Raw genomic sequence first — 115,343 nt, 5'->3', positions numbered from 1 at the left:
ATCCGCCCTGCAGCCGCAGAGTCAGCTTGAGCCATTTGCTCCGTCATGATATTCGAACTTAAAATTTGTTGTAACATCGTTTGAATGGGTAGTAATCCTTGATCCGATATATAGATGCTTGGTGAGAACCAATCATTCCAATGATAGACCGCTGTAAATAAGGACAAGGTTGCGATAACTGGACCAGATAGCGGAAGGACAATGCGGAAGAATGTTCCCCAATAGCCGCAACCGTCAATTTTCGCTTGTTCCTCAAGGCCTGACGGCAGCGCTTGGAAAAATGTCCGGAAAATAATCATGTTCCACACACTGATTAGGCCTGGAATGACCATAACCCAAAAAGTATTGAATAAATGCAGTTCGCGAATCAGGATAAAGGTAGGGATTAATCCACCACTAAAGAACATCGTGACAACACAGAAAATCATATAGTAGTTACGGCCAATCAATTCCTTTCGCGACATTCCGTAAGCGAAGATCGCCGTACACATAACAGCTAGGAATGTTCCGACAACCGTACGGGATACCGAGATGAAAAATCCATTTAATATCCGTGAATCCTGGAACACAACTTTATAGTTATCTAAAGAAAACTCCCTTGGCCAAAACGTAATTCCGCCTTTCATCGTATCGATTCCGCTATTGAATGAGATGACTAAAGCGTTCCAAAATGGATAAAAAGTAGCGAAAGCAAGAGCAGAAAGCAAGATATAAATGGTAATCGACAAAACGCGATCACTGAACGTCATTTTTAACAATGGGATCCCCCTCTTCCAAACGTCTCGTTGTTTACCATAAGCTGCTCCCCGCTCTGCGTGCAAAGAAGTTTGCCATTGTTAGTAAACCAACACTGATGATTGCCTTAAACAGACCGACAGCAGTGGCATAAGAAAATAACGAATTTTGGATACCCCTTCGGTACACATAGGTGTCTAGAACATCGGCTACTTCTCTGACAACTGGATTGGATCCGAGAAGGAGAATATCTTCAAAACCAGCATTCAAGAGATTTCCAATCGCCAAGATCATAAAGATCAAAATCACTGGCATAATCGATGGGATGGTAATTAAGTAAATTTGTTTAAAACGACTCGCTCCGTCTAACGCAGCTGCTTCATATAATTGCTGATCAATTCCTGCAATCGCTGCCAAATAGACGATCGAACCAAATCCGATATCTTTCCAGACATTCGTTGTGACTAAAATCGCCCAAAAATACTTCGAAATACTGAGAAAGCCAATCGGCTCATTGATGACATTCATTTTTTCCAGCGCGATATTTAAGCTGCCATTGTCCGTCGATAATAGAGACATGACAAAGCCCGAAACAATCACCCAAGAAAGAAAGTGTGGTAAGTAGCTGACTGTTTGGACAACCCGCTTAAATGCCATATTCCTTACTTCATTGAGCATCAAGGCAAGGATGATGGGTGCAGGGAAGCCGATAAAAAACTTCAGAAAACTAATGACGAGCGTATTTCGCATTACTTGCGAAAACTCTGGGGCATCGAAGAACATTTTGAAATGTTTCAATCCTACCCAAGGACTTTCCATTACGCCCTTAAATATGTTGTAATCTTTGAAAGCCATTACAATTCCATACATGGGTATGTAACTAAAAATAAAGATAAAAATGATAGCCGGAATAACCATTAATTGAAGATCCCACTGACTCCTGAGCCTAGTAAATAATGATTTCTTTTTTGGCGTTACGACGACCCCTTGATTGACCGCAGTCTTTTCCATATCGTACCCCCGTTTTTCTTCTCGCTGTGTCTGCAATTTTTCTTTAGTGCTGTAAATTCAGAGTCATTAATCGTTAATTAAAGATTAAATTACTTTCTAAGATTCCGACTCTTTACAGTAAAATTAAACTCATCAGTGAGGGGGTTCTGCTTTATTCCCCCTCACTGATGGTAAATCCGTACTGGAACTTATTTATTGGATAGGTATGGAAGTTTTGTTTTCAAATAGTTCATGCTAATTTCGATACTTTCAAAAGGAGTTTTACGACTCACATCTTGTTCAACAACCCACCATTGAACTGCTGCTTCTTCTCCGATATTCAGTACTGCCTCTAAATCAACGCCGCCCGTACCAAGCTCTGCAAAAAATTGTTCTTCATCTGTAGTCATATCTTTTAAATGAACGAGTGGTGTTCTATTTTTATAACGATTGATCCATTCCACTGGTTTTTCACCGGCTTTAGTAAGCCAATAAATATCGAACTCTGTTTGAACATTTTCTGGATTCACATAGTCAAAAATGGCTTCAAGTGCCGTTCTGCCATCGGAAAGACGTTCAAGTTCAAAATCATGGTTATGATAGCAAAGTGTAATTCCTGCTTCGCGGCATGTTTTACCCGCTTGCTCTAAAAATGGAATAAGAGATTGATAGTCTTCTTCACTTCGTTGATCTGGAAGTAAGTAAGGGCATACAATATAGTTACTACCTAAAATTTTCTGATCCTCAATCACTCTTGCCAAATCATTTTGCAAGTCTTCTAGGGGTACATGACTGGAGGCTGCTTTTAAACCGAGCTCGTCTAGTAACTCTCTTACCCTTTTCACGGGCAGACCACCATATCCCGCAAATTCAACTCCATCAAAGCCAAGATCTGCTACTCTTTTTAATGTTCCCGCAAAGTCTTCTGCGCTTTCATCGCGTAACGTATACATTTGAACTGCAACTGGAATATTAGTCATTTTACATCCTCTTTTCTAATATATTTTTTGAATCCGGGATTAAGAAAAATATATGAATCTAGTTCTCTTTCCCCTCTTCAACTTAAACGTTTAGAAAGGTCATTTAAAATTTTAAGTTAATCGTTTCACTGATGTCATTTTATCTCAGTTAAATAGATTAAGCAATATGAATTTAAAGATTTTTTATATTTTTTTGTCATAATTCTACATATGACTTTATATATTCAGATATTGATATAGTTTAAACGTTTAAATTTTTGCTTCTATATAGTACAATCATTAAAATAAACATTTAAAATATCACTTATTCGTAAGTATAAGGCAATAAAATACAAGATAATTTAAATACCAGTTCAGGTCACGATAGGAGATGAATTCGTGGTTAGTATGAAAGATATCGCTAAAAAAGCCGGCGTATCGATTGCAACTGTATCATACGCATTAAACGGCAGCACAAAAATAACAGAAGCGACCGCGGAGAAGATCCTCGCGATTGCAAAGGATTTAAACTACGTTCCAAATGCTGCTGCAAGATCATTAAAAAAACGCGAAACAAAAATCATTGGTATTTTTTTCATCCCCGATTACAGTGGAGGATTTTTCGGGCAAATATTGCAAGGAATATATGATGCACTTAGGAATACAGAATACGAACTTATTGTTTGTAACGGGAAAAACTCACATCGTTTTCTACCAGAACAGGTTATCGATGGTGCCATTGTGTTAGATGTAGGTTTTACAGATGAAGAGTTAATCAAAAATGCGGATCTTGGTCATAAAATTGTCGTATTAGATAGAGAATTAGAACATCCTAATATTAATCAAATTTTATTGGACAATAAAGCCGGCGCTACTTTAGCTATCGACTATTTGCTGGAAGAAGGTCATAGAAAGCTGTATATAGTTCGTGGATCCGAGGACGCTTATGATGCCAATCAACGACTTCTCGCTGTAAGGCAGGCTATTGAACAATATAAACGATATTATAATATTGAATACAAGGAAATTGAAGGTGATTTTGACAAGCCATCGGGAACGCGCGCGGCTGAAATCATCGTTGAGGAATATACGGAGCCTTGTGCTGTTTTTTCATTAAATGATAATATGGCCATTGGTATGTACGATTATTTGGCAAATACAAAGTATCGAATAGGTGAGCACATTCATATTATTGGCTTTGATAATATTGAGCTATCCCGCTACGTCACTCCAAGTCTAGCTACAATCGATTATTCGAAGCGAAAATGGGGCGCACTTGCAGCTGAAAACCTGTTAAAGCTCATTGCTAAGGAACCAGTTAAGAATGAACAAATTTATACTTCTCTCATAAAAGGCATGTCCGTTCAAAAAAGATAATTTAAACCGGCTCTCCACTTGGGAAGCCGGTTTTATAGTTTACCTATTAATTAAATTTCTTACGTAAGCTTCCATCTAGCGTGAAACACTTTCCTTCCCTTGTTCCATTGCTTTTAATTCCTGTAATGTTGGAAGTCCTTCCCAATCCCCTTTAAATTGAACAGCTAATGCACCAAGTCGATTTCCACGACCAATGGCATCGCCCACAATATCTCTTATATTGACTGGATCCTTCAGTTCTTCCCGTAAATTTGGTACGTCCAATAAAATGGATAAGCAGCCACTCGCAAAAGCATCGCCAGCTCCAACCGTATCAACGACGCGCTCAACTGAATAGCCATCTTTCTTCACAGAAAATTTTTTGGTTATTGCCATTGACCCTTCTTCACCCAATTTAATTACGGTCAAACTTGGCCCCATATTCAAAAGGATATCTCCATACTCATCTCGTGTTTTCTCTCCAAAAAGAAACTGGCACTCGTCTAATCCCGGCAGAAAAATATCACATAACGGGATCATCTTTAATATTGTTTGCCTAGCTTGCTCCTCACTCCAAAGCTTTCTCCGAATGTTTGGGTCAAAAGAAATCGTCATCCCTTTCTCTCTCGCTCTTTCCATTGCTTCGATCATCATCTCCGCAGTATTTTCCCCTAAAGCCGGAGTGATACCTGTCACATGCAAGTGGTGTGCTCCTTCAAACCAACCGGATTGTATGTCATTACGTTTAAATTTACTCGCGGCCGATCCTTTCCGATAATAATAGACCGTTGGATCTTGTGACCCTTTAATATCCTTAAAGTAGATGGCAGTTGATTCATTTTGTAAAACCTTACACTGGGAGACCTCCACCCCTTCACCCGCCAATGTTGCAAGCAAATACTTACCAAAAGCATCATCCCCAACTCGGCTAACCCATCTTACCTTTTTACCCATACGAGTGAGACCGATCGCTATATTTGATTCCGCACCAGCAATGCTTTTTGTGAAGAGGGGAGCATATTGAATCGAACTATCCGTCATCGGCTGAAATAAAATCATACTTTCGCCAATTGTTACTACGTCAACCATACTTCTCAACATCCTTTACCGCTTCTTTATATTTTCTGGCTAATTCCGTTATGCCTTGAAAATTCTTTTCTTCAATCAACTTTTTATCAATAATATTGCTGCCAATCCCGACACCAATAACTCCATTTTTTAAATATTCTTGAATATTTTCAAGATTTACTCCACCGGTTGCTAAAATCTGTACATCGGATAAAGGTGCCCTAATTTCCTTTAAATAATTGAGCCCTAAAGAACCCATTGGGAATAGCTTTACGGCTTTTGCACCTGCTTTTAATGCCTTCACTATTTCTGTAGGGGTCATAACGCCAGGAAAAATATCAATGTTTTTCTCACAAGAGAGTTTAACTACTTCTTCATCTAAATTGGGAGTAACGATAAACTGTGCGCCTGCCTCGATAGCGGCCGTTGCCATTTCTCGATCCAACACGGTCCCCGCTCCAATGAAGATTTCTTCATTTTTAAAACATTCTCGCCATTGTTGAATGATTGCTAGTGCACCCTCCGTATTCATCGTCACTTCAATAAAACGAATACCGCCTGCAACTAATGCTTCTGCAACTGACAAACTATCTTCGGGCTTAATACCTCTTACAATCACGACAATTTTCTCTCTTTTTACTAATTCGATCAATTTCATAAATGTTCTCCATTCTACTTGATTTTCGCTACTACAAGCCTACCACTCTGCGATACTCCCATCCTTATGACGCCAGACTGGGTTTTTCCAATCATGACCTAATTTTGCCATTTTCCGTACAAATTCTTCATCCACATCAATTCCTAAGCCAGGTCCTTGTGGTATGAATACATGCCCATCATTATAGGAAAAAACAGTTGGATCTTTCACATAATCAAGTAGGTCATTCCCTTGGTTATAATGAATTCCTAGACTTTGTTCTTGAATAAATGCATTGTGTGCTGTTGCATCCACCTGTAAACAGGCCGCCAATGCAATCGGTCCGAGCGGGCAGTGAGGAGCAACGGCCACATCGTAAGCTTCAGCCATTGAAAAGATTTTCTTACATTCAGTAATCCCTCCAGCATGGGACAGATCAGGTTGAATAATATCGACATAACCATCTTGTAATAAATTCTTGAAATCCCATCGCGAAAACATCCTTTCACCCGTTGCAATTGGAATACATGTGGCATTGGCGATATCTCTAAGCGCCTCATTATTTTCCGGTAATACTGGTTCTTCAATGAACATTGGCCGAAATGGTTCTAATTCTTTCGCAAGGATTTTGGCCATTGGTTTATGTACACGTCCATGGAAATCAATTCCGATACCTAAATAATCTCCTGCTGCTTCACGAACAGCCGCAATTCTCTCTACAGCCTTATCAATTTTCTCGTACGAATCTATGTACTGTAATTCTTCCGTTCCGTTCATCTTCACAGCAGTAAAACCATTTTCAACAGCTTCTTTAGCGGCTAGTCCAACATCAATGGGGCGATCTCCTCCAATCCATGAATAGACACGAATAGATTCACGGCAAGCGCCACCTAATAATTGATAAATAGGCGTCCCGAAGAATTTTCCTTTTATATCCCAGAGTGCTTGGTCGATTCCGGCAATCGCGCTCATTATGATTGGACCACCACGGTAAAAACCAGATCTATACATTACATTCCAATGGTCTTCAATTCGCAGAGGATCTTTGCCAATAAGATATCCCATTAATTCTTCAACACATGCTTTAACGGTTGCCGCCCTGCCTTCAACAATCGGCTCTCCCCATCCAATAATTCCTTCATCTGTTTCTATTTTTAGAAATAGCCATCGTGGTGGTACTTGAAAAAGTTCAAAACTAGTAATCTTCAATGTATTTTCCCCCAGATTAAAAAAGAGATGATGGATATATGACCATGATCTCTCATTCGTTAATGACTGCGCTTTCATTATAGTTTGTATTGCAATAAAATTCAATTAATTTAAAAAGTGAACTCTTTAATATCCCAATAGAGTTCACTTTAATTATTTGGCAATATTTTAGAAAAGCGCATTTCTAGCTTGGATCCACTTCGTCATATGATAAAGTAGTCACCTCAGTATATTCACCCTGTTTAATTTCTTTATCTGAAGCATTTTGTTTCAATTCCTCTTGATCGTCCATACCAGGGGCTAGTGTATGCTCGGTTTTTTTATTATTCTTTTTCACAACATTTCGCCCTCCTTATTCTTCAGGATTTAACTCATAAATTTCGTCCGCATTCTTGTATCTTAATTTTTCGGAACGAATAACTTCTTCCTCATTATTTTCATTTTCTTTTACAAAATTTAAATCCTCTTGCACATCGATTCCAGAGGCCAACGCTGGTCTGGTTTGTTTATTTTCTTTTTTCAACATAATCATCCTCCTAGTTTCTTAACATTGCCTATTGATGGAAGAATATGCATGTTGATAAAATATCTACTCGGCCGTAGGTTTTCCATTTTTAATGATATTCCAAATCGCTTTTCCATCAGTTACATGATCTTTGCCATACTGGATAGGAAGCAGGGCAAAAAAGATATAATATAATGAAAAATAAACAAATTGATAAAAAAACTGATGTTTTGGCAAATAACCATAATAAATCGCAGTATTAACCAAAATAATAAACAGACCATTAAAAATAACTCCTCCAGCATAAACAAGGCAATGGGTTAGACGGTTATCTATTTTTAACTCTTGATAATAACTTTCCGAATCAACGAAATATAAGAGTCTTAATTCAAAGATGCCAAATGAGCATATTGATCTACCTTTTCCTAAAACTATATTTGTTTTTCCTTCAAATATTTTCGCGAAAAAAAAATGTCCAGCTGAATGGATTACCGCTACTATTGGCAATGTAATAAAAAAAGCCCAAACAAACGTAATCATGTCATCGAGGGTAAAAATTTCCGCCACCTCTTTTTTTTGAGAATCTTAGATGCATTTCCATCAAGTTCTTAATTCTCAGTTTTAAAAACCAGTTTCACTTTAAATAGAAAACTGGTTTTTACATTTAAGAACACGAACTATTCACCAATTGAACCACATACGATCCGGTCACCTGCATCACCCGCAGGCTGGGATTTTTCATCATCGGGTTTTGCATGGATAACGAGTGAAGTACCTTCAGGGCCAAGCAATGAATTTTCTTCATCAGCTAATAATGTTACATTGTCTGCTGTCACCTCAAATTGTACTTTTCCATCTTCCCCTACCTCGATATTCGGCAAGTCACCTGCGTGGGGTCCTTTCTCGTTTTTCATTCCATGTTCTGCATCAGTTGGATTAAAGTGACCACCCGCCGATTCAAAAGTTGGTGCTTCGCATTTCCCAGTTTCGTGAATATGAAAGCCATGTGCTCCAGGCGGCAAATCGGAGGCTTCCAGCTTGATTAAAACGCCTTCCGAGACTTGTTGTAATTGAGCTTCTCCCACTTTTTTATCATCCGCGTTTTTTAATTCAACTAGTATGATATCAGTTGTTTGCTCATCATTTTTAGTACTCTCAGGCTGATTTTCCGTAGTGTTTTGTGCGCTTTCATCATTTATTGCGCCCTTGTCATTCTGATTGTCTATATTTTTGCCGTTTCCGCATGCGCCTAATAGATAGAGAAGTGCCAAAATCATCATAAATGAAAAACGTTTTTTCAATAATTCTCCCTCTTTTCTTAAATATTCATTACTTAATTCCTTTTACTAAAAACCGCTTCATTAAACATTAATCCATTTTAATCGTCCCAAAGTCCTTTTTGCATTCTGAATTAATGTTAAGAAAAGGTAGTTTTTCCTGAAGCTCTTTAAACACTTCTTGTCCTGATATGTACTTGACATGCATATAATATGAGAAGTTTAACTACAGGAGGAAAAAAATGATTACCTTCTTAGAGAAAGCTGTCATTGGGATGGCGTTTTTAAGATTACTATCAGGCAGTGTAGAACTATTTGCAGCTTTTTTAATGATTAGATTTAATGATATTGAAAAAGCACTTGTCATTAACAGCTCTCTTGCCCTTATAGGGCCAATTATTCTCATTATTACTACAGCCATAGGTCTTTTAGGAATGGCGGATAGAATTCAATTTGGTAAAATCATTTGGGTTTTTTTAGGTGTTGGATTTATTCTTTACGGGTTAAAGAGCAGTTGAAATCAACAAAACCGGCTCCCGAATGGACAGCCGGTTTTGCTTTTATAACTTTAATTCTCCCATGCGAAGCAGTTCAACGACAGCTTGAGATCCGCCCCTTGACTCCAAGCTTTTGCATGGCGTTGATAAACTTACACATCTTTCTAGGTACCAGGACACTCACTGTTCTAAAAAAAGAAAATAGGAATATTCTTTAGTTGAGAAAAACAAATGTATTTATCTTGGACGTTTTGAGGCAATTTCAAAAAGAACAAGGAAGGTGGAAAAACACTAATGGAAATACCGATTACAGGTTTAATCGTTCATTCACCTGATTCGAGTTTGGATTCTGAGCATTCACATGTATTATATCTAACTTCGTGGGATGGGAGGCCTCTTCATAGACATCATTTTTCTGGAGTAACCTCTTTTAATGCCGGCCATGAGCACAGATATGCCGGTAGAACTGAACCAGCTCCCACTGGTGTACCACATAAACATGAGTATTTTACCGTTACCTCATTTAATGATGGGCATAAACATGAAATTCGAGGAGTTACTGGTGCTGCAATTCCATTACCAAATGGTGGACATTATCATAATTTTCGTGGGGTAACTTCAGTTAACGGCTCCCATCCTCACAGACATGAATATGGTGGTGAGACTAGTCCTAGTGATTAGAGAATTTTTCAAAATAAATATATAGGAACTAACATGCTCCAGAACTTTTCAAAATCTAGTGTTTTATTTTTTACAAAAATACTGTGAAAACTTTCTTGCTTTTTATCACCCCAATAATATATTCACTTCAATTATATATAGCAATGATGACTAGAATAATTCCTCTCACTTTTCATATGGATTGTGGACTTTTTATCCATGCATCATACAACTCACATTATTTATTCAAATACAAAACGAATAGAATATAAAACAGAAATAAATAAGGAATGATTGGAAATGAAGAGGCCATTAAATCCTGAGGATCTTTTTGAATTAAAAATCGTTAGTGATCCGCAAATTTCCCCTGATAGGAAGAGCATAGTCTACGTCGAAACAAGGATGGATAGGGATACCAATAAATATAGCAGCCGAATCTGGATCGTTTCAATCTGCGGAGAGACCAAACCACAGCAATTTACATCCGGTCCTGGTCTAGATTTTGCTCCCCGTTGGTCGCCGGACGGCAAGTGGCTTGCTTTCGTATCCACACGGCGAGGACATCCTCAACTTTGGATCATGTCGAGTACGGGTGGTGAGGCCGAACCGCTCACTAATATTCGGTATATCGGTGGCATTCCCGTATGGTCTCCAGATAGCCGAACCATCGCTTGTGTCGTTCATATTGGACCAGAAGGCCCAGAAGAGAATATCTGTCGAAAAAGAACGCCAAGACAACGTTTTTCAGAAGATGTGCTCGTTATTGATCGTCTTGAATATAAGTTGGACACCACTGGTTATTTAGTCGGTAAACACTGGCATCTTTTTACTATCCCAGTCGTCGGTCCTGATCGCGGTAAGTTCCGGCAACTTACGTTTGGCGATTACAACTTTTCTTCTCCTTCTTGGTCTCCTAATGGACAATACATCGCCGTAGCTGGTAACCGGACACCGGAACGTTTAGACCTCGCTTTAGTCAATGATATTTGGGTGATTGCGGCTACGGGGGGAGAACTTCACAAGTTGACTCGAAGTCAAGGGCCCGCTAACCATCCGACGTGGTCTCCGGATGGACAAGTGATTGCTTATGTTGGACACGATCGGAGATATGGCAGTTATACGAACCCAGGCATTTGGATGGTTGCTGCATCCGGAGGAGAGCCATGGGAATTGACTAGCGGCTTCCCATATCCCATAGGTGATAAATCCATTGGGGACATCCGCGGTCATCAGGAGCCTACGATTAGCTTGACTTGGGCTCCTGATGGTCACAGCATTTATACGTGTGTGAGTAAAGCCGGAGCCGTTCATCTTTGGCGCTTTTCCATTCCAGATAATCAGGCAATTCAAATGACCACTGGGAATTCAGTTATCTACAATTTTAGTTTTACTCCGGACACTCGTCAGGTGGTGATGGCCATTACTACAGCTACGCTGCCAAATGATATCTGGTTTGCTGACATCTCTAAAGAAACGATTAACAACGAACGTCGGCTTACAACAGTAAACCAAGATTGGCTTAGTCGGCTTGCCATTTCCGAGCCGATCCGTTTTTCCTCGCGTTCGGCGAATGGTCCGGAGGTCGAAGGTTGGATTCTTTACCCGCCTGTGAGGGTTCCTGCCGGAAGTCGAATTCCAGCGATACTGGAAATCCACGGTGGCCCGATGGTCATGTATGGCTACGTCTTCTTCCTTGAGTTTCAGTTGCTGGCTTCCCATGGTTTTGCAGTGATTTACACCAATCCGCGCGGGAGCATGGGCTACGGACAAGAGTTTGTCGCAGACATCCGAGGCGATTGGGGAAACCATGATTATGCGGACTTGATGGCGGCAGTGGACTATGCTCTATTGAAAGGTACGCTCGATCCGAACCGTCTTGGTGTTGCCGGCGGAAGCTACGGAGGTTATATGACTAACTGGATCATTACACAAACCCAACGTTTCAAAGCTGCAGTTTCGATGAGAGGTATCAGTAATCTGTATAGTTTCTTTGGTACGTCAGACGGCGGATTTTTAAAGGCCGATGATTACGGGGGGCCACCTTGGGTGTTTCCGGAAAAGTACATGAAGCGCTCGCCAATCAAGTACGTAGCCAATGTTCAAACACCTCTCTTGATTATTCAAAGCACCCACGATTTTCGAGTTCCTATTGAACAGGGGGAACAATTTTATACTGCCCTCAAGTTTCAAGGACGTAACGTGCGCATGCTCCGCTTTCTCAATGATACCCATGAGCTGTCTCGTTCTGGAAACCCCTGGCATCGGGTGATTCGCCTGGAACATATTCTAAGCTGGTTTCGGAAACATCTTTAGTTGACCACCGGTACAAATAATTGATTAAGGGATAAAACAAAGAAGACGTGCTGGCCAGCGCCGGACGCCTTTCTTTATATTGCTTTGGTTTTTAACATAGTATTGTTGAAGAAAACTACCTTGCAATACACTGAAAAGACGAAACTTTAATTTAAGTGATTTTTTCATTGATATTTATAAAAATACCAGGCAGTGCTTATCTACGTTGAGACATTGTTCCGGTAAGATGAGCTTCAAACATGTCAATAATTTCAAGGAAATGTTCAGCTTCACGAAATACATGGTCTGCAAGCAAAGGGTGAATAATACTTTTAATTCTACATTCTTCGATCAAATCTCGGGCGGTTTTCTTAAAATCTCTCAGGGAAACTACGGACACACGATTCTGATCTAGGAATTGATCTAATAGAGGAACTGTCTGAGATTGTGGTTTCATACCTTCTAAATCTCTAGCTTGAAAAACCAATTCATCGAAATCATTGCTAAAATTACGGGCCATATCGACAAGCTTTCTTTCCGATGGATCAAGAAGATGTCCTATAAATTTCGCATGATCAGCCATGATTCTTAAAAAGAAAACATTCTCTTTGATGATTGCATCAGCGAGGGGTTTTAATTTCCCTTCGTTTAATTCAATTAAACGCTTTCTAAAATAATTGGCTTCCCTACTTATATGATCGACCAAAAGGGGAAAATTGTTTGCACCGGGCAGTTGGCAAGATAGAATTAGTCCCAAAACTTTCCGTTTAAAGGCAAATATGTTAGTGGCAGCTAGTTGAACTTCCGAATTAAATCTTCTCATTTGTTCAGGAGCAGTTTGATTTGTCAATGAATGGGACCGTTGTTCAATCTGCTCAAATAAATGATAAAACTGATTAGCTTCATTTATTAATTGTGTATCTTCGCACCTAAATCCTAATCTAAGAAATAAGGAATGTTCCTTCATTATCCTTGACCAAAAACGAATTTCATCTAAGGAACGTGTAACAAACATTACAGGATCTATTCGATTATTGGGATCTTGTGAATTCTCATTCCAATTCATGATTAAGTACCCCTCCCAACCTATAGTTTTTTAACAGGGCGCTAGAATCTTGTTGAGTATGTTTCTCCCTGAAAAAACCTCTATTTCAATTTATTCAAAGAGAAGTAGTCCTTATTCCAAATAATTATTTATATGAGTTTAAACGTAATAATCAGTATCATAGGTCATTAGTTTTAAAGTAGGTCCTTCTATTCCATGGTCATATCCTTCATCATTTTTACTTGAATGCCCTGGAAGGTATCCTTTCCAAAAATGCCATGAGCTTTTTTCTCTAATTCATTTATTATTTCATCATTTTCCATTAACGTCTCCCTAATCCGCTGGATCAGTTGGAGAGCCCTTGATCCAGTGACTTGTTTAGTTATGCGTTCGAGAAGAACTTTCGCATCAACGGAAAATTTAGGGACGAAGCTGAGACACATTACCATATTGATTTGAAGAGCTTTGCTATATTCTTTTGTGAACGCACGGCGAACACCGCCTCGTACACCTGCATAACCATAGGAAATCTCGGAGATAGCCCGATAAAAAAGAATCATTCCATCTGCATGACTTGATTCTGGATTTAACCGAAATTCACTCACTAAAGATACTAAACGATGTACTACTGACTTAGCCGATTCCATTGTTTGCCACCAATCCAACAAACGATGCTGCTGCTCCTCACTTAATTTCATTGATTGTGAATTTGACATTTTTCACTCCTCCTTTATCCCCTTACAACCGTGGAATAGCTTGTATATTCTCAATCCGTTTACGTATGGTTTCCCATTCAGGACCAAGTAGAGCCCTGCCTAGTTTTATTGCTTCATTGATTCTTACCTCAATTTGATAATTTAATTGGCGACTTTGCTCAACGAGATAAAAAACATCAGGGGTTACTTTTCTTACAGCCAGTTCAAAATTTGGGCTTAATTGTTTTACACTAATGCCCAGTGTATCAAGGTCGAACACAAGCATTTCTTTTACTAAAGAAATAGTTTCTCCTTGACGAATCCGATTAATCGTTCCATGAACGGCATCGAATCCATAGCCGATATCAGCTACAGAGGCATGGTACGGATTAAGTCCCGGTGCAGCTCGCATAGACGGAATAACACGGAAACCCGTGGTTATAGAACAAACGACTTCTTTAGCGGCCATCCCTTTTTCTAAAGTAGCATAGATGGCATCAAGAAAAGCATCTCTCTCGTTGGAGTTCACTTCCACAAAATTCATCCAATCGTCCCCCTAAGCGTATTTGCTAAAAGCAAGACCAAGTTTCATAGCTTCCTATAATTTATATATATAAGAGTTAATTCTACAAATTCAAGTTTTTTTAAAATATTTAAACCGATTGACCTGATAACGTAGCTGATCACCGCAAAGTTAAAACAATTGACGGAATCAACGAACCAATAAAAATTCAATTCGGCAAAATCATTTAGTTTTTTTTAGGTGTTGGATTTATTCTTTATGGGTTAAAGAGCAGTTGAAATCAACAAAACCGGCTCCCGAATGGACAGCCGGTTTTGCATTTATAACTTTAATTCTCCCATGCGAAGCAGTTCAACGACAGCTTGAGATCGCCCCTTGACTCCAAGCTTTTGCATGGCGTTGGATATATGGTTTCGAACCGTTTTTTCGCTGATGAATAAATCTTTCGCTATTTCTTTCGTCGTTTTATCTTGGACTAACAGCTCGAAAACTTCTCTTTCTCTTTTTGTCAGCAGCGGTTTGTGTGTGAATTCATTCTCCTTCAACTATTGTAACCCTCCTTGCCTTCGCCAGCTTTAAACCGCGGGGATGGGTATTTCATTGTCACATTATCATATGTCAAGAAAATAATGTGAGTGACATCTAGAAGGCAAGAAATAACGAATTAGGCGAAAAAGTTCTTTGTTATTAGGTATTAATCGTATATTTATTAGGTTAAAAATGATCCACTGCCAAATCTTACCTACATTTTCCTTACTACCATAATCTCATATAATGCAATTTGCTGAAAAATGTTCCAAACTCGAAAAGTCATTATATTGTTATAAAAAAATTCGGAAAGTTAAGGGTGGGTCCATTCACCGTAGAAAGGAGTAAATGTCGCTCACAGTAAATCGAACCCACTCCCATAACCATAAATAAAAAAGCAAGTGGAGAATAATTCTCCACTTGCTTCAATTTAGGGACTTATTTGATACCCTCGTTTAAATATTAGTCTACCATATGGTCGCTTCCGAAGAAGTTTTTGAACATTTGGATATTTGTTGCACGGTTCATGGCGGCTATCGATGTTGTAAGCGGGATGCCTTTCGGACATACTTCAACACAGTTTTGCGAGTTACCGCATTGAGAGATACCGCCATCGTCCATTATTGCTTCGAGACGCTCGTCTTTATTCATAGCACCTGTTGGATGTGCATTATATAAACGTACGAGTGAAAGGAATGCCGGACCGATAAAATCTGACTTGCTGTTTACGTTCGGACAAGCTTCCAAACAGACGCCACATGTCATACATTTTGATAGCTCATATGCCCATTGGCGTCTTCTTTCCGGCATACGTGGACCAGGTCCAAGATCATACGTACCGTCAATAGGAATCCAAGCTTTGATTCGTTTCATGGAATCAAACATTCTGCTTCTGTCGATAACAAGGTCGCGGACAACCGGGAATGTATCCATGGGCGCAAGACGGATTGGCTGCTCTAGCTTATCAACTAAGGCTGTACATGATTGGCGTGGTTTGCCGTTAATAACCATGGAACAGGCACCACATACTTCTTCAAGACAGTTCATATCCCAGTTTACTGGCGTAGTCTTTTCCCCATTTGCATTAACGGGATTCCGGCGAATTTCCATCAATGCGGAGATGACATTCATGTTTGGACGATAGTCCAACACAAACTTTTCATCATAAGGCTGTGAATCTGGATTATCTTGACGAGTTATGATAAAGGTAACTGTTTTATTTTCACTCATTCCTATTTCACCTCTTTCTGTTTGGAATAGTCACGTTTACGAGGCTTAATAAGTGAGACATCAACGTCTTCATAACTGAATTCCGGAGAATTCGTGCTCGGATTATATGTTGCCATCGTTGTTTTCAGGAACTTTTCATCATTACGTTCTGGGAAATCAGGCTTATAGTGTGCTCCTCGACTCTCGTCACGATTTAACGCACCAATCGTAATCACCCGTGAAAGCTGAAGCATATGCCACAATTGTCTAGTGAATAGAGCACCTTGGTTACTCCAGTTCGTTGTATCATTAATATTGATGTTTTTATATCGTTCCATCAATTCGACAATCTTATCGTCTGTTTCTTGCAATTTATCGTTGTAGCGAACAACTGTTACGTTATTTGTCATCCACTCGCCTAATTCTTTATGAAGGACATACGCATTTTCAGTGCCATTTAATGACAATATATCTGCCCATTTGTCCTCTTCCTGTTTAGCTGCCGCATCAAATAAAGAAGATGGTAAAGCATCAACGCCTCTTTCCAATCCGCTTGTATATTTGACTGCTTCAGGACCAGCAACCATTCCTCCATAAATTGCAGATAAGAGAGAGTTAGCACCAAGACGGTTTGCACCATGCTGCGAGTAATCACACTCACCTGCCGCAAATAGTCCTGGAATATTTGTGTGCTGCTCATAATCGACCCAAAGTCCGCCCATCGAATAGTGGACAGCAGGGAAAATTTTCATCGGTACCTTACGCGGGTCATCGCCAGTGAATTTCTCATAAATCTCAATGATACCGCCAAGTTTTACATCAAGCTCATGCGGATCTTTATGAGAAAGGTCAAGATAGACCATGTTTTCACCATTAATACCAAGCTTCATATTCACACATACATCAAAAATTTCCCGTGTAGCAATATCACGTGGTACGAGGTTTCCGTATGCAGGATATTTTTCTTCTAGGAAATACCAAGGCTTTCCATCTTTATACGTCCAAACACGTCCACCTTCACCACGAGCCGATTCACTCATTAAGCGAAGTTTGTCATCACCAGGGATAGCAGTTGGATGGATCTGGATAAACTCACCATTTGCATATGCTGCTCCTTGCTGATAGACGATGGATGCTGCTGAACCTGTATTGATAACAGAGTTGGTTGACTTTCCAAAAATGATTCCTGGTCCACCTGTAGCCATAATGACCGCATCTGCTGGGAAAGATTGAATCTCCATTGAAGTCATGTTTTGAGCGACGATGCCTCGACAAACACCTTCATCGTCTTTAATAATTCCAAGGAAATCCCAGCCCTCATATTTGTTTACAAGGCCAGCTACTTCATGACGGCGAACCTGCTCGTCCAATGCATATAATAATTGTTGGCCAGTTGTAGCACCTGCAAATGCTGTACGGTGATGCTGTGTACCACCAAAGCGACGGAAATCAAGCAAACCTTCAGGAGTCCTATTGAACATAACACCCATTCGGTCGAGTAAGTTGATAATCCCCGGTGCCGCTTCACACATTGCCTTAACTGGAGGCTGATTAGCTAAAAAGTCTCCACCATAAACTGTATCGTCAAAATGGATGAGAGGTGAATCCCCTTCTCCTTTTGTATTTACCGCACCGTTAATTCCGCCCTGTGCACAGACAGAGTGGGAACGTTTTACTGGTACGAGCGAGAAGAGATCAACTTGATTCCCTTCTTCCGCAATTTTAATCGTTGCCATCAAGCCGGCTAACCCACCACCGACCACGATGATTTTCCCTTTGCTCATCGCGTGAGTCACTCCTTTTTTCACCGTTGTTCAATCAATTGCTCAAATTTTTCATCAAATTAACCGACGAAAAGCTCAGGGTATACGAACGCAAGTGCCGCACGGACACCAATGATTGAAATTACTACGAATACCCCTCCCATTACCCAAGATGAAATACGCTGGGAGCTTGGAGATTGAGTAATACCCCATCTAACCAAGAATGACCAAAGACCGTTAGAAAGATGGAATGTAGCTGAAAGAATACCAATTATATATAAGATCAGCACTACTGGATTCGATAAAATATTCTCCATCATTTCAAAATTTACTTCAACTCCGAAAAACGCCTTTTGAATTCGCGTTTCCCATACGTGCCAAGCAATAAAAATTAGCAAAAGCACTCCCGTAATCCGTTGAATCGTAAACATCCAATTTCGAAAATAACTGAGTCGAGTTGGATTGTTGTTTGCAACGAATGCGATATAAATCCCAAGAATTCCGTGAAATAAAATTGGTATGTAAATTACTGCAAATTCTAGGAAAATGACAAACGGAAGATTTGCCATAAAACTTGAGGCATTATTAAATGCTTCTTCACCGCGCGTTGCAAAGTGGTTGATTATTAAGTGTTGCACCACGAAAAGGCCCACCGGAATGACACCTAGTAACGAGTGCAGCCTGCGCCAATAAAACTCATTTTTCACCGCCACAATTTACCCCCCTTAAGTTTAAGCTTTCGTGCTGCAGACAAAATGTGATCGGAATTGCCAATATGTCGAACAACACAAATTTTTTTATAACAATTATGTGACATATACATTCTACTCCCCACTTTGGAACGCGTCAAGGCAACGGTTTCATCTTTTAGTTCTGACAAAATTGTGTAACGTATATAGTAATTCGTGTAAAAGACTAAATGTTTTTTTCAAAATCGGTTACTTTTTGTATATAATAGGGGCATACAGAAAGAGGGGAAATAAGATTGAAATCTTCATTGAATCAAGAACTTCATCATCCGTCTGAACCAGAAGTCACCGAAACCGTCCCAGTCTTCGGATATGAATTGCTGCGGGACATTCTTATTCCCGGTCTTCTCGGGAAGGATACGGCCGAAATCTCCTATTGGGCAGGAAAACATCTTGCACGCAAATTTCCGCTTCTTTCATTAGAAGAAATCAATTCTTTCTTTGAGGAAGCAGGATGGGGTAAAATGCTGCTTTTGGAAGAAAGTAAAAATGAATTAAAGATTGAATTATCCGGAAAAATGGTATTAAGACGTTTCCATATGCTATCGGATCCTTGCTTTCGACTTGAAGCGGGCTTTATCGCAGAGCAGATCCAATCGCAAAAACAAACTGTTACAGAAGCCTATGATGAAGTAAATAAAAAGAAAAATAAAGTGGTAATAACCGTGCGCTGGGATAAAAGAGATCGAATCAGCGATTAAAAAATGAGCCTGCTTCAACTTGTGAAGCGGGGCTCATTTTTTTATTACTGTATTTTTTCTTTTTCGACTACAGTTCCCAAATTAAATGTATCATGGAGGATTTGAGCAGCAGAAATCATATTATCCCCCGCAATAACTGCGGAAACTTTTATTTCTGATGTACTTACCATTTTAATTTGAATATTTTCATCTGCAAGGACTTGGAACATTTGTGCTGCGACACCAGGGTTGGATACCATGCCAGAACCGACGATGGAAACTTTCGCAAGGCCTGCTTCACATTCAATGTTCTCAAATCCGATCGTTTCTTTTTGGCTTTCTAGAACATTTACAGCTGCTTGACGATCTTTATTTTTGATGGAAAAAGATAAATTTGTTTTATTACCATCCGTTTGACTTTGGATAATAATATCAACATCTATTTGATTTTTCGCAAGTACAGAAAAGATTGAGGACAATCCAGTTAATTCATTTTTCAAGCCAAATACTGTTAGCCTAGTGATGTCTTTTTCAAAAGCTACGCCTCGAACAACAAGATTTTTTTCCATAGATACTTCCTCCTCAATAACTGTGCCATCTTCATTTTCAGTGCTGGATCGAACTTCAAGGGAAACTTGGTGGTTTTTTGCAAACTCTACTGCTCGCGGATGTAATACACCTGCACCAAGATTAGCAAGCTCCAGCATCTCATCATATGAAATAGACGGAAGCTTCCTAGCTTTCGGAACATACCTTGGGTCAGAAGTGAATACGCCCGTCACATCTGTACAAATTAGGCATCTCTCCGCTCCGATTGCGGCTGCCAGTGCTACAGCAGTTGTATCCGATCCACCTCTGCCAAGCGTTGTAATTTCCCCGTCCTCCGTGACACCTTGGAAACCTGCCGCCACAATAATCTTGCCTTCAGCCAGTTTTTCTTCAATATGGTTTGTTTTTACATCAATAATTCTTGCATTAGAATGAACTTTTTCCGTTACGATACCTGCCTGCCACCCTGTAAATGAAACGGCAGGTACGCCCATCTCGGTAAGAGCCATGGATAATAGCGAAATTGAAACTTGTTCGCCTGTTGTCAAAAGCATATCCATTTCCCTTTTCGCAGGATTTTCTGTAATCTCTCCCGCAAGCTGGAGCAGTTGGTCGGTTGTTTTGCCCATTGCCGAAACAACGACTACTACTTCTTTTCCCTTTTTCTTATAATCCGCGATACGGCACGCTGCCTGCTTAATTTTGTCTGTGGTACTAAGTGAAGAGCCTCCAAACTTGATGACAATCGTTCCCATTATCCTGCCTTCTTTCTCGTTAATAATAAAAAAAGCAATGAGAGTATAATCCCATTGCTTGTGAAACGCGCATAAATAAAATAATGATCACAACATGAGATAGCTCTCCAAAACGGCATTGCTCCGTTTTGACAATCCTGCATTTCTTAAACTCAGGACCAGCGAAAAATAGGAAGGGGCCCCTTTTTCCACTTCGGCAAACCTTCCCTTTCGAAATCTGTCATTGAAGCCCTTCTTCTCCAGATTTTTACTATTGATGGTTTGCACCTCTATCGTTTTTATTAAATTTCAATCATTATAGCATCTGTAAATAAAATACACAACTTTACTTTTCTAAATTTTCTTTCAGCAAAGGTGCGATATTCTTCGGAATTCCCAATTCAATAAATTCTTCCACGCTTGCTTCTTTCATTTTTTTCAAAGAACCGAAGTGGCGTAGCAACATTTTTTTCCGAACGGGACCAATTCCTTGAATATCATCAAGTGCTGATTGGAAGGCAGATTTCCCGCGTAATTGACGGTGGAAAGTAATCGCAAAACGATGGACTTCATCTTGAATTCTTTGCAGCAAGTAAAATTCTTGGCTATGACGTTCAAGCGGTACAATTTCCAGCGGAGTTCCATATAATAGTTGCGAAGTCCTATGCTTTTCATCCTTCGCAAGCCCTGCCACCGGTATTTCCATTCCAAGTTCATTTTCCAAAATATCTTTTACTGCGTCGATTTGACCTTTACCTCCGTCAATGAGGATGAGATCGGGCAAGGGAAGTTGATCACGAAGAACTCTTGTGTATCTTCTTCTTACTACCTCTCGCATTGATTCATAGTCATCAGGTCCTATTACAGTCTTTATTTTGTATTTACGATATTCTCTTTTCTCAGGTTTTCCGTCAATAAATACAACAAGAGCAGACACAGGATCCGCACCTTGTATATTGGAATTATCAAAGGCTTCAATTCGGTAAGGGGTATAAATCCCCATGGCAGTGCCAAGTTTATCAATGGCATGAATGGTACGTTCCTCATCCCGTTCAATTAATCCGAATTTCTCCTCCAAGGCAATTTTCGCATTTTTACTAGCAAGTTTAACAAGTTCTTTTTTTTGGCCTTTCTTTGGCTTAAGAACTTTCACATTTAATAATTGCTCGGCCAAAATTTCATCGGCCGATTCAGGAATTAAAATTTCCTTCGGTTTAAAGTGGTTGGGCTGTGAATAGAATTGACCCAAAAAAGTAAGAAATTCCTCTTCCTGCTCACGGTACACCGGGAAAAGAGAAACATCACGCTCGATCAATTTCCCTTGCCGGATAAAAAATACTTGGACACACATCCAGCCTTTATCGAGAGAATACCCAAAAACGTCTCGGTCAGTGAAATCAGAAGACATCATTTTCTGTTTTTCCATCGTTGCTTCGATATGTGCCATTTGATCTCGATATTCTTGGGCACGTTCGAATTCAAGATTCTCCGCGGCTTCCAGCATTTTTTTCTGCAAATCTTCCTTTATCGTCGTGTAGCCACCATTTAAAAATCGGGTAATTTCATCGGTCATCTGTTTGTATGTTTCTGGCTCTACTTCATTTACACACGGTGCCAAGCATTGGCCAAGATGATAATAAAGGCAAACCCTGTCAGGAAGCGTTTGGCATTTTCTAAGCGGATAAAGTCGATCTAGAAGCTTTTTTGTTTCATTTGCTGATTGCGCATTTGGATACGGGCCAAAGTATTTCCCTTTATCTTTTTTCACTTTGCGGGTAATGATTAACTTTGGGTGGCGCTCGTGAGTAAGTTTAATATATGGATAGCTCTTATCGTCCTTGAGCATGACGTTATATTTCGGATCATGTTTTTTAATCAAGTTCATTTCAAGTATAAGTGCTTCAATATCTGATGAAGTCACGATGTATTCGAAGTCTTCTATTTCACTGACAAGCCGCTGGGTTTTAGCATCGTGAGATCCCGAAAAATAAGAGCGGACTCGATTTTTTAGGACCTTCGCTTTCCCAACATAGATGATGGTGCCTTGCCGATCCTTCATTAAGTAGCAGCCCGGCTGGTCAGGCAAAATTTCGAGTTTATGTCTGATTCGATCATTCATATTATTCACTCCTTTTGGGGCAGTGGCCCCACAGGGACTCATCCATTAAAAAAATTCCGGGCTCAAGCCCGGAATTTGTGTAAGGCCCTAAGCCTTTGTATTACATATGTTTTTGAAGAAGTTCAGCAAGTGCTTCTTTTGGTTGGAAGCCGACTGCTTTATCGACTACTTCGCCGTCTTTGAAGACAACAAGCGTTGGAATACTCATGATTCCGTATTGGCTCGCGGTTTCTTGATTATCGTCCACGTCTACCTTTACGATTTTTGCTTTTTCGCCCAATTCAGCGTCAAGCTCTTCGAGAACGGGAGCAATCATTTTACACGGTCCGCACCACGGAGCCCAAAAGTCTACCAATACTACGCCTTCGCCTGTTTCAGCAGCAAAGTTTTGGTCAGTTGCATGTGTAATAGCCATTTACATTACCTCCTAAATATACAATTCGAAGCTAACGCCAGTATACCATTCGGTCTTAAAACACGCTAACTATTTGCTTATCAGTCATAATATATCCGCAAAGGCTGGTTTTACACATCTTTCAATCGGAAGATACCTTCAATTTCCGGAATTCATCTGTCAAGAGTGGGACTACTTCGAAAAGGTCACCAACAATTCCATAGTCAGCCACATTAAAAATATTTGCTTCAGGATCTTTGTTAATGGCGACGATCACTTTAGAGTTGGACATTCCGGCCATGTGTTGTATGGCTCCAGATATGCCGCATGCGATATATAAATCAGGTGTAACTACTTTACCAGTTTGCCCAATTTGCAGCGAATAGTCGCAGTAATCGGCATCACATGCTCCACGCGATGCACCGACAGCACCTCCAAGCACGTCGGCAAGTTCCTTTAGTGGCTCAAAACCTTCGGAACTTTTGACTCCACGTCCGCCGGCAATAATCACTTTTGCTTCGGACAAATCTACTCCTTCACTTGCTTTCCTGACTACCTCTTTAATGATTGTTCGTAAATCCTTTATTTCAACAGCTAACCCATTTACCTCACCAGTCCGTCCTTCATCCTTTGGCAATGGGTCAATATTATTAGGTCTGACGGTGACAAATACAATTCCTTCAGAAATAATTTTCTTTTCAAATGCTTTTCCGGAGAAGATTGGTCTTGTAAATACAGTTTCACCATCTTCTTCTTCGATTGCCGTTACATCTGATATTAAGCCTATATTTAATTTGCTCGCTATTTTGGGCGAAAGATCTTTACCAAGTGCTGTGTGGCCGAAAATGATTCCTTGTGGCTTTTCCTTTTCTGTAACTGCCAAAAATGCTTGGGAAAAGCCGTCTGAAGTATAATGCTTCAGCTTTTCATCCTCAATAGCAATCACTTTATCAGCACCATATTTGATCAAGTCTTCACTATAAGATTTTACGGAATCCCCGATTAAAACAGCGATTACTTCACCACCAGCAGCAATCTTTTTTCCTGCAGCGATGGCCTCGAAAGAAACATTTCTTAATGCGCCATCACGTAATTCTCCAAGTACGAGTACTTTTTTTGTCATCCCGGCTACCTCCTTGTTCCTCTATATATCTATGATTTTATATGACTTTGTTTAATAAGCCCGCCAGCTCTTTTACTTGCTCTTCCATTTCACCTTCAAGAATTCTTCCGGCCGCTTTTGCTGACGGGAGGAATATTTCAATCGTTTTTGTTTTTGCTTCCACATCGTCTTCTTCAAGGTCAAGATCATCAAGTTCCAGTTCTTCCAACGGTTTTTTCTTTGCTTTCATTATTCCCGGAAGTGACGGATAACGTGGATCATTTAACCCTTGCTGAGCTGTAACAAGGAGTGGCAGTGAGGTTTCAATGATTTCTGAATCCCCCTCTACATCTCTTGTCACTGTTACTGTATCCCCTGTCAATTCAAACTTTGTAATCGTTGTCACATATGGGATGCCTAAAATGTCGGCTACGCGAGGACCGACTTGTCCGGAACCGCCATCAATGGCAACGTTTCCAGCAAGTATTAAATCGGCCTCCTTGTCGTTTAAATACTCACCAATGATTTTGGCGATTGTGAATTCGTCACTCTCATCGACATCATCTTCAATATTTATTAAAGCTGCCTTATCCGCCCCCATCGCCAGCGCGGTCCTAAGCTGCTTTTCTGCTTCTTCTCCGCCGACTGTCACAACGGTTACTTCACCACCATGTTCATCGCGAACTTGAATTGCTTCTTCTATCGCATATTCGTCATATGGATTAATAATGAATTCAGCGCCATCTTCACTAATTTCCCCATTTGAAATTGTGATACGTTCTTCTGTGTCAAAAGTCCTTTTCATAATTACATAGATATTCATAGATCAAACCTCCTAATATATGAAACTATATTTATTTCCCTTTAAAATCTGGTTTACGTTTTTCAAGGAAAGCACGAATGCCTTCTTTGCCATCTTCAGAATCAAATACGTGACCAAAATTTATCGCTTCCTGTTTAACACCTTCATAAAATTGCTCCGTTTTAGTAAATCTTAACAGTTCTATCACTGCTTTAATGGAAATCGGGCTTTTCTTTGCTATTTTCAAAACCATTTCTTTTGCTTTTTCCAAAAGCTGCTCCTCGGGAAATGCTTGATTAGCAAGCCCCCGTTGGACAGCCTCTTCCCCCGAAATTGGATCGCTCGTAAATAACATCTCTGCTGCTTTTGCAGCCCCGACTAAGCGTGGGAGACGTTGGGTACCAGCAAAACCTGGTATCAATCCAAGTTGTAGCTCTGGAAGTCCGAGTTTGGCATTTTCACTAACGAGGCGGATATGGCATGCCATCGCGAGTTCAAGTCCTCCACCGAGCGCAGCACCGTGGATAGCAGCTACAATTGGTTTAGGGAAGTTCTCAATTTTTTCAAAGACATCCTGTCCTTTTACTGCTAGTTTTGAAAAATCATCGCCGTTTTTAATGCTAGTAAATTCTTTTATATCCGCACCTGCAGAAAAAAATCGGCCTTCGCCATGTAAAAGGATTGCACGAATATCCTGATCATGTTCAAGGTCATCCAAATGCTTCGATAGTTCTTGGATCAAGTCTGATGACAGCGCATTTGCTGGCGGTCTATCAATTGTAATAATTGCTGCGTATCCGTACTTTTCAAGCGTGATGTGTTCCATATGTATTGCCCCCTTCCTAGGAATGATCGTTTTTAGCTTTTTAACCCGCAACCGTTTAAAAGGAGATTGTGAACGGCAGGTGCAAGTGCCTCCAAATTGTATTTTTGTTCATTCATTACCCAAGTTGTCACCGTTTCATCCATTGTTCCAAAAATCATTTGTCTTGCTAGCCTAATATCTAAATCAGCCGGAAACTCCCCCCGTTCTTGTCCATGGCGCAGTATTTTGTCGACTAGAAGAAAGTATTCTTTGAGAACCTCGTTTATTTTCAAACGAAGCTCCTTATTGGTTTGCCTTAGCTCAAGCTGTGTAACAATGGCCAAATGTTGGTCGGCGGATAATCTTTTGAAATGATTTTCAATCATTACTAATAACTTCTCTGCAGCGGCGTCTTTTCCTGCAATCACTTCTTCTATTTTTTCTACAAACAATCCCATTTTTTCGCGAAATACGGAAATTAAGATGTCTTCTTTATTTTGAAAGTATAGATAGATCGTGCCATCTGCGACTCCCGCCTGTTTTGCTATTTTGGAAACTTGCGCTTGATGGTAACCATTTTCTGCAATTACAACGACAGCAGCATCGATGATTTGTTTATATTTTGGTTTATTTCTTTTCAACGGACTCACCTACTAATTTACAAATTATCAAAAATGAATGACTATTCATTCATACTTTTATGATAATTTAGTTTCCTCTCGTCTGTCAAGTGAAGGCCAAAAAAGAAAAGAGCCCATTTTGGCTCTGAAATAATTCTGATTATCCGAGCTTCTCATCGTGCTGCTGTTTTTTTCTTTCTTCCTCTACAAGTGTTCTTCGCAAAATTTTGCCGACAGCTGTTTTCGGTAGTTCTTTACGAAATTCATATATTCTTGGAACCTTGTATGCCGCTAAATATTTTCTGGCATATTCATCAAGTTCTTTTTCCGTTACGCTTGCTCCGTCTTTTAAAACAATATACGCTTTAACCGTTTCTCCGCGATAGGCATCAGGCACTCCTGCAACGACCATTTCTTGAATGGCAGGATGTTCATACAAAACATCTTCGATTTCTCGCGGATAAATATTGAAGCCCCCTGCAATGATCATATCTTTTTTTCTATCAACAACATAGAAATATCCATCATCATCCATATATCCCATGTCACCTGTCAACAGCCAGCCATCTTTCATGGTCGCAGCTGTATCTTCCGGTCTATTCCAATATCCTTTCATGATTTGCGGGCCCTTCACGGCAATTTCACCAATTTCACCGGGCGCAGCAGCCTCGCCAGTTTCTGGGGAAAGAATCATTGCATCTGTATCAGGCCATGGAACGCCAATGCTGCCTTTTACACGTTTTTGATCCCACAAGAAGTTGGCGTGAGTAACGGGAGATGATTCCGTTAAACCATACCCTTCGACAAGCTTTCCACCAGTGACTTCCTCAAATTTTTGTTGAACTTCGTAAGGAAGTGGAGCAGAACCGCTCAAGCATGATTCTATGGAAGAAAGATCATATTTTTTTAATTCCGGATGATTTAAAAGTCCGATATAAATGGTCGGCGCTCCGGGAAAAATGGTTGGGCGTTGTTTGTGGATTGTTTTCAAAGTTGTCTGCACATCAAATTTGGGTAGCAAAATCATCTTATAACCTTCCATTACCGCTAAAATCAACACAGTCGTCAATCCATACACATGGAAAAATGGCAAAACTCCAAGAATTTTTTCCTCCCCTTTTTTTGCTTTATACAACCAGGCTTCACATGCTGTAGCATTGGCGATCAAGTTTTTATGTGTAAGCATGACACCTTTTGGATAGCCAGTAGTTCCCCCGGTATATTGGAGAAGTGCAAGGTCATTTTCAAAGTCTAATTCATGATGAAGTGGAAGAGCCCGAGCTTCGTCCATAATATTTTTGAAAAGGTGCTGATTTCCTCTATGTTGTAAATTTACAACAATGCCTGTTTGTTTTTTCTGAATGAAGGGATAAATAACGTTTTTCGGAAATGGCAAATAATCCTTGACAGCGGTTACAATTATATTTTCGAGTTTAGTGTGTTTCATTACTTTAGATATGCGAGGATATAAAATATCGAGTGCAATAATGGCTTTTGCCCTTGAATCTTTCATTTGATATTCGAGTTCCCGTTCTGTATAAAGCGGGTTTGTTTGTACAACAATACCCCCTGCAAACAAAATGCCGTAGAAGCTGATCACTCCCTGAGGACAATTCGGTAACATGATCGCAACACGGTCGCCTTTTTCGATGCCAATCCCACGCAAATAATTGGCCATCTTCAATGAACATTCATACAACTCCTTAAATGTCATTTCCTTGCCCATGAAATTCAACGCCATTTTGTCAGGATACTTTTCAGCCGCTTTCGTTAAATACGACTGAACAGGCTTCTGCTCATATACAAGTGTTGTTGGTATTGATTCCGGATAAAGCTTCAGCCATGGTTTATTTTCCATACAATCCCCCCTCTTCGTAATAAACAGTGAGAAAATTGAAACTACTCTTTTCATTATATTACATTGGTCCCGTTCATACAATTGAATGGTGAAAAAGATTGATGTGCTCGTCAAATGTGGAATAACCCTTAATTCCATTGGACTATTTTACGGGATAAAAAAAGACTGCACACGGCAGCCTTAAACCCTTATTAAATAAATAATTCCTCCTAGAATAAAGATGCCACAAACTACGAGCAGCACTTTTGCCAGTTTTTCCACGATATCCTCCTTATGGGATGCCCGCTCCGATCACGTATGACAGACCGATAGAGATAACCATTGAGATGAACCCAACAGCACGGTTGTCTTTTTGGATTTCATCATCAATTTTAAACTTCGGCGTTAAAAATTCGAAGATAAAATATCCTGCGAGGAGCAGTGAAAATCCATACACTCCCCAGCCGATCATCACAAATAATGTATCATGATGAAGGATAGAGTGCCTGAAGATATTGGCAATCCCGAAAATCTTTCCACCCGTAGCCATAGCGACTGCGACATTCCCACTTTTGATTTCTTCCCAGTTATTGTATTTCGTCACAATTTCAAAAATAAATAAAAACATGACCATGCAAAGTATAGTGACACTATAATAACCCGCTGTCTGTACAAATGGATTTTCCCAAAAAGCATTCATCATTCATCACCCCTCTTTGCCATTGGAGGAAAGAGCCGGTTGGCGCTATTTAAACTCAACCACTGTAACGCCACTTCCGCCTTCTCCCGCTTCTCCAAGTCTTATACGTTTGACGGAGCGATGATGTTTCAAAAATTCTGTAACTCCTGTGCGGAGTGCGCCTGTCCCTTTTCCATGAATGATGGAAACGCGCGGGTAACTTGCAAGCAGAGCGTCATCAATATATTTTTCTACCTTAAGCAACGCATCTTCAAACCGTTCCCCTCGCAAATCAAGTTCAAGGCTAACATGATAGTCTCTCCCCTTGATTGTCGTAAGCGGTTTTGTTTCTTTTTTCTGCTCGGATTTGATAAATTCCAAATCCTTTTCTTTTACTTTCATTTTCATAATACCAATTTGAACTTGCCATTCATCCGATCCGGTTTTTTCCACGATATGGCCTTTTTGACCAAATGAAGTAACTTTTACTTCATCACCAGGTTGGAATTCGCGCTTTTGTTTTGTGACACCTACTTTTGCTGATCCCTTATCCAAATTCGGCACTGCTGCTTCTAATCTCCGTCTTGCCTCGATTAGTTCATGTTCTTTTATTTGAGCACCGCTTTGTAAGCGCATTTGGCGCAGGTCCTTCATTACTTCTTCCGCGTCGGATTTTGCCTTTTCAATGACCTTCGCGGCTTTTTCTTCAGCTTTTTCGTAGAGTTCCTGCTTTCTATCATAAAACTCAATCATTTGCTGCTGCATATCATGATGAAGTTTTTCGGCATTTTTTAAATAATCATGGGCTTCCTCATAATCCTGCTCCGCTTCACGTCGACTCTTTTCTAACGAAGCAATCATATTCTCCACTTCATTACTTTCTGTATCAATCATTGATTTTGCATGAGTTATAACACTTTCTGAGAGTCCAAGCCTTCGGGAAATTTCAAACGCGTTACTGCGCCCCGGTACACCTATTAAGAGCTTATACGTTGGACGAAGTGTCTCCACGTTGAACTCGACACTTGCGTTTATTACTCCTGGGCGGTTATAGCCATATGCTTTTAATTCGGGATAATGCGTTGTTGCAATCACACGTGCGCCGCGCTGGTATACATCATCAAGGATGGAGATAGCAAGTGCCGATCCTTCTTGTGGATCCGTTCCCGACCCAAGTTCGTCAAACAAGACAAGACTTTCATGATCCACATGTTTTAATATATCGACGATGTTCACCATATGCGATGAGAACGTACTTAAACTTTGTTCAATCGATTGCTCATCGCCAATATCTGCGAAAACTTCTTTGAATACTGCGATTTCAGAACCGTCCAAAGCTGGGATATGCAAACCTGCCTGGCCCATGAGTGTGCAGAGGCCGACTGTTTTCAGCGTAATTGTTTTTCCGCCTGTATTTGGACCAGTAATAACAATGGTTGTATAGTCAGTACCAAGCGTTATGTCATTCGCTACCACTTCGTCCATTGGTAAAAGCGGGTGTCGTGCTTTATAAAGTCGAATGATTCCCTCTTGATTGATCGTTGGTCTCGTTGCTTTCATTTCTTTTCCAAATCGAGCTTTTGCAAAAATAAAATCCAACTCAGCCATAACATCTACAATGACATGCAAGTCCTCCGCAGATTCCGCAACGGCCGCTGATAGTTCAGCTAAAATACGGTCAATTTCTTGCTTTTCTTTCATTTGCAGTTCTTTAAGTTCATTGTTCAATTCAACAACTGCTTGTGGCTCAATAAAAAGTGTTTGACCAGATGAAGATTGGTCATGGACAATCCCGCCATATTGTGAGCGATATTCCTGTTTCACCGGAATGACATATCGATCATTACGAATCGTTACAATGGAATCCGACAGCATTTTTTGGGCGTTCCGATTACGGATTAAGCTTTCGAGCTTTTCTCTAATTCGGCTTTCATTTCTTCGCCGCTGCTGACGAATGCTGCGGAGCGTGTCACTGGCTGAATCGAGAATATCACCATTTTCATCAACTGCATTTTTAATATGATGTTCTAGTGGCGTTAATATTGTAATTTGATTCGCTTTCTTTTCTAAAATTGGAATATCCAGCTTATTTTCAAGTAAATCTTCGATAAAACGTTTCATGGACCGCGAAGCATGAATCGTGCTTGCTGTCTGCATGAGTTCAACAGGGTTTAATACTCCTCCTACCTGAGCACGTTTGGCATGAGGTTTAATATTATGAATACCGCTTAACGGTGCATGGCCTCTTAAACGAAGTACGTGTGCTGCTTCATCCGTTTCTTCTTGTAGCTTAACTACCTCTTCATAAGAAGTAGATGGTTTCAACAGTTTAATTTTTTCTACTCCAACCGTTGACGAAGCAAAGTCTTTTAGCTGAGAAAGAATTTTATTAAACTCAAGTGTTTTTAATATTTTTTCGTTCATGGAGTTAGACTCCTTTCAATCATTTCTTTTTAGGAAAGCTATCAGTTCATCCGGTTCCATCGCATTGATGACCGATGAAGTTCTAATCCAGCCTTTTCTTGCAGCAGAAACGCCGAGTTCCATAAATTCTAGGTTTCTAATATCATGTGCATCTGTATTAATAACAATTTTTACGCCTGCATCTTGAGCTTTCCGGAGGTATTCCGCAGTTAAATCCAGTCGTTCCGGATGTGCGTTTAACTCTAACGCTGTGTTCGTTTCCTTAGCTAGCTCGATCAATAAATCAATATCAACGTCATAGCCGTCCCGCCTGCCAATTAAACGACCGGTCGGATGAGCAATGAAATCAACATGTGGATTTTGCAAAGCAGTTTTAAGCCTCTCCATGATTTTAACGCGTGATTGGGAAAAACTAGAATGAATCGATGCAATTACAATATCTAGTTCTGAGAGCAGTTCATCCTCATAGTCCAAGCTGCCATCTGGCAATATATCCATCTCGATTCCTGATAAAATTAGGATATCATCGTATTTATCATTTAAAGCGCGAATTTCCTCGTTTTGTTTTCTAAGTCTTTCTACTGTAAGACCGTTTGCAATTCGCAAATATTCAGAGTGATCCGTAATCGCCATATATTTATAGCCTTTTCTCCTGCATGCTTCTACCATTTCTTCGAGGGAAAAAGCCCCATCTGACCATGTCGTATGCATGTGGAGATCCCCTTTTATATCATCCAGTGTAATTAAGCCGGCATCAGCACGGTAATCCTCAACTTCCCGGCCATCTTCCCTAAGCTCCGGGGGGATGAAAGGCAAACCAAAGTGGTTGAAAAATTCAGGTTCGCTTTTAAATGTGATAACTTCCCCTGTTTCTGTATTCTCAACACCATACTCGCTGATTTTTTCTCCTCGTTCTTTTGCTAGTTGGCGCATACGGACATTATGGTCTTTAGAACCAGTAAAATGATGAAGCGCTGTCGTAAATTCTTCGGGTTTTACGATTCTGAAATCAACGGAAATGCGGTATCTTCCTTCCATCAAAAGCGTCACTTTTGTTTCACCGCTTGATGTTGCTTCACCGAAACCTTCTAGTTGAAGTAATTGGTTTTTAACAATCGCAGGCTCTTCGGTTGCAATGATAAAATCCAAATCTTTCATTGTTTCTCGTACACGACGCATACTTCCCGCTCGTGAAAAACTCGTAATTTCCTTTATTCCGTGAAGAGCTTTTTCAATTTGTTCTGCTATCGGTAGCATATAGGCTATAGGTAAACGCTCAGGCTGGATACCAGCTTGAGCAATCGACTCAATAATTTTCTCCTGCGTTTTCTTTCCAAAGCCTTTGAGACCGGCAACAAGCCCTGATTCACACGCTTCTTTCAGCGATTCCATATCTTCGACACCTAGTTCCTGATAAAGCCTAGAAATTTTCTTGCCGCCAAGGCCTGGAAGCTGTAATAGCGGAATGAGTCCTTTCGGTACTTCTTCCTGAAGCTCCTGTAAAACAGATGATTTACCATCTCTCATAAATTCCTCAATGACGGCCGCAGTCCCTTTTCCGATCCCAGGGATATCGGTGAAAGCTGTTATTTCAGACAAACTTCTGTCATCGGCCTCAAGCCCTCCGGCAGCTTTTCTAAAGGCAGCTGTTTTAAACGGATTTTCACCCTTCAACTCCATATAAATAGCAATATGTTCAAGTAAACGAATGACATCTTTTTTATTTATTTTCATTAATAATCACCAGCCGTTCATAATTTCTCCTATTTAACATTCTAACAAATCCCACTGGTAAAAGAAAAACTTCTCTTATCGTGAAGAGAAGTTTCCGACTGTAGATAAACTTAAAAATCGAGTTGTCTACAGTCTTTTATATTTATATTGGACAGAGCGGGTTTTCCGAAGCTTACCGCTCGCTTTCCGCGGGGCGAGCGCCGAGCCGCTTCGTCGCTGCGCTCCTCCAGGGTCTCGGCTGTCTCGCATATCCCGCAGGAGTCGAGCGGACGCTTCTCCAAACCAATATGTATTACATTTTACTTTTGATAATTTTCTTTTCAAGTGCGATCTCAACTGTTTTCCCAATAAGCAAATTTAATAAATATTGGAGGAATCGCAATACGACCGTTGTCTAAACAGTATTTCATTTTCAATTCTTCTAATATAAATGTAAAATCAACAAGCTCATTAATTTGAAGAAGCATATTATCTCTTGGGACGACAATATCGTAGATTTCCATGATGGACTGAGAGTGAAGTTTTCTTGATTGGAAATCATCAATTTAATACGTTTATTATACAATAAAACACTGCTTATCCCGATTTAATCGGAGTAAAGCAGTGCTTTAATTTTGCCCTCTGTTTTTAAGCAAGTACCGTTGATTGGAGCGGAAGGCGGCGACTCCTGCGGGACTAGCGGGACAGGTGAGACCCCGCAGGGCGCAAAGCGACTGAGGAGGCTCACCGCCCGCCCCGCGGAAAGCGCCGCCTGGAGTGCAAATCAACAATGTTAGTGTAGCCACTATTTTAAGAGGACTTTTTCGGTGCCCTCTCGAGGAGCAGTATCTTCGCGGACATCCCTTGAATCAGGCAAAAATCATGAAAAAATCGTAAAAGGCATTGGACCAATGCCTTTTGACGACAATCTGAAACTTCTCTTATCATGAAGAGAAGTTTAGCTTTGAATATAGTCGAACCACCATTTTTTTATTTCTGCCGAAAAATAAGGAGTATGCTTCAGCATGCTTTCCGCAACGATAGAGTCATTTAAAGCTATTTGGATAGAAGGAATCGGCAATAACGCTGCAATATATAAAATAATGAAAATGAATAAATATGTTTCTATAAATCCAAGGATACCGCCAGCCCAGACGTTTAATAACTTTAAAACTGGCAAGCTTGCCACTATATCAAGAGCAGAGCCGATAATACCAAGCACAATTCTCACTGCGAAAAAAATAATGGCGAAGGCGATTGCTCTATAGAACGCTTCATCAAAACTCACACCATCCAGTACCATTTTCAAAGTGTTTCCCGTATCAAAATCAGGATATGGGATCCAAAGTCTCAGCTTCGGCGCCAAGTCTTCGTAATACATGTGAGCTACAATGAAAGAAACGATGAAGCCAATCATATGTATGAGCTGAAGAATGAATCCTCTACGTAAGCCTATAAAAAAACCAAGTATAAGTAATATTACTAATGCTAAGTTTACCATGAAAATTTCAGTCCCTTAATCGTTTAAATTCTTTTTCAAGTTGGTCATACTGTTCTTGAAGTTTAATATAATCATGAACGGCATTGACGGCCGTCAACACTGCCAGTTTATCAGAATGAAGATTAGGATTCACAGAACTGATTTGGCGCATTTTCTCATCAACGATCATTGCCACTTGCATCATATGTTCTGTCGTCTCAGTGCCGGAAATGGTATACTGTTGTCCATAGATTACAACTGTTGTTCGAGTTTTTTTACCCTCAGCCAAACTATTTGCCCCCATTTCTTTCGAATCCTACTCTATATCATAACATGAAAGAAAAAAGATGGGAATAGAACAAAAGCAGAAGCGCCCGGTTAGCGACGTACAAACTTCGCCCACAGGATGTGGGTGTGTCGACGTTGCCACAGGACGTGGCGATTTTAGTCGACGATCCTTTTTATCGAGATAAAGGAAACACGGTGAGCCTAAAAGGCGAACCGATGTTGACTTATCGTAGGAAGAATCGTGAAGTTTGCTAGTCGCTGGGCGCTGGAGCTAGACGCACGCTACAAACAAATGTTTCTCAATAGAAAGGAAGTTTCTCTTTGGCCAATATTGTCATTCAAATCCGTCAATCTGATATTGAAAAAATGAAGAGCCATTATGAACCGTTCTTCACCGCAAAAACTCCGCCGGGAGGTGTTTTTTCCGCAAAGAAAAACGGCTGTACAATAACAGCGTATCGCTCAGGTAAAGTCATGTTTCAAGGAACAGGAAATGAAGCAGAGGCGAAAAAGTGGGGAAAACCTGCCGGAAAGGCCACTTCCTCTAAAGGCGGGAAATCATCGGGACTTCCGCTTCCGGCCGATATTTCAACACTCTCTGTCATCGGTTCCGATGAAGTTGGAAAAGGCGATTATTTTGGGCCAATGACCGTTGTCGCTGCCTATGTAAAAAAAGACCAAATTCCATTATTACAAGAGTTGGGGGTTAAAGATTCTAAAGATTTAACAGATCCGCAAATTGTGAAAATCGCGAAGGACCTACTTACTTTTCTTCCATATAGCTTGCTAAAGTTGCCTAATGAAAAATATAATCGCTTGCAATCTTCCGGAATGACGCAGGGAAAAATAACCGCCATTCTTCATAATCAAGCTTTAAATCATTTGCTTGGAAAAATTGCTCCCGAAAAACCCGAAGCCATTCTTGTCGATCAATTTGCGGAGGCAACTGTTTATTTCCGCCATTTACAAGGACAACAAGTAATTTGCCGAGAAAACGTCTTTTTCAGTACAAAAGCCGAAAGTATTCATCTTTCAGTAGCAGCTGCTTCTATTTTAGCAAGATATGCTTTTCTAAAAGCTTTTGATGATTTAAGTACAAAAGCTGGATTCACTCTTCCAAAAGGAGCAGGAGCAAAAGTCGATCAAGTTGCGGCAAGACTTATTAAAGAAAAAGGCGTTGCTGCCTTGAATGAATTTACTAAACTTCATTTTGCTAATACGGGTAAAGCGAAGAGAATAGCGGGGATCTAAAAAAAATAGGTTGTTTCTCAAATCATGAGACACAACCTATTTCAATTCTATCTTTATATACCTATCGTCATTTTCCGCTGGGGTACCTCTGCCGTCCGTATTGTTTGTAACAAAATATAAAGCACCATCTTCAATGATCACATCGCGAATCCGCCCGTTTCCTTCTGAGAGAATGCTCACTTCCCCAATTTTCAAATCATACACCCTGACAGCCTCTCCCCGAAGTGAAGCAATATATAATTTTCCATCATGATAAGCCGTTCCGCTTGGTGCCCAGGTGTCGCCGTTCGTATGAAAAATCGGTGTTTCCATTCCGGTTTTCTTTTCATCTCCTTGAATTTTCGGCCAACCGTAATTTTTTCCAGGCTCAATCTTATTAATTTCATCATGTGCACTCTGGCCATGCTCTGTTGCGAACAATTGACCTTCCTCATTCCAGGCAAGACCTTGCGGATTGCGGTGGCCGTAGGAATAGATAAAGGACCCAGGAAATGGGTTGTCCGCAGGAATCGTTCCGTCAAGTTCAAGGCGTAATATTTTTCCTGATAAATGATCTAACTTTTGTGCCGACTCTGGTTTTGATGCATCCCCAGCAGTCACATAAAGCTTCCCATCAGGTCCGATTTTAATTCGGCCACCGTTATTTATGGATCTGTGAACCGGGAATCCCTTCCAACAGTAGAGCTGTTTCAATCCAGGCATCCTTTTCTTTTTTTATCCGGATGAGCCTATTGAAAACATTCCCATTTTCCTCGTATGTATGGTAAGCGAATGCTTCGACTTCTTTACCGGGGATAATTTCAATTCCCAGCAGTCCGCCTTCTCCACCGGTAAATAGCTTTTTATGAAACCTGACAGGTAATCGAATTTTCTCACCTGTTTTCTTGTTTACTGAGACTATTGTACCGTTCCTTTCACTTATATAAAAAACACGGCCTGCGTTTGTAATCGACCAAGGAACATCAAGCTTTTCTACAATCTGCTCTTCAACTCCACTCCCTGATGCAGGTTGTTCGGCAGGTGTAGGATTTTCTGAAACTTCCTCCTTGCCACCTTCTTTTCCTGAACATGCTGTCAATATGATAACTAGGAAGATAATCGCTAGCGAATTAGAATAAATACGTCTCAAACATTGGTTCATAATTTTCGCTCACCTTCTCCATCTCAGATAAAATTTCATCTAAATCCATGTTATACACATCAAGTCCATATAAATCCCATAGAAAATTATAGACTTCGGAAAAAGAAGCAATTTGACGAGCTGTTAAACGAGTATCACCATTGGACGCTTCCTTTATCTGATATAGTGAAGTATGAATGTTTTCCAAATTGGTTTCCATCTTTGCATTCGTGTCCTCAAAGTAATCAAACTCCAAACCGATTGCTTTCAATTCCAGATAGCTAGAAAAAATACGATCCGAGCCTTCTATTAATTGGTCAAGTTGACCTTTAGAAATCGTTTTCTTTTCTCTTATTTGATCAATTGGGACCTTATTATATATATCTTGAATCCCTAGCCTCATATTGTTCAAATAATGGGTCACTTTTTCAGGTGAAAACTCTTGTGTTGCTGATTTTCCATATACGGCCATTGCCCCTACGGCAATTAAAAAAACGAATAAATATAAGATTTGCCGGTTTTTCTTCATTAGTTATTTTCCTCCAAAATAAAATCCTTTACGTGTTAAGTATATCGTACTTTTTACTCCAACAAAAAACACGAGCTGTGCAGCCCGTGTTTTTCCTTTTTACCCTCTTAATTCCGCACCCGCTTTTTCTTTTACAGCAGCGAGTACTTTGTCATGCGCTCTTACCACTTCTTCATCCGTGAGTGTTTTTTCCGGATCAATATAGGTTAGTGAGAAGGCAATTGATTTTTTACCTTCTTCCATATGCTCACCTTCGTAAAGGTCAAACACATGAACAGCTTTCAGTAATTTGCCGCCTGCTTCATGAATAATTGTTTCAAGTGTTCCAGCAGTCACTTCTTTGTCGACTACGAGAGCAATGTCTCTTGAGATCGACGGGAAGCGAGGGATTGGAACGTATTGTAATTCAGGTAGATTATAATTGAACAATGCATCAGACTTGATTTCAAATACGTATGTTTCTTTCAAATCAAGTTGCTTTTGCACATGTGGATGTAATTGGCCAGCAAAGCCAATCACCTCTCCTGAAAGTAAGATTTCGGCCGTACGCCCCGGATGCAAACCGTCCAGCTCTGCAGCTTGCCATTCAATCCCTTCACTTACGCCGAGCTTTTCAAATAATCCTTCCAAAATGCCTTTTGCCACGTAAAAATCAACCGGCTTTTTCTCGCCTTGCCATTCATTCGCGACCCACATTCCTGTCATTGCACCGGCAATATGTTCACGTTCATCTGGCTGGGCATCATGGCCTTCGTTCAGGAAAACCGAGCCAATTTCATATAAAGCAATCGAATCATGCCGACGAGCTAAGTTATACGAAACAACTTCTAGTAACTGCGGCACAATACTCAGTCTTAGACGGCTGCGCTCTTCACTCATTGGCATCGCGAGTTTAACTGGCTCCCTCTTTTCAATCGCAAAACTATTTGCCTTTTCTTCTGAAGTAAGCGAGTAGCTGATGGCCTGATACAATCCCGCACCTTCTAAAAAGCCTTTTGCTGTTCGGCGCTTTTCTTGAACTGCGCTTAACCCACCCGGTGTTGCAGCACCTTTTGGCAATGTTTTAGGAATATTATCGTATCCGTAAAGGCGAGCTACTTCTTCAATCAAGTCTTCTTCGATTGTAATATCACCGCGACGAGTCGGAGCTGTTACAGTAAAAGTGCCTTCTTCTACTGTCACGTCAAATTTCAGTCGATTAAAAATCTCTACTACTTCAGTTTCGGTAATTTCCGTTCCGAGAACACGGTTAATTTTTTCAAGCGAAATAGAAACAACTGCTGGTTCCATTGTTAAATGATCTGCTTCAACGAGACCTTGAAGCACTTCACCGCCTGCATATTTCGCGATCAATTGAGCTGCTCTTTCAGCTGCTGGGCGTACCCTTTCCGGGTCTACCCCTTTTTCATAACGGCTACTTGCTTCACTGCGTAAGCCATGATGTTTCGATGTAGCTCGAATCGATCCGCCAGCAAAATAAGCAGATTCAAGTAAAATGGTCGTCGTATCATCGGTAACCTCAGAGTCAGCGCCACCCATTACACCAGCGAGCGCAACCGGAACAGTTCCATTTGTAATGACGAGCTGTTCAGATGTCAATGTCCGTTCTGCATCATCAAGCGTAGTGATTTTTTCACCTTCATGAGCTAGGCGTATCACTACTTCTTTTGATCCAAAACGGTCATAGTCAAATGCGTGAAGCGGCTGACCGTATTCAAGTAAAATATAGTTTGTTATATCGACAACATTATTATGCGGGCGAATGCCAGCAGACATGAGTCGCGTTTGCATCCAAAGTGGTGCTGGCCCAATCTTGACATCTTTAATCACCTTGGCCGTGTAAAGCGGGTTGTCTTCTGTTGCGTCTACTTTTACAGAAATATAGTCTGCCGCTTTTTCAGATGATGCTTCAGATGCGATTTCCGGTAGTTCCACTTCTTGACCAAGAATTGCGGCCGTTTCATATGCAACACCAAGCATGCTAAGAGCGTCTGCACGGTTTGGTGTTAAATCAAGTTCCAGCACTTCATCATCAAGGTTTAAAAGCTCAAGCGCATTTGCACCCACTTCTGTGTCAGCTGGGAAAACGTAAATGCCGTCCGCATATTCCTTCGGAACAAGTTTACCTTCAATACCAAGCTCCTGTAGTGAACAAATCATCCCGTTCGATTCCTCACCGCGTAGCTTTGCTTTTTTAATTTTAAAATTGCCTGGAAGTACTGCACCTACTGTTGCAACAGCTACTTTTTGCCCTTTCGCAACGTTTGGTGCACCGCAAATAATTTGCACTGGTTCGCTTTCGCCAATATGAACAAGACATTTATTCAACTTATCAGCTTCCGGATGTTTTTCGCACTCAAGTACATGGCCGACAACTACTCCTTTAACACCACTGCTAAGCTGCTCTACTCCATCAACTTCAATTCCACTTCTCGTAATTTTTTCTGCCAATTCTGCAGCTGTTACGCCATTAAGGTCCACGTATTCCTGCAGCCATTTATATGAAACAAGCATGTATTTTACCTCCCGAAATTATTCTTGTAACGCAAATTGTTGTAAAAACCGAATGTCATTCGTGTAGAAATGACGGATATCATCCACTCCGTATTTCAGCATTGCAATTCGTTCTGGTCCCATTCCAAATGCGAATCCTGTATATTTTTTTGAATCAAAACCAGCCATTTCAAGTACATTTGGATGCACCATACCCGCGCCCAAAATTTCGATCCAGCCAGTTTGTTTACAAACGCGGCAACCTTCGCCTCCACACATTTTACAAGATATATCCATTTCAACAGATGGCTCTGTAAAAGGGAAAAAGCTTGGGCGCAAACGAATTTCTCGGTCTTCACCAAACATTTTTTTCGCAAATACTTCGAGCGTACCTTTTAAGTCACCCATCGTAATGTTTTCGTCGATGACAAGTCCTTCAATTTGCGTAAACTGATGGGAATGCGTCGCATCATCATTATCGCGGCGGTATACTTTTCCGGGACAAATAATTTTAACCGGTCCTTTGCCTTCATGTTTTTCCATTGTTCGTGCTTGAACAGGTGATGTATGAGTACGAAGTAAAATTTCCTCGGTAATATAAAAAGAATCTTGCATATCACGCGCAGGATGCCCTTTGGGCAAATTCAACGCTTCGAAATTGTAATAATCCTTCTCTACTTCAGGCCCTTCAGCCACTTTATATCCCATACCAATGAATAAGTCTTCGATTTCTTCCACTATTTTTGTCAGTGGATGGCGACTGCCTGCTTTTACAGGTCTGCCTGGAAGTGTCACATCGATTGTTTCTGATTCAAGCTGTTTGCGGACAGCGGCATCTTCTAACTCGCTCTGCTTTTTCTCGATGGCTTCAGTGATGGTTTCTCTCACCACATTGACAAGAGCTCCCATTTTTGGCCGTTCTTCTGCCGACAATTTCCCCATTCCACGCAAGACCTCCGTGATAGGTCCTTTTTTTCCGAGATAGGCAACACGTACATCATTCAAAGCTTTTAAATCAGCTGCTTCGCTAATTTTCGCAAGTGCTTCTGTTTCCAGTTGTTTTAATTTCTGCTCCACTAAGTTTTCCTCCTTCAATTTTGACAAATAAAAAAAAGCCTCGGATCCCAAAAAGGGACGAGGCTTTAGTCGCGGTACCACCCTTATAAACATGTTGCCATGTTCACTTCATTGTCATAACGGCATATGCCGGAGCATCTTTATGATTTTTAAAAATCGGTCCCGATGCCGACTCGGGAGGTGAACTTCACCTAGATTCCACTAAAAGTGCTTACAGTCAAGGCACTTTCTTCCTGAAAGCTTTCTCCGGCTACTCTTCTCCGTCACAGTCATTCATATATTCAGATAATCACATTATAATCGTTTGTTCAGATGATTTCAAATCTATTTTCGTAAATGATAAAGAAGGATGCCAGCTGCGATGGCTACATTGAGTGATTCACTTTGTCCGTAGATGGGAATATAAAGGTTTTTATCTGTTTGTTCGAGTATTTCGGGTGAGACCCCGCTGCCTTCATTCCCAACAATTAATGCAAATGAATCAGAAGATGAAACTTCTTTATAAGGAACTGCATTTTCTAAAGCAGTTCCATAGATTGGAATCTCTGATCTTTTTAATTTTTCTATCCATTTATGCAAATTTCCTGTGTCAGTATGAATATGAAAATGACTGCCTTGGGCAGAACGGATAACTTTGGGATTGTATAAATCTCCAGTTCCTTCGCCGAAAATAACCGCGTCAATCCCCGCTGCATCCGCCGTTCTAATCATTGTTCCAATGTTTCCCGGATCTTGGACACCATCAAGCAGAAGAAAACGTTTATGAGTTGACATATCAACTTCCAGTGTTCGTTTACGGCAGACAGCAAACAATCCTTGCGCTGTCTGAGTGGCCGATATGACCTTGCTTATCTCAGAAGTAATTGTTGTAATGGAAGTGTCGTCTTTCAGTAACCAGCTTTCTGGAATCTCAATATCTTCTTGGATCATTAGCTCTATAATATCATTCGTTTTCAATGCTTCTTCAATAAGATGATCGCCTTCTATAATATATGTACCTGTTTGATCTCGGCCTTTTTTCAAGAGCTGTTTTTTCCATTCCTTTACCCTTGCGTTTTTCGTAGATTGAATATGTTCCACAGCTTTCATTTCCTTTCAAGAACATTCTTGTTCTATTATACATATTCCGGGCGAATTGCGAAAAGCTAACGAAGAATAATCTTGAAAAGGAGCGACTTTATGAACTTGAATCTAAGAAATGCCATTATCCACAATGTTTCCGGGAATAACCAGTCACAATTAAGAGATACCATTGTCGATGCGATCCAGCGTGGAGAAGAAAAAATGCTGCCTGGACTCGGAGTTTTATTTGAAGTCATTTGGCAGCATGCAGATGATCAAGAAAAAAGCATGATGCTAGAGACTTTGGAAGATGGATTAAAATAGTAAAGAGGAAATGAAAAACACATGGATTATAATCACCATGTGTTTTTTGATTTTTACACCGGACGACACTCTACTACGAACTGGCCAGATGGTTCGTACTCGGCTGACGTAACCTCCAGTCCGGCATCACCCGCCATTACTAGGAACTCGGACAAGGTGTTCGTCTTGCCACCTAGCAACACTTTGTCGATTGTCAGTTTGTGGGATACGTCATCTGCTGTTACACCACCGAGGATTACAATTCGGCCGTTCGGGCGGGCTGCTTCGGCGCAGCGCCGCAAGATTGCAGTTGTCTCCTGATCAGGCCAGTTACCTAGTACCTTCTTCAGCAAGTATAGATCCGCCCCCGTAGGCAAAGGATCGAAAAAGCTTTGCCCTACCGTTGTGACACGCTCGGCTACGCCAGCAGCCTGAAATATCTCTCCTGAGCGGGCGACGGTTCCCGGAAGATCAACCAATGTACCATGGATTTCTGGTCGTATCCGAAGGATCTCGGCCAGCATTGCTCCCGTACCACCGCCGACGTCAACAACGGTTTTTATAGACTCCCAGCCACCCGAGATTGGAAAATCCGGATCAGGGGTGCCATGTCCAGCCGGCCCCATGAGAGCATCGAAACTTTCCGCGACCTCCGGGTTGGCGGCAAGATCTTCCCAGAACGGACGGCCAAATAATTCGTGGTATCCGGAGTTGCCGGTCCGAACGTATGTAGGAAGTGTGCCCCATGCGTACGCCATCCTTCCTCCAATACCATTAAGGTCAGGACGTCTCGACGGGTCGAGCAAGCCCTCGGAAACCTCGTTCAATGCGAACACCCCGGGTCCCGTCTCCTCGAAGATGCCCTTATCGACGAGATAGCCAAGCACATTGTGCAAGGCATAGGCATCGCACTCGGCCGCTGAGGCAAGGTCATTGATTTCATTAGTTCCTGCAGCGATATGATCGGCGATCCTTAGTGTACCTACTAAGTGAAGGCACCACGGCGTACAAAGGTCACTTAGTTCTTCGAGATTAATAGATTTTTGCGCTTGCATAGACATCAACTCCAAAACATGATTTTATATGTATTTACACTATCATGAAAGCGTTTTAATTACTAGTTAATAGTAATGAAGACAATAAAAAAATGGGATAATTCATTTTAGAATATCCCAAAATTTGTTTATCCCATCATTGTCTTGAATGTTTCAATACCATAGTAGGCACCCACTCCAAAAACGACTGACCAGAGCACAAGACTAATGGTCATCCAAAGGAGTGTCCAATTTTTCGTCGCTCCGAGAGACATGCCCAAGAATGCAGAGATGTGGGTTCCAATTAAGAGAGGTCCTATGATCGCTAACCCGGGCAATCCATATTTATTCCAAATTTTCTTTGCACGTCTTTGCCGCTTATTGTCTTCTTTCATGATTCCTTTCTTTTTTACTAAATAAGCTTGGATTTTTTCGAATAAATATACAACAAGAATGATAGTGGATAGATTGCCAATAAAAGCAAGAATAACAACCAATAACGGTTGAAGGCCCCTTACAATTCCAAGTGGAATAACAGCTGCCATTTCAAACCAAGGAGTTGCTGCAAGTAAAAATACGACGATATATTCCCATAAAGTAGCCATGATGTTCTCCTTCAAAATGTTCTCCTTTGACAATACAGGAATTCCACGAAGAAGAAAAGAAAAAAGCTGGGATCCTCAGTTTTTCCTGAAGATCCCGGCTCTTTTTATTATTCGTACGTGATTTTATCGACTGTTTCTTTGTCGAGACGTTTCACGACTTCTGTGATCAATTTTACAGCATTTTCATAATCGTCACGGTGAAGAATTCCTGCATGTGAGTGAATATAGCGCGTTGCAATCGTGATTGCTAAAGAAGGGGCACCTTCTCCTGCTAAATGAACTGCTCCTGCATCAGTTCCTCCACCTGGAATTGCATCAAATTGATAAGGGATTTCTAATTCATCAGCAACAGAAATAACAAGCTCACGAAGACCTTTATGAGAAACCATTGACGCGTCATATAAAATGATTTGTGGTCCATCTCCCATTTTACCTTGGGCTTCCTTTTCGCTTACACCCGGTGTATCACCAGCGATGCCGACATCTACTGCAATAGATATATCAGGCTGAACTTTATTACCTGCTGTTTTCGCACCACGAAGACCGATTTCTTCCTGTACGGATCCAACGGAGTACACAACATTCGGATGGCTTTCACCTTTTAGATTTTTTAATACATCAATCGCAATCGCGCAACCGATTCGATTATCCCAAGCTTTTGCGAGGAGCATCTTCTCATTATTCATCACAGTGAAATCAAAGTAAGGAACTGCCATATCCCCTGGACGAACGCCCCATTCCTTTGCCTCATCGCGACTTGAAGCTCCGATATCAATGAACATATCTTTAATATCAACGGGTTTTTTTCGAGCTTCAGGAGATAAAATATGCGGTGGCTTGGATCCGATCACACCAGTTATATCACCTTTTGAAGTGACAACGGTTACACGCTGCGCCAACATAACTTGCGACCACCAGCCGCCCACCGTTTGAAAACGAAGGAATCCTTTGTCGTCGATTTGAGTAACCATGAAGCCCACTTCATCCAAATGACCTGTAATCATAACTTTTGGACCGTTTTCTTCACCTGTTTTTTTAGCTATCAAGCTTCCAAGACCATCTGTTTCCACTTCATCTGCCAATGGTGTTATGTATTTCTTCATTACTTCACGTGGTTCGTATTCATTTCCGGGAATTCCTTTTGCATCCGTTAATTCTTTAAGCATGGTCAACGTTTCATCTAACTTTGCCATTTAATACCCTCCTCTTTAAGAGCGTGTTCGCTCAACATCATTATAATAATAAACAATTGGAAAATACAAAAATTTGTATCATAAGGAATTCTTTTTGGTTATATCTAACCTTATAGATGATTCAGGATGACTGAGGTCGGCTCTTTTCGCTTAGTTCAGTCCTCTTGAACGCTTTTTAGGGGACTGAGATCAACTCTTTTCGTCGATGCCTGTCCTCTTGAACGCCTCAAAGGGACTGAGATCAACCCTTTTCGCCGATGCCTGTCCCCTTGAACGCCTCAAAGGGACTGAGATCAACTCTTTTCACCTATGCCTGTCCTCTTGAACGCCTCAAAGGGACTGAGATCATCTCTTTTCGCCTATGCCAGCCCCATAAACGAGGCATGAGAATGACCCGCGACAATCTCTATATCATGTTATCTAGTATCCTTCCTGCTGCCTTTTATAATTGACTTCGTTTTTCGCTTTATATGCTTGTTGTACATCATCGATTGAAAATCCTAGCGATTGTCCGAGAATAAAGTACTGGCGTAGAAGTTCCTCGTAAGTATCAGCAGATCGGCTTTGTCTAAGCTGGTCAACAAGATTATATATTTTCAAGAAACCTTGGACCACATCTTCGTTTCCTTCAGAAGAAACAATGGGGATGTCACGTTCTGAAAACCCGAGCTCTAACCCAATTGAAAGGATAAAGTGGATTCCGTCGACAAATTCTTCTAGAATTATATCTTGATCCGACGCAGGTTTTTTGCTCCAAAATTTAAAGCATCTAGTTTCATTGGCAAGTTCCCCCATTTCAACAAGCAGTGCCAGGAGTTTCCGTTCAACTAAGTCCGTATTTTGCAAATCATGCTCAATTTCAATGTACTGATCCAATTCTTGCTGCATGGCATACCATTCATGTAATGTCATTAGTAATCCCTCCTAAAAAAATTATAACAAATAATGAAACTTTTTGATTCCTTGACCGTATAGCTTGTTAGATTATTCGATTGGGAGGCATCATAATGATCATCCTGCTGAGAGTTGTGATTTTTGCATTTATCATTTATCTCATCTATAAGACAGTCAAGTTTATTTTGGACCCGAAAAGAAAACTTGAGGCCGCACATGAACAAAGAAAATATTATTTCTATGATACTCATGAAAATATAAGGAAAAATTTCCTTATCACGTATAATGGCGTTATGTTTGAGGGAGAAAAATATTTGGGCACTACCGACCGCTCATTTGAAGTTGTCTCTATTTTTGTCTGGCCGCGAAATACTGACTTGCTTCAAGGCTTGTCCTATGAAGATTTTGTTTTCATTGAAAATGAAATCAAACTCAGGTATCCAGATGCTGAGATTGACTGGAAAAGTCCGATTAAGGAATTGCTGAAGAAGAATAGGAATTAAGCATAAAAAACCCTTACAAAAGGGTTTTTTTAAGCCGAGCTTTTCGCAAAGAAATCTTCCCATTTAACGATTGCAATTTTTTCACGCATAACGTAAAACAGTATACAAAGTGAAATGATAATCACAATGGCGATACTAGGGGTAAAGTGTGTAATAAATTCTCCGAAGACAGTATAGAAAAAAACAAGGGGCAGATTCGTAACGATAGCCCCCTTCATGAATCCCCGAAAATCAGGCCTTCTTTCAAGGAGGCATATATTTAATAAATGATAGTGAAAAAAAGGAATGAGTCGCAACACGGCAATTTGCCCCACGGTCATTTTCGTGTAGCGACCGAACCATTTATATTTGATCCTCATTAATTTTGCATGTGTTCCAGGCATTTTTCCGATGCAAAAGTAAAAGAATGCCGAGAGCAAGAGCAAGCCTAGCATAGAATAAAGAATGCCTAGCAAGCTTCCGAATAGAATTCCTCCTGCCATACAGACCATAGCCACGGGAATAAAAATAAACTGTCTTACTAAATGAAAAGCGATAAACATAAAGGGCGCGAGTATTCCGGTACCTTCCATAAATGCAAGCATGATCAATAATTGCTCATCCACTATGATCACCCGCTTTCTTACTAACAGTTTATTTTTCGAGTTTGTATGTTATGACACACGGCCAAGCAGGAGGAAATAAATTACGATATCAATGACAGCAAGGACTGGAAACCCATATTTAAATGAAAAATGCTTTGTTTTATGGCGATACATCCGCATTCCGACGGTCATCCCGGGAGCTCCGCCTGCAAAAGCAGCGAGCCATAGATTTCTTTCACTAATTCGTCTTTTCCTCTTTTGTGCATATCTTTTATCGTTCCTCATCATTAGCAATCCAAGCACATTGATTGTAATACAATACCATATAACTAAAAATCTCGTCATACACGTTTCCCCCTTAATAGACGAAAAGCCATCCTCCTGATACTGGAGAATGGCTATTATTAATTCTTATAATGAAGCTTTTGCTTTATTAGCTAGTTCTGCAAATGCTTTTTCGTCAGCTACTGCAAGATCAGCAAGCATTTTGCGGTTTACTTCGATACCGGCTACTTTCAAACCGTACATTAGACGGCTGTAAGAAAGTCCGTTTAGGCGAGCTGCAGCGTTAATACGCGTAATCCATAGTTTACGGAAGTCGCGCTTCTTGTTGCGGCGATCGCGGTATGCATAGTTATAAGATTTCATTACTTGTTGCTTAGCTACTTTAAATAATCTATGTTTGGAACCATAATAACCTTTTGCTAATTTTAATACTTTTTTACGACGTCTGCGGGTTACTGTACCGCCTTTTACACGTGGCATATTATTTCCCTCCTAATTGGATCTCGTTCGTATTATTTCAAGTTGTCAAGCATATGGCGGATACGGCGGAAATCACCTTTTGATACCATTGCTGCTTTACGAAGTTTGCGTTTTTGCTTAGTTGTTTTATTTGCGAACAAGTGGCTTGTGTAGGCTTGTGAACGTTTAAGCTTACCAGAACCTGTTCTTTTGAAACGTTTTGCCGAGCCTCGGTGTGTCTTCATTTTTGGCATAGGGTTTTCCTCCTCAAAACATTACTTTTCAATTTTTGGTGCTAGAACTAAGAACATGCTTCGGCCGTCCATTTTCGGCTTTGATTCAACTGTCGCTACGTCATCGCACTCTTCTGCAAAGCGGGTTAGCACACGCTGTCCGATTTCTTTATGCGTAATGGCGCGGCCTCTAAAACGGATAGAAGCTTTTACTTTATCGCCTTTTTCAAGAAACTTGCGGCCATTGCGAAGTTTCGTATTGAAATCATGTTCATCAATAGTAGGACTCAATCGAACTTCCTTCACATTGATCACTTTTTGGTTTTTACGTGCTTCTTTTTCTTTCTTTTGCTGTTCAAAACGATGCTTTCCGTAATCCATGATTCGGGCTACTGGTGGTTTTGCGTTTGGTGCAACAAGGACGAGGTCAAGATTTACACGCGCAGCTATTTCAAGTGCTTCATTGCGGGATTTCACTCCCAGCTGCTCCCCATTATGATCAACTAGACGAAGTTCACGGGCACGGATGCCTTCATTTACCATCATATCTTTGCTAATAGTTAGCCACCTCCAAGGTTTTTTGAAGAATACAGTGTTTTTGGATAAAATCTAACTGCCTATAAATGGCATTGCCAGTTTGCTGCCTATAAATAAGCAATAAAAAAAGTGCAGGCGCACAAAGCAACCCGCACTCCATTAAAAACGAATAGTTTAAGAATGGCAATGAAATTAATAACCTGTCAACAGCTTAGAATGCGTCAATCAGGCGAGAAGCGGGCAGCTCCTTCTTCCACAAACGAGTATTCAATTCACCTTAGTTACTATATCATAAGCAATTTATTGTGTCAAATGTCGAATCCTGTTAACAACGCTTTTTATCATAACAAATCATTCTTCATAAAGCAATGGTTTTTTGAAAAATGTTTAATTCGCAGCTAGCGGGTAAAACTTTAAATATCAAGTATATATTGGAGGCAAAAATTATGAAGAAGATGATCTTCCCATTCCTCAGTCTTTCACTTGTTTTCGGACTTGCAGCCTGCTCGAACGATCCATCCATTGATAGTCATCCAAAGGAACAAGTAGTTCCGCCCCCACCGGGAAATGGAGAAAATCCACATACACCGGAGGATAAAAGTAAGGAGAATAGTGGCAACTTATCCGACGGCGGGAATGTTCAAGGGGACACAAATGCAGCAGAGAAAATGGCAGAGCTCAATTTTACCAAATTTAACTTAGAAGTTAGATACGGTCCTGATAAAGAATATGATTTCGATTATGAGGAGAAAAGTGCAAATGGAGATTACAAGGCAGAGCTTAACGATTCAATCCACGATAAAAAGCTCAAGGGAATGGAAGCTTTCAATGCCTTATATACTCAATTGAAAGGTTTAGGGTTTGAGACAAACACCTCTGAAAAAGAGGCTATCAATAAAATCCTTAATACATTTCAATTAGACCAAAATTACAATACCTTTGACTTGGAATATACTTTAAGAGACGGCACTACAGTTGATTTAGAAGATAAAAAATAAAGTTTACGAAGGTTCAGGCACCTCCTTAGTGGAGGTGCCTGATCTTTATTTTTGTTTTATATCCACTTCCGTTTTCAATTGCTCAAGGAATTCCTTAAAAGGAACTGTTTCTGATTTTTGTTCCCCGTATTTTCTTACGTTAACGGCCTCAGCAGTAATTTCATTATCGCCCACGACAACCATGTAAGGGATCTTCTGCATTTGCGCTTCTCTAATTTTATAACCGATTTTTTCATCACGCTTATCCAGTTCTACACGGAAACCGGCTGATTTCAATTGATCTGCCACTTGCTTTGCATAGTCAAAGTGAGCATCTGGAGAAACAGGAATCACCTGAACTTGAACAGGTGCGAGCCAAGTTGGGAAAGCTCCTTTATATTCTTCAATTAAGAAGGCAACGAAGCGCTCCATAGTAGAAACGACCCCACGGTGGATAACGACAGGACGATGCTGTTTTCCGTCTTCACCTACATATGTCAAATCGAATTTTTCTGGAAGAAGGAAGTCAAGCTGTACAGTGGAAAGAGTTTCTTCTTTTCCAAGTGCTGTCTTTACTTGTACGTCCAGCTTAGGGCCATAAAATGCCGCCTCACCATCGGCTTCGACATAATCAATCCCAAAGCTATCAACAGCTTCTTTTATCATGCTTTGAGCCTTGTTCCACATTTCATCGTCATCAAAATACTTCTCTTTATCCTCAGGATCCCGATAAGAAAGTCGGAAAGAGTAATCACTTATTTCAAAGTCTTTATATACTTCAATGATCAGTTGCACAACACGAATGAACTCTTCTTTAATCTGGTCTGGACGAACAAAAATATGGGCATCATTCAAAGTCATTCCGCGAACGCGTTGGAGGCCTGAAAGCGCACCGGACATTTCGTAACGATGCATCGTCCCAAGTTCGGCAATCCGAATTGGCAGTTCACGATAACTATGGATATCATTTTTGTAAACCATCATATGATGTGGACAATTCATCGGGCGTAGTACAAGTTGTTCATTGTCCATATCCATGACTGGGAACATATCATCTTGGTAGTGATCCCAGTGACCGCTTGTTTTATATAGTTCCACACTGCCCATTATAGGAGTGTATACGTGATCATAGCCGAGCTCTACTTCCTTATCGACGATATAACGTTCTATAGTTCGGCGGATTGTAGCACCTTTAGGGAGCCAAAGAGGTAGCCCCTGCCCGACTTTTTGTGAATTTGCAAACAGGCTTAGCTCTTTACCAAGTTTACGGTGATCGCGTTCCTTCGCTTCTTCCAGCATTTTTAAATGATTTTCCAGTGCATCCTTTTTAAAGAAAGCTGTACCGTAAATGCGTTGCAACATTTTATTTTTACTATCACCTCGCCAGTATGCACCAGCAATACTTAATAGCTTAAATTCTTTAATTTTCCCTGTAGATGGTACGTGAACGCCACGGCAAAGGTCAGCAAAATCAGCTTGCTCATAAATTGTCACCTTTTCGTCTGCAGGAATCGCATCGATCAGTTCTTGCTTGTATTGGTCTTCGGAAAACAGTTGCTTCGCTTCGTCACGTGTTACTTCTTTACGGACAATCTCAATGTTTTCGTTAATAATTTTCTTCATTTCTTTTTCAATAACCGGCAAATCTTCCGGTGTAATGGAATGTTCAAGGTCCATATCATAGTAAAATCCGCCTTCGATAACAGGACCGACCCCTAGTTTTACATCAGGGTATAGTCTTTTGATAGCCTGAGCCATCAAGTGAGCTGTGCTGTGACGCATAATCTCAAGCGCTTCTTCACTATCTGGAGTAATAATCTCGATGGATCCATCAATTTCTATTGGTCTTTTAAGATCGACCAATTCTCCGTTCAGTTTACCGGCAAGTGCCTTTTTCCTTAATCCCGGGCTAATGGATGCCGCAATATCTTCTGTTGTTGTACCTTTTGGAAACTCCTTTATAGAACCATCTGGAAAAGTAATTTTTACTTGTTCTGACATTTTCAACACTCCTTTATCATTTATAAAAAAACAAAAAACCCGCCCCTGGAAAGGGACGAGTTTAGCACACGTGGTTCCACCCTAGTTCTCTGCATGCATGAATGGATGCAGACTTTGGATTCATACTAACGGATATGGTCCGCCAATCATTACTGCGTAATAAGGTTCATGACTGGAGTTCAAAGGCGGTAAGCATTCAGTCCGTGTTGGGAAGCTCACAGCTTCATCTTCCCTCTCTGAGAACCGTAACAAAATACTCATGTCCTTATCAAAACTTGTTCAGAATTAGATTATGTACGTTATTATATATAGTAACAGAAGGAAAATCAAGGTTTATTAGTATAAGATTTTTTCAGTTCATGTAAATTGGCTGGTGACAAAATGGAAATTCGTTCTTCAAAAATATTGCGCAGCGTTCTGACCAGCGCTTGTTCTTCTTCGAATGTATAAAGATATATTTTTTCAGGAGCTATAGATAATAACGGTGCAATCACAGCAGAATCGACATAAATTGGATGATTGGCGAGCAATCGCTGATCTATAAGTTCTTTTAGATCATGATGCGCTATTTCCTGAACGTTTTCATCATAAAACATCGCAGTTTTATCCAAATAAATGTGTACCGTACTCAATCTTGGAGTCCGATTTTGCAAATAATCCCTTAACATGTTTACGAACATTTGGTATTCCTGTTCCATTTTATATTCATCAATCGCTATTTCAAGATATTTCCCGACATGCTCATAATAAGGCTTTAGCCGAAACCTTGAAAATGATTCAAATAAAACAGCTCCACCGAAACTTAGCAAATCTTTGACAGCTAAGCCGATTACCTGATTTTCGTTTATGTTACCTGCAAGTTCGGCTAGATCTTTCCGAACCCCAGCAAACATATCAGTGGCAATATCGATAATATGGCTGCGTTCATCTTCATTTTCATAATGGTATGTGTGGAGCAGTTTATCGTTTAGCCACTCATTTCTTTTTATTTCTTTAATAAAATAAGTCAATGCTTTTACATAACGATCGTTCTTCGCGTGATCAGTGCTGAATCTATACATAAACTGGCCCTGGTTCTCCATCAATGTTTCTCCTAAACCATTCGCAGTTAAAAAAAATTTCAGACGGATCGCATCTTTAATGGATGAGAAAATCAACTCCAAGCCCGTCCCCCCTTTTACTGCTTTGATACATATATATGAGGGCTTGGACGGACTAGACCAATGATTTATGCGAAATCATTATAGAAGTTAATGAGTTTACGGGGAATAGAGGAAATCGACTAATAGAAAAAACACCCGCAAAATTTACGGGTGCTTAGTTATGTCTTCGATTCGGACCATCAAGCCTGACCGGGATCGATAAATATTTGATGCGTTCCATAATCCTAGCCGCTTTCATTTTTTCCTCTTCCCCCCGCTGTGTATAGGTGAGGTGGTGTTCCAATCCTTTAAAATCGAAGTTTGAGGTGAAAAAAGTTGGCAGCTGTTCATGCATTCTGAATTGTAAAATGGAGCCAAGGATTTCATCTCTTGTCCAACTGGACATTGCTTCAGCCCCGATATCATCGAGCATAAGGATTCGTGCGTTTTTCACTGTTTCTAGTTTTTCATTCAGCGTTTGATCGCCAAGTGATTGTTTCATTTCACGTAAAAACTCCGGAACATATACAATAAGCGATGAAATCTCTTTTTCAGCAAGCTGATTGGCTATTGCTCCAAGTAAATAAGATTTTCCAACTCCGAAGCTTCCATATAAAAATAATCCTTTCATTGCGCTTCCAGGATCAAATGTGGAAGCAAACTGCTCAGCATATTCAAACGCATGGATTCTCCCTGGACTATCCAAAGAAAAGTCAGCAAATGAGGCTTGAAGTATTTCTCTCGGTACATAAATACTCTTGATCAACTTTTCCGTTTTTCGGCGCTCATCATGAATAATCTTCGAAGGACACGGACGATAATGAATTCCAATTGTATCCCTTTCAAGAACGAGGGTAGGCTCATACCCCTGCATCATGTTCACACAGTGCCCGAGATTCGGACAATCTTTACAATTTTTCGTTTGCGACATATATTCATATAGCTTCATTAAATTTTTTTCAATCATGCTATCTGTGATTCTATCTTGATTCGCTAACAAAAATGCTTGTATATCCGGATTTGTCAAAACTTCGGATTTTAAATGATCGTAACGCTGTCTAAAATCAGGCGATTTCGACAATCTACCAAGCGTTTTATTAATTCGCTCCATCTTTTTCACCTCCATTTTTCTGATATTTTCTTTGAATGGCTTCTAGTCGACGTCGCTTTTCTTCCAGTTCTGCCGAATTCTCTTGTTTAATTTGATTTTCTGGTTCCTCTTGCGATACAAACCAATCAGGTAATTTTTCTGTGCGAATTGGTTTTTTCCTGCGCTGATTTGTCTCTTTTTTCCCACTTGCCCACTCTTGGTACTGACGGTGTTCATTTTTTGCAAGTTCCATTGCAGATTTAACACTGTTTATTTTTTTACGGGACCAATGTGAGGCAATTTTCTCCAAATAGTTTTTGGATAGTTTCATGTCTGTTTTCAGCATGACATAATGAATCAAGACATTGGTTACACCTGGTTGCAGCTTTTGTTGAAACATAATATCTTCTACAGCTTGAAGGTCGGACTTAGCAGGCTCGGCCCCATCTGATAGGTCGATCAATAACTGTCTTGGAGAGGCAGTTTCCAAATAAGAAATGAGTTTCTCTTCCTTGGTTGTAGGCTTATTATCGATTTCCCGATGAACCATTGGCTGGTGACGGTCAACGAGTTGCGGAAGCCTGTCATTATTTTCCATCTGGTACCAATCACGCGCCGCTTTTCTAAGCTCATCAATATCAATTCCATGATCAGCTGTCAGGCTGGCAAGCACGATATTTTTCATCTCAATGGCATTAATCGAATAAAGGAAAGACAATTTTGCAATTGCCTCCTTGACTGGCGGAGAAAAAACTTTTCTCGGTACCATAATATCAGTCAGACCCGATAATAATAGATCAAAGTCAAAGTCGCTTCCGTCAATGTGGATATGTCCCGCCGCATGTCTTTGAAAAAAGTCTTGACCAGAATTTGGATGGCTTGCTTCATGCCCTTCATTATTTGCGAGAGAGCCTGTTCCATAAGATGTGAAAACATCTTGGAACGTACGCGTTACGTCAGTAAATTCATTAGTTTCTATCTTTTTATCAGTAAACGTTTTTTTCAATCTTAAAAAATGCGATTGCCCAAGTTTCTGATATAAATATATGTTTAACATACCGTCAGTAAAAAACTGCTCTGCTGAAAGCGGCGGCTGAAGTTCATAAACAAATGTCCTGATATCCATTTCATTTTTTATGTATGTTTTCAACAATCCGATACCTTCAAGCTTCAGTCGTGCATGATAAATATCTTCCAAATTGAGATCAAGCAAATTCATTAAATGATAATGATTCCACTCTTCTGACCATAGACGATTTTCTTCTACTTTATGCCAAAATGTCGTATATAAGCTTGTACAAATCGGTCCGATTAAAGGCTGATATAAAAAGGCAATAATCTTTTTATCATGATTCGTTAATAATCCATTCATTGTTACACTATAAGAATCTATTGGCTGAACTTCATTCCAATGCTGCTTCATGTCAAACACACTTTCATCAATCTTTTTTGATTAAATCTTTTAATTCATCTAAGAAGACATTAAGATCTTTGAATTGCCGATAGACGGATGCAAATCGTACGTAAGCTACTTCGTCGACTTTTGACAGTTTGTCCATAACCATTTCACCTATTTTGTCCGACTTTACTTCCGCTTGACCCAGATTACGCAATTCCCTTTCAATATCATGCGTAATTTTTTCAAGCTGCGCTAACGTTACAGGTCGTTTTTCACAAGCACGAATCAACCCGCGTAAAATTTTATCTCTACTAAATTCTTCACGGATTCCTTCTTTTTTAACAACAATAAGAGGAGTTTCCTCCACTCTCTCAAATGTGGTGAAGCGATATGAGCATTTCTCACACTCACGCCTTCTCCTTATTGACCTCACTTCATCGGCGGGTCTTGAATCTACTACTCGTGTGCCGTTATGTTGGCAGGACGGGCATTTCATCATATCAGCTCCGTTCAACGTGCTTTTAAACATTATACCTTATTTTTGGAGGAAAAGAAAAAAGCGCAAGCGCCTTGCGATGGAAGAACGGCTAAGCCCGCCACGTCCTGTGGCAACGCCGTTCTGACCCGCATCCTGCGGGCCTCCGACAAGCAAATGTTCTGAGACAAAAAAAGTCCGGTCTTGACTTTTATTGTCTAAAGGCTTATTTGACCTCGAGGGGCTAGGCGCTGGAGCTAGACGAAACAAAAAGAGCGTATGTCTCCATACACCCCTGTTTACATCTTATCAATTATTGAGCTTTTTTTTGTTTCAATTGGATGGGTCCCATACCACGCGGCATTTCAATCGTTTCTCTTATATCGGCGTCTAATGCTTCAGCGATATAGTTTGCAGCGATATTAGGATCTAAATCGCCACACGTATAAACATCAATGCTTGCATAGCCGTGCTCCGGGAAGCTGTGAATCGTCAAATGCGATTCAGAAATAATGACAACACCACTAACTCCTTGCGGCGCAAATTTATGAAAGGCAACTTCACGAATTTCAGCACCAGATTTCAGAGCAGCATCTACGAATATTTGCTCAATTAATGGCATGCTGTTCAATTTATCAACATTACAACCCCATAATTCAGAAATTACATGACGTCCGATTGTTTCCATTGATCGTTCCCCCTTGAACGTATTTTTTAGCGATCAGAATAACAAAGTACGTGTGCTTAAAAAGACCATTTTTTCCGGAATTTTTAAACAACCTTAGTAACTGCAACGGGGGAAAGTTAGTCCAATGAGGTCCTAACCCTTTAAGCAGTTATGTGAGCAAAAAATAAAAACTTAAAATTAACTCACGATTTAAAGTATACGGCCTATATATTTTTTTTGCAATAATAAATTTTAACTTTTGCATAGTATTTCCAGTATTATCGTGATAGACCAAAAAGCGAAAAAACTCCTGAAATGATCAGGAGTTTTTTCTTAAGGTTGTAAGTTCCATTTAATTAATAATGCCTCTACTTGTTGTTTCGTCTCACCAATTGTTCCGTTATTGTCTATTACTGCATCAGCAAGATCCACCTTATCTTGCAACGGGAGCTGGGAAGCAATTCGGGCTTTTGCTTCTGCTTCAGACAAACTGTTTCTTGACACAAGCCTTTTAAGCTGCACTTCTTCGTCCACATATACTAAGATAATCTTTTCAACTAAGTGGACAAGATTGCTTTCAAACAATAACGGAATATCGTAAATGATCGTCTGTTTCCCAGCAGCAATCGCCTCTTCCTTCCATTCATTCATACGGATCCGCACTGCTGGATGGACGATACTGTTTAACATTTCTCTTTTTTCTTTATCATGAAATATAATCGAACCGAGCTTTGATCTATCAATGGCACCATCAGCCAATAGGATGTCTTTTCCGAATACATTCACTAATTTTTTGTATGTGTCTTCACCCTGTTCTACAACCACGCGTGCAGCTAGGTCGGCGTCGACGATTGTAAACCCTTGATCCTCCAACATTTTCGAGACAGTGCTTTTACCACTTGCAATACCACCAGTAAGTCCTATGATTGATGCCATTTTATTGCCTCTTTCATTTTACATTTTTAATAATCCAATTAACACGAGTAAAACTCCAGGCATAAATGAGAATTTCTGTAGCCAGCTTGAATGTGAAAAAACTTTTCCCAGCTGCAAGCCTCCTCCTAGAAAAATGCAACTCATGAACGCGGCAGATCCAGCAAGGATTAAGGGAGAATATCCAAGCATCGCCGCCCCGATTCCAGCGCCGAATGCATCAAGCGATAATGCAATCCCAAGCAAAAGAGCTTCAATCCCAGTTATCGTACCAGAGCAGTCAATATCTGCTCTAGTCGGTTTTTTTAAAATATGAACGACGATGCCCAGCGATTTAATTTCCCAATTTAAAACGAGTTTTTCATGTGTTAATGGCTTTTCTTTTTCGGTTCTAAAAAATTGATAAATCACCCAGGCGCCAATCAAAATTAATATAATGCCGCCAATCCGACTGGCGGAAGCTGGAGTAAGAACGTTTAGAAGTAGTTGTCCTGCAAACATCGCAATCCCTAATGAAACTGCGGTACATAATGCAATAATCAAAATGGATTTTATCGGAATCGTCATTTTTCTAAGACCGTATGCAAGTCCAGTACTGAAATTATCGAGGCTGATTGCAATCGCAAGCAGCAGTATAGATAACGAAAAGCCCATCTCCAAGCACCTTCCCCTTTAAAAGTCGATAACCCAGTATATGAGAAAGGCTTTATGTTGGTTAAAAAGCAACTCCTGAAAAACTTCTCACAATAATCAACGGTTACTTTTCTGACACTTAGGACAGAAATGTGTTCCTCTTCCAGCCAATTTGACTTTTTCAACTGGCGTTCCGCAATGTTTACATTCTTCGCCTTTTCTGCCGTAAACAAAAAGCCGCTCCTGATACGTTCCGCTTATTCCATGGGAGTTCATATACGTATTGACGGAACTTCCTCCAGCTTCGATGGCTTCTATTAAGGTAGATGCAGCTTCATCGCGTAAAATTGATATTTCCTGATCACTTAATGTTTTTGCCCGACGCTCGGGATGAATTTTTGATCTAAACAATACTTCGTCAACGTATATATTACCAAGTCCAGTCACAATTGTTTGATCAAGGAGCACCGCTTTGATCATTCGATCGGTTTTCATTAACCGCTCTTTTAAATAATTGACAGTAAAATCCGCCGAAAATGGCTCAGGTCCAAGTTTAGCAAGGGGAAGGTTGGTTTCTTCTGTCCCTTTTGTAAACAAATGCATCGTCCCAAACTTCCTAACGTCACGGTAACGAAGCTCAGTGCCATCCGTAAAGCTGAAAACGACATGTGTATGTTTATCAGTTTCGTCACCTTTACGATGCAAACTGTAATTACCTTCCATCCTCAAATGAGAGACGAGCGAGTAATCATCAAGTAAAAAAATTAAAAATTTGCCTCTTCTATTTACACCATGAATCATCTGGCCTTTTAGTGCATCCTGAAATTGCTCAAATTCCAATGGGTTTTTAATTATTTTTGGCCATCCTACCGCCACGCGTTCTATTGTTTTACCCACTACTAGTTCAACTAGTGATCTACGGACCGTTTCTACTTCAGGTAACTCCGGCATCTTGGGGCCCCCTCTCTTGTTGCACCTTCATTGCTGTTTATTTTGCATCAAACCATGTTGGGCCGTATGAGTACTCTACTTTAACCGGAACCGCAAGTTCGAGTGCATGCTCCATTACATCCGGAACAATTTCTTTTAATTTTTCAATTTCATCTTGTGGCGCTTCAAAAATCAATTCGTCATGCACTTGCAAAAGCAAACGCGTTCGTAGGCCTTCTTTTTCAAGTCTTGCTGCCATATCAATCATTGCTTTTTTTATGATGTCCGCTGCACTTCCTTGAATTGGCGTATTCATCGCTGTTCGTTCTGCGAAGCTTCTGAGGTTAAAATTGCGACTTGTAATTTCAGGGATATACCTTCTTCTATGCAAGACTGTTGAAACAAAGCCGTTGTCTCTAGCTTCCACGATGATGTCTTCCATATAATTTTTGACACCTGGGAAGCTTTGTAAGTAGCGGTCAATAAATTGGCCTGCTTCTTTTCTTGTAATCCCCAAGCTTTGCGACAATCCATAATCACTGATGCCGTAGACAATCCCGAAGTTCACGGCTTTCGCCTGCCTACGCATATTCGATGTCACTTCGTCTGCTTCAACATGGAATACATCCATAGCTGTTTTTGTATGAATATCCATATTGTTTGTGAAAGCTTCCATTAGCTTTTCATCCTTAGCGATATGTGCAAGGACCCGGAGTTCAATTTGTGAATAATCCGCCGCGAAAATGACCCAATCTTTTTCTGAAGGAATAAATGCTTTGCGTATTTTACGCCCTTCTTCCAAACGAATAGGAATATTTTGCAAGTTAGGATCAATGGAGCTTAGCCTTCCTGTTGATGTCAATACTTGATTAAACCGCGTATGAACTTTATTCGAATCGCTGTGAACCACTTTTAGCAAACCTTCAATATAAGTGGACTGTAATTTTCCGAGTTGGCGATAATTAAGGATTTCCCGAATAATTTCGTGTTCATGCTCTAATTTTTCTAATACATCAGCCGAAGTAGAATAACCCGTTTTCGTCTTTTTTATGACCGGTAAACCGAGATTATCAAATAAAATAACCCCTAACTGTTTCGGGGAATTAATATTAAATTTTTCACCCGCATGTTCATGAATTCTTGCTTCAATCTCTTTCAATCTTTCGGCGATTTCAGCCTTCATCTCTTCCAGTTTCTCAACGTCCACTTTCACACCTGTATATTCCATTTTCGCGAGAATCAACGATAGCGGCAATTCGAGTTCGAAAAATAGATCTGTCTGTTCATTTTGCTCAAGTTCCTTAAGCAACGGCTCGTATAAATCAGCAATACCCATTGCTTTTCGTACAAGGTGTTCGCCAAGCACATCGCCTTCAGCTACCTTTTTCTTAGCACCTTTGCCATATACTGCTTCATCCGTTTTCACATTTGTAAATTGATGTCGTTTTGCGACCCCTGCGAAATCCTCTGTAGACTCAGAGGGGTTGAGTAAATAGGACGCAAGCAATAAATCAAAATCAATTCCTTGTAAATCGATATCATGTCTTTTTAGCGCAACGATCGAGCGTTTTGCGTCATAAACTTGTTTCCTCTTCGTTTCATCTTTCGCCCATTGTTTAAAAGCTTCTGATTGCAATGTGGTTTCAACAGGCAAATAGAAATTTCCGTTCTTGTTGGATAAACCGAAGCCCGCAATTTCTCCAGTATGATAATTATCTTCGAGGACTTCAACGTAGAGTGCATTTTCAGCAGCGAAAACTGCTTCAGTAATGGATTCCACTGTTTCAAATGAAATTTCTTTCACTTCTTCCGAAACGATTTCATCTGCACCTTCTAATTTTCCAAGCAGGGAATTAAATCCGAGTTCTTTAAAAACTGCTGAGAGTTTTTCCACATCATAGCCTTCGAACGAAAGTTCATCAACCGTAACGGTCACTGGCGCTTCTTTTGTTATCGTCGCCAACTCTTTGCTCATGATTGCTTGATCTTTAAATTCTTCTAGTCTTTCCTTCAGCTTCTTTCCACTCACTTGGTCTATATTAGCCAGCAGGTTTTCTAGGGTTTCAAATTGCTTTAACAGTTTGATCGCTGTTTTCTCTCCGACACCGGGAACTCCCGGGATATTATCGGACTGGTCACCCATAAGACCCTTCATATCAATAATTTGGTCGGCAGTAAGGCCATATTTCTCTTGGATATGAGCAGGGGTATATTCTTCAATATCTGTAATGCCTTTTCTTGTGATTCCAACTGTAATATGTCCAGTGCTTAGCTGCGTCAAGTCCTTATCTCCAGAAATCACTTTTACCTCAAAGCCTTCTTGTTCCGCTTTGACCGCGAGTGTCCCGATAATATCATCCGCTTCAAAGTTTTCCAGCTCATACCGTTTAATTCCATATGCGTCTAGTAACTCTCTAACAAACGGAAACTGTTCAGACAGCTCTGGTGGAGTCTTTTGGCGTCCACCTTTATATTCTTTGAAGGTAGAATGGCGGAACGTTGTTTTTCCCGCGTCAAATGCCACAAGAATATGCGTCGGTTTTTCTTCCTCAAGCACCTTCATCAGCATCGTTGTGAAACCGTATACGGCATTCGTATGTATTCCTTTGTCATTGTTCAAAAGTGGCAGAGCGAAAAAAGCACGGTAAGCAATACTATTACCGTCAATGAGCATTAATTTCTTTTTCATTTAATAAAACCTCCTAGTGGGGCTAGTTCGTCCATCTATTCTTACCTATATTTTAGCATGTGGGTTAGGGAATGTGAAAATAAAGGGTTATATTCGCTTTAGGCGTTGGTTGTTCTTGTTCACATCTATTCTGAGAAGACAAAAAATCCGCACGGCGATAGCCATGCGGATACTTTCATTATTTAGTATAGCCCATCAACAAACGGGCGTACGGCGAGTCTGATGGAATGACGATGACAGTGTCTTCGCCGATTGTTTTCTTATAAGTCTCAAGTGTTCGGAAAAGGTTATAGAATTCTTTATCTTTAGAGAAAGATACATTATAAATCTTGGCTGCTTCTCCCTCTCCTTCCGAACGGATAACTTCCGCATCAGCTTGTGCTTTCGATAGTGTTTCGCGGACCTTTCGATCAGTTTTGGCGGTGATGCGATTCTTCTCGGCATCACCTTTAGATAAATATTCTTGTGCTTTTGATTCACGCTCGGAAATCATTCTCGTATAAACAGAGTTCTCATTTTCTTGCGGCAAATCGGTTCGTTTCGTCCGGACATCAGTGATGATGATACCATATTCATCTTTTAAAAGGAGTTCATTTACCTTTTCGGTTACTCTGTCATTTAAACTTCCGCGTGATGATTTCTCGTCATTTATGATTTCGTTATAGTTTAATTGACCAAGCTCTGCCCGTACAACAGAATAAATGAACTCTTCCATCCTTGACTCGGCATTGGCTACGGTTCTCGCATTCGAAATCATTTTTCGCGGATTATCAATTTTCCAAACAACATAATTGTCAATAATCATCCGCTTCTTATCTTTTGTATTGATTTCTGCTTGAGATACATCATACATCATTTGATATTTCGGGAGCGTTGAGACACTTTGAATAAATGGTAGTTTAAAAGAAAGACCTGGTTCACTTTTAATCCTGACAACTTCTCCAAATTGACGAATTACTTTATGTTCCCCTTCTTTGACGATGAAGGCACTCGTTAATAAAAGGATGAACAAAGCGAATAAAATAATAACAGTAATACCCAACTTGGCATATTTACGCCATTCCATCTCAATATTTTTTCTAGGTTCAAGATTAACTACTTTTTTATCCATTATTCTTCGCTTCCCCCTTCTTCATTGGATTGTTTCGCTTGCTCTTTTTCCAATGGCCGAATCGGGAAGTATTTCAAAGTATTACCATCATCATTCATGATATAAATCTCTGCACCAGGTAAAACTTGCTCTAGTGTTTCAAGCGTTAGACGCTCACGAGTGATGTCGGGATTTGTTTTATACTGCTCATATAATTTATTAAATACAGCAACATCCCCACGTGCGGCTTCAAGCCTTGCGGATTTTTCCCCTTCTGCCTTGTAAATGATAGCGGCTTTTTCCCCTTCCGCTTCATTCATCCGCTTATTTTCATATTTTTTTGCTTCATTTATTTTTGTGTTCATCGTTTCTCGAGCATCCGTAACCGCTGTAAAAGCACTGCGTACTTCTTGATTCGGAAGCTCTACGTCTTTTAAATTAACAGCAAGAATGGATATGCCCACATCATATTTATCCATTAAAGAAGTCAATAGCTCACGCACATTCGCTTCAATTTCCGCTTTCCCTGATGTCAATGCATCATCAATTTTCGAACTGCCAATAATACTTCTTAAAGAAGCCGATGTGGCGTTATATAAAATTTCTTGCGGTTTTTCTGAATGAAATAAGTATTTTTTCGGATCCGTTATTTTCCATTGAACAACGAGATCGGCAAGGACAATATTTTCATCTCCAGTAATCATTTTTGTTTCATTTGTCTTACCGTTCTTTTCATTGTAACCGAATTCAAGCTTAAGCGTCTCTCTTGCTAATTTTTCCACACGCTGAATTGGCCATGGAAGTTTAAAGTGTAAGCCTGGTTCTGTAATCGTTTCTTCCGCCTTACCGAACGTCATAATTAAAGCTTGATCTGATTCATCTACCGTATACCACGAACTGAAGAGAACTACGGTGAGTACAATAACAGCAATGATTAGCCCTGTAACGGTATATACTCTTTTTAAGCTCATTCCATACAACCCTTTCTATTTTTCTCTTAATCTATGTACGAATGAATCCATAAAAGGATTCAAAGAAATGGGGAGAGGTCCATGTGAACCTCTCCCCATTGCCTAAAAGTTTTCGAGGGCTTCCCCTGTCATTGGCTCCATGTTAAATGGTGGGCAAACTAATAGTTTTCCTTTAATAACCATATTCTCCTGCTCATCTGTTGCTTGCACATTTACAGTAATGGTATGGTTTTTTTCATTTACATCTGTTATTTCAAACAAAAATTGGATTGTTGCATAGTGGTATACGGGTTGTAAAAATTCAATTTCCTGTTTTAGAATATGTGAACCTGGTCCTGGCAAATATTTGGATACAGCAGAGGTTATAATTCCTGTAAGCATAATCGTAGGAACGATCGGCTTTTTATAGGTAGTTTGGGAAGCATAATCATGCTGAATATAAAGTGGATTTGCATCATTTGTCAAACCTAAAAATAAAAGCAAATCTTTGTCCTCAATTTTTTCAGTCAGCGTTAATTTTTCCCCTCTTGTAATTTCCTCCATTGTCCTGCCAAGTTTACGTTTTTTCCCGAGTAACAACACATGCACCTCCATAGGTTTTTAAGCGCTTTCAGTAAATAATACCATGAAATGTACTTCGATACAAAGAGAAAAACGGGCGTTCTCCAGTGAGAGGGCCCGATCGTTTATTATGCCAGTACGTTCATTACTTCTTTCACGGAATCAGCTGATTTTTGCAAAGCTGATTTTTCATCATCTGTCAGTTTAAGCTCGATGATTTTTTCAATACCATCTTTACCTAGGATTGTTGGAACACCAAGATAAATGCCATCGAAGCCGTATTCTCCTTCTAGATAAGCAATCGTAGGTAAAACTCGGCGTTGATCCTTAACAATGGCTTCGACCATTTCAACAAGGGAAGCTGCAGGTGCATAGTATGCACTGCCGTTGCCAAGAAGGTTAACGATTTCACCGCCGCCTTTACGGGTGCGTTCAACTATTGCCTCGAGACGGTCTTGCGGAATAAGCGCTTCCAAAGGAATTCCTCCGGCGTATGAGTAACGTACAAGCGGAACCATATCGTCACCGTGGCCGCCAAGAACGAAGCCTGTTACATCTTTTACTGATAAATTTAGTTCCTGTGCAACAAACGTTCGGAAGCGTGCTGTATCAAGGACACCAGATTGTCCAATTACGCGGTTCTTTGGAAAACCAGATTCTTGGAATACTGTATAAGTCATTGCATCAACCGGATTGGTAAGAACGATGATAAAGCAGTTTGGAGAATGCTTTACAATTTCTTTCGTGACGCTTTTCATGACTTTCTGGTTTGTTTGGACAAGGTCATCGCGGCTCATCCCTGGTTTACGTGCAATTCCTGCAGTAATAACAACTACATCAGAATCCTTCGTATCTTCATAGTTTGATGTACCTGTAATATTCGCATCAAATCCTTGAACAGGACCAGCTTCCAGCATGTCCAATGCTTTTCCTTTTGTCGGATTTTCCATTTGCGGTATGTCAACAAGAACGACATCTCCAAGCTCTTTTTGCGCTAGTAAAAATGCCGTCGTAGCTCCTGTAAAACCGCCGCCAATTACTGAAATCTTTTTCCGTTTCATAGTCATGGGTCCCATTACCTTCCTTCTTAAAGATTAAAGTTTATGTAGTGGATCCGTTTATTGATATAAAGCGAGCGCAGCCGTTATTATACGGTTTGCGCTCGCTTAATAGATGTTTTCTTATTTCATGTTTTCAATCAATGCTGTTGCAAATTCAGACGTTTTTACTTCTGTAGCGCCTTCCATTAAACGAGCAAAGTCGTAAGTAACAACTTTAGATTCGATTGTGTTTTCAACAGATTTGATAATTAACTCAGCAGCTTCGGTCCAGCCAAGGTGCTCTAGCATAAGCACGCCTGAAAGAAGAACTGATGAAGGGTTTACTTTATCAAGGCCAGCATATTTTGGAGCTGTGCCATGTGTTGCTTCAAAGATAGCATGTCCTGTTTCGTAGTTAATGTTAGCTCCTGGAGCAATTCCGATTCCGCCGACTTGTGCAGCAAGTGCATCGGAAACATAGTCGCCATTCAAGTTCATTGTTGCTACAACGTCGAACTCCTTCGGACGAGTTAGAATTTGTTGTAGGAAAATGTCAGCAATCGCATCTTTAATGATGATCTTGCCTGCAGCTTCAGCATCAGATTGTGCTTTGTTTGCAGCCTCAGTTCCTTGCTCATCTTTAATTTTATCGTATTGATCCCAAGTGAATACTTTATCACCAAATTCTTCTTCAGCAAGCTCGTAGCCCCAGTTTTTAAATGCGCCTTCTGTAAACTTCATGATGTTCCCTTTGTGAACTAGAGTTACAGATTTGCGGCCTTCTTTAATCGCATAGTTGATAGCAGCGCGTACAAGACGTTTTGTTCCTTCAGCAGAAACTGGCTTAATGCCGATTCCGGAAGTTTCAGGGAAACGGATTTTGTTAACGCCCATTTCATTTTGTAAGAAATCAATTAACTTTTTCACTTCATCTGTGCCTTCTTGATATTCAATACCAGCATAAATATCTTCAGTATTTTCACGGAAGATAACCATGTCTGTGTCTTCAGGACGCTTAACGGGTGAAGGAACACCTTGGAAATAGCGAACTGGACGCAAGCATACAAATAGATCCAACTCTTGACGAAGAGCAACGTTCAATGAACGGAAGCCGCCGCCAATCGGTGTTGTCAATGGGCCTTTAATGGCAATGAAATATTCACGAATTGTTTCTAATGTTTCTACAGGTAGCCACTCGCCAAATTTATCGAATGCTTTTTGCCCTGCATATACTTCTTTCCATTCAATTTTCTTTTTGCCTGCATATGCTTTTTCTACAGCTGCATCCAATACTCTTTTCGCTGCTGCCCAAATGTCAGGACCTGTTCCATCTCCTTCGATAAAAGGAATGATCGGGTTATCAGGTGTATTCAACACACCATTTTCTACAGTAATTTTTTGACCTTGTGACATTACTATCCCTCCATGTTTAAGTCTCTATAACTATACTATCAGAAATACTGACAATTTTCTATTTCTTGTCAATCAACGCTCATCAACCGGCACATAATTTCTCTTGCCAGGTCCTGTATATTCGGCACGTGGGCGAATTAGACGGTTGTTTTCATACTGTTCAAGGATGTGTGCAAGCCATCCAGATACTCGGCTTACAGCAAAAATCGGAGTGAATAGATCATGATCAATCCCTAAGCTGTGATAAACAGATGCCGAATAAAAATCAACGTTTGGCGGCAAAGGTTTTTGTGAAGTGAACGCTTCTTCCACTTTTACAGAAATATCATACCATTCTGGCTCTCCTGTAATTTCAGTAAGTCGCTTAGACATTTCACGCAAATGTTTTGCACGCGGATCCCCTTGACGATACACACGGTGACCAAAGCCCATGATTTTTTCTTTGTTATTTAATTTTTCAAGTACATACTCTTCAGCCTTATCCGCTGTACCGATTTCGGTGAGCATTTTCATAACTTGTTCGTTGGCACCCCCATGAAGCGGGCCTTTCAATGCACCTATTGCAGCCGTAACACCTGAATATACATCGGAAAGTGTAGCTACACAAACGCGGGCTGTGAAAGTGGATGCATTAAGTTCATGGTCTGCATGAAGAACTAAAGCCTTATCCATTGCTTCAATTTCTATTTGATCAGGCATTTCGCCTTTTAGCATGTAAAGGAAGTTTTCTGCAAAACCGAGGTCTTTGCGAGGCGCTACTGGCTCAAGTCCTTTTCGTACACGCGCAAAAGTCGCAACAATTGCTGGCATTTTAGCTTGTAAGCGAATCGCTTTGCGATAATTCGCTTCTTTATCCATCAAATCAGCTTCATCATCGTATAGTCCAAGTGCTGAAACTGCTGTACGCAATGCTGCCATAGGATGTACCTTATCGATTGGATATGTTTTGAAGCTTTCAATCACTTCTTGTGGAAGCTCCATATTATCAGCCAATTGCTGTTTGAGCTCTTGTAGCTGAGCTTTGTTCGGTAGTTCTAAATGCCATAATAAATAAATTACTTCTTCAAAGGTTGCGTTTTCAGTTAAATCATCAATATCATAGCCGACATATGTAAGTGTATCGTCGATGATTGAACTAATGGAAGATGTAGTAGCTACTATTCCTTCCAGTCCACGTGCTGCTGTCATTAAAAACCTCTCCTTTATCCTTCTTTTTCAAACTTGTACATTTTAAGCAAAAAATATAGACTGCCGCCTGAATGAAGAGTATTCCAGCAACTTTAGTCTTTGCTGTGAAAATTCATGTATTACACCGCAGCCATGCATATTCTATTATAGACTAGTCGTCAATCTTGTCTATATTTCAACATATGCAATCCGCTTCCTTTGTCATTATAACCAAATCTTTTACTTTTGGGAATGGAAACGCTTATAACCCATTCTCTCTCTTAGCCAGGTTTGATTAATTCAAATATTTTCATCGCCATATAGGCGATGCCTGCGCCTATTAAAGGACCAACTGCGACTCCTTTAAACACTGCAACCGCAAATATCGTCCCGATTACAAGGGCGGTCGTGATATGGGGATCTACAGATAAAAGCTGTACACCATACTTGGCGATGACGGCAACTCCCATACCTGCTCCGAGCGCAATCCATGCATATGGCGACTTTATTGCGTTTCCAAGTTCTTTAAAGCCGATATAACCACTGGCAATTGGGGCTAAAACGGCAATTGTAATAATTGTGACCCCCCAGTTAATTCCTTTCGTTTGCAATGAGGTGAAAATCTTTTCGTCTGCCCCTAGTAATTTAAGAACAATCAATACACTCGCCGCAATAATGAGCGATTGATTTTTCGCAATAATTCCGATAGCAAGAAGCATAAGCATAAATAAAAAAGGTTGATTGAACAAAAAGCTCATCCTTTCCGAAAATTCTAATAGACATGTTATTATATAGAAAAGCGTAAGCGCCTTTCAATGGAAGAACGGCTAAGGGCGCCACGTCCTGTGGCAACGCCGTTCTGACCCGCATCCTGCGGGCCTCCGACAGGCAAATGTTCTGATGCATTAAAAGTCCGGTCTTGACTTTTATTGCATCAGGTTATTTGACCTCGAGGGGCTAGGCGCTGGAGCTAGACATGTTAAAAATAGAAAATAAGGTGTGGTGACTAGGTGAACCGAGATACCGTAAATAAAGTAATCCGTTTTTTCATTGTTACTGGAATAGTAGTAAGTTCCCTTATCTTTATTTATTATATTTCAAAAGTAACATATCCGTTTATTATAGCCATTGCAATTGCTATATTTATGAATCCCGCCGTTCGATTTCTCGAGAAAAAATGGAAATTTCCACGTGTACTGGCTGTATTAACAACGCTACTCCTCCTCATAGCTATTTTTGCTGGTTTGATTACATTATTAATTGCGGAAATTGTTGGGGGTACAAGCTACTTATCCACTGTTGTGCCTCAGCATGTCGGAACGTTAATTAGCTATATTGAAGACTTGTTTGCTGGCCAGGTTATACCATTTTACAATAAAATTGCAGGTATGTTTAAAAGTCTTGATAGCGGTCAGCAAGATACCATCAAGGATAGTATTACAGACACTGGCAATAAAATAACGGAAAGCGCAACTGCATTTTTACAAAACTTTTTTTTGAAGCTTCCAGCCCTTGTATCGTGGATTCCGAATGCCGCTACAGTGATTGTATTCTCTCTCCTTGCAACATTTTTTATTAGTAAGGACTGGGATAATCTAACGTCTGCATCCACTCGCTTCATGCCCGAAAAGGCGAAAACAAGTGGAAGAAAAGTATTTATCGACTTAAAAAAAGCACTCGCTGGCTTTGTAAAAGCGCAGCTAACCTTAATTTCGATTACACTTGTGATTGTTTTAATTGGTCTCCTAATTTTAAGAGTTGATTATGCCATTACCATTGCCCTCATTACCGGGATTGTCGACTTACTTCCGTATTTAGGAACGGGAACGGTGTTTATTCCGTGGATTATTTATGAATTGGTGATAGGTAATTATGGACTAGCACTCGGTCTCGGGATATTATACACTGTAGTGATCGTGCAAAGGCAAGTGATGGAACCTAAAATCCTGTCTTCAAATATCGGACTCAATCCACTAGCGACATTAGTCGCTCTTTTCGTTGGATTTAAGCTGATAGGGTTTTTAGGACTTATTGTTGGTCCGGTTACACTTGTACTGGTAACAACTCTTCATAAAGCAAATGTTTTCAAGGATCTCTGGGCGTATATTAAAGGGACCCCTCCCATTATTAAATGAAAAAAGAGCCGATGTCTTGGCTCTTTTTTTAACGATAAATATATACTTGCTTACGTGATATCCAGTTTCTTATTACTTTAAGCATTAGTGGTCTCAAAGCATTTCTAGTAATAGGAAGGAGCAACAGCAAACCAGTTAGGTCTGAGATAAAGCCTGGGGCTAAAAGTAAAATACCACCTGCAAGAATACACACGCCATCTAGCATTGCATTCCCTGGTGGTTGGCCAGAGCGCAGCTGAGCTTGCACTTTCCGAAGAGCCTCCAACCCTTGTCTTTTTGCTAAATATGCTCCCAATAATCCAGTCAAAATAATTAAGGATACAGTAGTGATTACCCCAATTGCTTTTCCTGCCATAATAAAAAGCCCTATCTCCATTGCAGGAACGATAATAAAAAGTAGAATTAAATATTTCAAACGGTTCACATCCCCGTTAATTTTTCTTTAATTATATCATATATTCCAATAAAAAATTGCCGGGACACGATGCCCGGCAATTCATATTAATTATAGTACACTCGCATGCCCATTATAAATAATTCCACGAGTGGCATCGACCGTAATTTCTTGACCATCTTTAATCAAGGTTGTTGCATTTTCTACTCCAACAATAACCGGAATGCCGAGATTTATACCCACTACAGCTGCATGGCTAGTTAAACCGCCTTCTTCCGTTATGAGTGCAGAACATTTTTCTAGGACTGAAACCATTTCTCTATCTGTTCCAATTGCAACCATTACAGAACCAGGTTCAGCTTTTTCATTTGCTTCCGATGCATCTTTGGCAATAAATGCTTTTCCGAATGCTGATTTTCTTCCTATACCTTGTCCTTTGGCAATTACATCTCCGACAACATGGACTTTCATTAAATTGGTTGTCCCTTTTTCTCCAACAGGAACCCCACCCGTAATAACAATCAGATCACCATGTTTCACAAGTCCGGAATTCAAGCTTTCTGTCACTGCATTCTCAAGCATTTCGTCAGTAGTTGTGACTTTTTGCCCAAGTTTTGGATACACTCCCCATTTAAGTGAAAGACGACGGACAATCGCTTCATTGGAAGTTATTGCCACGATTGGAGCTTTAGGGCGATATTTAGAAATCATTCTTGCAGTATGTCCGCTTTCCGTCGGAGTTACAATGGCACTTACTTCTAGGTTGATGGCTGTATGTGCAACTGACTGACAAATTGCGTCTGTCATATTATGCTCGCTGTTTTTACTTAAATAAGATAGGATTTCTTGATGATTTAAAGCTTGTTCTGCTGTTAAAGCGATGTTGTGCATCGTTTGTACCGCTTCGACTGGATAAGAGCCTGCGGCAGTTTCTCCAGAGAGCATAACAGCATCAGAACCGTCAAAAATAGCGTTCGCTACATCGCTCGCTTCCGCTCTTGTCGGCCTTGGGTTACGCTGCATAGAGTCAAGCATTTGCGTTGCTGTTATAACCGGCTTTCCTGCCTCGTTACATTTTTTAATTAATTGTTTTTGTACGAGTGGAACGGCTTCAGTTGGAATTTCGACACCTAAGTCACCGCGTGCAACCATCACACCATCAGATACAGCCAAGATTTCATCTATATTGTCTACGCCTTCTTGGTTTTCGATTTTAGGAATAATATTAATATAGGAACCGCCATTTTCTTCTAATAGTTGTCTGATTTCTAATACATCCGTTGCTCTTCTGACAAATGAAGCAGCGATGAAATCGACACCTTGTTCAATGCCAAAAAGAATATCCTTTGCGTCTTTCTCAGTCATCCCAGGGAGATTAACCGAAACTCCAGGAACATTTACACCTTTTTTATTTTTCAATATGCCTGTGTTCAATACTTTCGTAACAATTTCACTATTTTCTCGTTTAATTTCAGTCACTTCAAGCGCAATTAGACCATCGTCCAGTAAAATTTTTGACCCTCTATGCACATCGTTGATCAGGCCCGGATATGATAGTGAGAATTTATCAACAGTCCCAAGCACTTCTTCCATGGAAATAATGACTGTTGAATCAGCCTTAAGCTCAATTGCACCGTTTTCCATGTCATGGGTTCTAATTTCAGGGCCTTTCGTGTCTAGTAAAATACCGATATTTTTCCCAGCTTTTTTAGCGGTTTCACGAATATTTACGATACGGCTCCGATGTTCTTCATGATCCCCATGTGAAAAATTCAAACGGGCCACATTCATACCCGCATCAATTAATTGAGATAATGTTTCGGGGTTTTCACTGGCGGGACCTATTGTACAAACTATTTTTGTCTTCTTCATCTTTTTTTACCCTCCTAAAATCTTGCAGCAAAAGAAAAACTCAAGCGTTTTTCTTTTTGTTAAGGAACTTATAAAATAATACCTTATTTAAAAACGTCTACCTCCAGCGCCGAGTTAACGGGCGCTTCCGCTTTATGTTTATTATATCGACAATTCTTTTGATAATTCATACATGTCTTGATGATATTTATGTGGTTTTTCAAGTACTGTTAAAATATCTTCATCAACGATGATATCTTTATCAATTCCCACAGCTCTTCCGCCTTTTCCTTGCATCAACAGTTCAACGGCTTTTGCTCCAAGCCTGCTTGCAAGTACTCTGTCAAATCCAGTAGGTGTCCCTCCACGTTGAATATGTCCCAATACAGATACCCTTGTGTCGATATTTGTTGCCTTATGGAGCTCTTCGGCAAATTGCGTACCGCTCATGACTCCTTCAGCAACGATAATAATACTATGTTCTTTACCACGCTTCTGTCCGCTTCTTAAGCGTTCAGCAATATCATCCATAACATATTTCTCTTCGGGAACTAAAATCGTTTCAGCCCCTCCCGCGAGTCCAGCCCAAAGCGCGATATCTCCAGCATCTCGCCCCATTACTTCAATGATGAAAGTGCGCTCATGTGAAGAGGCAGTGTCACGAATTTTATCGACTGCATCCAGCACTGTGTTCAATGCCGTATCAAACCCGATCGTAAATTCCGTACCTGGGATATCATTATCAATTGTTGCAGGAACACCAATGCAAGGAAATCCTTGCTCAGATAAAGCTTTGGCACCCATAAAAGAACCATTGCCTCCAATGACAACTAGACCGTCAATGCCAAACTTTTTTAATTGTTCGATTCCTTTTTGTTGGCCTTCCTTTGTAATGAATTCTTCACATCGTGCCGATCGCAGCATTGTTCCTCCACGATGGATAATGTCCCCAACAGAACCCAATTCCAGTTTTTTTATATTTCCATTAATTAAACCGCTGAATCCTTGATATACGCCATATGCTTCAAAGCCATGGTAAATAGATTTTCTCACGACAGCTCTAATGGCGGCGTTCATACCTGGTGCATCTCCGCCGCTCGTCAAAATACCGATTCTTTTCATTATCGTCACCTCAATTATTTCTATATATCATCTTTCGCCCTATTTCTAGGATTTTCTACAATATGTATTAGAAATTGTCAGTAAGTCTAAAATACCACTTTATCAACATAATCTCAAATAATTGATCAAAAAAAGAAGGTATGGCCCAAAGTGGGTCATACCTCAAGTATGAATATTTTCAAATTCCTTACTTTCTGCAAATTCACCCATTTTCTTAAATTTAGCGTATCGTTCACTTATTAGTTGTTCTGGTGTTGCAGCCAGTAATTGCTTTAGTGTTTTTACTAGAACATCATCAATGAAAGCAGCCTGCTTTTCAACATTTCTGTGAGCGCCGCCTTTTACTTCTGGTATAATTTCATCAATGATACCCATATCTTTTAAATCTGGAGCAGTAATTCTCATCGCTTCAGCCGCTTGCTTTGCCAAGGAAGCATCTTTCCAGAGGATTGTTGCTGCACCTTCTGGGGTAATGACAGAGTAAGTAGAGTTTTCAAGCATATATAGACGATCTCCGACTCCGAGGGCTAGGGCTCCACCGCTTCCACCTTCACCAGTCACAATGCATATGATCGGCACTGTAAACCCGGCCATTTCAAAAAGGTTGCGTGCGATTGCTTCACTTTGACCGCGTTCCTCGGCAGCTTTACCAGGGTATGCCCCTTTTGTATCAATGAAACAAATAATTGGACGTTTGAATTTCTCCGCTTGCTTCATCAGTCGCAGTGCCTTCCGATATCCTTCAGGGTGAGGCATACCGAAATTACGGCGAATATTTTCTTTCGTGTCTCTTCCTCGCTGATGACCGATCACCGTAACCGGGAGTCCTTTGAACTTCGCAATACCTCCCACGATTGCCATGTCATCACCGAAAAGCCTGTCTCCATGCAATTCAATAAAGTCAGTAAAAAGCTGATCAATATAGTCTAAAGTCGTTGGTCGATTGGCATGGCGGGCAACTTGAACGCGGTCCCAAGGTGACATATTTTCATATACATCCTTTTCGAGCTTTTCCAACCGCGCTTCCAGCTTATCGATTTCCTCAGACAAATCTACATCAGAGTCTTTTGTGAACTCTCTAAGTTCAGCTATTTTATTACGTAATTCCAGCACTGGCTTTTCAAATTCTAAACCATTTACCATGTGAGTTCACCTTCTTGCTGATGGATTTCAAGCACCGTAGTTAATTTTTCTTTGATTTCCAATCGATGAATGACTGCATCAAGCTGGCCATGATCTAATAGAAATTCCGCTGTCTGGAAATCATCGGGAAGTTCTTCTCTAATTGTCTGTTCAATGACCCGGCGTCCAGCAAAGCCAATCAACGCTCCCGGCTCGGCAAAATTATAATCGCCTAAAGAAGCAAAGCTCGCCGATACTCCACCTGTTGTTGGGTGGGTCATAAATGAAATAATTAATCCGCCTTTTTCGCTGAACATTTTTAAGGCTGCGCTTGTTTTAGCCATTTGCATTAATGATAGAACACCTTCCTGCATTCTCGCGCCTCCTGATGCAGTGAAAATCAAAAAAGGCACTTCTAGTTTTGCAGCTGTTTCAATAGCCCTCGCGATTTTTTCGCCGACTACGGAACCCATGCTGCCCATTCTGAAGTGTGAATCCATGATGGCAATAACTATGTTCATTCCATTTATGGCACCCGTTCCTGTTAAAACGGCTTCTTCTAGCTTCGTATTCTTCTTATCTTTTTCGAGTTTCTCTAAATATCCCGGAAACCCAAGCGGATTTTCTGAACTAATCCGGTCTTCAAGCACTTGAAAAGTTCCTTCATCAATAAGACTTTCAACCCGTTCATAGGCTGTCATTCGCAAATGATGACCACAGTGCAAGCACACTTTCAAGTTTTTTTGAAGATCTTTCGTATACATGATTTTTTTACATTCCGGGCATTTCGTCATTATTCCTTCGGGAACATCCTGCTTAGCTGCTTCCGATGGAATTGCTGCATATTTCTTTTTTTTGGGCTTTGTAAAAAGGTCTTTAAGCAACCTGAGTCCCCCTTTCAACTAATTTATTTGATGATTGGATAACCATTACACTCGCCCATCATATATGGCGATTGCTGTTTCCGCGTCTCCATCTATGATAGCTTCCATTAGTGGCTGTACGTATGCTGGATCTGGATTTTCGTCATTGTCTTTTGCTTCGTTTGAAAAATCATTCAATATTTCCCAAATCCTGTAAAGCAATCGATTATTTGTAAGCTCCATCATTTTTTCGAACGACTGATGTGGTTGATTTGCTGCCTCAACACGCAACCCCTTAAGAGTTTCTTCGGCTGGCGAGGAACTCATGAGCCTGATGATATCTTTTTCAAGCAATTCCTTCGTGCTAAAAATATCTTTTTTCACGTGCGGATCTTCAAGAATGAACATACCTAGTAATTTAATAAGATGATGATTTTTAAAATTCCGTAAAAAGGTTCCTTCTCCACGACGTGTTTCAATTAGCCCTAAAAGTTCCAACGACCGTAAAGCTTCGCGAACTGAGGAGCGACCTACTTTTAACCGCTCAGACAATTCACGTTCAGAGGGGATTTTATCCCCCGGCTGTAGGCCGTCTGCAGTAATCATCTTCCTTATCGCTTTTACGATGCTAAAATACACTTTTGATTGACCGGGATGATTATCCACTTTTTTTCACTCGCCTTTTCCGATCACTGCGAGTCTCATCGTCTTTTTTCGCACTTCTTCCGGATCAACTTTAATTCTTGCAACCCCTGTTTCCATCGCAGCCTTTGCTACTGCGGCTGCAACTTGCGGAGCTACCCTTGGATCAAATGGACCTGGAATAACGTAATCGGATGAAAGCTCATCTTCTGAAATTAGCCCTGCAATCGCTTCGACCGCTGCTTGTTTCATTTTTTCATTAATATGCGTAGCCCTGACATCGAGAGCTCCCCGGAAAATCCCTGGGAATGCCAGTACATTATTTACTTGGTTTGGAAAATCGGAGCGGCCTGTCCCAATCACTTTTACTCCTGCTTCTATCGCATCTTCTGGCATAATTTCCGGTTCAGGATTCGCCATAGCAAAGATAATCGGGTCGGGCTTCATCGAACGCACCATTTCTTTTGACAGCGCTCCGGCCACAGACACACCAATAAACACATCGGCATCCTGGATTACATCCGCAAGGGTCCCATGCAGTCTATCACGATTTGTAAATTTCGCTACTTTTGCTTTTATATCATTCATGCCTTCAGTACGCCCTTCATAAATGGCGCCTTTAGAATCACACATAATGATATCGCGAACACCATAGCTATATAATAGCTTGATAATTGCAATACCTGCAGCGCCCGCACCGTTCGCTACTATTTTTATTTCGGACATGCTTCTGCCCGTTATTTTTAATGCATTTACCAATCCGGCTACTGTTACAATCGCTGTGCCGTGCTGATCATCATGAAAAACTGGGATGCTTGTCTCCTTCTTAAGTCTTTCTTCAATGACAAAACAATTAGGAGCAGCAATATCTTCTAGATTTACTCCGCCAAATGTTGGCTCGAGCAATTTTACTGTCTGTATGATTTCTTCGACATTTGTTGTATTTAAACAAATTGGAAAAGCATCGACTCCTGCAAAACTTTTAAAAAGTACCGCTTTTCCTTCCATGACGGGTAAAGCAGCTTCCGGACCAATATTACCAAGACCTAAAACAGCCGTACCATCAGAGACGACAGCGACCATATTGCCTTTCATGGTGTAATCATAGACCGTTTCAGGTTTTTCATAAATCATTTTACAAGGCTCTGCCACTCCGGGAGAATAGGCTAGACTTAAATCTTTCGCATTTCTCACTTCAACTTTTGATTTTGATTCCAATTTTCCTTTGTTGAGTTTATGCAAGTGCAATGCTTCCTCGCGCAAAGTCAAGGGATTCACTCCTTCTTTTCTTGCATCCTTTATCTATATGCAAGTGGTCTGGCCACACACTGTTCTAAAATAATATAACATATTTTTACCGGTTTGAAAAAAACTATTTTAAGATTACATTAACCTCTCCAAGTAGTTTTGCTAAATCACCTAAACATTCAGCAGACGGATCGATCCGATCTTTGTTGGACAGCTTGATTGTTTGTTTATTCGATTCATAATGAAGGACAACAGCTGTCGTACCTGTATACTTGCTTAAGATCTCCCGAAGCTGGAGAAGTCTTTCACGATTATGCATTTCTGTTGGGATCTTTAAATACAAAGTAACTTTCTCAGATTTCCGCTTAAATTCCAACTCTTCTGCTGCTTCTATTCTTTGAATGATAAATTGAGCATGCCCATCTCTATTTTCAATGTTTCCAGTGATTAGTACGATTTCTCCTTCTTTACATACTGCGCTGAAGCGGCGAAATATATCAGGAAAAACGACGCCTTCTATATCACCAGAAGCATCATTTACACTTACAAAGGCCATAACATCTCCTTTTTTTGTCCTGATTGTTTTTACGCTTGCGATATATACTCCTGAAGCAACGTTCCTTTGCCCTGGCTTTAGTTCCAGAATCGGAATTACCCCGGCAGATTGAAAGGTCTCTACATAAGAACTCACTGGATGATCCGAAATATAGATTCCAGTTGCCTGTTTTTCAAAATATAGCTTGTCGGCAAGTCCAATCGGTTCAACATCAATATATTTCGGTTTTATTTGAAACATTTCCTCATCTTCAAACAAGTCAGCATCAGCTGGCCTCATCAATTCCGCATGCTCCAAGGCAACGTCTATTGTTGCTAATAGTACTGCCCTATCATAACCGAATTCATCAAATGCACCCGAATGCACTAGTGATTCAAGCACCTTGCGATTGATTGCCTTCTGTGGCACCCGCATGCAAAAATCAAATAAGTCTTTAAAAGGCCTTGATTTTCTTGCTTCAATAATGGCTCTTAAAGTGGAAGCACCAATACCTCTTATCGCTGCAAGACTATATCTAATTCCTGATTTCTCAGCGATAAATGGAAAATGACTGGATTGAATAGATGGTGGCAAAATATCAATCCCCATATGCTTTGCTTCAGCAATATACTTGGCAATTTTCTCTTCATTTCCTATGGCCGACGTCAGAAGAGCAGCCATAAAGTAATTTGGATATTGGGCTTTTAGAAAGCTGAGCTCCCAAGAAATAATGCTATAGGCAACAGCATGGCTCCGGTTAAATCCGTAATTGGCAAAACGGACAATTAAGTCATATGTTTCATTCGCCACCTTCTCGTTATAACCCTTTTTTAATGCACCATTCACAAAATGCTTTCGTTCGTGATCAAGGACATCTCGCTTTTTTTTGCTTACTGCCCTGCGAAGCAAATCGGCTTCACCTAATGAAAAACCAGCCATAGTGGAAGCAATTTGCATAATTTGCTCTTGGTAAACAATTACACCATATGTCAATTGTAAAATTGCTTTCAAATCGGGATGTGAGAATTCCACAGTTTTTTTTCCATGCTTGCGCGCAATATAATCAGGTATGTTTTCCATTGGTCCCGGCCGAAAGAGTGCATTGACAGCAACGATATCTTCAAATTCTGTCGGTTTGAGTTCTCTAAGGACCTTGCGCATCCCTTCTGACTCCAATTGGAAAATTCCTGTTGTCTCTCCTCTTTGCAGCATTGCAAAACTTTTCTCATCTTTACGGGGAATTTTTTTCAAATCAATTTTATTTCCCGTACCAATTTCGATACTTTTTACAACTCTTTCAAGAAGCGATAAGTTCCGGAGGCCAAGGAAATCCATTTTCAACAAGCCAATTTCTTCTAAATCCTCCATTGGAAACTGGGTTAAATATGTACCTGTTTCCCCTCCCTGAATGGGTATTAACTGGATGAGCGGCTGTTCAGTTATGACTACACCCGCTGCATGTGTTGAAGTATGGCGCGGCAGGCCCTCTAATTTCAAAGCCGTTTCATATAGCTTTTGATGTTTCTCGGAGCCGCCTATAAAATCCCTGAGACTAGCTGATTCTTTATATGCCTGTTGAAGATCATTGGAGGAAATCAGTCTCGATAGCTGATCCATTTCTTTTGTACCCAATCCGAAAACACGAGCTGTATCACGGATTGCTGCCTTTGCAGCAAAGGTCCCAAAGGTAATGATTTGCGCTACATGTAATTTCCCGTATTTATTCATCACATATTCAATCACTTCGTCACGTCGATGGTCCGGAAAGTCAATATCGATATCAGGCAGATTGACCCGTTCAGGGTTTAGGAATCTCTCAAACAACAAGCCATGTTCAATTGGATTTACATCAGTGATTCCAAGCACATAGGCAACTAAAGATCCAGCTGCTGACCCACGCCCAGGACCGGTCAGGATACCTTGTTCTCTTGCATACTTCATAAAATCCCATACGATGAGAAAATAATCATTAAATCCCATCCGACCGATGACTTCCAGTTCAAAGTCCAAGCGTTCCATGTACCTTTCGTCTGGTCTGGAAATACGTTCCGTAAGCCCTGCTAAACATAGATCCCTTAATGTGGACGAGGCTGTTTCCCCTTTGTTAAGCGGATACTTCGGCAAAAGTTCTTGATTTGTTTCAATCATCACGTTGCAGTTTTCGGCAATCTTCAGCGTATTCTCCAAAGCCTCGGGTAATCTCGAGAACAGTTCAACCATTTCCTGCTGGCTTTTCAAATGCTTTTCACTTTCGTCGGGATCTTTGAGATCTGATAATTTTTCTCCTTCACGCAGAGCTATTAAGCATTCGTATGCAAATGAATCTGCTTTATCTAAATAGCGGACATCATTCGTAGCAATTAAAGGTATGTCCATTTTTTGTGACAGATTTTGAAGCTCTTGAAGCAAGGATTCCGCATTTGCCGATCCGTGATCTTGCAAGGAGATATAAAAAGCATTATTGCCAAAGATATCAGCATATTTCTCTGCTGCAGCTTCTGCCTCTTCTTTTTTTCCTTGTAAAAGCAGCTGCTCAATTTCTCCCTCTTGACCAGGAGTCAATGCAATAAGTCCACTACTATAGGCTTTCAACCAGTTTATCGAAATCGTTTCTTCACTCTTTGTTTTAATTGCACTCGATATTTTTAATAAATTTTTATATCCCTCATTGTTTTTTGCCAGTAAAACAAGCGGATGTGAGATATCTCCATTCCCTGTTTCTACGTCGGCGGTCATTCCAATAAGCGGTTTTATGTTTGCTTTTATACATGATTTATAGAATGGAAGAACTCCATATAACGCGTTGTGGTCTGTAATAGCTAAGGCTGAATATTGGAGCTTTTTCGCCTTTTCCACAAGCGCAGGAATGGAGATCGTGCTCGATAGTAAACTGTAAGCAGTTGAAATTTGCAAATGGGCAAAAACCATCGGGGCGGACCCACTCCTTTCACATTTCCTTTATTCTATTATGGACCAGTTAGGAAAAAAAGAAAATACGTTCGCATAGTCTCTTTCATACATTTACACTTTGTCCCATATATTCAGTATTAGGGTAATCTAAAATATTGGAGATGGTGACATTGAACGAAGCATTTTTTCCAGCATTTTTTAATAGCTTCTTTATTGCTTTCGGCGTAATGCTCGGCGGATCTTTAATTGGAGGTCTGGCCGCTTTTATTACCGGTGAGCCTCTTCTGACAGAAATATCTAAAATTGCAGGCAGGGTTAGAATTTGGGCCATAGTTGCGGCAATTGGAGGAACATTTGATACGGTTTACAACTTTGAAAAAGGATTTCTAGACGGTGGAACTAGGGATTTATTCAAACAGTTTTTATTAATTTTATCTGCTATGGGTGGGGCTAAAACAGCAGCGCTCATTATCTCGTGGCTAACGCAGGAACATATATCATGAGAATACCACCGCTTTACCGGCAACCGAATTGGCAGAGATTCTTTGCGGGGGCTGCAGTTGGCGGATGCATAAGTTGGCTCATTTTTTTATTTATGTTTGGGACGATGCAGGAAAGAAGCGGATATCTGCTAGAAAAACAAGCCGAAGATATAAGAAAACTAAAGGATAAAATTGAAATTTGGCAAGAAGATTATCAAGAATTGAACAAAAAAAATGAAGAATTGCTAACCATTCAGGAAATTGAAGTAAAGTTAATTGAATTCGAAAAATACAATATTACTGACCGGCAAAGTGTTTTTAATACAGAAGAAGCAGTGAAAGAAGATTTAAAAACTTTGCTTGCAAAAGATTTGGGCACAGTTTATAAAAATAGAGACCTCGTTAAAAAAACAGTTGAAAATAAAATAATAAATATCAATGGAAAACGTTATAAACTCGTCGTACGTGAAATGTTTTTTTATACAACAATCAGCATTGAGGCCGAATTAAAGCTGGCCGGATAATTTATCCGACCAGCCCAATTTTATTTACATACTTCAATAATGTCTTTTTTCACCATTTCAGCCTCTTCCCACGTATAGACTGATGCACCGGCTGCAAGTGGATGGCCGCCTCCATTATATTTCATCGCAATCGTATTGATGACAGGTCCTTTAGAACGCAAGCGAACACGAATCTGATCATCTTCTTCGATGAAAAAGCACCATGCTTTAATCCCTTTAATATTTCCAAGTGAACCAACGAGCAGCGATGCCTCTGAAGGGATTACTCCACAGGCTTCGAGCGTTTCTTTTCTTAATTCTATAGATGCTGCACCATCCTCATTAATTATAAAATGTTCCAACACATACCCTTGAAGCTTAATCACATTAGGATCAAGCTCGTATAATTGATTAAATAGCTCAGAGCGGTCAAAATCATAGCCTATCAGTTCTCCCGCATATTGGAAAGTACGCTGTGATGTACTTGGGAAGAGGAAGCGGCCTGTGTCGCCCACAATCCCGGCAAAAATCAATCGAGCCGCTTCATCAGTCATCTTTAATGCTTGATCTTTCCCAAAGAGATACAACTCATAAATCATTTCACTGGTAGAAGATGCAGTTGTATCTACCCACAAAAGATTCCCATACGGGTCCTCATTAGGATGGTGGTCAATCTTGATTAGCATTTCACCCAATGTATATCGACTATCACAAATCCGCTCTTGATTAGCTGTATCACAAACGATGACAAGGGCGCCTTCATATACATCATCTGGAATAATATCTGGCACTCGCAAAAAATCAAGGCCCGGGTCCCGTTTTCCGACAACATATACTTTTTTATCAGGAAAAGATGCTTTCACAATCTCTGCAAGTCCGACTTGAGATCCAAATGCATCGGGGTCCGGCCTCACATGGCGGTGTATAATAATAGTATTGAATCGTTCTATGGCCTCTAATATTTGTTGTTTCATGACTTACTCCTTCTATTGTTCGATTATTTTTCATTTGTCTGAAGTAGTAATCTTTTAATTATACGTTACAATAAGATTTGAAAAGAGCATTTAATTTATTGAAGCGGGGGATATCACATCATGCCATTTTTGGTTTTCTTTATTGTCTTATCATTATCTTTTTATGTATTTTATAAAATTAAATACGTTCGTAGTCGAATGCCAATGGAGAAAAAAATGCTGAATGGCAAATCTAGTTTGGCACTTGGTATTTTCGTTGCCTTATTCGGGGTTAATCAGCTGTTTCTTTACGATACAACCACTACTTATATCGTAGCGGCCATCTTTATATTACTCGGTGGCTTTAGTGCTTGGGTTGGCTTTAAATCCTATCGTCATCATGTCCCATATGCAATCAGAGAAGCTGAAGAAGCTGAAGAAGCAGCAAAACAATAATTCAGAGCGTGCCGCTCCTATATAGGAGCGGTCTTTTTTCTTCATTTTTCAATTAATCGACACATCATGAGCGCCTTACCAATTAGATCGCCGCCGTTGAATACTTCAACATCTACTTTTCCGAATTTCCGTCCAGCCTCCAAAATTTTCGGCTGAATAAGCAGCACACTATCCATTTGCGCTGGTTTTAGAAAATACACTGTCATACTTTCCACAGCAAGTTCTCCCTTTTTTTGTTGCCTAAACATTCGATTGGCCGCCTCTGCCACAATCGTTGTAAACACTCCATAAGAAATGGTGCCGAGTCGATTTGTCATTTGTGGCGTGACTTCAAACATAAAGGCTGGATCCCCTGGCTGTTGCCATGAAGATAACTGTTTTGAGACAATATCGTCGAGCGTCTCTCCTACTTGGGGCTGGCGCTGAATGATTTGCAATGCCTTTAGAACATCCTGCCTGCTAATAATTCCTTCAAACCGCTGCTGGTCATTTACAACAGGCAATACTTCAATTCCTTCCCAAATCATCATGTGGGCAACAGAGGCAACACTCGTTTTCCGTCCAACAGTGAGAGGGTTCTTCGTCATGACCTTATCAATGGATAAGCTTGCTTCTTGGCCAATCACGTCTTTACCTGTTACCATCCCATGCACCTTATTATTGGCATCAACCACAGGAAATCGACTATGATTCGTTGATTTCTTTTTTTCATACCAATCAGCGACAGTTTCCTTAGTTGTCATGCTTGCAGCCTCGTCCGAGGGCGTCAAAATATCTTCCACGAGAATGATTTCTTTTTTAATCAACTGATCATAGATTGCACGATTGATCATCGTCGCCACTGTAAATGTATCGTAGCTCGTCGATAATATGGGTAGCTCTAATTCATCCGCAAGCTGTTTTACATCTTCATCTGTATCAAATCCACCCGTAATTAAAACAGCCGCTCCGGCTTTTAGCGCATGTTTATGGACTTCCGTCCGGTTCCCTACAATTAACAAATTGCCCGCTCCCGTATATCTCATCATCGCATCGATTTTCATCGCACCAATGACAAATTTAGTAAGCGTCTTATGGAGTCCGTCTTTACCACCGAGCACTTGTCCATCAATAATATTTACGATTTCAGCAAATGTCAGTTTCTCAATATTTTCTTTTTTCTTCCGTTCAATCCGAATTGTGCCGACGCGTTCAATTGTACTGACATAGCCTTTATTTTCTGCATCCTTAATAGCTCTATATGCTGTACCTTCACTTACTTTAAGCGCTTTTGCGATTTGTCGTACAGATATTTTCTCGCCGACAGGAAGCCCGTCAATGTGGCGGATTATTTGTTCATGCTTAGTTGCCAAGCTTTTCACCCTTTTCTTCTACCGTTCAATGTATAAATATTATATCGGGAAAAGCTGCAGTCATCAATTTTAGGCAACGGTCAGCGAGCTCTCATGCGTTTTGTGTCGTGGGTAGTCCTTTTGATGTTTCGGTTTTTTTTAGGGGAATATAAAAGAGCCGATAAATTTCCCGCTGCCACAATAAAGGCAAATACCAGCCATGAAATTGCAAATATCCCTTTAGGTCCCGAAGCTAAAGGAGATAGTTTCGGAACAGCAAAATACAGCATGGCAGCGCATAGTAGTAAACAAAGTAAAAAGCGATTGTTCATAGAAATCCTCCTTGCATACTTTTTGATATTGTATGCAAGGAATTTCAGTTATAGTTCGACCAAGTCACCTGGCTTCATAATTTTTCCGTTTATTTCGTCCTCAAGCAAATCGATAAAAGATTGCGGATCCTGTTTGATTGGTGGAAATGTATCAAAATGAATTGGCACAACCATTTTGGCGTTTGTAAATTTGGCCGCTAATGCCGCATCTTCCGGCCCCATTGTAAAATTATCGCCGATTGGTAAGAATGCAAGATCAATAGGGTGACGTTCTCCAATCAGTTTCATGTCAGAAAACAATGCGGTGTCCCCAGCATGATAAATCGTTTTTCCTTCTGCCATAAAGAGCACACCGGCTGGCATTCCCATATAAATTATTTCCTTTTTATCTGTAATGATGGCCGACCCGTGGAATGCGGGAGTAAATTTCACCCTTCCAAAGTCGAATTCATACGCACCTCCGATATGCATCGGATGGGTATTTAAACCTTGCCAACTCAAATAAGTTGCCAGTTCATTTGGCGCAATAACTAGCGAATTGCATCGTTTGGCAATCGCTTCAGTGTCTCCGACATGATCTCCATGCCCATGGGTTAAAATAATTATGTCTGGATTTTCATTTTCCGCCTTTAAATCCGTCAATTCATTCCCTGTAATGAATGGATCAATTAAAATCGTCTTACCTTTCGTTACTATTTTAACAACTGAATGACCATGATAAGATACTTTCATCTAGCAGCACTCCTTTATAATGATAGCCTCTCCATCATACTATACTTCGCGGCATTACCTGTTTTCCCTGCTAATCCTTTTCTTACACCCCAAAAACTGATACTCTAAATTCGGGTGGTGCCTGTCACTCCCCGAATTTTGTCGAATAAAATTTTTAGTTCTCGGGAGATGATTGATTTGAATAATAGGCTTATGAAATTAACGGCATGGCTGAAGAGTGAAGATATCGATGCTGCTTTCATCACTTCGCCTGATAATGTTTTTTATTTAACTGGCTTTCGTAGCGATCCACATGAACGTTTGCTCGGTCTCGCAGTTTTTCAGGAAGCAGAACCATTTTTGATTTGCCCTGGAATGGAAGTAAACGATGCTAAAAACTCTGGCTGGAGCAATGAGATCATTGGGTACAGCGATACTGATTCCCCATGGGCCATGGTTGAGGAGCGTGTAAAAGCGCGCCTTGGAAAAATTCACCGCTGGGCAGTGGAAAAAGAGCATTTGAATGTGGAAAGATATGAAGAATTGCTTTCCCGCTTTGAAGGAGCTGCTTTCCACAGCGCCGAAGCCATTCTCCATGAGCTTAGAATGATAAAAGACAGCAAGGAAATTGCTTTATTACGTACCGCGTGTGAGCTAGCTGATTTTGCTGTTCAAACAGGTGTAAATGAAATAGCTGAAGGTAAATCAGAAGTGGATATCATTGCGGCAATTGAATATGAAGTAAAGAAAAAAGGCGTTTCTGGAATGTCCTTCGATACGATGGTACTTACAGGAGCTAATGCTGCCTCTCCACACGGCACACCTGGACAGACAAAAATAAAAAAAGGCGATCTCGTTCTTTTTGACCTCGGCGTCATTTATGAAGGATATTGTTCAGACATTACAAGAACCGTTGCCTTTGGTGATGTGTCCGCCAAGCAAAAGGAAATTTATGAAACAGTTCTAAAAGCGGAGGAAGCAGCAGTAAACGCTGTGAAGCCCGGAGTACTCGCAAAAGATTTAGATTTGTTGGCTAGGAACATCATTGGTGATGCTGGATATGGCGATTATTTTCCGCATCGTCTTGGGCACGGGCTTGGCATTGACGTGCACGAATATCCATCGATGACTGCCACAAATGAACTTGCTATAAAGCCTGGTATGGTATTTACCATTGAACCTGGAATTTATGTTCCAGGAGTGGCCGGAGTTCGAATCGAAGACGATGTTCTTGTCACAGACGACGGCGTAGAAGTACTTACGAAATATCCAAAGACACTTCAAATAATCAAATAATATAAAAAGATGAACCGCCTATTTTGGCGGTCCATCTTTTTTTATTCCAATAATTTCCGTGCATCATGATATGTGTATTGCAGTGCTTCAGCGACGGCTTTATATGTGACGTGCCCATTTAAAGTGTTGATTCCTTTTAACAAGGATTCATTATCGAGGCATGCTTGTTTATAACCTTTGTTTGCAATTTGCAATGCATAAGGAACTGTTACGTTTGTTAGAGCAATTGTAGAGGTCCGTGGAACAGCCCCTGGCATATTCGCCACAGCATAATGGACGACGCCATATTTTTCGTATGTCGGGTTACTATGAGTAGTGATACGATCACTCGTCTCGAAAATACCACCTTGATCGATAGCGATGTCGATGACGACCGAACCAGGTTTCATTGTTTTAATCATGTCGGCTGTAACAAGCTTTGGTGCTTTTGCTCCTGGAATTAATACGGCCCCAATCAATAGGTCGGATTCTTTTACAGCTTCAGCAATATTGTAAGGATTAGACATTAAAGTGGAAACATCATGCCCAAAAAGATCATCCAGCTGCCTCAACCGATCAGGATTGGAATCCAATATAGTTACATCAGCACCAAGACCGATAGCCATTTTTGCAGCATTTGTACCGGCTACCCCTCCACCAATAATCGTAACTTTTCCTCGTTGTACACCTGGAACTCCCGATAAAAGAATTCCTTGTCCACCATGAATCTTTTCTAGGAATTGAGCACCGATTTGGGCTGACATCCGCCCTGCAACCTCACTCATCGGCGTTAATAGAGGAAGAGTATGGTTTTCAGATTGAACTGTCTCATACGCTATCCCCGTTACCTTTTTGGCGATTAGTGCCTCTGTCAATTCTTCTTCAGCAGCTAAATGTAAGTAGGTAAATAAAATTAGTTCTTCATGAAAAAAGTGATATTCTTCTTGGAGAGGCTCCTTGACTTTCATGACCATTTCTAGCGCCCATGCCTCTTCGGCAGAGTTGACTATCTTTGCGCCGGCTTGCTTATAATCTTCATCAGTGAATCCCGAACCGAGTCCAGCTCCGGTTTCAATATGAACTTCGTGCCCGGCTACTGTGAGTGTGACAACTCCCGCAGGGGTCATTGCAACTCGATTTTCGTTATTTTTAATTTCTTTAGGTATTCCGATCCGCATTACTATGTCCTCCTGTTCGCTGATTCCTCCTATTTATCATAACATTATGAAGAAATGAAGACAGCTATTTTTAACCAGTATAGGAATAAAATTCTGATTATAAAATTTAAAGTGCCATGCGCCCTAAGCGCATGACACGGTTATTCCTCATCTGAAAGACTTTGTTCGTATAAATGTAATTGTCCATCAGGTTGATCCATTACTCCACTAGCATATACATCCATAATTTGGGCGACCGTCTCGTTTTGACCTTGTTCGTCATATTGAAACTGTTCTTCGTGCCTGCGTTTTTTCATAATGGTCACATCACTCCTTAATCTTTTTCCTATTATTCGTAACTTAAAACCAGATATACTTTAAAAACAATGTTAAAATAAAGAAAAAGGAGGCGGTTTGAAATGTCACTCGGTTACCACAATATACTAGTGGCAGTGGATGGTTCAAAATCTGCAGAATGTGCCTTTAAAAAAGCAGTCCAAATCGCTAAACGTAATGATGCAAAGCTGACGTTAATCCATGTCATCGACACAAGATCGTTTGTTGCCATCGATTCCTATAATGGAACAATGGCACAAAGAGCTGAAAAGTATGCTGAAGAATTATTAAATGAATATAAACTAGAAGCTGAAGCTTATGGTATTCCAACCTTGGACACAATTGTAGAATATGGTTCACCTAAAGTAGTCATTCCGAAGCAGACAGCGAAAACAATCAATGCAGACTTGATTATTTGCGGTGCAACCGGCTTAAATGCAGTTGAACGCCTATTGATAGGAAGTGTCTCGGAACAAATTACCCGTTCCGCTAGTTGTGACGTACTTGTAGTAAGAACGGTAGATGATGAAAAAGTTGAATAATATGAAAAAAGGCTAATAAGGACAGGCTCAAATGAGCCTGTCCTTATTATTTATTTAGTTCCCTTACCACATGTCCCATTTCTTTCAATATAAGCTTTTCCATCGCCAATTTGACAGCTCCGGATGAACCCGGCATGATAAAAATCGCTTTGTTTCGATAAATACCAGCTGAGGCCCGTGACATCATCGCTGCTGACCCAATATCTTCTAAGTAACTAAGCATCCTGAACAGTTCACCAAAGCCGACAATTTCTTTTTCAAATAAGGTAGAAACCGTTTCGATTGTAACATCACGTTTGGCTATCCCTGTTCCACCTGTCATTAATATGGTGCTAACTTCCTTTGTCGAGATTGCTTCTTCAACCGTCGCTTTTATTGAAGCTGGGTCATCCTTCACGATTTTGTAAAAGGGTATATTATGGCCATTTTCGATAAGCAATTCTTTTAGCAGTTTCCCGCTTTTATCTGTAGCATCTGTTCTCGTATCGCTAACGGTGATAACAGCGCAACCGATTGTTACAGGTGCTTCACTTTTATGCTCTTCTACACTCATACCAAGTCTCCGTTTTTATCGAGCAAATGTTTATATTGATAAAATTTCAATGCAAAATCAGTTACTTTCCTTGTCGTCTGATAGTTTACTCCAGCCCCAATTGCAAGAGAAATTAGTGGAATACCGGAAATAGTTTTCTTTGAAAACATCACGATCAGGCTGATTTTCAACAATTGCTTTAGCGGTTCATCCACCCATGTCTGATCGGTAATCCGTTCGTGGATATCAAAATAAAATTGTTCATCCGCTTTTTGCAGGTCTTCCATCAAATCTTCCCAACCAAACATTTTCATCCGCTCCGGCATTATGGCCGCGTTAAAAACTTTCAACGTTTCAAGCAAACCTGAAGGTGATTGGACATCATATCCGAAAGACATGGCTGTAAGCTGGACTGCACGCATATTAATTACAAGCATTGCGATAAAATCACTGCTGACTAAAAGCGCCCGGCCAGAGCCCGCCATTCCTCCTTGGAATAAAGAATAAAGCCTGTGCCTTGCTGCTTGTTGTTCCGCTAAATAAGTTAATTGGCTGATCGGCATTTCTCTCATATCCGCAAATGAATCAATATTTGGATTCATTGCCTTTGCCGCATTTAAAATTCTATCACTGGCTTCATTCTGAAGCTGCGTTCCCCGAAGAAGTGAGTTCAAATGAAAAAGCCAACCGTCCAGTTTTTCAAAAAATTGGATCTGTAATGATTCCGGGAGAAGCGCAAATGTTTTATCCACCCATTTATCATAGGAATTCTCCAAATCAGTTGCTTCATATTCAAGTAAAGATTGGCGCCAGTCCTGAAGTTCTTCCCAAAGTACTTCTTCCCTTTTGGTTAAGTTCAATTGAAAACACCTCTTTATAGAAATTTGTGATAAACAGAATCAGCCTTCTGTAGAAAGCGCGACAACATCCCGAGCAATCATAATTTCTTCATTCGTAGGAATAACTAATACTTTAACAGGAGAATGCGGGTAGTTAAGAAATGTTTCTTTACCACGTATTTCATTCAAATCAGGATCCCAATAAACACCCATGAACTGAAGTCCTTTCAATACTTTAGCTCGAATGGTATTGCTGTTTTCTCCAATTCCAGCGGTAAAAATAATCGCGTCTAGACCTGACATGCGCGCTGCATACGACCCGAGATATTTATGGATCCTATCTGCAAAAATATCTAGCGCTAACTCCGCACGCTCGTTGCCTCCAGTAGCTTCAAGTTCAATATCACGCAAATCACTAGAGAATCCTGATACACCGAGCATACCGGATTCTTTGTTCAATACATCCAGCACTTCGTCTGCATTTTTCCCAGTCTTTTCCATCAAAAACGGAATAAGAGCCGGATCGATATTTCCTGACCTTGTCCCCATCGTCACCCCGGCTAGTGGTGTAAAGCCCATTGACGTATCGATTGATTTTCCGCCTTTAATAGCAGCGATACTAGCTCCATTTCCGAGGTGGCAGGAAATCAGTCTCAATTGGGATAGTGGACGCTCTAATAATTGTGCCGCCCGTTGAGATACATATTTATGGGAAGTGCCGTGGAAACCATATTTACGGATGCCATAATTTTTATAATAATCATATGGAAGACTGTATAAAAATGAACTTTCCGGCATCGTCTGATGAAATGCCGTATCAAAAACGGCCACTTCAGGAACCCCTGGCAATGCCTTTAGAAATTCCTTTATTCCTGTAACGTTTGCTGGATTATGGAGTGGTGCGAGATCTGAAAGAACTTCGATTTTTTCCATCACTTCATCTGTTATTAAGACAGACTCGTTAAAAATTTCCCCTCCATGTACAACACGATGTCCTACGCCTTCAATCTCGTCTAACGATTCAATGACTCCAAGTGAGGTTAAACGCTCAAGCAGCATTGAAACAGCTGTTTCATGATTTGGAATATCGGTAATTTCATTATGTTTTTTCCCATCAACCGTCATACTGAAGACAGAGTCTCTTAATCCAATCCGCTCTATCATCCCTTTTGTGATAACTTCTTCTTCTGGCATATTAAAAAGCTGGAACTTTAATGAAGAGCTCCCCGCATTTACTGCAAAAATTTTGGCCAATCTAATCACCTTTCTATTCTTAGTTGTACTCTACTTATTTTCCTTAAACCACTTTTCCATTCCTATCATTAATTTGTCAAGCGATTCCTTATTTGAAAGCTTAGGCAAGGTTGCGAGTAGCACCTCTCTTGGTGGGACAACACCTGTTTTTTTCTTTTGAAGAATAAGTATGCTTTTTCCTGCATCCGTATCTTTAAAAAGCGAAAGTGGTAACTGCAAAACTCCTTGGATATGGACCGTTTTTTTCAAAAAGTTATGCAGTTTCGGAGCTTCTTCCGATTCGAACAGATTATTTGGTATGAGAAAAAATAAATATCCACCTGGTCGTGTATGATTGACACTTTGCTCGATTAACAAATGGTGAGCATATGCATGACCATTCGTCCTGTTCAGCTCATACTCAGCTGCCTGAACATCGTTCGGATAATATCCAATGGGTAAATCACTGACCACCAAATCAACGGGATCAATAAAAAGCGGCTCCAGTGCATCTTGATGAAAGAATTCAGTTTGTTGTTTTTGGAGATTTGCTCCTACATAAGCTAGTTTAATCAATAAGTCATCAACATCAACACCGAAAGCACGAATATTCATTGCATTGACATGCCTATTGATGATTGTTGATAATAAATTTCCAGTGCCTACCGCAGGGTCCAAAATGGATAAATCTGTTCGAGCTCCGAGAAACTTTCCTGTAAAATAGCTGATAATGTATCCAATCGTATCTGGCGTCATTTGGTGATTTGGTTGGGCATGTCCCTTCATCCCTTTTAGTATGGCCAATTGATACGCTTTTCGAATATCTTCATCGGAAAATGAAGGCAACGAAATTTCCGCATATTTTTTTCGTAATCTTTTTTTCGTTACTTCACTCAAATCATCTTGCAAAATATTATTATGAAAAAGGTTTTCACCAGTTTCGGCGAGCGCCTCCAAATATGTACACGCCAATTCTTCTTGTAAAATATTCGCTGTGTCATCAAATAAAGTAAATAATATTTCCATTGGAGTTACCTTCACAGTTTGACCTCCCATCCAACATCTATATTTCTATTTTAACTTTCGTTCAGCCTTCAAACAAGAAATAAGCGCGAATGTAGTCGTGATAGGTCTATTTATAAACAAAAAGCCCCGGATTTTTGTCCGGAGCGATAAAAAACATTACCTATTTTGCTTGTTTTGCTGCTACTAGTGCCGAATCATACTCAGGATGGTTTGTGCCCTCACTGACATACTCTGCATAAACGACTTGATCGTTGCTATCAATGACAAATACGCTGCGTGCCAGCAAGCGAAGTTCTTGGATGACTGTACCGAATGCTTCACCAAATGAAAGGTCGCGGTGATCGGAGAAAATTTTAGCATTATTTAAACCATTTTCCTGTGCCCAGCGAGCCTGTGCAAATGGTAAATCGGCCGAAATGGTAAGGACCTGCACGTTTTCAAGATTTGCAACCTCTTCGTTGAAGCGTTTTGTCTGTGCTGCACAAACCCCGGTATCAACTGATGGAACAACACTGATAATTCGGACTGTCCCTGCGAAATCACTAAGCTTAACTTCAGATAAATCATTTGCAAGTACCGTAAAGTCAGGTGCTTTGTCTCCTACTTTCACTTCGCTTCCTACTAGAGTAATCGGGTTTCCTTTAAACGTAACTTGTGCCATAAATCCATTCCTCCTTATGTAAGTATACTTATATCATTGTCGATTTTTACCAATGATGCAAGTAATTAAGACAAAATAGCGTGAAAAAATAAAAACTCGCAACCTTTAGCGAGTTTTTATTTGAGCTTATATATCAAAGTCAAGATCTTCCTTTTCCTTTAATGACTGTTTTTTATTTTCTTTCTGCCGGTTATTGCTTCCATTGCTCTGGCTGTTGCTTGTCATGGATTGAATCTTCTCAAATGCTGTAGGTGCCAAATCAAGCATTTTTTCAAATAGATGGGTATTTTGTTCCAAGTGAAGCATGTTGACCCCATGTTTGTTCACGACAAGGAATGCGATAGGCGTGATCGATACACCTCCGCCGCTTCCACCCCCAAACGGTAGTCCCGAACTCTCCTCACCCGAATCGTTTCCTGAGGAACCGCCACTTCCTGAGCTAAATTCGCTCCCACCCATAGCAAATCCAAACCCTACTTTAGAAACCGTTAAGATGACTCCTCCATCTGGAGTCTCAACCGGATCGCCTACGATTGTATTGACATCAATCATCTCTTTTAAATTTTCCATTGCTGTTGTCATTAAGCCTTTAATTGGATGTTCAGCCATCAATAATCCTCCTGTCTGCCGTTTGCTCCGTCTCTAGTAAAAGCGGAACCGTATCCTTCTTCCATCTTTTCCATTCTTTATACAATTTGTATCCAGCTTTCATAGCATTTCCTGCTCTCAGAGTAGCCATACATCGTAAGCTCATTTCGCCAGTAAGTTGCTGAAAATGAGGGATGACAGTAATAGATGGGCTTTTCTTGAAAAGGAGATTACTTCTAAGAAGAGCAAGCACAGCACCTTTTATCGACCAGACTGCACCTGCTGCGATTGCGGAGGCTGCCGCATCTCCCATACCAATAACCGTATTCCATTCAAATTTGCGAATATGTATTTTCCGTAAAAAAGAAAATATGATCTTGCGAAAAGGCTTTGTTTCTTCATATTTCCTTTTTATTTCTTCCCATGCATCATTCAGATCATGGAGAGAAAACTTTTCTCTACTTGGCTTTTCTTCAAGATTCTCGGTATCGGATATGATCTTTTCTATAGAAAACTCTTTTTTCACACGGACCAAGCCAAACAATGTTCTACCGCGAATGGTCATCCTGCTATTCGCGGGACTGACTTTTACAATAATCTCAATCTTAATTTTCATAAATAATAAACCGATAAATAGCGTCACAAAAAATAAAATAACCATTATTAAAATGGAAAGAGCCATATGATCCCCCCATCCCCCCATTATTTCCCTTTACAAAAAAAATAAACCCGCTTATGTATAAGCGGGTTCATGTGTTGATTTTTGTTCATGAATAACTGATGTGTCTGCAAACAAATCATGCAAACCTTGTTTTTTTGGTGTGAAGGCAATAATCATATACAAAAAATTAAATGTCGCCGATATATAACGGCCTATCCCTTCCCTAAAAACAATTGTTCCCCATGAGAGATCATCTGCTTTAAGTGGGATCACCTTTAGTCCAAACACCATTTTGCCAAGCGTTTGACCGAAATATTTAGTTAGTAAAATAAAATACAAATAGAAAATGATTCCTGCAGCGACCCCATATGGTGAAATTACCCCTGCTTTTGATAGCGAAATATCAAAGCCGCGAAAAATGGGTTTCACCAAAATACCATTAATGCTAAATAGAACAACGCAGTCGAGCAGGTATGCCCAAAACCGCATCCAGAATCCTGCAAACTGTGGAGGTGGCGAAAAAGAAGCCACTAAAGGCTGAGGATTTTTCTCATTTTCCTCAATATCTGTCCTATGGCCGTCATTAACTCGATTATTATCTAATTTTTGCTCTTCTGTCATGATTCCACCCCCTGTTATTCAGAATAAAGATACATTAACCTAGGAGAGTTCGGCTTGGACAGAAGGTTTACAATCCCTGTCATTTCCGCCTGCTTGCCGCCGATCTTTTGCGCTGCAACACCGAATAGTGATCCAATCCCCGAATTGGAGGCATACCGGACAACCTCTGCACCTGCTAATTTATGATCTTTTTTTAATTGTTTAATGACGTCTTCCTGATATCCAAAATCATCAATTAACCCTACTTCTTTGGCCTGCCTGCCATCATAAACTCTACCGTCCGCCAGTTTTCGTACTTCTGCCTCAGACATCCCACGTCCTTCCGCTATGATTCTCACAAACTCATTGTATGAGTTATCAAGCATTGAATGGAGGATTTCCTCTTCCTCTGCGGTCATTTCCCGATAAGAACTCATGATGTCTTTATATGGACCGCTTTTAATAGTCATAAAGTCAACGCCATATTTATCTGCAAGTTCGCTTATATTTACACCTTGCATGATCACGCCTAAAGAACCTGTTAATGTTTCCGGACTTGCGAAAATTTTATCCGCAGGCGCCGAAATATAATAGCCCCCGGATGCCGCCATGCTTCCCATCGAAACATAAACGGGTTTTTTCGTTTCTTTTTTAATTTCTTCAAGTTTATGGTGAATTTCTGCAGACTCATTTGTGCCGCCACCTGGTGAATTCACCCGTAAGACGATTGCTTTGACCGTTTTATCGTCTTTTACATGGTTCAATTTTTTCATAAAGTCCTTATGTAAATAGCCTCCAGTGGAAAAAATAGAAGCTGCTTCGCCCGTATCTTGAATCACTCCGTCTACTTCAAGTACAGCAATTTTTTTCGCAGCATTCCCTTTTTCAATAACTTCTTCATTAAAAGATTTCGCTGTAGCAAAATTTTCACTAAAACCTTTTGAAAAATCGGTAAAGATAAAGGCGCTCGCCATGTTAATCATGGTGGATGCAATGAAAACTCCAGCTGCAATCCCCAGGGCTGCCCACCGCTTCCCATTCATGTAAATTCCTCCTTTTTGGATGTTCTCTGTCCATTAATACGTACATTCTTTTAAAAAGTTTCAAACTCATGATAAACTGAGAACATACACATCATTGTAGCAAATTTCAGGATTGATTCCGAGGAGGACATAGTATGAACCAGAGAAAAAACATTTACTTTTTTCATAAAAACCACCCAGCAAGTGCCGAAAAGATTGATGCCCTGCATGAAATGGCAGAAAGATATGGGTTTACGATCGTAAAGGATGATAAAGATGCTAATATCATTGTAAGCATTGGCGGCGATGGCATGTTCCTTCAAGCAGTTCGAAAAACGGGCTTTCGCCAAGATTGCCTTTATGCAGGAATTGCTGATGATAGCATGCGGGGTCTTTATTGCGACTTTCACATAGATGATTTGCATGAAATGATTGATGCGATGACGATGGAACAAATCGAAGTAAGAAGATATCCAATTATTAAAGTGGATATCGATGAAGAAGGATCTTTTCACTGTTTAAATGAATTTACGATTCGTTCCGGAATTATAAAAACATTAGTCATGGATGTTTTTATTGATGGACTTCATTTTGAAACATTTAGAGGAGACGGAATGGTGATTGCAACTCCGACCGGCAGTACTGCCTATAATAAGTCGATCAAAGGAGCAGTCGTAGATCCGTTGCTTCCGTGCTTGCAAGTGACCGAGATGGCTTCACTGAATAACAACCGCTACCGGACGCTCGGCTCGCCGTTCATACTAAGCGAGGGCAGAAAACTTGTTTTAAAAGTAGTCCCAGATGGGAACGACTATCCGACAATGGGAATGGATAACGAGGCACTTAGCGTTCAGCATGTCGAAAAGGTCGAAATCCAACTGTCCGATAAACGGATTAAAACAGTGAAACTAAAAAATAACTCGTTTTGGGAAAAAGTTAAGAGAACATTTTTATAAGAAAAGCGGAAGCTAAACAGAAAAAAATTAGGACTGCTCAACTGGCAGTCCTAATTTTTTTGCGTTGTTTCCTATTATAATTCGATACCTTTACGGCTGAGAATGTAAACAAGATGAGTGCCCCCCAAATAAAGGAAAATGCAATAATTTGCGTGGCCTCAAACGGTTCCTTGTAGATAATGACCCCTAAAATTAACATCAATGTCGGAGCAATATATTGGATGAACCCTGCTAAATAAAGAGGGATTCTAATGACGCCCTTAGCAAAATACAGAAGCGGAATAGCGGTAGCTGCTCCGGAGCCCATTAATAATAGATCTGTACTGAGGGACGTTGAAAATAAAGCGGTTTGTCCGTTCAGAAATTGGAAGAGGATATATATAAATGCGAGCGGCATTAAAAACATCGTTTCTAATGTCAAACCAATGCCGGAATCGACTTTCACCATTTTTTTTACTAATCCATAAATACCAAATGTAATGGCGACTCCAAAAGCAACCCACGGAAACTGCCCATAGGCGATTGTCAAAATTAACACGCCAGTCAGTGCCAGAAAGAAAGAAATGATCTGTGCAATCGACATTTTTTCTTTTAAAACAATCACACCAAGCAGTACGCTAATTAAGGGATTAATATAGTAACCGAGAGATGCTTCCACCATTTTCTCAGCATTTACTGCCCATATATAAATAAACCAGTTACAGCTGACAAGTACGGATGCTGTTGCCAGCGCAAGAAAAGTTTTAGGCTGTTGTTTCAACATCTTTAAACTCACGAAGAACATATTCCACTTCTTCCCAAACAAAAGTACAAGCAACATGAACCAAAACGACCAGAAAATCCGGTTTGCTAAAATTTCGTCCGCTGAAACATGGCCGAGGAACTTCCAGTATATTGGCAGTAACCCCCAAACAATGTAGGCGAATACTGTGTAAAATATCCCTATCTGTTCACTTTGCTTCATGATTTATTACCTCTATTTCTAAATAAAATGACAAGTAACCCACAAAACAAAGCCACCTTCAAGGAATGTTGTTTTTGAAGGGGCTTTGTTAAAAGATTGCTTACTTAATAGCTGTTAATTCTTTGTCAGCATCGAATGAGTGTTTTATTTTCTTACTTAACTCGATCGCTGTTGTAGATGATCGTTTAAAAGGTAAGAAGCTCAGTTCATAATCAAACGGTTCTGGTTTTAATTCGTATGCGGGCAACTGTGCCGGACCACAGCTCGCACTACCGAGTCCGTTCTGACGATAATCGATATTGAATGAAATGAAGTCGCGTTTTTTCAATTCATACAAATGCTTCGCTTCTTCCAAGTCTTCTTTAGTATAGTGATGTGCACTAAAATTTAATTGTTGCTTTCCAACGGCAATTATACCATAGTTATCATGATTTGCGGACACCCAATTTACATCCGTCCGATTTCCGTTTTCCTGTGGAAATACATATGGGAAAAACAGCTCGTCAACAGTCTTACTATATACACCATATTTGCAAGCATCCTTACTGTCAGAGTAGCTTTCCCATGGTCCGCGTCCGTACCACTCTACTTCATCCATTTCTAGTGGAAGCTTCATTTCAAGACCAACTTTTGGCCATGTTGCAGGAACTTTTCCATATGGCTTACCTTGTACACGAAGACGAACCTCGCCATTACCTAAAATAGTATATTCATAGCTACCATGGACACCCCAATCAAATACAGGCGGTGCAACTCTTACATCTATAGTTACTTGTACAGTCGTTTCATCGACGTGTTCGCAATGCATGTTGCGGACATCATGTTGAAGTAAGTGTAAATAGGCCTTTTTCCAATCTTCCAATACATACATATCATTATCGATCGGTGCACGCCAGAAATTCATTTTCGGTCCTTCAATCATGACTTCGTTGCAATCGTGATGCCAAGATGAAATTGATCCTGATCGCTTGTCGAATTCAATTTGAAAATTTGCCCCTTTCACAATATAAGAGAGATAGGTTTCTTCCGCTTTTAGTGGAAGACCGATATGCTCAGATGAAATTCCTGCAGCAGATAACGGCAGCAAAAACTGTGCCCAAGCAATCTCATGTCCTGCTTCCGCCCATAATGTGTTCTCCTTTAATGTAAACGTCAAATTCAAGTAATAATCTGTTTGAGGCTTTGGATTTGTAAATCCATGTTCAATAGTTATAGTTTTCTTTTCAAAAGCTATGATTTCCGGAAGCTCATATTTCCCCGCGGCAACAGCTAGTCCATCTGCCATTACTTCCCATGTCAAATTTAAATGATCGAGAGAAAGGAAATTGTAGCGGTTTTCAATGATAAACTCGCCTTTTTCCAAATCGACAGCTTCCACTTTCACTGGCTCGATTAATTTTTTATACTGATACAATGTTGGTGAAGGAGTTCGATCTGGTCTAATCATCCCGTCGATACAAAAGTTTCCGTTATTTGGTGTATCGCCAAAATTACCGCCGTAAGCATAATATTCTTCACCGTTTTCGGTAAATTGGCGGAGACCATGATCGATCCACTCCCAAATAAATCCGCCCTGTAAACGTTTATGCTCATAAAAGGCTTCCCAATATTCCTTTAATCCACCAGGACCATTTCCCATTGCGTGACCGAATTCACAAAGGATATGAGGTTTCAATTGATCTTCTTCATTGGCAAAACCAATAATTTTCTCGACAGATGAGTACATCGTACTGAAAACATCGGCAGCAATTGTTTTTTGGTCTCCCTCATAGTGAACGATAAATGTTTCATCAATTTCTTTAATACGATTGTACATAGCCTTGAAGTTGCAGCCAAAGCCGGATTCATTTCCCAGTGACCACATGACGATGCTCGGATGGTTTTTATCTCGTTGGACCATGCGATCTGCCCGCTCAACATAGGCTTCTTGCCATGCTGGATCATCACTCGTCAAATCCGTATTTCCGATTAATTCAAAACCGTGGCACTCAAGATCCGCTTCATTGATGACGTATAAGCCGATTTCGTCACATAAATCATAAAAACGTGGTGCGTTTGGATAATGGGCCGTTCGAACTGCGTTAATATTGAATTGCTTCATCATCGTCAAATCTTGTTTCATTGTTTCATACGTGACGGTTCTTCCGTTATCAGGGTCATGATCGTGACGGTTTACCCCTTTAAACATAATGACAGTACCGTTGACTAGTAGGTTACCGTCTTTGATTTCAATTTTACGGAATCCAACACGATATGGAATTACTTCTAAAAGCTCGCCTGAGCTGTTTTTCAACTGAAGCAGCAAAGTATATAAAGCTGGATCTTCGGCAGACCATTTTTGGGGAGATGAAATATGATGCTGAACCGAGATATTGCCTTCAGTATTTGCAGCAAGCTCTAGCTCCTCACTTGTGCCATCAACAATTAATGCTCCATTAACATCAAGAAGTTGATATCCCACGATTGCCTTTTCAAGTTGTTCGGATTCATTTTTCACATTAGCTGTTATTTTTAGTTCTGCATGGTCATATGCTTCATCCAATTCAGTTTTTACAGTAAAGTCATACAAGTGAAGACCCGGCTGAGAAACGAGGTACACATCTCGGAATATTCCACTCAAATACCACATGTCCTGATCTTCTAAATACGTGCCTTTACTCCATTGATATACTTGAACTGCAACCGTATTTTCTCCTCTAGCGACATGGTCTGTAATATCAAATTCAGCTGTTAGTCTGCTTCCTTCACTATAACCGACTTCCTTGCCATTGACCCAAATGTGGAAAGCACTGTCGACACCATCAAAACAAAGATGGATACGGCGCCCATCCCAATTTTTTGGAATAGTAAACGTCCGGCGGTAACAGCCAGTTGGATTGTCTTTCGGTACGAGCGGCGGCTCAACTGGAAATGGATAATATAAATCCGTGTAATGCGGTTTACCGTAGCCTTTCAGCTGCCAAAGACTTGGCACCTGAAGGTCGTCCCACTCTGCTGAATCAAAATCATTCTCGTGAAATTTTTCCGGAACACTTAATGGATGTGTGGCATAGAAAAATTTCCACGTTCCATTTAGAAGTTGATAAGCTTCTGTATGCTCTCTTTCAAATGTTAGTGCCTTCTCTTTATTAGAATAAGAAACAAAATTTGTTCTTGGTTCTAGTCTGTTTCGTTGTAGTACGTTTACATTTTCCAAATCTGTTAATCTTGTAAGTTTAGTCATTACTTTCACCTCAAAATATGTTTATTCTTTTACTGAACCGCCTAAAATGCCGGAAATAAATTGTTTTTGAACGAGCAAAAAGAAAATCATAATCGGTATGGTAGATAGAGTTGTTCCAAGCAGCAGCTGTCCGTAGTCAATCCGAGCAAGTCCGATTAAACTAGACAACGCAACCGGAAGCGTATACATAGCTTTTGAATTCAATGTAATCAATGGCCAAATAAGACTGTTCCACTGTGACATAAATAAGAAAATCGAGACAGCCGCCAAAGCCGGTCGCATCGTCGGCAAAATAATTTTAAAGAAGATACCAAGCTCCCCCATTCCGTCGACACGAGCTGCCTCAATTAGCGAGTCTGGGATTGATTTCAAATTCTGCCTCATTAAATAAATCGCAAACGGAGAAGCAAGTGTTGGCAAAATAACGGCATGATATGTATTCAGCCAATCAAGATTCACCATCAATTCAAACAATGGAATAAGTGTTACTTGATACGGAATCATCAAAGAGCAAAGGATGACGAAGAAAATTAAATTTTTTCCTTTAAAGCGATATTTCGCGAAAGCGTAACCCGCCATAGAACAAATGAGCGTACTAGCAAGTGTGTAAATGACTGCGATCAACAAGGAATTACCCATGATTCGAACCATCCCAAGAGAGTCCATTAAAGAAGTCATATTCGCTGGTAAATAATCACCGAAGAAAAATGTCGGCGGTACACTCAATATTTTGCCCGATGGATGGGTGGAGCCCACCATCATCCAATAAAACGGAAGAATCGAAATGACGACGCCAAAAACGAGAAAGGAGTACATGAGTACTTTTGATGTGCTAGTTCGTATATTGTTCATTCTTCAAAATCACCCACCAACTTCATCTGAATCCACGAGATCACTGCTATGATTACAACAAGTGCATAAGCAATGGCTGAAGCATAACCGAAATCAAAATACTTAAATCCCGTTTGATATAAATATAGGGTAATTGTCATCGTTGCATTATTCGGCCCCCCGCCTGTTAAGATGAATGGCTCATCAAACAACTGCAATGTTCCAATCGTTGACATGACGACAGTGAAAATAAATACTGGTTTGAGCTGTGGAATGGTAATCAGGAAAAATTGTTTTACCCTTGTCGCACCATCCATGCTTGCTGCCTCATATAATTCTTTCGGGATGTTTTGCAAGCCAGCCAAGAAAATAACCATATTGTAGCCTGTCCATCTCCATGTCATCAATGCGATAATCGACACTTTCGCCCAGAACGGACTAGACAGCCAACGGATAGATTCAATGCCCAATAGATTAAGAAGATAATTGACAAGTCCAAAGTTTTCATCAAGCAAAATCATAAAAACAATTGATGCTGCTACGAGTGCTGTAATTGCAGGCATGAAATAAGCAATGCGAAAAAATGATTTAGCTTTGACAAGAGATGAATGAAGTCCCACTGCGATCAGCAAGGCAAAAAATAACATCACCGGAACTTGAACGATCAAAATTTGAAATGTATTTAATAATGACTTATAAAATATCGGATCGTGAAGCAGCCTCGTATAGTTTGATAGACCGACAAACGTTTTCGTGATTCCTTTTACTTGTTGAAAACTTAAAATAAAAGATTGAAGGACCGGATATATAGTAAAAACAATTAAGAGCAGCACTGCAGGTGCAATAAATATATAAGGTGCACGTTTAGGAGTAATCCACTGCGCACGAGTTTTTTTAGTTGAAGACGGCATTACTTGATCGACTGCAATCTTTTCTGTATGGGGCATCCGTTTGTCACCTCTTTACGGGTAATATTGAGGGCAGTCACATCTGCCCTCATCATTCCGTTCATTTTTACTTTTTAGTTGTTGATTTCGTTATCGAGCTGCTTTCCAGCCTTTTCAAGCGTTTCTTTCACAGGTTTTCCTTCAAATAAAATGGCTGATTGTGCATCGCTCATTATTTTACTTGCGCGGGCAAAGTGTTCATTTACAGTGATTGCCGGTACCTCTTCTACTGTATCTGCAATCATTTTGAAGATAGGTTCATTGTTAAAATACTCTGATTGCTCATTAAATACTGGCTCTTCATACGTTACTTTCAAAGATGGGAACAAGCCATATTTTTCAAAGCCTGCCAGCTGTGCTTCTTTATTTGTTGTAAAATATTCAACAAATGCGTAAGCTGCACTTTTATTCTTGCTTGAAGCCGGAATCACGAGGGACGATCCGCCTACGTTGGCAAACCTTGTGCCACCTTCTTTAAATTCTGGCAAGTAGAAAATACCCCATTTACCCGATTGATCAGGAGCCTGATCCATGATTGTCCCTGTATACCAGATTCCGTATGGAACGGTTGCCACACTTCCATTAATCGTAGCGGTTACTATTCCATTCCATCCGTCATTATTGGCAACAAGGTCCTGATCGTATAGCTCTTTAATCGTGCTCATAGCGCGGATCGCTTCTTCGGAATTTAGATTAATATTACCGCTTTCATCAAAATACGATGTTCCCTGCTGCTGAAGCATCATGTGGAAAACGCCATCATAGTTGGCAATATCGATCGGAAGCATTTTCGCTCCTGTGGCAGCTTTAATCTTCTTGCCCGCCTCTATATAGTCGTTCCATGTGTTAATTGCATTGGGGTCTACCCCTGCTTCCTTGAAAAGGTCCGTTCTATAAAATACCGCAGCTGGCCCAATATCCCAAGGTGCTGCAATAAAATCACCATCGCTATTTTTGACAGCCTTCTTTTTAAAGTCACTGAATAGATCATCATGTTCGTCATATCCGGACTTGCTCAAATTAACAAATCCTTCAGGGAATTGATTCAAATAGCCCGGAATTCTTTCTTCTTCCATCAGCACAACATCTGGCAGCCCAGCACCTCTTGCTGCTAATCCAACTGTAAGCTTTTCGTATAAATCATCGCTGTTGAAATCTTCCACTTCAACCTTTACCTTCGGATATTCCTTTTGGAACCCATCGACAGCAAGCTTCATCGTTTCAGCAGCAACGTCCCAACCCCACACTGTAATGGTACCGGACATGTTATCAGGATCATCTGTCTGGATAGCTTCTTCTTTGTTTGCTGACTTTCCTGAACAGGCAGCGAGTAGTAATGTCAATATAAGGAGTAGTATTGAAAACTTTTTCATTATTAAAGCTCCTTCTCTCGGTGGATTGGATTGAAATTTTGCCTGGCCCTCCCCATGAGTGAGATGCCAGGCTTTTAGTTATACTTCTTGCCCTATTTTTGTTTTCTTTTGATACGCTCTCCACGTGATACACCATTTATCAGGATTGTCGAGGTAATCCTTTTCAACTAACTGATGGATGGAACTGCTATGGGGAGCATTTTTGACTACATCCGGATTGCTGTAGGCTTCATCCGAGATATGTTCAAGTGCGTTAATATACTCATCAAGATCTGCTTTTGAATAAGACTCTGTCGGTTCAAGTGTGAAAGGTTGCTTAACGATATACGGATGATGGCTCGTCCAGTAGTGGAGGCCGAAATCCGTCATTCTACGCTGAACATCTTCTGTTGTCACACCCGTTTCATTCGTCATCTGTTCCCAGCTATAGCGCACTTGTTCTAAACGCTGTCCGCTCACATAAGGTGCACTTGCTCCGCGAATTTTCAAGATTTTATGATACAGATAGTTATTGTTTAATACAGCGTTTTTAGCCACTTCTTTTAGTCCATCTGGACCAAGTGCTCTAATCCAGGCGTAAGATCTGATCATCGTCTGCGCTACTCCGTGGAAAGAACGGACTTTTCCAATCGAATGCTTCAAATCATAGTTTAGGAAATACTTCCCATCTTTAACATCCACGATCGGCGCTGGTAAAAACTCTTTTAATTCGGCAGTTACGCCAAGTGCCCCTGATGCCGGTCCACCACACATATGAGGTGCTGCGAAGGTCTTATGAAGATTGAAGAAACACATATCAAAACCTGCTTCTTTCGCTCTTGTAATTCCTAAGAGGCCATTAGCATTCGCTTGGTCGTAATAACAGATACCGCCTGCTTCATGAACAATCTTTGTAAATTCTTTAATTTTTGGGTTATAAATACCTGTATCTTCCGGATTGGCTACAACAAAGCCTGCTGTACGTTCTGAGACAACTTCTTTTAATTTTTCAATATCAGGAAAACCGTCTTCGTCTGGATGAAGCGTGATGATTTTATATCCTTTCACTGCAGCTGTTGCCGCTTGAGAAGGATGCGAGAAAATCGTTGTAATGATTTCGTCGCGCTGCTCCCCTTCGCCACGTGATTCATGATATTTCCGGACAATCGAAGCCATTGCGAATAATGCTTGAGTACCACTCCCTGGTTGGAAGGAAAAATAATCCATTCCTGAAATTTCCCTCATGCAACCATCCAAGTTATAAATAATTTCGAGCATACCCTGGACCGTGCTTTCATCTTGTAATGGGTGGAGACCCATAATTTTCGGTGTGCGGATGAGCATTTCGTTAATTTTCGGAATGTATTTCATCGTACATGTTCCTTGGCCAATTTCCACATTCAAATCGGAACCTAAGGTTTCCTGAGATAATCTTAGGTAATGGCGCAAAACCTTTGCCTGACCAATTTCCGGAAGGCTTGGCTTTTCTTTTCTTGTCATCGATGCCGGAATCAGTGAAAGTCCATCTCCCACAGCAGATTCAATCTCTTTACTGGCTTTCGGAACTTCAACCCCTCGCTCACCAGGCTGATGCAATTCGAAAATGATCGGTTCATTCCACTTTGCCTGATGAAAATCCCGAACCTTTTCTGTCCTTTGAATCCTCTTCATCATCATACATTCCTCCCTTAATAATTCGACAAGTGACAGGCACTACCCGACTTTTGTCGAATTCTTTTATCCTTTGATTGCGTCACCGATTGCTTGGACGAGACGGTCGATGTCTTCTTTTGTGTGGATTTCGGTTACGCAAAATAGTGCTGTTTGGCCTAATTCCGGGTATTCCTCTGATAGGTCTTTTCCGCCGAATATTTGTTGTTCTAGTAGTTTTTTATTCACTTGCTTAACTGTCAAGCCGGTTTCGTTAAAGTCGACAACAAATTCTTTAAATACTGGGGAATTAAATCTTGACCCTTTCACTCCAGGAATGCTGCTGATCTGTTGGATTGCATATTGTGTGTTTTGCATAATGGTTTGACCAAGTTCGTGCATGCCTTCTGGTCCAACAAGTGATAAATATACTCCCGCTGTGATGCCCCAGAGAGCAGTCTGGGTTCCAACTGATTCTTTTCCTTTTTCACGAAGGGCAAATGATGTCCGATCATAGAACACATCTCCGAATCCGTACTCCCCTTCTTTAACCGTTGGGATAATGCCGAACAAGCGGGATGGATATTCCTGTACAAACGTTTCGTCGTCATGTGTTGCAATAAAGCCGGCCTGACCTCCGCTATAGTTCATGTGCATGCCAAGTGGCTGCAAATCACCGCAAATAATATCAGCTCCGTAATGACTAGGTGGTGCAAGAACGCCAAGTGAAATTGGGTCCACTCCGACAACAACCAAGGCCCCACTCGCTTTAGCAATCTCGGAAATTTCTTCGCCTTGTGATTCGATAAAGCCTAAATAAGAGGGATTTTCAAAATAAATAGCAGCTGTTTCCTCTGAGATTTTATTTTTCAAATCCTCTAATACTAGCAAACCTGTTTTTTCATCAAAATCGATGTATTCTATATCCAAATGTGGTGAACCGTAATTAGTGATGATTTTAGCGCGCTCAGGAGCAACTGTTTTTGGCATAAGTATTTTCGTTTTCTTCGTAATGCGGGAAGCCATACGGAGCGCTGTAGCAGCCGCTTGTCCCCAGTCGAACGTTGGCACATTGACAACATCCATATCAACGAGTTCGGCTACTAAACTTTGATACTCAAATAAAGTTTGATAGCGACCGTGATCATCGTACGGCTCACCAGCATAAGCAGTTAAAAATTCGGAACGCTGATTGATTTCATCGCACACAGCTGGAATGAAATGCTGCCAGCAGCCTGCACCTAAAAAATTCAGAAATTCATTTGCGCTTACGTTCTTGTTTAACAATCCTTCAATATGGCGACGAAGTTCAGACTCATTTAACGCTTCCGGTATGTTCATCTCACCTTTAAAATGTAATTCTTCAGGAATTCCTTCAAACAAATCCATGACAGAATCTACGCCGATTTCTTTTAACATTTCATCTTGGATTTTGGGAACCATATTCGGTATATATGGATGTACTTTATTTGTCATCGTAGTGACCTCCTTCTTTTTTGTAAAATTAAGCCAGTCCGCCTCCATCGACTACAAGCTTTGTTCCTGTAACCCATCCAGATAAGTCACTAGCAAGGAAAAGTACGCCTTTCGCAATATCTCTCGGAGTACCTAATCTCGAAAGCGGACGGTCCTTTGCAGAATCAGATAAAAATGCACCTTCCTCCAGATTTAACTGTTTTGCTTCTAATCTAAGCAAAGGCGTATCTGTATCCCCAGGACAAATACAATTAACCCGAATGTTTTGCGGCCCATGGTCGATTGCCATTGCGTTTGTTAGATTGACGACTCCCGCCTTTGCTGCGCAATAAGCAGCTGCTTGGTCGCCGCCTTTAACTCCCCAGCCCGATCCGGTGTTGATAATGCTGCCGCCACCGTTTGTTTCCATAATCGGAATCATGTATTTAGAAAGAAGAAAGACTCCTTTCAATGACACATCGATCACAAGATCCCAGTCCTTTTCATCCAAATCTACGACTGTTTTTCGGCGGATAACGCCGGCATTATTAAACAATACATCTACTCTGCCGAACGTATTTTTTACGTATTCCGCGGTCTCTTCACAATCTTTTGCAGAAGTGACATTACATTTATAAAAATCGGCTTTATAGCCTTTATCCCGCAATTCTGAAGCAGCTTTACTTCCTTTCTGCTCATCAATATCTAGTAGAACGACATGAGAACCGACTTCTGCAAGTAGTTCGGCTGTTGCAAATCCTATGCCAGAAGCGGCGCCAGTTACAACAGAAACCTTATCTTTCAAATTAAAATAATCTAATTGATTCATATAAAATACCTCCTACGATATGTAATCTTTTGATCGTAAATATTCATTTGCTAAAAGCAGGAAAACACTAGATGTCCAAGTGAAGGCACGGTCACGAAGTCCCTCTCCTGTTTTTGCGTTAAAGTTCTCTGCCATGCCGTTCTCGTTTGCCATCCGGCAAAATCTTTTTGCGGCTTCACTTGCAAACTCCAGTTGTTGGACTGATTTCAAAGCTTCTATCAAGATAAAAGTTGTCGGTGCCCAAATCGGACCGCGCCAATATCCATCTTCACGATAATAAGGGCTTGAGAGACGTTCCGTGGCAAAACCATGGTCTGTAAAAAAGTTTTTTAATCCACTGATTAGGTAGGCAGTAATTTCCTCTCCAAGGCGATGTCCGAGAATAAGTGGAATGAACAAGACGAGACTTTCAGACGGTGTATGGGTATGTTCACCTGATTTAAGGGCAACAAACTTCCCGTCTTTCCAGAAATGTTCCACCATACGTTTCAATAGGAATTCTGACCTTTCTTGCCAAATGAATGCTTCTTCATCTCTGCCTAGTTTTCGTCCAATCTCAGAGAGAACCTCCATTTGTAAAATAAGAAATGCACTAAGATCCGGACTTTCAATCGGAGTTCCGCTATGAAAAATTGTACTGTTATCCCAACCACTATCATTTCCGTGATTGTATTGCGGAATTCCATCACCATCGTCATCACGGTAATTCATCCACCAGTCCGTCCACTTGCATAAAGGTTCATAGACTTCCTGTAATTGCTCTTTCCCAATGTAATCTGTCCGTTCCATCATGCATTTCAGCGTCCAGCCGTGTATCGGCGGCTTACAACAGTTCCAAAGTGCATAGCGGTTATTAATAAAGTCCGGCAGAACACCCGATTCATCCTGGTGATCAAAAAAGATCATGAACTGGTCCCAGGCAAGTTCAGGCTGATGTTTAGCAAGCGCCATGGCATTGAAACAATTATCCCAGCTCCAAATATTCGTCATCCAGTTCTTGGACATATACATTGCTTTTCTTGTCAGAAGCCCTTCAGATTTAACGACACAAGACCACGTAATATAAGTAGCTAAATCATGGCCCGGCTTCAACCACTTTGGAGCGGGAAGCATTTTGTCCACCCACGCTCGAAAATCTGATCTAGCTTTTTCAACAACTGACTCGAAATCTTGATAATCAGGCTGCTTTGGAAGGACCGTCTTGTATTCTGTCAGTGCGGCATCCAGTCCATTCCTCTCATTAGGTATAAGATCGATAATCATATGTGTCGAGCGAAGTTCTTTAAATGGTGCATCGACATGCATCTCTCCTTTATGTTGAGCAAGGTTGAAACGGATTTCTTGTGCAAAACTATTAATCTCCCAAGTTCCGTCGGAATTTTTCACACTATAATCATACGAGCCAGTTACGGCAGTCAATCTAACGCCGTACTTGCAGGATTGTATCCGAATGGTTTCAGGTGAAGAAAAACAGAATCTGATTTTACCTTCGTCCTTTGTTAGTAACGAGAGCAATGCCGGCTCTGCCAGTACTTCATATGGAACGATGTCTTTATGTTCGTCAATTACATCGATTTTAAAAACAGGACCTAAGTCTTCATCTCCACCACGGATGTTGCGGATATATAGTCCCTCTCCATATCCCGGAACGGAAATATGTGAGATGACGAGAAAAGATCCATGAGTACTGAACGGTACTGTTTTAATATTAAAATTCATGTTGCGTCCCTCCAGCAAATCACTTAATCCCAGTGTTAGAAATGTCATCGACGATATAGCGCTGGGCAATAAAGAAAATGGCGAGCGGTAGAATACTGATTAAGAGAGTGACCGCCATGATTCCTTCCATGTCTACCCCGAACATCCCACGGAATTGAGCAAGTCCAAGTGTTAGTGTGTACTTGCTTTGGTCGTTTAGGAATACGAGTGGTCCAAGATAGTCATTCCAGCAGTTTAAAATATTAAATACACCAACGAGTATCAACACTTGCTTCATTAACGGCAAACAAATTTGATAGTAAATTTGGAAGGCATTTGCCCCGTCAATTCGTGCCGCTTCATCCAATTCTTTCGGAATCGTCATGATGAACTGGCGCATTAGAAAAATAAAGAAGGGCGCCCCAAACCACGATGGTACAATTAGCGGTTTAAGTGTATTAATCCAACCAAGATAATTAAACTCCATATAAAGCGGAATCATCGTTACTTCCCATGGAATCATCATCGTCGAGAGTACAATCATGAACAGCAAATCACGGCCTTTAAATGTAAACCGAGCAAATCCATATGCAATCATCGAAGACGAAATGAGCTGTCCAAGTGTTGATAGGAAAGTAACAAGCAAGGTGTTTACTAAAAATGTATTAAATGGTTGACTTGTCCAAGCATCCTTAAAATTGCTGAATTGAAACACGGACGGAATCCACTTTGGAGGAAATAAATAAAGTTCTTCCGGTGTCTTCAAAGCCGTAGTGATCATCCAAAAGAAAGGAAGTAAAAATAAGATTGAAAAGAAGATTAGCAATGAATAAACAAGCGTTTTTTGCATATAAAGATTTCTTTTCACTTCCATCCCTCCTTGTCCGTTTATTTTGATTTAACTTCACTTTCGTAATAAACCCATGCTGATGATGATTTAAAGACGAGCATCGTCAATCCGAGAATGATCAGAAACATAAACCAGGCATTCGCCGAGGAATAGCCCATCTTAAAATACTTAAACGCATTTTCATACACGTACATGGCATAAAAGTAAGTAGATTTAATGGGTCCGCCGCCTGTCAGAACTAAAGCGAGCGTCAATTGTTGAAAAGCTGCAATAATGGTTGTGATCAAGTTAAATAAAATTGTTGGCGTTAGTAGCGGCAATGTGATTTTGAAAAACTGATAAATTTTTCCCGCTCCATCAATCGAAGCAGCTTCATAAAAAGTTTGCGGTATATTTTTTAATCCAGCCAAAAAGATTAGCATCAATGTTCCTTGACCCCATAAGCTTGCTATGACCATCGCTACAAGCGCCGATTTCGGATTGTTCAGCCAGTCGGGACCGTCTATTCCTACGAGTGATAACATATAATTCAAAATGCCGTATTCTCCGTTATAAACCCATGCCCAAATCATGGCGAGAGCCACTCCAGAGATTACGCTAGGGAGATAGAAAAATGTCCGAAAAAACGAATATCCTTTAACTTGCTGTTTCAGTAGAATAGCTAGGAATAAAGCAATGATTAAATTGAATGGAACAAATAACGCAGCAAATTTGATTGTTACCCCAAGTGATTTCCAAAAGAGCGGATCATCTGTAAACATCGTTTTATAATTTTGTATTCCTATAAAGGTTATTTCCCCGACAATCGGCCAATCAAAAAAACTGATGACGAGGGAAAATAGAAGCGGACCTAACGTAAAGGCTAAAAATCCGATAATCCAAGGGGCGATAAAAAGATAGGGGACAAGGTCCCCCCAGTTTATTTTGCGTTTCGTGTTTGTCTGTACCTGTGTTGTTAATTCTGATTGTTGGATCAACCTTGACACCCCTTTATATCCGTATTGATTATCATTTCAAATGCTTTTCTGCTTCCTTGGCTGCATCATTCAATAACTGTTTCGTATCTTGACCAAGTCTGCTCGCATTTACTGCTTCAGATAAGCTCCGGTTTATTTCGTTCCAATTGCTATTCAACAAGAATGCCGGTGTATTTGTAGAGCGTTCGAGCATTGTATAGAATGGTTTAATGAGCTCATCCTCTTCCATTTTCATTTCTTTTACAACGCTGATACGAACAGGTAGGTCACTTGTTCTCATCTTGATTGCTTCAGCAGAAGAATAAAATTTCACAAATTCCCATGCCAATTCTTTATTCTTTGAATCCTTTGCAATCGATACTGCCGAAGAAGCTACCAAGCCTTTTACATCTTTTCCGGCAAAGGCTGGAACAGTAACGGTACCGACATCAACTTTTGCTTCCTTAAAGCCTTCCAACGGCCAGATTCCACTTTCATACATGGCAATTTTTCCTGCTTTAAAAATATCTGAACCGCTCTGCTGGTTTTTACCGCCAACTAAAACGGCAGTCTTATTATCGAGCATATCTTGGAGCGTTTGAAGGGCTTCAATCGTCTCAGGACTATTCATATATCCTTCCACTTTGCTGCCATCCTCACTGATAAAGCTTCCGCCATTACTCCATACAAGTCCTTGAATATCGTATGTGTCCGGCTCTGGCTCAAGGCCCAAAGCATATTGTTTCTTAGACGGATCTGATAACTTAGCGGCTATTTCCTTGAAATCATTCCATGTCCATCCATCTTGAGGATATGGAATATTCGCTTCATCAAATAATTTTTTATTGTAGTACATCACCATCGTCGTAAAACCAGCAGGCATGCCGTATAATTCTCCATCAACACTAGAATAGTTGAACAAACCTTGGTAAAAATCATCCATATTGATATCAGAATCTTTCATTACAAAGGAATCTAGTGGTTCAAGTGATTGATAGTATGCCGGGAAATTCCACATATACATCACATCGGGTGGATTCTTAGCGCCAAATGATGCAGCAAGTTTTTGATCAAAACCATCGCCATACGCTTCGACCTGTACTTTTACACCAGGATTTTGTTCTTCGAATTTCTTCGCAATATCTTCTTGAATTTTTAACGCTTCACCTGAATCCCAAGTTGCAAAACGAAGTGTGTTTTCAGCTTTACCCCCTGATGCTTTCCCTTTTTCTGTTGATGATGGACCTCCATTCGAAGACGAATTTGAGCTACAACCGGACAGGAATAGCATACAAATCATCGTTAACAAAGCAGCTATTTGAAAAACTCGTTTCACGATGGTTCCCCCTTTTAATTTTATATTAGTAGTATTCTGACAAAAAGAATAACCGCTTTCATCTTATCGTTAATGAAAGCGGTTTAAAACTTACTCTTGTTCTATTTTTAGGGTAATTTTGTTAGATAAAACACCAAAGTGTCATTTTGTTTGCATATTGGTGTCTTTTTGTTTCAACCGATATTCCGTCGGAGTGAATCCTGTTGTTTTTTTAAACCATTTACTAAAGTATTTACTATCCATCATCCCGATTTGTTCGGCAACATCCTGTATGGGAGCTTGGGTTAATTCCAATAATTCCATCGCTCGATCCATTTTCATCCTATCAATGAAGGCATGAAAACTTTCACCGGCTGTTTTTTTAAATAACGTGCTAAAATGACTTCTGCTCAAACCGACAATTTCCGCTACTTCAGATACGAGAATGGGAGTAGACAAATGCTCAATAATATATTTTACAGCTGCCTTCATTGGAGCTGGCCAATGATCGGTCGAGATTTGAAATTCCCCGGCCAGTTTTCCTCTTTCCTCCATAATTTCTTCTTGAAAATTACGTAAAAACCCAGCAAGTTCCTCTTCATTAAAGGAAGTCTTGACAAGATAGCCTGATGCTCCGAGCCGCATTCCTTCCTGGGCATATTCAAAATCTTGATGACAGCTGAGAAGTAAAATTTTTGTTGCCGGAGAATGTTCCTTAATTCGATTGGCGAACTCAATCCCCCCTACCACTGGCATGACAATATCGGTAATAATGACATCCGGGGAGTGAGTTAGAAACTCGTGCCAGCCTTTTTCTCCATTTGGTACATCCGCAATCACTTCCATATTGTACTTTTTCCAGTTAATCGTTGCTTTTAATCCTGTCCTTACGATTGTTTCGTCGTCAGCTATCAACACTTTGATCGGATTCATCATTTTCCTCACCTTCTACCCGCTTTGGCCAGTTTATTTGGATCAAGGTACCTTCTCCTTCCTTGGATTCAACTGTGATACCGTATTCATCCCCAAAATGCAGTTTGAATTTTTGGTCGACATTATACATACCAATTCCACCTCTGCCTTTTCGTTTTATAGGTGGCTTTATCAAAGTCGAAATTTTGGATTCGGGAATCCCACGACCATCATCGGTAATTTTGAGAATCATGTTTCTGTTGCTTTCCATAACTTCCAAACAAATTTTTCCACTTCCGTCATCAAAAGCATGAAAAAAAATATTTTCAAATAATGGCTGTAACGACATTCTCGGAATCAAGCAATCATCTAACCCTTCAGGAATTTCTTTGTTATATGAAAAATGCTCACCAAAGCGAATCTCCTGAACTTTTAAATAATGATCAATAATTATCAATTCATCTTTCAATGGAACGAGTTCATTAGAAAAGTTTAAGTTTTCTTGTAAAATTTGCACAAGATGGTAAATCATTTGGGAAACATCATCAGCACCGTGTAATTTAGCCTTCCATTGCACGGAATTTAACGTATTGAATAAAAGATGCGGATTGATTTGATAATGAACCGCCAATAGTTCCGCTTCCTTCTTTAATTGTTCTTTTTCATATATTTTTTGAATTAACTCGCGAATCGTTAACACCATTTTATTAAAGTTTGTCGCTAGATTACCTACCTCGTCCCGAGAGGTGATCTGAATTTGTGTATTGAAGTCTCCGCTACTCACTTTTTTGATTGCCTTATCCAAATTCCGGATATTTAAAGTGAATTTATTTGAAATCGGATAAGCCAACAGAAAAATAATAAATAATAAAACAACTATACCAATTAACGTAACATAGAGAATCACGTCAGATGATTTGTAAAATTCTTTTTCTGGAATCCTTACTTCGACACTCCAGTTGTTTGACTGCATTCCTTTAGACCAGACGATATCACTTGCAGCTTCTTTGTATTCTCCACTTGTTCTGTATACGATATTTTGATGTTCGTCCCTAATTGTGATAAAAGAATGTAGGTTTA

General features: G+C 40.4%; 116 protein-coding genes, 2 pseudogenes, 1 riboswitch and 2 other annotated features (2 of these 121 running past the window's edge). Of the genes and pseudogenes, 17 read left to right on the top strand and 101 right to left on the bottom strand.

All coding sequences use genetic code 11. From position 1 onward, the window contains the following. The 3 genes from KHA88_RS01190 to KHA88_RS01180 all read right to left on the bottom strand — a co-directional run. Window positions 1-749 carry the 5' portion of a carbohydrate ABC transporter permease gene (locus tag KHA88_RS01190; protein WP_430413629.1) on the bottom strand. It extends 139 nt beyond the left edge of the window, so 749 of the gene's 888 nt are visible here — the first part of the coding sequence; the start codon lies at window positions 747-749; its stop codon lies off the left edge, out of view. Between the two features lie 40 nt (window positions 750-789). Further along, window positions 790-1,746 (bottom strand): ABC transporter permease, encoded by a 957-nt coding sequence (locus tag KHA88_RS01185; protein ID WP_213097577.1) that lies wholly within the window; start codon window positions 1,744-1,746, stop codon window positions 790-792. 188 nt (window positions 1,747-1,934) lie between these two features. Beyond that, a complete protein-coding gene (locus tag KHA88_RS01180) occupies window positions 1,935-2,705 on the bottom strand; it encodes a sugar phosphate isomerase/epimerase family protein (protein ID WP_213121296.1) in 771 nt (256 codons plus the stop codon). A 378-nt stretch (window positions 2,706-3,083) separates the two neighbouring features. On the opposite strand from KHA88_RS01180, the gene KHA88_RS01175 reads away from it, so the two are divergent. Further along, window positions 3,084-4,061 carry a LacI family DNA-binding transcriptional regulator gene (locus KHA88_RS01175; RefSeq protein ID WP_213121295.1) on the top strand — a complete coding sequence of 326 codons (978 nt, stop codon included), beginning with the start codon at window positions 3,084-3,086 and terminating at the stop codon, window positions 4,059-4,061. Window positions 4,062-4,136: 75 nt separating this feature from the next. Here KHA88_RS01175 and KHA88_RS01170 read toward each other — a convergent pair whose 3' ends face one another. The 7 genes from KHA88_RS01170 to KHA88_RS01140 form a co-directional block, all read right to left on the bottom strand. After that, window positions 4,137-5,129, bottom strand: coding sequence for a sugar kinase (locus KHA88_RS01170; RefSeq protein WP_249312850.1), 993 nt, complete (start codon window positions 5,127-5,129; stop codon window positions 4,137-4,139). Next, window positions 5,122-5,766 (bottom strand): bifunctional 4-hydroxy-2-oxoglutarate aldolase/2-dehydro-3-deoxy-phosphogluconate aldolase, encoded by a 645-nt coding sequence (locus tag KHA88_RS01165; RefSeq protein WP_213121293.1) that lies wholly within the window; start codon window positions 5,764-5,766, stop codon window positions 5,122-5,124. The genes KHA88_RS01170 and KHA88_RS01165 overlap by 8 nt, the downstream gene beginning before the upstream one ends. Before the next feature lie 39 nt (window positions 5,767-5,805). Beyond that, window positions 5,806-6,954: a galactonate dehydratase gene (gene dgoD, locus KHA88_RS01160; RefSeq protein WP_213097582.1), complete on the bottom strand. Its 1,149-nt coding sequence runs from the start codon at window positions 6,952-6,954 to the stop codon at window positions 5,806-5,808. A 184-nt stretch (window positions 6,955-7,138) separates the two neighbouring features. Next, complete coding sequence (locus tag KHA88_RS01155; protein ID WP_213097914.1) at window positions 7,139-7,291, bottom strand: hypothetical protein; 153 nt, start codon at window positions 7,289-7,291, stop codon at window positions 7,139-7,141. Between the two features lie 15 nt (window positions 7,292-7,306). After that, window positions 7,307-7,480: a hypothetical protein gene (locus KHA88_RS01150; RefSeq protein ID WP_213097583.1), complete on the bottom strand. Its 174-nt coding sequence runs from the start codon at window positions 7,478-7,480 to the stop codon at window positions 7,307-7,309. A 63-nt stretch (window positions 7,481-7,543) separates the two neighbouring features. Next, window positions 7,544-8,026, bottom strand: a complete 483-nt coding sequence (locus KHA88_RS01145; protein WP_346729151.1) for a hypothetical protein — start codon at window positions 8,024-8,026, stop codon at window positions 7,544-7,546. Between the two features lie 110 nt (window positions 8,027-8,136). Then, window positions 8,137-8,760 (bottom strand): superoxide dismutase family protein, encoded by a 624-nt coding sequence (locus tag KHA88_RS01140; protein WP_249305759.1) that lies wholly within the window; start codon window positions 8,758-8,760, stop codon window positions 8,137-8,139. A gap of 218 nt (window positions 8,761-8,978) precedes the next feature. On the opposite strand from KHA88_RS01140, the gene KHA88_RS01135 reads away from it, so the two are divergent. After that, window positions 8,979-9,254, top strand: coding sequence for a YqhV family protein (locus tag KHA88_RS01135; RefSeq protein ID WP_213097584.1), 276 nt, complete (start codon window positions 8,979-8,981; stop codon window positions 9,252-9,254). 42 nt (window positions 9,255-9,296) lie between these two features. Here the strand turns inward: KHA88_RS01135 and gerE are convergent. After that, window positions 9,297-9,378, bottom strand: a pseudogene (gerE, locus tag KHA88_RS01130) (spore germination transcription factor GerE); the annotation flags it as partial. A 149-nt stretch (window positions 9,379-9,527) separates the two neighbouring features. Here gerE and KHA88_RS01125 point away from each other — a divergent pair. Together KHA88_RS01125 and KHA88_RS01120 are read left to right on the top strand one after the other, a co-directional pair. After that, on the top strand, window positions 9,528-9,914 hold the full coding sequence (locus KHA88_RS01125) for a YmaF family protein (protein ID WP_213097585.1): 387 nt from the start codon (window positions 9,528-9,530) through the stop codon (window positions 9,912-9,914). Window positions 9,915-10,193: 279 nt separating this feature from the next. Further along, a complete protein-coding gene (locus KHA88_RS01120; RefSeq protein ID WP_213097586.1) occupies window positions 10,194-12,206 on the top strand; it encodes a S9 family peptidase in 2,013 nt (670 codons plus the stop codon). Window positions 12,207-12,402: 196 nt separating this feature from the next. Here the strand turns inward: KHA88_RS01120 and KHA88_RS01115 are convergent, their stop codons facing one another. The 7 genes from KHA88_RS01115 to KHA88_RS01085 all read right to left on the bottom strand — a co-directional run bounded on the left by KHA88_RS01115 (window position 12,403) and on the right by KHA88_RS01085 (window position 18,661). Then, window positions 12,403-13,251, bottom strand: a complete 849-nt coding sequence (locus KHA88_RS01115) for a DUF2935 domain-containing protein (protein ID WP_213097587.1) — start codon at window positions 13,249-13,251, stop codon at window positions 12,403-12,405. Between the two features lie 188 nt (window positions 13,252-13,439). Continuing rightward, window positions 13,440-13,946: a hypothetical protein gene (locus KHA88_RS01110; protein WP_213097588.1), complete on the bottom strand. Its 507-nt coding sequence runs from the start codon at window positions 13,944-13,946 to the stop codon at window positions 13,440-13,442. 22 nt (window positions 13,947-13,968) lie between these two features. After that, the gene (locus KHA88_RS01105) at window positions 13,969-14,469 is read right to left on the bottom strand and encodes a hypothetical protein (protein WP_213121292.1); all 501 of its coding nucleotides are present in this window, start codon (window positions 14,467-14,469) and stop codon (window positions 13,969-13,971) included. A 299-nt stretch (window positions 14,470-14,768) separates the two neighbouring features. After that, on the bottom strand, window positions 14,769-14,993 hold the full coding sequence (locus tag KHA88_RS01100; RefSeq protein WP_213097590.1) for a helix-turn-helix domain-containing protein: 225 nt from the start codon (window positions 14,991-14,993) through the stop codon (window positions 14,769-14,771). Window positions 14,994-15,438: 445 nt separating this feature from the next. Next, complete coding sequence (gene sdhB / locus KHA88_RS01095; protein ID WP_213097591.1) at window positions 15,439-16,206, bottom strand: succinate dehydrogenase iron-sulfur subunit; 768 nt, start codon at window positions 16,204-16,206, stop codon at window positions 15,439-15,441. Between the two features lie 2 nt (window positions 16,207-16,208). Then, the gene (gene sdhA, locus KHA88_RS01090) at window positions 16,209-17,969 is read right to left on the bottom strand and encodes a succinate dehydrogenase flavoprotein subunit (RefSeq protein ID WP_213097592.1); all 1,761 of its coding nucleotides are present in this window, start codon (window positions 17,967-17,969) and stop codon (window positions 16,209-16,211) included. Between the two features lie 59 nt (window positions 17,970-18,028). Next, complete coding sequence (locus tag KHA88_RS01085) at window positions 18,029-18,661, bottom strand: succinate dehydrogenase cytochrome b558 subunit (protein WP_213097593.1); 633 nt, start codon at window positions 18,659-18,661, stop codon at window positions 18,029-18,031. A 284-nt stretch (window positions 18,662-18,945) separates the two neighbouring features. Between KHA88_RS01085 and KHA88_RS01080 the strand changes: the two genes are divergently transcribed. Next, window positions 18,946-19,398, top strand: a complete 453-nt coding sequence (locus KHA88_RS01080; protein ID WP_213121718.1) for a YslB family protein — start codon at window positions 18,946-18,948, stop codon at window positions 19,396-19,398. A gap of 44 nt (window positions 19,399-19,442) precedes the next feature. On the opposite strand, the gene KHA88_RS01075 is transcribed toward KHA88_RS01080, so the two are convergent. The 14 genes and pseudogenes from KHA88_RS01075 to zapA form a co-directional block, all read right to left on the bottom strand. Continuing rightward, on the bottom strand, window positions 19,443-20,681 hold the full coding sequence (locus tag KHA88_RS01075) for an aspartate kinase (protein WP_213121291.1): 1,239 nt from the start codon (window positions 20,679-20,681) through the stop codon (window positions 19,443-19,445). A gap of 92 nt (window positions 20,682-20,773) precedes the next feature. After that, a riboswitch (Lysine riboswitch) is annotated at window positions 20,774-20,961 on the bottom strand. Between the two features lie 45 nt (window positions 20,962-21,006). After that, the gene (gene uvrC, locus KHA88_RS01070) at window positions 21,007-22,779 is read right to left on the bottom strand and encodes an excinuclease ABC subunit UvrC (protein WP_213121290.1); all 1,773 of its coding nucleotides are present in this window, start codon (window positions 22,777-22,779) and stop codon (window positions 21,007-21,009) included. Between the two features lie 100 nt (window positions 22,780-22,879). Beyond that, entirely contained in the window at window positions 22,880-23,194 is a 315-nt protein-coding gene (gene trxA, locus KHA88_RS01065; RefSeq protein WP_213097596.1) for a thioredoxin, read from the bottom strand. 121 nt (window positions 23,195-23,315) lie between these two features. After that, on the bottom strand, window positions 23,316-24,296 hold the full coding sequence (locus KHA88_RS01060; RefSeq protein ID WP_213106738.1) for an electron transfer flavoprotein subunit alpha/FixB family protein: 981 nt from the start codon (window positions 24,294-24,296) through the stop codon (window positions 23,316-23,318). 37 nt (window positions 24,297-24,333) lie between these two features. Next, the gene (locus KHA88_RS01055; RefSeq protein WP_213106737.1) at window positions 24,334-25,098 is read right to left on the bottom strand and encodes an electron transfer flavoprotein subunit beta/FixA family protein; all 765 of its coding nucleotides are present in this window, start codon (window positions 25,096-25,098) and stop codon (window positions 24,334-24,336) included. A 31-nt stretch (window positions 25,099-25,129) separates the two neighbouring features. Beyond that, window positions 25,130-25,903 carry an enoyl-CoA hydratase gene (locus KHA88_RS01050; RefSeq protein WP_213097599.1) on the bottom strand — a complete coding sequence of 258 codons (774 nt, stop codon included), beginning with the start codon at window positions 25,901-25,903 and terminating at the stop codon, window positions 25,130-25,132. Between the two features lie 32 nt (window positions 25,904-25,935). Then, the gene (gene fadR, locus KHA88_RS01045; RefSeq protein ID WP_213097600.1) at window positions 25,936-26,523 is read right to left on the bottom strand and encodes a fatty acid metabolism transcriptional regulator FadR; all 588 of its coding nucleotides are present in this window, start codon (window positions 26,521-26,523) and stop codon (window positions 25,936-25,938) included. 139 nt (window positions 26,524-26,662) lie between these two features. After that, a complete protein-coding gene (locus tag KHA88_RS01040) occupies window positions 26,663-28,360 on the bottom strand; it encodes a long-chain-fatty-acid--CoA ligase (protein ID WP_213121289.1) in 1,698 nt (565 codons plus the stop codon). Between the two features lie 271 nt (window positions 28,361-28,631). Beyond that, window positions 28,632-29,039, bottom strand: a complete 408-nt coding sequence (locus KHA88_RS01035; protein WP_213097602.1) for a DUF350 domain-containing protein — start codon at window positions 29,037-29,039, stop codon at window positions 28,632-28,634. Window positions 29,040-29,084: 45 nt separating this feature from the next. Further along, entirely contained in the window at window positions 29,085-31,442 is a 2,358-nt protein-coding gene (locus KHA88_RS01030) for an endonuclease MutS2 (protein ID WP_213121288.1), read from the bottom strand. A 15-nt stretch (window positions 31,443-31,457) separates the two neighbouring features. Continuing rightward, complete coding sequence (gene polX / locus KHA88_RS01025) at window positions 31,458-33,176, bottom strand: DNA polymerase/3'-5' exonuclease PolX (RefSeq protein ID WP_213106735.1); 1,719 nt, start codon at window positions 33,174-33,176, stop codon at window positions 31,458-31,460. Between the two features lie 365 nt (window positions 33,177-33,541). Further along, a pseudogene (locus KHA88_RS01020) lies at window positions 33,542-33,717 on the bottom strand (transposase); the annotation flags it as partial. A 396-nt stretch (window positions 33,718-34,113) separates the two neighbouring features. After that, window positions 34,114-34,656 (bottom strand): CvpA family protein, encoded by a 543-nt coding sequence (locus tag KHA88_RS01015; RefSeq protein ID WP_213121287.1) that lies wholly within the window; start codon window positions 34,654-34,656, stop codon window positions 34,114-34,116. 7 nt (window positions 34,657-34,663) lie between these two features. Then, window positions 34,664-34,924, bottom strand: coding sequence for a cell division protein ZapA (gene zapA, locus KHA88_RS01010; RefSeq protein WP_213121286.1), 261 nt, complete (start codon window positions 34,922-34,924; stop codon window positions 34,664-34,666). 125 nt (window positions 34,925-35,049) lie between these two features. On the opposite strand from zapA, the gene KHA88_RS21100 reads away from it, so the two are divergent. After that, a complete protein-coding gene (locus tag KHA88_RS21100) occupies window positions 35,050-35,178 on the top strand; it encodes a hypothetical protein (RefSeq protein ID WP_283247376.1) in 129 nt (42 codons plus the stop codon). A gap of 66 nt (window positions 35,179-35,244) precedes the next feature. Then, window positions 35,245-36,174 (top strand): ribonuclease HIII, encoded by a 930-nt coding sequence (rnhC, locus tag KHA88_RS01005; RefSeq protein ID WP_213121285.1) that lies wholly within the window; start codon window positions 35,245-35,247, stop codon window positions 36,172-36,174. A 36-nt stretch (window positions 36,175-36,210) separates the two neighbouring features. On the opposite strand, the gene KHA88_RS20800 is transcribed toward rnhC, so the two are convergent. The 6 genes from KHA88_RS20800 to KHA88_RS00980 all read right to left on the bottom strand — a co-directional run bounded on the left by KHA88_RS20800 (window position 36,211) and on the right by KHA88_RS00980 (window position 42,482). Continuing rightward, entirely contained in the window at window positions 36,211-36,867 is a 657-nt protein-coding gene (locus tag KHA88_RS20800; protein ID WP_249312848.1) for a PQQ-dependent sugar dehydrogenase, read from the bottom strand. Further along, window positions 36,815-37,315, bottom strand: a complete 501-nt coding sequence (locus tag KHA88_RS20795) for a PQQ-dependent sugar dehydrogenase (RefSeq protein ID WP_249312846.1) — start codon at window positions 37,313-37,315, stop codon at window positions 36,815-36,817. Before KHA88_RS20795 ends, KHA88_RS20800 begins: the two co-directional genes overlap by 53 nt. After that, window positions 37,284-37,823, bottom strand: a complete 540-nt coding sequence (locus KHA88_RS00995) for a hypothetical protein (protein WP_213097609.1) — start codon at window positions 37,821-37,823, stop codon at window positions 37,284-37,286. The genes KHA88_RS20795 and KHA88_RS00995 overlap by 32 nt, the downstream gene beginning before the upstream one ends. Before the next feature lie 99 nt (window positions 37,824-37,922). After that, entirely contained in the window at window positions 37,923-40,337 is a 2,415-nt protein-coding gene (gene pheT, locus KHA88_RS00990; protein ID WP_213097610.1) for a phenylalanine--tRNA ligase subunit beta, read from the bottom strand. An 18-nt stretch (window positions 40,338-40,355) separates the two neighbouring features. Continuing rightward, window positions 40,356-41,393, bottom strand: coding sequence for a phenylalanine--tRNA ligase subunit alpha (gene pheS / locus KHA88_RS00985; RefSeq protein WP_213097611.1), 1,038 nt, complete (start codon window positions 41,391-41,393; stop codon window positions 40,356-40,358). A 50-nt stretch (window positions 41,394-41,443) separates the two neighbouring features. Continuing rightward, window positions 41,444-41,669 (bottom strand) — a binding site (T-box leader). Window positions 41,670-41,717: 48 nt separating this feature from the next. Continuing rightward, window positions 41,718-42,482 (bottom strand): TrmH family RNA methyltransferase, encoded by a 765-nt coding sequence (locus KHA88_RS00980; protein ID WP_249308319.1) that lies wholly within the window; start codon window positions 42,480-42,482, stop codon window positions 41,718-41,720. 90 nt (window positions 42,483-42,572) lie between these two features. Here KHA88_RS00980 and sspI point away from each other — a divergent pair, with 90 nt between their 5' ends. After that, on the top strand, window positions 42,573-42,779 hold the full coding sequence (gene sspI, locus KHA88_RS00975; protein ID WP_213097612.1) for a small acid-soluble spore protein SspI: 207 nt from the start codon (window positions 42,573-42,575) through the stop codon (window positions 42,777-42,779). Window positions 42,780-42,832: 53 nt separating this feature from the next. Here the strand turns inward: sspI and KHA88_RS00970 are convergent, their stop codons facing one another. From KHA88_RS00970 to KHA88_RS00955, 4 genes are all read right to left on the bottom strand, one after another. Further along, window positions 42,833-43,813 (bottom strand): methyltransferase, encoded by a 981-nt coding sequence (locus KHA88_RS00970; protein ID WP_213097613.1) that lies wholly within the window; start codon window positions 43,811-43,813, stop codon window positions 42,833-42,835. 128 nt (window positions 43,814-43,941) lie between these two features. Next, complete coding sequence (locus KHA88_RS00965) at window positions 43,942-44,397, bottom strand: small multi-drug export protein (RefSeq protein ID WP_213097614.1); 456 nt, start codon at window positions 44,395-44,397, stop codon at window positions 43,942-43,944. Window positions 44,398-44,504: 107 nt separating this feature from the next. Continuing rightward, window positions 44,505-45,590, bottom strand: a complete 1,086-nt coding sequence (locus KHA88_RS00960; RefSeq protein WP_213121284.1) for a M42 family metallopeptidase — start codon at window positions 45,588-45,590, stop codon at window positions 44,505-44,507. 420 nt (window positions 45,591-46,010) lie between these two features. After that, window positions 46,011-46,502, bottom strand: coding sequence for a dUTP diphosphatase (locus KHA88_RS00955; protein WP_213097616.1), 492 nt, complete (start codon window positions 46,500-46,502; stop codon window positions 46,011-46,013). Window positions 46,503-46,597: 95 nt separating this feature from the next. Here KHA88_RS00955 and KHA88_RS00950 point away from each other — a divergent pair, with 95 nt between their 5' ends. Continuing rightward, entirely contained in the window at window positions 46,598-46,987 is a 390-nt protein-coding gene (locus KHA88_RS00950) for a sigma-w pathway protein ysdB (RefSeq protein ID WP_213097617.1), read from the top strand. A 29-nt stretch (window positions 46,988-47,016) separates the two neighbouring features. On the opposite strand, the gene KHA88_RS00945 is transcribed toward KHA88_RS00950, so the two are convergent. The 5 genes from KHA88_RS00945 to infC form a co-directional block, all read right to left on the bottom strand. After that, the gene (locus KHA88_RS00945) at window positions 47,017-47,592 is read right to left on the bottom strand and encodes a TVP38/TMEM64 family protein (RefSeq protein ID WP_213097618.1); all 576 of its coding nucleotides are present in this window, start codon (window positions 47,590-47,592) and stop codon (window positions 47,017-47,019) included. 48 nt (window positions 47,593-47,640) lie between these two features. Beyond that, the gene (locus KHA88_RS00940) at window positions 47,641-47,916 is read right to left on the bottom strand and encodes a DUF1294 domain-containing protein (protein ID WP_213097619.1); all 276 of its coding nucleotides are present in this window, start codon (window positions 47,914-47,916) and stop codon (window positions 47,641-47,643) included. A gap of 66 nt (window positions 47,917-47,982) precedes the next feature. Beyond that, window positions 47,983-48,336 carry a 50S ribosomal protein L20 gene (rplT, locus tag KHA88_RS00935; RefSeq protein WP_213097620.1) on the bottom strand — a complete coding sequence of 118 codons (354 nt, stop codon included), beginning with the start codon at window positions 48,334-48,336 and terminating at the stop codon, window positions 47,983-47,985. 32 nt (window positions 48,337-48,368) lie between these two features. Continuing rightward, a complete protein-coding gene (gene rpmI, locus KHA88_RS00930; RefSeq protein ID WP_213097621.1) occupies window positions 48,369-48,569 on the bottom strand; it encodes a 50S ribosomal protein L35 in 201 nt (66 codons plus the stop codon). A 21-nt stretch (window positions 48,570-48,590) separates the two neighbouring features. Further along, complete coding sequence (gene infC, locus KHA88_RS00925; RefSeq protein ID WP_213097622.1) at window positions 48,591-49,094, bottom strand: translation initiation factor IF-3; 504 nt, start codon at window positions 49,092-49,094, stop codon at window positions 48,591-48,593. Between the two features lie 422 nt (window positions 49,095-49,516). Between infC and KHA88_RS00920 the strand changes: the two genes are divergently transcribed. Then, entirely contained in the window at window positions 49,517-50,083 is a 567-nt protein-coding gene (locus KHA88_RS00920; protein WP_213121283.1) for a YusW family protein, read from the top strand. A gap of 45 nt (window positions 50,084-50,128) precedes the next feature. On the opposite strand, the gene thrS is transcribed toward KHA88_RS00920, so the two are convergent. The 17 genes from thrS to KHA88_RS00835 form a co-directional block, all read right to left on the bottom strand. Continuing rightward, window positions 50,129-52,063 (bottom strand): threonine--tRNA ligase, encoded by a 1,935-nt coding sequence (gene thrS, locus KHA88_RS00915; RefSeq protein WP_213097624.1) that lies wholly within the window; start codon window positions 52,061-52,063, stop codon window positions 50,129-50,131. Window positions 52,064-52,111: 48 nt separating this feature from the next. Further along, window positions 52,112-52,344: a binding site (T-box leader), on the bottom strand. A 45-nt stretch (window positions 52,345-52,389) separates the two neighbouring features. After that, window positions 52,390-53,226, bottom strand: a complete 837-nt coding sequence (locus tag KHA88_RS00910; RefSeq protein ID WP_213097625.1) for a putative sporulation protein YtxC — start codon at window positions 53,224-53,226, stop codon at window positions 52,390-52,392. Between the two features lie 154 nt (window positions 53,227-53,380). Further along, window positions 53,381-54,316, bottom strand: a complete 936-nt coding sequence (dnaI, locus tag KHA88_RS00905; RefSeq protein ID WP_213097626.1) for a primosomal protein DnaI — start codon at window positions 54,314-54,316, stop codon at window positions 53,381-53,383. Next, entirely contained in the window at window positions 54,303-55,718 is a 1,416-nt protein-coding gene (locus KHA88_RS00900; protein WP_213106727.1) for a replication initiation and membrane attachment family protein, read from the bottom strand. The genes dnaI and KHA88_RS00900 overlap by 14 nt, the downstream gene beginning before the upstream one ends. Before the next feature lie 16 nt (window positions 55,719-55,734). Then, window positions 55,735-56,190 carry a transcriptional regulator NrdR gene (gene nrdR / locus KHA88_RS00895; protein WP_213097895.1) on the bottom strand — a complete coding sequence of 152 codons (456 nt, stop codon included), beginning with the start codon at window positions 56,188-56,190 and terminating at the stop codon, window positions 55,735-55,737. A gap of 292 nt (window positions 56,191-56,482) precedes the next feature. Further along, complete coding sequence (gene speD, locus KHA88_RS00890; protein ID WP_213097628.1) at window positions 56,483-56,857, bottom strand: adenosylmethionine decarboxylase; 375 nt, start codon at window positions 56,855-56,857, stop codon at window positions 56,483-56,485. Between the two features lie 312 nt (window positions 56,858-57,169). Further along, entirely contained in the window at window positions 57,170-57,772 is a 603-nt protein-coding gene (gene coaE, locus KHA88_RS00885) for a dephospho-CoA kinase (RefSeq protein ID WP_213121282.1), read from the bottom strand. A gap of 18 nt (window positions 57,773-57,790) precedes the next feature. Further along, window positions 57,791-58,423 (bottom strand): sporulation membrane protein YtaF, encoded by a 633-nt coding sequence (gene ytaF / locus KHA88_RS00880; protein ID WP_213097630.1) that lies wholly within the window; start codon window positions 58,421-58,423, stop codon window positions 57,791-57,793. 96 nt (window positions 58,424-58,519) lie between these two features. Further along, on the bottom strand, window positions 58,520-59,353 hold the full coding sequence (gene mutM / locus KHA88_RS00875) for a DNA-formamidopyrimidine glycosylase (RefSeq protein WP_213106725.1): 834 nt from the start codon (window positions 59,351-59,353) through the stop codon (window positions 58,520-58,522). Between the two features lie 37 nt (window positions 59,354-59,390). Further along, window positions 59,391-62,021, bottom strand: coding sequence for a DNA polymerase I (gene polA, locus KHA88_RS00870; RefSeq protein WP_213106724.1), 2,631 nt, complete (start codon window positions 62,019-62,021; stop codon window positions 59,391-59,393). A gap of 178 nt (window positions 62,022-62,199) precedes the next feature. Beyond that, window positions 62,200-63,132 (bottom strand): protease modulator HflC, encoded by a 933-nt coding sequence (gene hflC, locus KHA88_RS00865; RefSeq protein WP_213106723.1) that lies wholly within the window; start codon window positions 63,130-63,132, stop codon window positions 62,200-62,202. Continuing rightward, on the bottom strand, window positions 63,132-64,082 hold the full coding sequence (gene hflK, locus KHA88_RS00860; protein ID WP_213097634.1) for an FtsH protease activity modulator HflK: 951 nt from the start codon (window positions 64,080-64,082) through the stop codon (window positions 63,132-63,134). Before hflK ends, hflC begins: the two co-directional genes overlap by 1 nt. A 102-nt stretch (window positions 64,083-64,184) precedes the next feature. Continuing rightward, window positions 64,185-64,661, bottom strand: coding sequence for a MaoC/PaaZ C-terminal domain-containing protein (locus tag KHA88_RS00855; protein WP_213097635.1), 477 nt, complete (start codon window positions 64,659-64,661; stop codon window positions 64,185-64,187). Between the two features lie 110 nt (window positions 64,662-64,771). After that, window positions 64,772-65,710 (bottom strand): malate dehydrogenase, encoded by a 939-nt coding sequence (gene mdh / locus KHA88_RS00850; RefSeq protein WP_213107411.1) that lies wholly within the window; start codon window positions 65,708-65,710, stop codon window positions 64,772-64,774. Between the two features lie 114 nt (window positions 65,711-65,824). Then, entirely contained in the window at window positions 65,825-67,096 is a 1,272-nt protein-coding gene (gene icd / locus KHA88_RS00845; RefSeq protein ID WP_213121281.1) for an NADP-dependent isocitrate dehydrogenase, read from the bottom strand. Between the two features lie 72 nt (window positions 67,097-67,168). Further along, on the bottom strand, window positions 67,169-68,284 hold the full coding sequence (gene citZ / locus KHA88_RS00840) for a citrate synthase (protein ID WP_213097638.1): 1,116 nt from the start codon (window positions 68,282-68,284) through the stop codon (window positions 67,169-67,171). 260 nt (window positions 68,285-68,544) lie between these two features. Further along, a complete protein-coding gene (locus tag KHA88_RS00835) occupies window positions 68,545-69,012 on the bottom strand; it encodes a DUF441 domain-containing protein (RefSeq protein ID WP_213106722.1) in 468 nt (155 codons plus the stop codon). 261 nt (window positions 69,013-69,273) lie between these two features. On the opposite strand from KHA88_RS00835, the gene ytvI reads away from it, so the two are divergent. Next, window positions 69,274-70,398 (top strand): sporulation integral membrane protein YtvI, encoded by a 1,125-nt coding sequence (gene ytvI / locus KHA88_RS00830; RefSeq protein WP_213121280.1) that lies wholly within the window; start codon window positions 69,274-69,276, stop codon window positions 70,396-70,398. 28 nt (window positions 70,399-70,426) lie between these two features. Here the strand turns inward: ytvI and KHA88_RS00825 are convergent, their stop codons facing one another. The 8 genes from KHA88_RS00825 to dnaE form a co-directional block, all read right to left on the bottom strand. Next, complete coding sequence (locus tag KHA88_RS00825; RefSeq protein ID WP_346728917.1) at window positions 70,427-70,822, bottom strand: FxsA family protein; 396 nt, start codon at window positions 70,820-70,822, stop codon at window positions 70,427-70,429. A gap of 81 nt (window positions 70,823-70,903) precedes the next feature. Next, window positions 70,904-72,664 carry a pyruvate kinase gene (gene pyk, locus KHA88_RS00820; protein ID WP_213097642.1) on the bottom strand — a complete coding sequence of 587 codons (1,761 nt, stop codon included), beginning with the start codon at window positions 72,662-72,664 and terminating at the stop codon, window positions 70,904-70,906. A 141-nt stretch (window positions 72,665-72,805) separates the two neighbouring features. Next, a complete protein-coding gene (gene pfkA / locus KHA88_RS00815) occupies window positions 72,806-73,765 on the bottom strand; it encodes a 6-phosphofructokinase (RefSeq protein WP_213097643.1) in 960 nt (319 codons plus the stop codon). A gap of 162 nt (window positions 73,766-73,927) precedes the next feature. Beyond that, the gene (accA, locus tag KHA88_RS00810; RefSeq protein ID WP_213097644.1) at window positions 73,928-74,908 is read right to left on the bottom strand and encodes an acetyl-CoA carboxylase carboxyl transferase subunit alpha; all 981 of its coding nucleotides are present in this window, start codon (window positions 74,906-74,908) and stop codon (window positions 73,928-73,930) included. Beyond that, window positions 74,902-75,771: an acetyl-CoA carboxylase, carboxyltransferase subunit beta gene (accD, locus tag KHA88_RS00805; RefSeq protein WP_213097645.1), complete on the bottom strand. Its 870-nt coding sequence runs from the start codon at window positions 75,769-75,771 to the stop codon at window positions 74,902-74,904. Before accD ends, accA begins: the two co-directional genes overlap by 7 nt. A gap of 45 nt (window positions 75,772-75,816) precedes the next feature. After that, on the bottom strand, window positions 75,817-76,416 hold the full coding sequence (locus tag KHA88_RS00800; RefSeq protein ID WP_213106721.1) for a FadR/GntR family transcriptional regulator: 600 nt from the start codon (window positions 76,414-76,416) through the stop codon (window positions 75,817-75,819). 6 nt (window positions 76,417-76,422) lie between these two features. Then, complete coding sequence (gene ystJ, locus KHA88_RS00795; RefSeq protein ID WP_213106720.1) at window positions 76,423-77,661, bottom strand: NADP-dependent malic enzyme; 1,239 nt, start codon at window positions 77,659-77,661, stop codon at window positions 76,423-76,425. Window positions 77,662-77,764: 103 nt separating this feature from the next. Then, window positions 77,765-81,103: a DNA polymerase III subunit alpha gene (dnaE, locus tag KHA88_RS00790; protein WP_213121279.1), complete on the bottom strand. Its 3,339-nt coding sequence runs from the start codon at window positions 81,101-81,103 to the stop codon at window positions 77,765-77,767. A 152-nt stretch (window positions 81,104-81,255) separates the two neighbouring features. On the opposite strand from dnaE, the gene ytrH reads away from it, so the two are divergent. Beyond that, complete coding sequence (gene ytrH / locus KHA88_RS00785) at window positions 81,256-81,588, top strand: sporulation membrane protein YtrH (RefSeq protein ID WP_283247375.1); 333 nt, start codon at window positions 81,256-81,258, stop codon at window positions 81,586-81,588. Continuing rightward, window positions 81,585-82,091, top strand: coding sequence for a sporulation membrane protein YtrI (gene ytrI, locus KHA88_RS00780; protein WP_213106718.1), 507 nt, complete (start codon window positions 81,585-81,587; stop codon window positions 82,089-82,091). Before ytrH ends, ytrI begins: the two co-directional genes overlap by 4 nt. Before the next feature lie 20 nt (window positions 82,092-82,111). On the opposite strand, the gene KHA88_RS00775 is transcribed toward ytrI, so the two are convergent. Continuing rightward, window positions 82,112-83,044 carry a DHH family phosphoesterase gene (locus KHA88_RS00775; protein WP_213097649.1) on the bottom strand — a complete coding sequence of 311 codons (933 nt, stop codon included), beginning with the start codon at window positions 83,042-83,044 and terminating at the stop codon, window positions 82,112-82,114. Window positions 83,045-83,164: 120 nt separating this feature from the next. Between KHA88_RS00775 and KHA88_RS00770 the strand changes: the two genes are divergently transcribed. Beyond that, window positions 83,165-83,479: a YtpI family protein gene (locus KHA88_RS00770; protein ID WP_213106716.1), complete on the top strand. Its 315-nt coding sequence runs from the start codon at window positions 83,165-83,167 to the stop codon at window positions 83,477-83,479. A 41-nt stretch (window positions 83,480-83,520) separates the two neighbouring features. Here the strand turns inward: KHA88_RS00770 and KHA88_RS00765 are convergent, their stop codons facing one another. The 3 genes from KHA88_RS00765 to KHA88_RS00755 all read right to left on the bottom strand — a co-directional run bounded on the left by KHA88_RS00765 (window position 83,521) and on the right by KHA88_RS00755 (window position 85,874). Beyond that, on the bottom strand, window positions 83,521-84,831 hold the full coding sequence (locus tag KHA88_RS00765; protein ID WP_213097651.1) for a CBS domain-containing protein: 1,311 nt from the start codon (window positions 84,829-84,831) through the stop codon (window positions 83,521-83,523). A gap of 80 nt (window positions 84,832-84,911) precedes the next feature. Next, complete coding sequence (locus KHA88_RS00760) at window positions 84,912-85,142, bottom strand: hypothetical protein (protein WP_213097652.1); 231 nt, start codon at window positions 85,140-85,142, stop codon at window positions 84,912-84,914. A 48-nt stretch (window positions 85,143-85,190) separates the two neighbouring features. After that, complete coding sequence (locus tag KHA88_RS00755) at window positions 85,191-85,874, bottom strand: metal-dependent hydrolase (protein ID WP_213121278.1); 684 nt, start codon at window positions 85,872-85,874, stop codon at window positions 85,191-85,193. 177 nt (window positions 85,875-86,051) lie between these two features. Here KHA88_RS00755 and KHA88_RS00750 point away from each other — a divergent pair, with 177 nt between their 5' ends. Beyond that, a complete protein-coding gene (locus KHA88_RS00750; RefSeq protein ID WP_213121277.1) occupies window positions 86,052-87,149 on the top strand; it encodes a M24 family metallopeptidase in 1,098 nt (365 codons plus the stop codon). A 41-nt stretch (window positions 87,150-87,190) separates the two neighbouring features. Here KHA88_RS00750 and ald read toward each other — a convergent pair whose 3' ends face one another. Beyond that, window positions 87,191-88,306 (bottom strand): alanine dehydrogenase, encoded by a 1,116-nt coding sequence (ald, locus tag KHA88_RS00745; RefSeq protein ID WP_213106713.1) that lies wholly within the window; start codon window positions 88,304-88,306, stop codon window positions 87,191-87,193. Window positions 88,307-88,446: 140 nt separating this feature from the next. Beyond that, window positions 88,447-88,602, bottom strand: a complete 156-nt coding sequence (locus tag KHA88_RS00740; protein ID WP_213097656.1) for a hypothetical protein — start codon at window positions 88,600-88,602, stop codon at window positions 88,447-88,449. Window positions 88,603-88,704: 102 nt separating this feature from the next. Here KHA88_RS00740 and KHA88_RS00735 point away from each other — a divergent pair, with 102 nt between their 5' ends. Beyond that, window positions 88,705-89,163, top strand: coding sequence for a universal stress protein (locus KHA88_RS00735; protein ID WP_213097657.1), 459 nt, complete (start codon window positions 88,705-88,707; stop codon window positions 89,161-89,163). Window positions 89,164-89,209: 46 nt separating this feature from the next. On the opposite strand, the gene KHA88_RS00730 is transcribed toward KHA88_RS00735, so the two are convergent. The 9 genes from KHA88_RS00730 to sppA all read right to left on the bottom strand — a co-directional run bounded on the left by KHA88_RS00730 (window position 89,210) and on the right by sppA (window position 96,346). After that, entirely contained in the window at window positions 89,210-89,716 is a 507-nt protein-coding gene (locus KHA88_RS00730; protein ID WP_213106712.1) for a MogA/MoaB family molybdenum cofactor biosynthesis protein, read from the bottom strand. Beyond that, a complete protein-coding gene (locus KHA88_RS00725; RefSeq protein WP_213106711.1) occupies window positions 89,713-90,555 on the bottom strand; it encodes an EcsC family protein in 843 nt (280 codons plus the stop codon). Before KHA88_RS00725 ends, KHA88_RS00730 begins: the two co-directional genes overlap by 4 nt. A 39-nt stretch (window positions 90,556-90,594) precedes the next feature. Continuing rightward, on the bottom strand, window positions 90,595-91,788 hold the full coding sequence (locus KHA88_RS00720; RefSeq protein WP_213106710.1) for an acetate kinase: 1,194 nt from the start codon (window positions 91,786-91,788) through the stop codon (window positions 90,595-90,597). A 30-nt stretch (window positions 91,789-91,818) separates the two neighbouring features. Continuing rightward, window positions 91,819-92,808: a class I SAM-dependent methyltransferase gene (locus tag KHA88_RS00715; protein WP_213106709.1), complete on the bottom strand. Its 990-nt coding sequence runs from the start codon at window positions 92,806-92,808 to the stop codon at window positions 91,819-91,821. 145 nt (window positions 92,809-92,953) lie between these two features. After that, window positions 92,954-93,454 carry a thiol peroxidase gene (tpx, locus tag KHA88_RS00710; protein ID WP_213097662.1) on the bottom strand — a complete coding sequence of 167 codons (501 nt, stop codon included), beginning with the start codon at window positions 93,452-93,454 and terminating at the stop codon, window positions 92,954-92,956. A 126-nt stretch (window positions 93,455-93,580) separates the two neighbouring features. Further along, a complete protein-coding gene (gene ytfJ, locus KHA88_RS00705) occupies window positions 93,581-94,063 on the bottom strand; it encodes a GerW family sporulation protein (protein ID WP_213106708.1) in 483 nt (160 codons plus the stop codon). Then, on the bottom strand, window positions 94,056-94,724 hold the full coding sequence (locus tag KHA88_RS00700; RefSeq protein WP_213121276.1) for a DUF2953 domain-containing protein: 669 nt from the start codon (window positions 94,722-94,724) through the stop codon (window positions 94,056-94,058). Before KHA88_RS00700 ends, ytfJ begins: the two co-directional genes overlap by 8 nt. A 51-nt stretch (window positions 94,725-94,775) precedes the next feature. Beyond that, complete coding sequence (locus KHA88_RS00695) at window positions 94,776-95,324, bottom strand: RDD family protein (protein ID WP_213097665.1); 549 nt, start codon at window positions 95,322-95,324, stop codon at window positions 94,776-94,778. A 14-nt stretch (window positions 95,325-95,338) separates the two neighbouring features. Further along, on the bottom strand, window positions 95,339-96,346 hold the full coding sequence (gene sppA, locus KHA88_RS00690) for a signal peptide peptidase SppA (protein ID WP_213106706.1): 1,008 nt from the start codon (window positions 96,344-96,346) through the stop codon (window positions 95,339-95,341). A gap of 134 nt (window positions 96,347-96,480) precedes the next feature. On the opposite strand from sppA, the gene KHA88_RS00685 reads away from it, so the two are divergent. Further along, complete coding sequence (locus KHA88_RS00685) at window positions 96,481-97,281, top strand: NAD kinase (RefSeq protein WP_213097667.1); 801 nt, start codon at window positions 96,481-96,483, stop codon at window positions 97,279-97,281. A 37-nt stretch (window positions 97,282-97,318) separates the two neighbouring features. Here the strand turns inward: KHA88_RS00685 and rarD are convergent, their stop codons facing one another. The 14 genes from rarD to KHA88_RS00615 form a co-directional block, all read right to left on the bottom strand. Continuing rightward, entirely contained in the window at window positions 97,319-98,245 is a 927-nt protein-coding gene (rarD, locus tag KHA88_RS00680) for an EamA family transporter RarD (protein ID WP_213106705.1), read from the bottom strand. 100 nt (window positions 98,246-98,345) lie between these two features. Beyond that, the gene (ebgA, locus tag KHA88_RS00675) at window positions 98,346-101,468 is read right to left on the bottom strand and encodes a beta-galactosidase subunit alpha (protein WP_213121275.1); all 3,123 of its coding nucleotides are present in this window, start codon (window positions 101,466-101,468) and stop codon (window positions 98,346-98,348) included. Window positions 101,469-101,489: 21 nt separating this feature from the next. Further along, on the bottom strand, window positions 101,490-102,320 hold the full coding sequence (locus tag KHA88_RS00670; RefSeq protein WP_213097670.1) for a carbohydrate ABC transporter permease: 831 nt from the start codon (window positions 102,318-102,320) through the stop codon (window positions 101,490-101,492). Continuing rightward, the gene (locus KHA88_RS00665) at window positions 102,317-103,210 is read right to left on the bottom strand and encodes a carbohydrate ABC transporter permease (protein WP_213107410.1); all 894 of its coding nucleotides are present in this window, start codon (window positions 103,208-103,210) and stop codon (window positions 102,317-102,319) included. The genes KHA88_RS00670 and KHA88_RS00665 overlap by 4 nt, the downstream gene beginning before the upstream one ends. Before the next feature lie 110 nt (window positions 103,211-103,320). Beyond that, the gene (locus tag KHA88_RS00660) at window positions 103,321-104,619 is read right to left on the bottom strand and encodes an ABC transporter substrate-binding protein (protein ID WP_213097671.1); all 1,299 of its coding nucleotides are present in this window, start codon (window positions 104,617-104,619) and stop codon (window positions 103,321-103,323) included. 78 nt (window positions 104,620-104,697) lie between these two features. Then, complete coding sequence (gcvPB, locus tag KHA88_RS00655; protein ID WP_213121717.1) at window positions 104,698-106,269, bottom strand: aminomethyl-transferring glycine dehydrogenase subunit GcvPB; 1,572 nt, start codon at window positions 106,267-106,269, stop codon at window positions 104,698-104,700. Between the two features lie 66 nt (window positions 106,270-106,335). Beyond that, window positions 106,336-107,724, bottom strand: a complete 1,389-nt coding sequence (gcvPA, locus tag KHA88_RS00650) for an aminomethyl-transferring glycine dehydrogenase subunit GcvPA (RefSeq protein ID WP_213121274.1) — start codon at window positions 107,722-107,724, stop codon at window positions 106,336-106,338. 28 nt (window positions 107,725-107,752) lie between these two features. Further along, complete coding sequence (locus KHA88_RS00645) at window positions 107,753-108,532, bottom strand: SDR family NAD(P)-dependent oxidoreductase (RefSeq protein ID WP_213121273.1); 780 nt, start codon at window positions 108,530-108,532, stop codon at window positions 107,753-107,755. Window positions 108,533-108,544: 12 nt separating this feature from the next. Beyond that, window positions 108,545-110,251 (bottom strand): amylo-alpha-1,6-glucosidase, encoded by a 1,707-nt coding sequence (locus KHA88_RS00640; protein WP_213121272.1) that lies wholly within the window; start codon window positions 110,249-110,251, stop codon window positions 108,545-108,547. A 19-nt stretch (window positions 110,252-110,270) separates the two neighbouring features. Further along, window positions 110,271-111,080: a carbohydrate ABC transporter permease gene (locus KHA88_RS00635; RefSeq protein WP_430413628.1), complete on the bottom strand. Its 810-nt coding sequence runs from the start codon at window positions 111,078-111,080 to the stop codon at window positions 110,271-110,273. A 38-nt stretch (window positions 111,081-111,118) separates the two neighbouring features. After that, window positions 111,119-112,003: a carbohydrate ABC transporter permease gene (locus KHA88_RS00630; protein ID WP_430413627.1), complete on the bottom strand. Its 885-nt coding sequence runs from the start codon at window positions 112,001-112,003 to the stop codon at window positions 111,119-111,121. Between the two features lie 85 nt (window positions 112,004-112,088). Further along, entirely contained in the window at window positions 112,089-113,336 is a 1,248-nt protein-coding gene (locus KHA88_RS00625; RefSeq protein ID WP_213097902.1) for an ABC transporter substrate-binding protein, read from the bottom strand. 177 nt (window positions 113,337-113,513) lie between these two features. Beyond that, the gene (locus tag KHA88_RS00620) at window positions 113,514-114,284 is read right to left on the bottom strand and encodes a response regulator transcription factor (protein WP_213097676.1); all 771 of its coding nucleotides are present in this window, start codon (window positions 114,282-114,284) and stop codon (window positions 113,514-113,516) included. Continuing rightward, a protein-coding gene (locus tag KHA88_RS00615) for a sensor histidine kinase (protein WP_213097677.1) crosses the window boundary here: on the bottom strand, window positions 114,256-115,343 show its 3' portion. Its footprint extends 643 nt past the window's final position; 1,088 of the gene's 1,731 nt are visible here — the last part of the coding sequence; its start codon lies off the right edge, out of view; its stop codon occupies window positions 114,256-114,258. The genes KHA88_RS00620 and KHA88_RS00615 overlap by 29 nt, the downstream gene beginning before the upstream one ends.

Origin of the sequence: Lederbergia citrea (genome assembly GCF_018343525.1) — a bacterium.
Lineage (GTDB): Bacteria > Bacillota > Bacilli > Bacillales > Bacillaceae_C > Lederbergia > Lederbergia citrea.
Note: the sequence above shows the minus strand (reverse complement) of the source record. Positions and strands in the feature narration are given on the sequence as shown.

What these genes read in the sequence shown, in the direction of transcription:
- KHA88_RS01185 (WP_213097577.1), bottom strand. Translation starts at nt 1,746, where the DNA reads ATGGAAAAGACTGCGGTCAATCAAGGGGTCGTCGTAACGCCAAAAAAG.
- KHA88_RS01180 (WP_213121296.1), bottom strand. Translation starts at nt 2,705, where the DNA reads ATGACTAATATTCCAGTTGCAGTTCAAATGTATACGTTACGCGATGAA.
- KHA88_RS01170 (WP_249312850.1), bottom strand. Translation starts at nt 5,129, where the DNA reads ATGGTTGACGTAGTAACAATTGGCGAAAGTATGATTTTATTTCAGCCG.
- KHA88_RS01165 (WP_213121293.1), bottom strand. Translation starts at nt 5,766, where the DNA reads ATGAAATTGATCGAATTAGTAAAAAGAGAGAAAATTGTCGTGATTGTA.
- KHA88_RS01150 (WP_213097583.1), bottom strand. Translation starts at nt 7,480, where the DNA reads ATGTTGAAAAAAGAAAATAAACAAACCAGACCAGCGTTGGCCTCTGGA.
- KHA88_RS01135 (WP_213097584.1), top strand. Translation starts at nt 8,979, where the DNA reads ATGATTACCTTCTTAGAGAAAGCTGTCATTGGGATGGCGTTTTTAAGA.
- KHA88_RS01125 (WP_213097585.1), top strand. Translation starts at nt 9,528, where the DNA reads ATGGAAATACCGATTACAGGTTTAATCGTTCATTCACCTGATTCGAGT.
- KHA88_RS01120 (WP_213097586.1), top strand. Translation starts at nt 10,194, where the DNA reads ATGAAGAGGCCATTAAATCCTGAGGATCTTTTTGAATTAAAAATCGTT.
- KHA88_RS01115 (WP_213097587.1), bottom strand. Translation starts at nt 13,251, where the DNA reads ATGAATTGGAATGAGAATTCACAAGATCCCAATAATCGAATAGATCCT.
- KHA88_RS01110 (WP_213097588.1), bottom strand. Translation starts at nt 13,946, where the DNA reads ATGTCAAATTCACAATCAATGAAATTAAGTGAGGAGCAGCAGCATCGT.
- KHA88_RS01105 (WP_213121292.1), bottom strand. Translation starts at nt 14,469, where the DNA reads ATGAATTTTGTGGAAGTGAACTCCAACGAGAGAGATGCTTTTCTTGAT.
- sdhB (WP_213097591.1), bottom strand. Translation starts at nt 16,206, where the DNA reads ATGAGTGAAAATAAAACAGTTACCTTTATCATAACTCGTCAAGATAAT.
- sdhA (WP_213097592.1), bottom strand. Translation starts at nt 17,969, where the DNA reads ATGAGCAAAGGGAAAATCATCGTGGTCGGTGGTGGGTTAGCCGGCTTG.
- KHA88_RS01075 (WP_213121291.1), bottom strand. Translation starts at nt 20,681, where the DNA reads ATGGGAACGATTGTCATCAAGTTTGGAGGCTCTTCACTTAGTACCACA.
- uvrC (WP_213121290.1), bottom strand. Translation starts at nt 22,779, where the DNA reads ATGAATGATCGAATCAGACATAAACTCGAAATTTTGCCTGACCAGCCG.
- trxA (WP_213097596.1), bottom strand. Translation starts at nt 23,194, where the DNA reads ATGGCTATTACACATGCAACTGACCAAAACTTTGCTGCTGAAACAGGC.
- KHA88_RS01060 (WP_213106738.1), bottom strand. Translation starts at nt 24,296, where the DNA reads ATGACAAAAAAAGTACTCGTACTTGGAGAATTACGTGATGGCGCATTA.
- KHA88_RS01055 (WP_213106737.1), bottom strand. Translation starts at nt 25,098, where the DNA reads ATGAATATCTATGTAATTATGAAAAGGACTTTTGACACAGAAGAACGT.
- KHA88_RS01050 (WP_213097599.1), bottom strand. Translation starts at nt 25,903, where the DNA reads ATGGAACACATCACGCTTGAAAAGTACGGATACGCAGCAATTATTACA.
- KHA88_RS01040 (WP_213121289.1), bottom strand. Translation starts at nt 28,360, where the DNA reads ATGGAAAATAAACCATGGCTGAAGCTTTATCCGGAATCAATACCAACA.
- KHA88_RS01035 (WP_213097602.1), bottom strand. Translation starts at nt 29,039, where the DNA reads ATGAATGCTTTTTGGGAAAATCCATTTGTACAGACAGCGGGTTATTAT.
- KHA88_RS01030 (WP_213121288.1), bottom strand. Translation starts at nt 31,442, where the DNA reads ATGAACGAAAAAATATTAAAAACACTTGAGTTTAATAAAATTCTTTCT.
- polX (WP_213106735.1), bottom strand. Translation starts at nt 33,176, where the DNA reads ATGAAAATAAATAAAAAAGATGTCATTCGTTTACTTGAACATATTGCT.
- KHA88_RS01015 (WP_213121287.1), bottom strand. Translation starts at nt 34,656, where the DNA reads ATGGTAAACTTAGCATTAGTAATATTACTTATACTTGGTTTTTTTATA.
- KHA88_RS20795 (WP_249312846.1), bottom strand. Translation starts at nt 37,315, where the DNA reads ATGAACCAATGTTTGAGACGTATTTATTCTAATTCGCTAGCGATTATC.
- KHA88_RS00995 (WP_213097609.1), bottom strand. Translation starts at nt 37,823, where the DNA reads ATGAAGAAAAACCGGCAAATCTTATATTTATTCGTTTTTTTAATTGCC.
- pheT (WP_213097610.1), bottom strand. Translation starts at nt 40,337, where the DNA reads ATGCTTGTTTCATATAAATGGCTGCAGGAATACGTGGACCTTAATGGC.
- KHA88_RS00980 (WP_249308319.1), bottom strand. Translation starts at nt 42,482, where the DNA reads ATGAAAGCTGTGGAACATATTCAATCTACGAAAAACGCAAGGGTAAAG.
- sspI (WP_213097612.1), top strand. Translation starts at nt 42,573, where the DNA reads ATGAACTTGAATCTAAGAAATGCCATTATCCACAATGTTTCCGGGAAT.
- KHA88_RS00970 (WP_213097613.1), bottom strand. Translation starts at nt 43,813, where the DNA reads ATGCAAGCGCAAAAATCTATTAATCTCGAAGAACTAAGTGACCTTTGT.
- KHA88_RS00965 (WP_213097614.1), bottom strand. Translation starts at nt 44,397, where the DNA reads ATGGCTACTTTATGGGAATATATCGTCGTATTTTTACTTGCAGCAACT.
- KHA88_RS00960 (WP_213121284.1), bottom strand. Translation starts at nt 45,590, where the DNA reads ATGGCAAAGTTAGATGAAACGTTGACCATGCTTAAAGAATTAACGGAT.
- KHA88_RS00955 (WP_213097616.1), bottom strand. Translation starts at nt 46,502, where the DNA reads ATGACATTACATGAATGGTATGCCATGCAGCAAGAATTGGATCAGTAC.
- KHA88_RS00950 (WP_213097617.1), top strand. Translation starts at nt 46,598, where the DNA reads ATGATCATCCTGCTGAGAGTTGTGATTTTTGCATTTATCATTTATCTC.
- KHA88_RS00940 (WP_213097619.1), bottom strand. Translation starts at nt 47,916, where the DNA reads ATGACGAGATTTTTAGTTATATGGTATTGTATTACAATCAATGTGCTT.
- rplT (WP_213097620.1), bottom strand. Translation starts at nt 48,336, where the DNA reads ATGCCACGTGTAAAAGGCGGTACAGTAACCCGCAGACGTCGTAAAAAA.
- rpmI (WP_213097621.1), bottom strand. Translation starts at nt 48,569, where the DNA reads ATGCCAAAAATGAAGACACACCGAGGCTCGGCAAAACGTTTCAAAAGA.
- infC (WP_213097622.1), bottom strand. Translation starts at nt 49,094, where the DNA reads ATGATGGTAAATGAAGGCATCCGTGCCCGTGAACTTCGTCTAGTTGAT.
- thrS (WP_213097624.1), bottom strand. Translation starts at nt 52,063, where the DNA reads ATGTCAGAACAAGTAAAAATTACTTTTCCAGATGGTTCTATAAAGGAG.
- dnaI (WP_213097626.1), bottom strand. Translation starts at nt 54,316, where the DNA reads ATGGAGCGAATTAATAAAACGCTTGGTAGATTGTCGAAATCGCCTGAT.
- KHA88_RS00900 (WP_213106727.1), bottom strand. Translation starts at nt 55,718, where the DNA reads ATGAAGCAGCATTGGAATGAAGTTCAGCCAATAGATTCTTATAGTGTA.
- nrdR (WP_213097895.1), bottom strand. Translation starts at nt 56,190, where the DNA reads ATGAAATGCCCGTCCTGCCAACATAACGGCACACGAGTAGTAGATTCA.
- speD (WP_213097628.1), bottom strand. Translation starts at nt 56,857, where the DNA reads ATGGAAACAATCGGACGTCATGTAATTTCTGAATTATGGGGTTGTAAT.
- coaE (WP_213121282.1), bottom strand. Translation starts at nt 57,772, where the DNA reads ATGGCATCAATCATAGGACTTACTGGTGGTATTGCAAGTGGTAAAAGC.
- ytaF (WP_213097630.1), bottom strand. Translation starts at nt 58,423, where the DNA reads ATGGGCTTTTCGTTATCTATACTGCTGCTTGCGATTGCAATCAGCCTC.
- mutM (WP_213106725.1), bottom strand. Translation starts at nt 59,353, where the DNA reads ATGCCGGAGTTACCTGAAGTAGAAACGGTCCGTAGATCACTAGTTGAA.
- polA (WP_213106724.1), bottom strand. Translation starts at nt 62,021, where the DNA reads ATGAAAAAGAAATTAATGCTCATTGACGGTAATAGTATTGCTTACCGT.
- hflC (WP_213106723.1), bottom strand. Translation starts at nt 63,132, where the DNA reads ATGGATAAAAAAGTAGTTAATCTTGAACCTAGAAAAAATATTGAGATG.
- hflK (WP_213097634.1), bottom strand. Translation starts at nt 64,082, where the DNA reads ATGAGCTTAAAAAGAGTATATACCGTTACAGGGCTAATCATTGCTGTT.
- mdh (WP_213107411.1), bottom strand. Translation starts at nt 65,710, where the DNA reads ATGACTATGAAACGGAAAAAGATTTCAGTAATTGGCGGCGGTTTTACA.
- icd (WP_213121281.1), bottom strand. Translation starts at nt 67,096, where the DNA reads ATGTCACAAGGTCAAAAAATTACTGTAGAAAATGGTGTGTTGAATACA.
- citZ (WP_213097638.1), bottom strand. Translation starts at nt 68,284, where the DNA reads ATGACAGCAGCACGTGGACTGGAAGGAATAGTAGCTACTACATCTTCC.
- pyk (WP_213097642.1), bottom strand. Translation starts at nt 72,664, where the DNA reads ATGAAGAAGACAAAAATAGTTTGTACAATAGGTCCCGCCAGTGAAAAC.
- pfkA (WP_213097643.1), bottom strand. Translation starts at nt 73,765, where the DNA reads ATGAAAAGAATCGGTATTTTGACGAGCGGCGGAGATGCACCAGGTATG.
- accA (WP_213097644.1), bottom strand. Translation starts at nt 74,908, where the DNA reads ATGGTAAATGGTTTAGAATTTGAAAAGCCAGTGCTGGAATTACGTAAT.
- dnaE (WP_213121279.1), bottom strand. Translation starts at nt 81,103, where the DNA reads ATGGTTTTTGCCCATTTGCAAATTTCAACTGCTTACAGTTTACTATCG.
- ytrI (WP_213106718.1), top strand. Translation starts at nt 81,585, where the DNA reads ATGAGAATACCACCGCTTTACCGGCAACCGAATTGGCAGAGATTCTTT.
- KHA88_RS00775 (WP_213097649.1), bottom strand. Translation starts at nt 83,044, where the DNA reads ATGAAACAACAAATATTAGAGGCCATAGAACGATTCAATACTATTATT.
- KHA88_RS00770 (WP_213106716.1), top strand. Translation starts at nt 83,165, where the DNA reads ATGCCATTTTTGGTTTTCTTTATTGTCTTATCATTATCTTTTTATGTA.
- KHA88_RS00760 (WP_213097652.1), bottom strand. Translation starts at nt 85,142, where the DNA reads ATGAACAATCGCTTTTTACTTTGTTTACTACTATGCGCTGCCATGCTG.
- KHA88_RS00755 (WP_213121278.1), bottom strand. Translation starts at nt 85,874, where the DNA reads ATGAAAGTATCTTATCATGGTCATTCAGTTGTTAAAATAGTAACGAAA.
- ald (WP_213106713.1), bottom strand. Translation starts at nt 88,306, where the DNA reads ATGCGGATCGGAATACCTAAAGAAATTAAAAATAACGAAAATCGAGTT.
- KHA88_RS00740 (WP_213097656.1), bottom strand. Translation starts at nt 88,602, where the DNA reads ATGAAAAAACGCAGGCACGAAGAACAGTTTCAATATGACGAACAAGGT.
- KHA88_RS00735 (WP_213097657.1), top strand. Translation starts at nt 88,705, where the DNA reads ATGTCACTCGGTTACCACAATATACTAGTGGCAGTGGATGGTTCAAAA.
- KHA88_RS00730 (WP_213106712.1), bottom strand. Translation starts at nt 89,716, where the DNA reads ATGAGTGTAGAAGAGCATAAAAGTGAAGCACCTGTAACAATCGGTTGC.
- tpx (WP_213097662.1), bottom strand. Translation starts at nt 93,454, where the DNA reads ATGGCACAAGTTACGTTTAAAGGAAACCCGATTACTCTAGTAGGAAGC.
- ytfJ (WP_213106708.1), bottom strand. Translation starts at nt 94,063, where the DNA reads ATGGCTGAACATCCAATTAAAGGCTTAATGACAACAGCAATGGAAAAT.
- KHA88_RS00700 (WP_213121276.1), bottom strand. Translation starts at nt 94,724, where the DNA reads ATGGCTCTTTCCATTTTAATAATGGTTATTTTATTTTTTGTGACGCTA.
- KHA88_RS00695 (WP_213097665.1), bottom strand. Translation starts at nt 95,324, where the DNA reads ATGACAGAAGAGCAAAAATTAGATAATAATCGAGTTAATGACGGCCAT.
- sppA (WP_213106706.1), bottom strand. Translation starts at nt 96,346, where the DNA reads ATGAATGGGAAGCGGTGGGCAGCCCTGGGGATTGCAGCTGGAGTTTTC.
- KHA88_RS00685 (WP_213097667.1), top strand. Translation starts at nt 96,481, where the DNA reads ATGAACCAGAGAAAAAACATTTACTTTTTTCATAAAAACCACCCAGCA.
- rarD (WP_213106705.1), bottom strand. Translation starts at nt 98,245, where the DNA reads ATGAAGCAAAGTGAACAGATAGGGATATTTTACACAGTATTCGCCTAC.
- ebgA (WP_213121275.1), bottom strand. Translation starts at nt 101,468, where the DNA reads ATGACTAAACTTACAAGATTAACAGATTTGGAAAATGTAAACGTACTA.
- KHA88_RS00670 (WP_213097670.1), bottom strand. Translation starts at nt 102,320, where the DNA reads ATGAACAATATACGAACTAGCACATCAAAAGTACTCATGTACTCCTTT.
- KHA88_RS00665 (WP_213107410.1), bottom strand. Translation starts at nt 103,210, where the DNA reads ATGCCGTCTTCAACTAAAAAAACTCGTGCGCAGTGGATTACTCCTAAA.
- KHA88_RS00660 (WP_213097671.1), bottom strand. Translation starts at nt 104,619, where the DNA reads ATGAAAAAGTTTTCAATACTACTCCTTATATTGACATTACTACTCGCT.
- gcvPB (WP_213121717.1), bottom strand. Translation starts at nt 106,269, where the DNA reads ATGAAGAGGATTCAAAGGACAGAAAAGGTTCGGGATTTTCATCAGGCA.
- gcvPA (WP_213121274.1), bottom strand. Translation starts at nt 107,724, where the DNA reads ATGACAAATAAAGTACATCCATATATACCGAATATGGTTCCCAAAATC.
- KHA88_RS00645 (WP_213121273.1), bottom strand. Translation starts at nt 108,532, where the DNA reads ATGAATCAATTAGATTATTTTAATTTGAAAGATAAGGTTTCTGTTGTA.
- KHA88_RS00640 (WP_213121272.1), bottom strand. Translation starts at nt 110,251, where the DNA reads ATGAATTTTAATATTAAAACAGTACCGTTCAGTACTCATGGATCTTTT.
- KHA88_RS00635 (WP_430413628.1), bottom strand. Translation starts at nt 111,080, where the DNA reads ATGCAAAAAACGCTTGTTTATTCATTGCTAATCTTCTTTTCAATCTTA.
- KHA88_RS00625 (WP_213097902.1), bottom strand. Translation starts at nt 113,336, where the DNA reads ATGATTTGTATGCTATTCCTGTCCGGTTGTAGCTCAAATTCGTCTTCG.
- KHA88_RS00620 (WP_213097676.1), bottom strand. Translation starts at nt 114,284, where the DNA reads ATGAATCCGATCAAAGTGTTGATAGCTGACGACGAAACAATCGTAAGG.